Here is a 115,343-nt window from a genome sequence, read left to right as displayed (position 1 = left end):
AATGTATCTTTCATCGATCAAACCAACTACAACATCAACTCGGGTTATGAGTTACCCCTTTTTGGTGGCACCAGTAAATTTAAGCTTGGTTTTGCAAGCTTTGAAGAGTCTGTTTACGAGCAAGAAGTAGAAATCGATACTTCTGAGCTACCTATGGTGTTTGAGGAAGAAGAAGAAACTGTAGACCTTGATGACAAAGAATGGTCATTACAATGGCAACATAGCTTATTTGCAGGCGAGAACAAAACGATTCAATTCGGTGCCTTTGTACAAGGTAAAGAGCGCGATACTGCGGTTTATCAAGCCGAAGGTGAAAGCGAACAAAGCTTTACTAGCTGGGATCAGTTCAGCAAAACACCACTGTCACTGGCAGGCTTTAACAACGAGTTTGAAGCAGCCGCTGGTGGCGTCAATAAACTCGAAGAAGACCGCCTTGATGTATTTGCATTAGTTAAGCACGAAGACCAAGACTTCTCGTGGGAGTTAGGTGTGCGCTACGAAACAACCGACTCAACTATTACAGACAAAGCAGAAGGTGTAAGCGCTGAAAACGATTATGACTTCTTTTTACCATCGGCCCATTTACGCTACAACGTCTCTGAAAACGGCCGTGTCAGTGCATCTGTAGCACGTAGCTTACGTCGTCCTGACTTTGATTACATCACCCCTGCTCTACTTGAAAAAGAGTTAGGCGATAACGACTTTTTAGGTAACCCAGACCTACAACCAGAATCATCGTGGGGTATGGACTTAGGTTATGAATATCGCTTAGGTAAAAGCGGCGTCGTGGGTATCAATGTGTTCTACCGCGATGTCACTGACCTTATCGAAATAGCCAATACAGGCCAACAAGGTTCAGAAGGTGATGGTACTTACATTTTGCAACCGCGTAACACCGGTGATGGCAATGTACAAGGTATCGAGCTTGATTTATCAACGCCGCTAAGCGCTATTAGCATGCCAAACACAGGGGTATTCTTTAACTACTCATGGCTTGATTCAGAAGTAGATGACACTTTCGGTAGCCGTAAATTCAACGACCAATCTGACTACGTGTTTAACGTTGGTTTTATTCAAGACCTACCTGATTTAGGCGCTTCGTTCGGTGCAACTTACCGTAAACAAGGTGATGCTTATGGCCGTATCGTGGGTGAAGAAGTAACCACACACTACGGCGCAGACCTTGAAGTATTTGTAGAAAAACGCTGGCAAGACGTCACGCTTCGTTTAGTGGGCTCAAACCTATTAGATGCAAGTAAAGACGAAACCTTTAACAAGTTCGACACGGTTGATGACCAAATCAACCGCGACTTTGACGAGTATGAACTGGAGTCTGAAGAAGCAGGCCCTGTTATCCAGTTGATGCTGCGCTACGCGTTTTAATACACATAAGAGTTATTAAGGCAGCGTATTGCTGCCTTGTTGTATATTTGGGGATCCCATGAATTTTAAAAAACCACTTAATCTTGTTGCCAGTGCAGTGATGCTAAGCACCCTAGCAGCGTGTAGCCAAACAACGGCGACCGAGGCACCAAGTAAAAACCAATTAACAGCCTTTGGCACGACTGAAAATATGCAAGGCTCACAAGCAGCAGCCCTTGCTGATGACGCTTGGCTATTAAGCTCACAAAGCCAAGGCCTGCAACTTATTGATGCCACAGGTAAACAGCACGCATTACAAAAAGGTAACTTCGAAGCGTTATCTGTTAAGGCGATCAACAAAAACAGCTATCTTGTTGCTAGTATCGACAACGAAGCCGACCAAGCGGTGATTTTTAGCTTACAAAAAGCAGCTAAATGGCAGCTAACTGAAATTAGCCGTATCAGCCCACCAAAAGCAAAACCTGAGGCGGTGTGTTTATTTGCTAACCCGACAACTCAAGCAGTTTCGGCATTTGTGGCAGACGCTCGTGGTCTTATCCGCGAAACACTGGTGTTTGATATGGCAAACAAACGCGCGTTAAACCTTGAATTACGTGAGTTTGCCGGCGTAAGTGAAACATCAGGCTGTGCGGTTGATGATAACAGTAAAACTCTTTATTTAAGTGAAGGCGAGCTAGGCATTTGGCAAATTAACGCAGATGCTGAATCGCGCGCCGATAAAAAGCCCGTGGCTTTGATGTCGCCATTTGGCAGCTTAGCGCCTGAAGTTGGCGGTTTAACCACAACAGATGATGGTAGCTTATGGTTCACCACCTCTGAAGATAACCAATTACATCGCTACGAAAAGAGTACTAAACGTTTTAGTAGCTGGCAATTTGCTGGTGAACTGGCGATTGAATCTGCCGCAGTGCGCTTTAACAATAATCAAGCTGATATCGTGTTATACGATGATGAATCAGGTCATTATGTAAAAGGTCAAATAGATGGGCAGGCTAAACAACATAATAGCGCTAAAACAGCCGCTGTTACTTACATCAATGCACAAGCGCAAACCGATGCAGTACGTGCTTTTGGTGATGCCGCCGATGACCCTGCTATTTGGGTAAACCCTAAAAATGCAGCAAAAAGCCTGATTTTAGGTACCGATAAACGCCGCGGTTTAATGGTGTATGACCTTGCAGGCAAAGAGCTACAAGCGCTAGAAACAGGCCGTTTAAATAATGTTGATGTGCGCCAACATGCCAGTATCAACAACGCAACAAATACCTGGATTGCAGGTAGTAACCGTACTCATAACAGCATCAGTGTTTACAGCGTCGATACTCACAATCAAGTGCAACATCTTGCTGAGCTGCCAACGACTCTAAAAGAAATTTACGGTATGTGTATGTACTCATCAAACACAGGCAACTATGTGTTTATGAATGACAAATCAGGTCTATTTCAGCAATACAAATTAACTGGTAATAATGAGAGCGTATCAGCACAACTAGTACGCGAATTTAGTGTCCCAAGCCAACCTGAAGGTTGCAGTGCAGATGATAAAACTGCACAGCTATTTTTAGGTGAAGAAGACGAAGGTATTTGGTTTATTGGCGCTGAGCCAACAGCAGGAAATAAACCTGTAATGCTGCAAACCGTGAACGATATGTTGGTTGATGATGTAGAAGGCATGGAAATCTACCACGCAAAAGATTCCCGCTATTTAGTGGTTTCTAGCCAAGGTGATTACAGCTATGTGCTTTATAAAATTATTGATGGCAATACCCCTAGCCTTGAGTTTGCGGGTAAATTTGCAATCAGCAATAACCTAGAGTTAGCAATAGATGGCGTATCAGAAACCGATGGCCTAACGGTAACACCAGCTGCGCTACCGGGCTACCCTGAAGGGGTGCTAATTGTGCAAGATGGTTACAACCGTATGCCACAAGCACCGCAAAACTTTAAGATTATTGATTGGCGCGAAGTAAAAAAAGCCATTCAATAAATTACTCCGTAAAGGTGCTCGGTTTATCTGGGCACCTTTTTTATCTGCACATGTTTAATCAGTAAAATAGATAACTAAAACTTCCTACTATTGCACCGTAAATCAGCATAGGCAAAAAGGTTTTCTTAAGCACAGGCCCTTCTTGATTATTCACTCCAACAATACTGGCTACAGCAATAATATTGCTAATGCAGATCATATTCCCCATCGCCGCCCCCGTTGATTGCAACGCAAGTACTAAGGTTTCTGACAAGCCCACTTGCTGTGCAATACCATATTGAATACCGCCAAAAGTAAGATTAGACACGGTTGCAGAGCCTGAAAAGAAAGTACCGAGTGCCCCCAAGTACGAGGCAAATAACACCCAGTGCTCACCGCTTAAATCAGCAAAGGTGCTCGCCATATAAAATATGGGTGCATTATGGCCGCCTTGCATTAAAACATTCACCATCACCAGCGCCCCAATTAAAGCAATACATGGCATAGCAATACGGCCTAAGGTGTCGGAGCACATTTGCTTTACTTGTGGCTTGCTCATTTTAAGTAAAGGCACACAGATCAACACCACCAATACAAACGGGATCAACGCTGGTACAAACAAGGTTTTATACGACCACCCCACTGAGGTGCCGAATATCTCATGTAAAGATAAGATCAGCGCTTTGCTTAATTCAAATTGTGCAAAGCCCAAATGAATACTCACCCAGAGCGTTTCGTCGTTAAGCAATGCTTTAATGCCCAACTGATGAATACGGGTTATGACCAGCACAACAATCAAAAGTAATAACGGTAATAAAGCTAAAAATAGCGCTTTGGGTGTGAGCTCAACCTTGCCTTTCGAGTTTTGTGCATTTGCAGCTGACTTATCTAACCCCACTCCCCTACTTGCTAAATAGATAGTCACTAATAGCCCCACTGCACCACCTATCAACGAAGGAAATTCATAGTTCCACTGGGCAAACAACCAATAAGGTAAGACACATGAAAACACACTTAAATAAATGAATACGCTATTTTGACGCACCTTTTTTAGTGGTAAAACAAGACACAGCGCAATCATAGGAATAACCAAAGCAGCAACAACATGACACAGCGCCGTCCATCTTGAGATAGCCAGCACTTGCCCATCATCTAAGTTTAGCGCCGAAAAGCCAAACCATGTTGGTGTGCCTACTGCACCAAAGGATACGGGGATCGAGTTTAAAATAAGAGTGAAAATAATCACTTTAAAAGGCGAGAAACCAAGCCCGACCAAAATAGGCGCAGCAATAGCCGCAGGCGTGCCAAACCCCGATGCGCCTTCGAGCATAAATGCAAATGCCCAACCAATGATCATCAACTGTGCAACTTGATTACTGCTAATTGATTCTAGCCAATGTTTTATCGTGGTTTCGGCCCCAGATATTGCCAACATTCGGTTAAGTAAAATAGCCCCTGCAATAATCGAAATGGGCGTCATAACAGACAACACACCAGCAAACGAATTAGCAAGCAACAGCCTTAAATCAGCTTGAAAGTAAAACAGTTGCAGTAAAGCAGCAAGTAGCGCTGTTATGGGTAAGGCAATATAAGAAGCGATGGGGCTGCGTTTTACCATCATCCAGATCAGCACCAAAATAGGTAGTGCAGCCACTAGGGTATTCATGGGTCATCCTGTTGTTTTTATTAAGCGCTTTCCTTAATTCAAAGTATAGACAGGATAACCATAATCAGTATTTTTTATTTGTTAAATAAGTGTACTGAGCCACCAAAGTAACAGTACTAATACAGAAATAGCGACTAAAGCTTTGGTTTTGTGCTTTTGAATAACCCGCTCTGCTTGATTACCCGCGTAATAAACAACTGCGGCAAGGGCAAAGTAGCGGATTGAGCGAGCAATGACCGTAGCCAGTAAAAATAGAAAAATTGAATACTTAGTTGCTCCAGCAGCCAGCATGGCAATTTGAAATGGGATGGGCACAATGCCGAGCGTCAATACAAACCAAAAGCCTTGTGCCTGCATTTTTTGCTTAACTTGCTCGAACTGCTCAGGGTTTGAGAAGGTATTAATCACCCAGTCCCCCACTACATCAAATAGATAGTAGCCAAGGGCATAACCAAAAATAGCACCAATAATACAACCAATGGTCGCCATTAATGCGATTAACCAAAGCTTTTCTCGGCGGGCTTGCATTAACGGAACAAGCACAGCTTCAAGCGGAATAGGCACTATGGTTGACTCTAAAAAGGATGCCGCCGTTATTGATTTGAGCATATGTTTAGAGTCGATAAACTGCCGTGTTTTTTGCTTTAACTTTTTAGCAATTGCCATTATTCTTCCCTTGGAGTTTTGTTGCGATATAGGTTACAACAAAAACCCTTAACCGTCCCTTACGGTTTATGAATATAACGGCTACGGCCTTGATTTTTTGCCAAATAAAGCGCTTGGTCGGCACGTTTCATGGTGTTGCTAAATGTCTCTGTGGCACGCTTAATCGCCGAACCAACACTTACGCTGAGCGTTTTACTCGGCGTCACCATCACATTATTAGCAAGGCTGAGCAGTTGCTCACAGGTAGCACGTAACTCATCAGCGTCGTCGGTGGCAACATACAATGCAAATTCTTCACCGCCGATTCGCGCAAATAGAATGCTTTCATCTAATGCTTGATGACACTGATAAACAAAATCTATCAATACCTGATCACCAACATCATGGCCATATTCATCATTAATCGCTTTAAAGTGATCAATATCAGCTATCACTAAGCTGTGTGGCTTATCTTGATTTTGCTGCACATAATGATAAAAATAACGACGATTATACGCCTTTGTTAATACATCGGTTTTTAGCTCTTCTTCAAGCTGCTCACGGGTTTTAGCTAAGTCTGTAAGGGCAAGATAAAGACCAAACCCAGTTACTAGCATCCCTAAAGTGCGAGTAATATCTTCGATATAAATGCCAACCCAGATTGGTTGAAATACCAGCTCATCTAAAAAATCAAATGTAAGCCCAACGCTCCAGAGGAAGATACCTACACTTAAAAATAAGTAACTGCGCTTAGCAACCACCGAGGTTTGCACAAACGCGAAAATACCAATCAAAATGAGCAAATTGATGGCGTCACTTAGCACGCCATTTAAGTAGATATCGTTTTCGAGCCGATTAAAATAATACAGATAAGTGATAACTATCAGCAACAAAAAGACAATAAAAGAACTAATAAATAACTGCTTTATTATGAGTGGTACTGAGTTTAACTCAGCCTTTACTTCAGGAGGGGATGCTTGCTTATTCATAACTAATCACGACAACGTACTGCAATGAACTAAACATTAGCAAAGCAGATTTAAAAGTGCATGATAAAGCCGCTTTAAAGGGCAAAAACCAGCGTTTTTACTGGAGTAAAAAGTCTAAAAATAAGCCGTTTTAGTCAGTAAAAAAGTCTAAGTTCATGCTATTTGCCACTAACGGTCGCAATTCTGCTGTTATTTTTTTATCATCGCTGACAATTTAAATGACACAGCAAGAATCAATGAGTAACGCACGATTTATTCCTTTTCGAAAACACGACATCATTAACCTTTGCCAAGCCTATTTAGGTGAGTCGCAATCAGGTTCTTTTATGGAGTTTGCTACACTTTTGCAAAGCGTGACTCATTATCAATATCACGAGCTGCTGGAGTCATTAAAAAACAACTATGCGCCATTTGACCCAAATAGCGACACCCGCACTCTAACACCGATTACTAACGAGCAACGTGCTAACTACCAGTCAGCCTTTGCAAAAGACTTTGCCACCGTACTCAATGCCGCCAATTTTGAAACCATTACCAATCAAGACTTACAGGATGCACTGAATGAAGAGTCTTTATTTAAAGTACGTTTAGCCGTTGAGTTTGATGATTTTGCAGAAGTGGTCTTTTACCGGCGCGGCGAATCGCAAAAAACTGAGACGCTGCGCAGTTTTTGGGGACTTAAGAAAAAACAGATTCAATTTACTAACTATGATCGCGTTGCCATATTCATTCGCTTTAAAGACGAGCAGTACTTTTTAGAAAAAGGCAAAATGCCAGTGGCCTTTGAGCCAAATTCAACCATCGTCAAATTATTTCAGAATGTGCCAAAAGCCGATTTAGAAATGCTGTTTCCGAATAGCGAAGTAAAAATGCGCCCAATAGATAAACTGATTATTGGTTCATCAGCATTGATTGGCGGTGCTGTGGTGTTGGTAACAAAATTAGGCGCGTCAATTTTACTACTGATTGCTCTGATTGCCTTTTGGGGTGGTTGGCGCAGTGAAGAAGTACATATGAGTCAGCAACACTTTATTACCTTTGCAATCGGCATGGGGGTATTTGGCAGCTTTATTTTTAAAGAATGGAGCAAGTTTAAAAACCGTAAAATTCGCTTTATGAAAGCACTGGCCGACAACTTGTATTTTAAAAACCTCGATAACAATGCGGGGGTTTTCCATACCCTAGTCGACGCAGCTGAAGAAGAAGATGTTAAAGAGGCGCTGCTTGCCTACACCTTTTTACTAAAAAGCGAATCAGCGATGACTGCAGAGCAATTAGATAATCAAATTGAGCAATGGTTTAACGAACAACATAATTGCCAGCTCGACTTTGAAATTGATGACGCTTTAGACAAGCTAGTAAGGCTTGAACTGGTTAATCAACAAAATGACGTTTATACAGCGGTTGATTTAGATAAGGCTAAACAGCGCTTAGATGCGCGCTGGGATGACTATTTTAAGTTTGCCTAAGCCTTTAAAATCAGGTACTAGCAAGTACAAATAAATTTAGAGTCAATTCAACTGGGGTAAATGCAACTTTATCTCAATGTGCTTGCGCAGCGAATGGTCTGCTTTTAGGATAAAATTTTACGGCTAAAAAAAGACCATTCCATGCAATTAAAAAAAACAATCCTTATTGGAGCTAGTTTGCTGTGCGCAGCAACAACAGCTCAAGTATATGCTAACGACAAGTTTGTCTCTGAAGATATTTTTCAACTTGAATACGCAGGCGACCCACAAATAAGCCCAGACGGTAAAAAAATCGTTTATGTTCGCAGCGGCTACGACATCATGAAAGATGGTAATAAGCGTAGCTTTTGGCTGTACGATATAAAGTCTGGTCAACACACACCACTGTTTTCTGATGAGCATAACTATAGCCAACCTACTTGGTCTCCAGATAGCAAGAAAATTGCTTTTACCAGCAACTCAAGCGGCTCAAATCAACTTCACGTTTACTGGCTAGCGCAAGACAAACAAGCATTGTTAACGCAACTACCAAAATCAGTACGTAACTTAACTTGGTCGAATGACTCTGCACAAATTGCTTTCACCATGAGCATTCCTGAAGGTAAATCTGCGTTCGCTAAATCAGTAAAATTGCCAAAAAAACCAAAAGGCGCTGAGTGGTCAAAACCAGTGAGAGTGTTTGAAAAAGCACGCTATCAAGCTGATGGCGCAGGCTTTTTAGAGCCTTCATATCGTCACGTTTTTGTTATTCCAGTTTCGGGTGGCACACCACGCCAATTAACATCGGGTGATTATCAGCACTATGGTCCACTTGCTTGGGATCCAAGTAACACAAAACTCGCTTTTTCTGCTGTTCGCAATGATGAGTGGGAATATCGCACAACTGAGTCAGACCTATACGAAATCAATGTAAAATCAGGCGAGCTTACGCAACTAACTGATTTACCAGGCCGTGAAACTAAGCCGCGTTACGCACAAGACGGTGATGAACTTGCCTTTGTTGCGCGTGACAACGCCCCTGTGCCTTACATTAACTCAACACTATCTATGCTCGATTTAGACGATAAATCAATCAAGCATATTACTGAAAAATTAGACCGCTCAGTGGCTGATTATAAGTGGTCAGGCGATGGTGACTTTGTTATTCAGTACGATGATTTTGGTAAGCGTAAACTCGCTAAAGTAAGCAGCCGCGGTAAGGTCACTGACTTAACTGATACCGTATCGGGCACTTCGATTGGTCGTCCGTATATCAGTGGTAGTTTCAGTATGGCCAATAATGGCGCTATTGCGTACACCACAGGCAGCGAATACCGCCCAGCTGATTTAGGCTACATCTACAGAGGTAAAAGTAAAACGCTAACTTCATTAAACGAAGATGTATTAGGCCATAAGAAGCTTGGTAAAGTGCACGAGCTGAATGTTAAATCGCAGTTCGACGGCCAAGCCATTCAAGGTTGGTATATCACACCACCTGACTTTGATGAAAACAAACAATATCCATTAATGGTCGAAATTCACGGCGGTCCACACCTTGCCTATGGCCCAAGCTTTACTGCTGAATTACAACGTTATGCCGCTGAAGGTTACGTGGTTGTGTATGTGAATTACCGTGGTTCAACAAGTTACGGTAAAGACTTTGCACTACTGCTAGATGGTAAATACAGCTCTGAAGAAGACTTTGCCGATCACAACTCGGCAGTTGATGCCATGATTGCTAAAGGCTTTATCGACAAAGATAACCTATTTATTGCTGGTGGTTCAGCGGGTGGTATTGCAACGGCTTATGCGGTTGGTTTAACAAACCGCTTCAACGCTGCTGCGATCACCAAGCCTGTGATCAACTGGTTAAGTAAAACTCTTTCAGCCGACAGCTATATTGGTCAAATTCGTAACCAATTCCCTGGCATGCCATGGGACAATGTTGAGCACTACTGGAAACGCTCGCCGCTTTCATTAGTGGGTAACGTAACCACGCCATCATTGATCATGACAGGTGAAGAAGACCGCCGTACGCCAATTTCAGAATCAGAGCAGTTCTATCAAGCATTAAAACTGCAAAAGGTAGATACCGTGCTTATTCGCGTACCAGGCTCACCACATGGTATTGCAGGTCGTCCATCACGTATGATTTCGAAAATTGAATACACCCTTGCGTGGTTCAAACAATACCAGAAGTAATGAATTAAGCAGGAGTGAGGTGCTCACTCCTGCTTAAAAGTAATGATGACTAAGCGCAAGTTGAGCAGACCCTATCGACTGCGCTTTTTCCCCGCACACGCCTAAACCCACTTCACAGCTACGTAGTCCACGACTATCTAAACGTGCAAATGCTGCAATTGATAACTGCTTTAGCTGTTCAAGCGCTTTTCTCGGTAACGGCGAATCAATAATCACAGCTTGCATATCTAATAAACTCAAACTGTTATGCATGGCAATACTGATAGCCCCAGCAGCTTTTTCAAGCCAAGGCTGAACTAGCAATTTATGATCTGAGAACTGACTGTCAGTTAGCTCGTACACTGAAATGCCAAGTTGCTGCTTATCAAACTCGCTTTGCAATGATAGTAATGAACATTGACTAAGTAACTGCTCCCGATCAGCGTTTAGCATTGAGCCTATAGCACCGGCATTACCACTTTTACCTTCGAGAAGTTGGTGGTTAATCACCACGGCCCCACCTAAAAAAGCCCCCAAATAAACATAGAGAAAATCGCTGTAGTTGCTAGGGTTACCAAGGCTTAGTTCTGCACAGCAGGCAGCGTTATTATCGTTACTAATATAAACCGATAAATTAAACTGACTTTCTAAGTAACCTTTTAAGTCGAAGCTTTGCCATTGGCTAAGGGTATTTGTTGCAGAGTCTGAAGCGGCTTGCCATTGCCAAATATCAAACGGCATAGCGACCCCAAGCCCACACACTTGTGAGCGCAGTTCAGGCTCTAATTGACTGATTAATTGTGGAATATGTGTTTCTAAGAATGATTTAAGCTCATCAACCGATGCTTCATTCACCTCAACAGATACCGATGCTCTTTGCGTGCTTTGTAAGTCAACGAGTATCAGGTCGAAGCGTCGTCGCCCGATTTTCAAACCAAAACTAAATGCACCATCTGGATTGAGCCTGAATGGCACGCTTGGTTGCCCTACCCGTCCTTTTATAGGTGCATCACGAAGCAATAGCTTATCTTCTTCGAGCTTGTTGATATTCACTGTTGCCGCCTGAGCAGACAAGGCTAACGCTTTCGCTATTTGTGCTTTAGGCATGCTTTGCTGTTGCCTAATTAAGCTTAAAATTGCGCGCTCGTTCTTGCTTCTTGGTGCTCGCGATAAACTGCTCTTCATAACATCCTTCTTGATACAACCTGATAAGCGGCCTATTAGACCTTTTTAGAATACTATCTACCAGTCAAAATAATAAATCAACTAGGTTGATTTATTATTTATAGTCGTGAATACTGTCGGCCACAACAATATGAACACATTAATCTGGTGAACTATGCAAACACAGCCTGCTATTGTATCGCGCCAAATGCTTTGGCCTTTTATTCTGCTTACAATTTGCTTTGCTGCTTGGGGTACTGCGGCCAATATGACAGACCCATTAGTGAAAGTTTTTAGCAAAACATTTTCGATGAGTGCGTTGCAATCAGCACTGGTGCAGTTTAGTTATTACGGCGCTTATTTTTGCTTAGCTTTACCGGCAGCCATAATCAATAGACGGTTTAATTATAAAACGGGGCTGTTAGTGGGTTTAGCCATGGCCGCCTGTGGTGCTTTATTGTTTTACCCAGCTAGCCAAACCATGCTCTATAGCCACTTTTTATTGGCCTTGTTTATTCTTGCTGGTGGCTTGTCTATTTTAGAAACCTCGGCAAACCCCTATGTCATGCAGTTAGGATGCGAACAAACAGCAACCCGTAGACTTAACCTCGCACAAGCTTTCAACCCCGTTGGTACTAATATTGGTGTGTTTTTAGCGGCGACGTTGATCTTACCAAACTTAAATCAAGCTGATAGCACAAGCCGTGCCCTGATGAGTGAAGCGCAATTAAAAACCGTTGTGAGTGCAGAACTCGATGCTGTGATGGTGCCATATGTGGGTATGGCGTGTTGTTTAATCTTACTATGGCTATGTATCTTTTTTAGCCGCTCTCCTGCCACAGTAACAAAAGCGGCAGCGCAGCCGCGTAAACTTAAAAAAACCTTTCAACATTTGTATCAAAATAAACACTACCGATTTGGTGTGCTTGCACAGTTTTTTAATGTTGGCGCGCAAACCTGTGTATGGACCTACACCATTGGCTACACAATGGAAGCACTTAACACTACAGAAGTTACTGGCGGCCAAGTCTTACAATACTCGATGTTGGTGTTTTTAGTGTCTCGCTTCATTATGACTTGGCTAATGCGCTTTATTAGCGGCGCTAAATTACTACGCTTTATGGCTTTAGTTGCAGCCGTGCTTTGTTTTATTGTTACCACCCAAGTTAATTTAGTGGGCGTAGTCGCACTTGTCGCTATTTCAAGCTGTCTATCTTTGATGTTTCCAACCATTTACGGCACAGCACTTGAAGGCCTCGGCGAAGATGCAAAAGTTGGTGCGGCAGGTTTAGTAATGGCAATTTTAGGGGGCGCATTTTTACCTCTGATCCAAGCCGCAACTATAGATGCCTTTAACACTGCTGTTTCGTTTGTTGTACCACTTGTTTGCTTCTTAATTGTTGCTTTGTATGGCCACCATACCAAAGTAGCAGCAATACCCGCCAAAGCGCAGTTGCAGGACTAAACGCATCAATGAGATAATGCACCTCGTTTACCTACTTAAGCGAGGTGTATCGTCAATTAATGGCACATATTACATTTTTCATGGTCAAGTTTTTGGCCTTTTCTGTTGGCTGTTTTTCCTGCTTTTTACTTCATGACCAAGCCAATGTTGCCCTTGTGTTATCTGCTGCATTTACCGGATTAGTTGGCACATTTATTCCTTTTCCTGCTCGTTTTGGTAACCATCCTTATGCAGCCATTTACGCTGGTAGTTTTGCTGGTATGTGCTCATCGAGTTTAATCAACAGCTACTGGGAGCTGAGTTTTATCTCTTTAATTGGTGCCAGCCTTTACGTATTAACTATGAATCTATTTGCAGGTTTTGGTGGTCGTCTTGGTAGCGTTGCTTTTGCCAGTGTGGCGCTTTATATGCTTGCAAAAGGAGTCTTTTAATGGATTTGTTTATTGCTGTTACCGCTTTACTAGGTGCCTACTCAACTTACTTTTTAGCGCATCATAATCGCTTTGATGGCATTCGCGCCTCAGCCGCCACAAGCATTATTGCATTTGCGATTTTAAGCCTACTCCCTGTTGATGTAGAACTTTACAGCGTGGCGTTTTTTGGAGGGACTTTCATTGGCATGAGCGCACCAAAACGCTTTGGCATTTTTACATTAGCCATTGCTTCAATATTGTTTGCTTTGTTGTTTGAATACCTTGTGCCGCGCTTGCATGGCTATGGTGGAGCATTGGGCTTGAGTGCTTTTCTATCTGTCTGTGTTTGCCATATCGGTATCTTGCTAGGGGCACCCCGCAGTAAAAAAAGCAACTAAATCTGACTTGGCAATTAAAAACCTATACCTTTTCATTAAGATTCTTTAGTATGTTAATTACTTGTTTAAGGATAAAGGATCTTTATGCTGTTTCGCTCATTACTGATTGCTACCCTGCTTTGTTTCATCAGTTGTGCAACGGCTGCGAAAACACTGACCTTTATCGCTGAAGATCTACCTCCTTACCATTTTAAAAATCAGCAAGGCGAAGCTGATGGTGCACTTGTTGAAGTAGTAAAAGCCGCCTTAGCACACGCAAACATCCCTAGCGAATTCGCAATTATGCCTATGGCGCGGGCTTTTCATGAGCTCGAAAACAATCCAAACATGTTAATGATTTCGCTACTAAAAAACCCAGCTCGCGAAAACCGCTTTCAGTGGTTAGCACAAACCTATTTTTCGGACGCTTACCTCGTTGACCTTGCGAGCAAAAGCCACAAAATATTTAGTTTAAAGCAAGCTCAGCAGTACCGTGTCGCGACTATTCGAGGCTATTCAAGTGAGCATTACTTGAAGCAAGCCGGATTTAATGAAGATAAAAATTTGGTGCTAGTCAGTCATTACCATCAACTTTGGCAATTGCTTGAAAAAGAGCGCATAGACTTTGTTTTGACCAACACCCTGACTTTGCAAAACGAACTGGCATTATCTGGGGTTGATCCAAGTGACATTCATAAAAGCCTACACTTAGATGACTTTCCCTCAGGTCTTTATTTAGCTGCGAATCTTAATTTAGATAAACAACTCACTATGCAACTAAGTAACGCCATTGAAGCTTTGAAGCAAAGTGGTCAATATCAAGCAATTTTACAAAAATGGCAGTTGCCTTTACCTAAATAAAAAATGAAAAATACTCCATTATTTTACAAAAGCTTAGCCTTAGCTTGTGCCCTTAGCTGTCTAACGCTAAGCGCTTTTGCTATTACCCCAGAACAGGCGTTAGAAAAGCTAAACGAAGCCCAGTCACTACGCAATAGTAACCCAAACCAAGCCACTGAAATATTTGAGCAGTTAACCACCGATACGACTCTTGTCAATGAGCCTAACATCATGCAAGAGGCGCTTGAATCGCTGGCATTTATGAATGTGAGCAGTGGTGATTATGATCAAGCACTGAGCTATGCAGAGCAGCTACTGGAGTACGGACAAAAGCAAAGTAATCAGGCTATCACAGTACGAGCGATGCTTATTCAGGGCTACGCTCAAGGCAGAAAAAGTAACTTTCTAACAGCAGAGCAGCACTACCGAGATGCATTAGCTATTGCTAAAAAGATAAAAGATTCTGTGCTGATTGCCCAGTCTTATGAGCGATTAGCAGCCATTTTACGCTGGCAAGATAAATACATAGCCGCCCTTAATGAGGCACAAAAATCTGTCGATATCTTACATGAGTTTGATGATGAAAAATCGTATGCATCGGCATTACTAAACTTAGGAATAATCGAAGCCATTATTGGCGATCACAATGCGGCGCTTGCAAGTTTAACTCAATCATTTTCTTTGCATCAAAAGCTTGATGACAAAAAAGGCATTGCCGATTCGCTTTACGAAATTGGCGAAGTTTACCGCCGTATGGGCGACAATGCCCAATCGTTAAAGCACTTTAAAATGTCTCACGTGTTGGATTTAGAAATTGGTTCTAAAGTCGACATCGGTAATAGTGCCATGAAGGTCGGCTACGCTGCGCTAAAACAAGGTGAACTTGCTACAGCCACAGATTACGCAGAAAAGTCGATTAGCTATTATCAGCAATCATCTTCAAACACAGGGCTATGTCGCTCGTACGATTTAATGGCGTTAATTGCTTTAAAACAAAACAACATCAGTGAAGCACAAGCCTATATCAACCGCGCTTTAGCAATCGCTACTGACTATAATTTTCGCTCACACTTAGTGTCTTTAGGGATCACCCAAACACGTATTTATCAAGCCATTGATGATCACGCTGAAGCAATTAAAACCGCAGAGCAGGCTTTAAAACAGGCTGACGAGCTGCAAGATGTTGAAGATCAAATTAGCTTAAATAAGTTACTCACTGACTCTTACCTTGCTTTACAACTGTATAAACAAGCATTTGAATCGCAAAACCGCTATCAAACCCTTGAAGATAGTACCGGTAAAAATCAGCACGACTTAACCGTGGCCGCGATGCAAAGCCAAGTGGCTTTTATGCGAAATCAACAAGAAATCAACCAATTGAGTGCTGAAAAGCAAATTCAAGCGGCCCAACTAAGCGAAAGTGAATGGCAATTTAAAGCATGGTTATTGGGCTTAAGCTGCGTGATTTTATTGATATCTGGCTTTGGTTACCGCTCATTTAAAAAGCGTAAACTTGCTAGTGAACGAGCACAGCTACTCCAAGAAGTCGTTGATAAAAAGAACCGCTTACTAGCCGATGTGTCTCATGAAATTCGCACGCCTCTCACAGCACTGCAATTGCAAGTTGAAGCATTGCAATACAATATCGCCAAAGACGTTGATGCCTCTTACGATGCCATTAATCGAAAACTTACCGATATTAATGTACTGATCCGTGATATCCATCAGCTAGCACAAGCAGACTCAGATAGCCTCTATCTGAACTTAAAACCCTATTTACTCGCTGATGTATTATCCGTTTGGCAGCAAGACTTTACTACTTTTGTAGAAAACAAAGGCTTTGAATTTACTAGTAACATTCACCTTGCTGCAGATATCAAAGTGACATGGGATATCGATAAAATTAAGCAAGTACTGACGAACCTTTTATCAAACAGTACTTTTTATACTGATAAACCCGGCAAAATTAAATTTATAGCAACGGCCTCAGAGCAGAGTATTACTTTTAGTATTGAAGATACCCCACCCGGCGTTACCGATAATCAGTTAGTTGAAATATTCGAACGTTTATACCGCGTTGATAAGTCGCGCAGCCGTCAAACAGGCGGCTCAGGCCTTGGGCTTGCAATTTGTAAAAGCCTGATTGAAACACACAAAGGCACTATCAAAGCTGAGCACAGCGAGCTTGGCGGCGTTAAGATCCTCATTTGCTTACCGCTTATTAGTGAACAACAGGTTTAATTAGCATCACGATTCCCTAAAATCGCCCCTAAACAGGGCGATTTCACTACATTTAGCTCAATTAATGCCGACCAAGGTCGCATATTATTTAATCAAAAACCGCCCTATATTTTTTAGTACGTTGTACAAATCTCTCACTAAAAAGTATAGGAGCCTCACAATGGCGGGCGAATATCAACAACAATACCAACAGTTCCAGCGCGATCCGGGTCAGTTTTGGCTTGAGCAAAGTAAACGACTTCCTTGGTTTAAAGAGCCAAGTGCCCCTTATCAATATGACGATAATGATTTTTACCATTGGTTTGCCGATGGTCAGTTAAACACTTGTTACCTAGCTCTCGACCAACACGTCGAAGCAGGCTATGGCGACCAAACTGCACTGATTTACGACTCCCCTGTTACCAATACCAAACAACAATACACTTATGGCGAGTTACAAACTCAAGTTGCTAAATTTGCTGGGCTCATGCAATCCCTTGGTGTAAGCAAAGGTGACCGTGTAGTCATTTATATGCCAATGATCCCACAAGCAGTTATTGGTATGCTGGCGTGTGCGCGCCTTGGTGCCATTCACTCCGTTGTATTTGGTGGTTTTGCACCGCACGAACTCGCGGTGCGTATTGATGATGCTAAGCCAAAGCTTGTGCTTACTGCGTCTTGCGGGGTCGAAATTAATCATGTGATTGAATATAAGCCACTGCTTGATGAAGCACTCGAAAACGCCAAGCATGCTGTTGAACACTGTATTGTATTTCAGCGTGAACAAGCCATTGCCGAGATGCAAGATGGCAGAGACATCGATTGGCAATCAGCCTCTGATACAGCAAGTGCAGTCGATGCAGTGCCTGTTGCAGGTGACGACCCGCTTTATATTCTTTACACATCAGGCACCACAGGCACACCTAAAGGGGTGGTTCGAGAAAACGGTGGTCACGCTGTTGCAATGCATTACAGCATGGAAACCGTGTATGGCATGAAGCCCGGCGAGGTATTTTGGGCAGCTTCCGATATTGGCTGGGTGGTTGGTCACTCATACATTGTATATGCACCGCTCATTTATCGCTGTGCCACCGTACTTTATGAAGGAAAACCAATAAGAACTCCTGATGCCAGTGCGTTTTGGCGTGTTGTAGAAGATTATAAAGTCACCGCCTTATTCAGTGCTCCAACTGCATTTCGCGCAATTAAAAAAGAAGACCCTACCGCCGAGGGCTTTAAAAAATACGATACCTCAAGTTTAAAACGTTTATTCTTGGCCGGTGAGCGCCTAGATCCGCCAACGTATGAATGGCTGAAAGACAACACCGGCTTGCCTGTACTCGACCACTGGTGGCAAACAGAAACAGGTTGGGCAATTGCGTGTAACCCAATTGGTATTGAACAACTTGCCACTAAACCGGGAAGTTCAACGGTGCCTACACCGGGCTTTGATGTACAAATTCTTGATATGAATGGTGAGCAGTGCGCCGCAAACGAAAGCGGCGCTGTGGTCATAAAACTGCCTTTACCTCCTGGTTGTTTACCAACAATTTGGCAAAACAATGAACGCTTTCAAGCGGGCTATTTAAGTGAGTACCCTGGTTATTACCTCTCTGGTGATGGCGGCTATATTGATGACGATGGGTATCTATTTATTATGGGTCGTACCGATGATGTAATTAACGTTGCAGGTCATCGCTTATCAACCGGTGAAATGGAAGAGATTGTAGCAGCCCACCCTGCTGTTGCTGAATGCGCAGTATTTGGTGTTAACGATGCACTCAAAGGGCAATTACCCATGGCGATGATAGTGCTCAAAGACGATTATCTTGGTGATAGCAAAGAGGTTGAGCAACAGTTAGTCCACTCGGTAAGAAATCAAATTGGCGCCATTGCCTGCCTGAAAAACATTTTGCATGTTGAGCGCCTCCCAAAAACCCGCTCAGGGAAAATACTCAGAAAGAATTTACGCCAATTGGTCGATGGTGAAGAACTGCAAATTCCATCAACCATTGATGATGCGAGTATATTCGATGAAATCAACCAACAACTTAACAATCGCTGATCTGCGTTTGTAATTTTGTAATGTTACCAAAGGCCTTGTTTAAGGCCTTTATTCGTTTTGGCCTATGGCTTGCAACTTTACATGTAAGTTAGCAAACGAAAAGGTGGTTAACATGGCTGTTATCGCAGGTTATATCCAATTCAATGAATTAGGCAAAACAGAATTTCATTATATTAATCAACTAGCTGATGTATTTAATCGCTATAAAAAAGCAGATGTTCAGCGCTTTGATTGCGATAATGGAGCTATTTTTCACTATGACTTTGATGCTTACCAACAAGCGAGTTGGTTGCAAACTGAGTCGCAAATTGCAACGCTGATTGGTCACCCTTTACTGAGCAGCTCGCGCTGTGATGATTTAAAAACCATGGCCAATACAGCTTCGCTCAACACTTGCTTACAGCAATGTGAAGGGGTATTTAGCTTTTGCCAGTTTAATAGCCAATTAGGCAGCTTAGTACTTGCCACCGACCCACTTGGTTTAAAGCCGTTTTATACCTTAAAAACAGCGCAAGGCTTACTGTTTTCAACCAACTTGGGGTTATTCAAACAGCTCAGTATTGAGCTTGAAAGCGATGCCGAAGCACTTACAGAGCTTGCTGTGCTTGGTTACCCGCTATTAGATCACACGCCTTACAAAAACATTAAATGCTCATACCCCGGCGAAATATTACGTTTTGATGCCAGTCACGGCGTGGTAAAACAACGTTACTTCGATTGGGTCGCCCTTGCCAAACAAAACTTTGAGGTGACCGACGCAATTGAAGGGGTTACTCAGGCTTTTCGCAGTGTTGTAACAAAAGCGATGCACACCGATAAAAAAGTGCTGAGCACCCTCTCTGGCGGCCTTGATTCACGGTTAATTAACTGCGAGCTATTACGCCAAGGTGTTGAGCTTAAGTCGTTTAATTTTTCGCAATCAGATAGCCAAGATCTCTACTGCGCAAAACAATATGCTTCGCAAAATGCCCTTAAACTTGAAGTTGTGCAAGTACGCGACACGCAAAAGCTCTCTGTTGAGCAGCGCCTTGGCAAATACTGGCGCAAAGCACATCACAATGAATATAAAACCGTTTCAAGACCACAAATTAGTTGGTCTGGTAATGGTGGCAGTGTTGGCTTAGGTGCCGTGTTTTATGGCGACGCTATTTATGATGCGGCAAAAGAAAACAATCTTGATAAGCTCATTCAAGCTTATTTAGATCAGCAGTACGCTTATTTGCCAAAGTCAGTGGTACATAATGCGTCACTACTACAACAAAAATTAATTGATAACCTAAAACTTAGTTTTAAACCGTTAGCCGAGCTACCACTCGAAAAAGCATTTCAATTGTTCTTACTACTCAATGATCAACACCATCATTTGAGCATTCCAAACGAGCAAGTATGCGAATTTAAAATGGAATTCTTCCATCCGTTTTATTCGTGGAAGGTACTGCAATATCCTTTAGCGGTCCCTGTTGAATATGTACGTAAGCACCGCTTTTATCAACGCTGGCTGAAAACTAGTTACCCACGTGCCATGCTTGCCCCCTGGCAGGCCTACCCAGGTCACATGCCTTGCCCTATCAAGGTAAATTACCAATCACAGTGGCAGTTTAATAATAATAACCTAATGCGTTTTGGCGAGCTGTTTAAGCTATGGTACGAGATCATGCGCTTTGACCGCCATCAGTTGATCAAACGCAGTCATTTTACCGCGTTATGCTTATTACAGTTAGCTCACCTAAAAAATGCGCAGCCAAATATTCGCATTGCTCAGCGGTTCTGTCAGTGGTAATGGATACCAAGGCGCAATAAAGCTTAATCATTTGAGGGCATTGTTATGAAATACAAATACTACTTTCTAAAACACAATATTACAGGCTAGAATCAAGTTAGTTATTAATAATTTAAGCTGAGACTTTAATGAGAAAATGGACACTTCCTCTACTGCCATTAATCGTATTAGCAGGCTGTACCTCAGTCAGTAAAGATGAATGTTTACAAGCCAATTGGCATGGTATTGGTTATAAACATGGTGCAGATGGCACTGAATATCGTGATGGCATAGATGCCTTATCACAATGTAGCGAGTATGGCGTAAGTGCCGATATTGCTGAATATAAAGTGGGATACGATCAAGGTCTGGCGGTGTATTGTGAGCCCGAAAATGGCTTTACGCTTGGCATGCAAGGAGCATCTTACAATGGTGTCTGTAATAGCACCGCTTTTCGTAAGGCATGGCAGGAAGGCAACGACAGGTATCAAGTACAGCAAAGGCTGATATACATTGATGACCGAATTGACGATATTGACCGCCGCCTAAAAGATATTCGCGCTGAGCTTAACAGCAATCAACTTGATAATGGCCAACAAAAAGAGCTTTATCGAGAACGAAGAGATTTAGAAAACGAGCGCAAAGATTTACGCAAAGAGCGTGCTTTACTACCGCTTTTGAATAAGCTGCCGAGTGTCGAAATTTCAACCGAGTGGTGATGCTTTATGTTTAAGCTTCATCTTATACATTTGCTCGTCAGCAGTGGCGAGTAACTCTTTGGCATTTTTACCATCTTCTGGGTAAAGCGCGATTCCAAAACTAGCACTCACAGGCACTTTGGTTGCGTAGCGCTTAGCAACCTCTTCAACCGCTTTTTGGCAGCGCCCTGCAATGTCTTGGCAAACAGAAAGTTTTGCTAACGTTGGTAACACAATCACAAACTCATCGCCGCCAATACGCGCTAATATGTCTTTATCACGCAGCTGAAGTGAAAGCTGCTCACTGATTTCAAGCAGTAGATTATCGCCCTGCTCATGACCAAAGGTATCATTCACCAGTTTAAAGTTATCAAGGTCGACATAAATCAACGAGAACTGGATTCCTTCGTTCGCCGCATGATGAGAAAATGAATGTAACTGAATATCTAAACCACGCCGATTTAACAGCTTAGTAAGAGGGTCTTGATTGACCAGCTCATCAAGAAGTTGGCGCTTTTCTACTGCCTTTGAAATATCATCAAATGCACCAATGTAATGACTCACTTGACCAAGTTCGTCATACATAGCATCTATAGTTAACAATTCAGGAAATACTTCACCGGTTTTGCGCTTGTTCCATATTTCGCCTTGCCAACGGCCAGTATTTAATAAACGCTCCCACATCTTTTCAAAAAACTCTTTGGGTTGCTGCTTAGCTGAGAGTATAGATGGGTTTTTACCAAGCACTTGTGCTTTACTAAAGCCTGTGATTTGTTCAAAAGCAGGATTAACATCCACAATTTTAGGCTCAGGGGTGGTTATTAATATACCGCGGCTTGTCGTTGTAAATACCGCTGTAAGCAGCTGTATTTTTTCGTTACTTTTAACTTCTTCGGTGACATCTTCTGAATAACCATTCCACTCAACACTGCCATTAGCACGGGCTATTGGTGAGGACTTTCCTTCAACCCAAATCACACCTTTAGTTGGATGATTGACTCTATAAACCTCATGCCAATCGGATAATTCGACTCGCGACTTTTCAATGCTTTTTATAACGCGCTTTAAGTCATCTGGATGGATAATATGCATGATTAAATCAGCAGACTTTTTTATATCATCTGCCGTGCAGCCATAGATATCAAAAACTTTAGAGCTTGCAAAAGGAAAGTAAGCTTGGTCATTTTTATCAACTATATATTGATAAACAAACCCCGGTAAGTTATCAGTAAACTTTTGCAATTTAGCATGTAAAAACTCAATTTCTCGCTCTTTTAACCACTGCTCAGTGATATCGATATGAACGCCTAGCATCCACTCAGGGTTGCCATTTTCATCCCAACTTTGCACTTGGCCTTTATCGAGCACTTTAACCCAGTGCCCTTGTTTGTGCTTCATTCGCGCTTCGCAAATATAGCGCTCAGAGTCCCCTTTAAAATGGGCATTTAATAACTGTTCAGATTTTGGCAAGTCATCAGGGTGAGCAAAGCTGAGCCAAGTTTCAATTGAAACTGGCAGTAATTCTTGCAGTGAATAACCGATAATATCGGCCCACTTATCATTGAAAATGGTTTCGCCGGTTTGTACATTCCAAAGCCAAATACCCGCATCCCCACTGTCGAGAATTAGCTGAGCAATGTCTAAACCAAGCTGCGATTTAATCGCATCATACCCTTCACTATACGCCATAATTAGCCTTGTTAACTAGCCCACCAACAATAAAAGCAAGCCTTAATCATTATTTTAGTTAACAAAATAAAAAAACACTAAAAATCTGTGAAGAATATTGATCTAACGCAGGCTATTAAATCATTGGCCAATCCACCTCATCAACACTGTCGATTGTGCTTACGATAGTTTGATCTCCTTGCCATTTTCGAATGTAACGCGCCAGAGGATCATAAAGCGCTGTTTGCTTATTAATATGAAAATGTCGACCGCCTCTAGGATCAACACCGACACCCGCAATATATTGCCAATTACCCCAATTTGCAGCCACGTCGTAATCGATGAGTTGCTGCTCGAAATAAGCCGCACCATAACGCCAATCAAGTTCAAGCTCGTTAACTAAACAACTTGCTGCAATTTGCCGCGAACGGTTAGAAATATAACCAGTTGTATTAAGCTCATGCATTATTGCATTTACCAAAGCAAACGGCGTGCGGCCTTGGCACCACGCATTAAAGCGCTGGCTGTTAAAAGTCGTCAGTGGCGCACTGTGCTTTTGCCCTTTAAAGTGGAATAGTTTTGCGCCAGAGCGCATTGCATGCCACTTGAAATATTCGCGCCACAGTAATTCGAACTTTATCCAATAGCTCGACTCATTCGCACCGTTTTGCTGCTCATACACTTCAACTTCTCGGTACAGCTGTTTTGCGCTAATTGTGCCACCAGCGAGCCATACACTGAACTTAGTACTGTTACTAAAGCCGTCTAACTCATTGCGTGTTTCTTTATAACTGCTTGGCGCTTTAGATGAAAAGTACGCATCACAATGCTGCTGAGCTGCAATTAAGCCACCTTTAAAACTTCCTGAGTGAACAGGAACATCATCTATAGCTTGCTCAGGGCATAGCTGAACTGGGTGAGGTAAGTGGCTAACCGCTTGCTGTGGCGCCGCTATAAAGGTTGGCTCAGCTTCTACCTTTTTGCGAAAGGCAGTAAAGTTTTTAGGTAGGTCATCAAGCTGAAAAGGCAAGTCCGTTGCTTTAAACAAGGTATCTTGTTGATAAGTTTTCACTGTCACTTCTGGACATAACACTTTGATTTTATCGAGCTGTTTTTGCTCATAAACGCCAACTTGCTCGGTACAAACCAAAGTTTCAATATCGTACTTTTGTAATCGCTGACTGATTATTTGCTCAGGCTCACCACTTAGCACATGAAGTGTTTGCCCAAGCCTCTCAACGGCTTGTGCAAATGCAGCTAGGCTTTCACGTAAAAAGTGGTATTTATGCGTGCCATACGGTTTTGATTGGTAGTTAGTTTGCCTAAACCAGCGCGGCTCAATCACAAACACTAAATCAAGCTCGCCATCAAAATCAGCTAAATCAGATAGAATTTCATTGTCGACTAGGCGTAAATCATTTTGCAGCCAATATAGAACACGCTTTTTCATTGAATTACTCGTTGCTTTTAATACTCATACGAGTAAATCCATTATTTGGATTTTAAATGCCAAAATTTAATGATTGGGCAATATTTCGGATTGATGTTAAGCATCTTGCTCTTTACTCATAAGCTCGCTCATACGTTGCATAAGTTCTTGCTCACTGAGGTCTTCTTTGTGTGTGCCTATAGTCCAAATGTGGCCAAAAGGGTCTTCTAAAGTCCCTGACCTATCGCCATAAAATTGGTCATGTACTGGGCGTAGCTCTTTTGCCCCAAGCGATAAAGCTTTAGCAAAAACAGCATCGACATCTTCAACATACAGCATAATGCTCACTGGTGTACCGCCAAGTTGTTGCGGCGACTTAAATTGCACATCAGGGCAATTATCAGAAAGCATAATATGAGAGTCGGCTATTTTTATTTCAGCATGCGCTACCCCACCATCAGGCAGAGGCATTTGCATTACAAGTTCAGCAGCAAAAGCTTGTTTGTAGAACTCTATCGCCTTAGTGGCACCTTCAATAACCAAATACGGGGTTACCGCATGGAAACCTTTGGGGATTGCAGAAACAGCCATGTTACACCTCAACGTTAAATGTGTGTGTTATAAAGGTAGCAGTTGTAGCTAATTTCACTAATCTAATAATAAAAACGCCAGCGAAATCTTTCGCTGGCGTTTTAAATACAAATACCAATCAACTCAACAAAGCGGTGTATTATTCAGGCCAGCTTTGAGCCCCATCAATTGCAACCTCTGTTTGATTTAACGTCGTGCAATAACCTGTGGCAGATGAGGCATAGTAAACATCATCTAATACCGTGTAGTTTTTTGCTTTAACCTGCTGTTTTGCTTTGTCTGACGTTGCCATGCCCCACATGCTGAAGTAGCTGCTCAAATCGAGCTCGGTTGCTTCTGAAAGCGCTATTAATAGCCAATCATTGTTGCCTATACTTTGTGCCTCCGACAAGCTGTAGCTTGAAAAGCCAAGTGCATCTTTTTGTGCCTGCCAATTAGTCTCGCTGTTATCGGCTAGATTAAACGCACGCTCCAAAATGTGTAAGCGAGGATATAAATGCCAGCCGTTTTCGAGCTTATTGTGTGCCTGTGCGGCCATCATAATTTGTAAATAAATAGCGTGACTTTGCGACCACTGAGACATTGCTAAATCTTGCATGTAAGCAAATGCATCTGCGCTTTGTTTACTGGCTTGTAAATGATCAAACAAGTTCTCGAATGGCAAGTTTTGGCACGATGCCGAAAAGCCCGTTTCATCTTCAAACTTCGACTTACTGTAGTAGGAGTAAAAGTTGGTATTTGAATGGCCACCAAACCCTTCGATACGAAAGCGCCCTTTTTCAAGACCATGTCCTAATTCATGGATATCGCCATGCCCAGTTGGATTAAAATTCCAACCTGCGTCATACGGATTACCAGAACAGCCCCAACCACAGGTCGGTTGGTCTGCATTCATATGTTTTACAATATCAATTGTTTGTACTTCAATATTGCGTTCACTCGCAAAGTCATGAATTTCGCTAACCACATCGATGCCCGGCCCTTTGAAACCAGCAAGTACATGCGGATAGTTATGGGTATAGCGCTCTACAGCATGGGCGAAGTCAGACGCTATGGGCCAATAACCATCGTTAATTGAAATACGCATTTTCTCGAGCTTTGAATGCACTTCAAAGCCACCGGTTGCGACCTCGGCCCAATCATAGTCACCTTTTTCAAGCAACTCAGCGAAGCGCTCATCATCACTGCTGCTACGCCAATAGGGGTGCTCACCTACATTGCTAAATTCAAAGCTGACATCTAAATCATTTTGATCAAACTCAATTTGAATTGGCCCACCATAAGGTGACGTAAAATAGACTGTTTCATTTGTCTCTATAGGCACATGAACCGACTGCAATTTAGCGGGTCGATTATAGCCATTGCTGCTCATGTAATGTGTTGCGCCATCACGCAGAGTATTAACAAACACCTGGGTATTCACTGCTTGATTATCGGTGCGTTTAATAGCAAACGTTTGCCCCGGCAAGGCATACACACCCGTTGAGCGAAAATACGCCTTACTCTGCATATTCACGGTGACGGTTTTAGGTGTTACATGACTAAAATCACTACGGCTGAAATTACCCATATCAACTTGAAGTGGGTTAACTTTACGTATATTTAATACCGCATGATCAGTAAACAGGGCACGAAAAAAGCTTGTATTATCAGTGCTTAGCTTATCCATCGGGAAGCTTACAACTTGGCGATAATGATCTGCAAGCAGCGCCAGTAACTGATAAAAGCGATAACCCTGCTCTGTAAAGATATCTGTTTTCGCTTGGTCAAAACCTCTAAAAACCGAATTAATGATCGTTGCCGCATCACTAAACTGTTGCTGATATTGGCTTTCAGCTGGGCAACTACGGTTATCACAGGCACTTAAATCAACACTAAATTCGCTGCTTTTAAAGCGACTAAGTAAGTCTTTAATAGTTTGCGCATCGGTTGGCAAGCTGTCGTTAATAGCAATTGGGTTCCACTGTGCCAATTCTAATCGGTGCCAATAATTATCACCTGCAACACTCACATGGAGTAATTCAAATAACGCTCTACCTAGTGCAGTTTGGCTACCATCACGCTGAATATAAATCACTGCTATATCGTTTTCTTGCGCTTGCTTTACTGCAGCCACAACATTATCAATATTTAATCCTTCACGCTCATGCTGAGAGATAATCAGTACATCCGTGTCAGTTGTTAAACACGCCGCTAGAGCGTCGTTGTCACAACTAGCATTGTCGTTATAGCTCACCATGCCTTCATATTGACTATCAAACCACTCTCGCGTTTTGATCCTATCTTGAAAGTAATAGCTTTGATCAAGTTGCGCTAATACAAGTTTAAGTGGCTGCTCTGCGGTTATTTCTCTGCCAGCTAACCAGGTGGTGCTGTTTTTCAAAAACTGAGTCATTTGCTCGTTAATAGTATTTCGATATGGGTTACTACCAAATACTAAGTAACGGCCCTGTTCCCCATCACTAGTACCAACAACGGCAAGGTTTCTGACTTTTGTCTCGTAACCATCTTGCCAACTATTGTTGGTAAGTAGAACTGGCTCATTGAATGGATAAGTGGCATTTAATAACGTTGCATCCCATGTTGGATACCAGCTTAATTCATCAAGAACGGAGCTTGAGCCAAAAGCAAATAAGCTATTTTTAATGCTTTGAAAGCGCGCTTTGTGGGTATCAATTTCATTAATGGTCGCATCAAGTAGCAACTCACTGTTTGGAACAACCAGCGCATTGCCAATTTCGAGTGCCTCGGCCACATAACTTTGGGTGATGTTTAACACAAACTCAAAGCTTGCCTGTACACGTGAATCAGAGGCTGTGATTGTGAGTTTATGTTCACCAAGAGCTTCATTACTCGCGGTGCCAGATAAGATGCTAGTTTGCTCATCAAAACTTAGCCACGTAGGTAAACCTGTTACGGTTAAGCTCACTTCATCGTTGTCTGCATCGGTGCTGATTAATTGCACACTCAAAGCCTGCTCAGCACGCGCTTCACTACTCAGTGGAGACACCACAGGCGCTGAGTTTGCTCTGGCAGCGATGTTAAATGTTTGCTCTGCCTGCTGCGTCACTTCGCCATCTGAATAACGAAAACGAATTTGCTGTTCGCCCGTATTCGCAAACAAGGGCGTGCCGCTAAAACTAAGGTTAGTCGCATCAAAGCTAAGCCAATCAGGTTTACTAACTTCACTTACTACCACAGTGTCATTTTGTGCATCAGTAAATGTTAGCTGGTAAGTATAAGCTTGGCCTTCATTGCTATCTGATGGGGTAGAGGTGAGCGTTGGCGGTATATTTTCAATAAGTTTGGCTTCTACATTAATATCAATCAAAAGCTGTGCAGAGAGCTGCCCATCAGTGACCGTAAACTCAATGTTTGCATACTTACCTACTTGCTCAGGCGTGCCACTGATACTTGCTGAGGCTTCATTAAAACTTAGCCAACTTGGTAAGTTTGTTACAGACAAAGTAAGTGGGTCATTATCTGGATCAGAAACTTCAGGGCTAAAACTCAAGGTTTCACCAACACGTAAAGTCTGTGATTGACCGCTGATTTGCGGCGCTTGATTTTGTGGTGTTTCGGTTACAGGAGGGGTTGTTGTTTGTTTTTCATCTGAGCCTGAGCCGCCACAAGCAGCAAGTGTTAGCAATACAGCCGAGCATAATAGCGAGCGCTTGCACAAAGAGTAAGGTGCGTTCATTGAGTTCTTATCGGTATGGTAAACAATTTTTTAACATTATAAGCCGATACTACAAACTAATATCTCGGAAAAAATACGTAAATTGATATCGCTGTCATTAATTGTTAAAGCGTAAAAAAGCCCCATAAAGGGGCTATTTAAAGGTTACGAGCTTGGGTTTGCAAAATCGGGTCTGGGTAACTTTTCGAGTATGGCGTATAAGTAAATCACCACAAGGCAAAGCCCTCCCGCTACAAAGAATAAGGTTGGGCCGTTGTAATAATCTAAAATTAAACCACCACCGAGTGGTGCTAAAGCAAACCCTAAATCATAAAACGAAGCCGCGCCAAAGTACGCACCACGTAAGTGTGATGGTGCGAGCCTATCAAGGTGAACGTTCATCGTCGGAAACAAAATGGTTTCGGCCAAACTCATCACCACTATCGCACCAATCCAGCCCCAGAATAAATCGATTGGATTGAGTGCTAGCCAAAATTGCGACACCATTAGTAGCATCAAACCAATTTGAATTCGCACCGTTAGGCTAAACCGCGCCATCATTTTTAACAGCAGAAATTGACTTGAAATGATCACTAACGCATTGGTAAAAATAAGCGCAGAAATCAATGCAAGTAGGTCGGGTGCCTCTGCACGAGTTAGATATTGTATGAGTGAACTATCCATTTGCGCATAAATAAACATGCACAAAATATTGGCTAAAATTAAACACTGCAGCAGCTTATCTGCAAATAGAATACGTAAGATTTGCTTGCCTTGTACTGCTGGTTTTTTCTCTTCAGGCTCGTCGATTGCGGCAGTATTTTTTGCGGCTTTATCACTAAAATTAAAGCCCCAAACAAGCAGCACCAATAAAATAGCAAATGCCCCTGCGGTAATATAAAAGCTCGACTGCTCACCTGTTAAACCCAGCCATACTCCGGCTAATGGGCCCACCGCACAGCCCACATTAACAATAAAGTACAGCGACTGCATGGCCAACTCACGAGTTTGTGCATCATCAATAATATCGCCAATCGCCGCACTGGTTAGTGGTCGCCAAAGTGCAGTCGCAATCGAGCATAAGGTCATCACAATCACATAACCGGCCACGGTTTGTACCTCAGCCAACAGCGAGAAAGAAATAATATACAACACGCCGGTAATGTACATCAGCGTATGCCGGCCCACTTTATCTGAGAGGCTACTGCCAATAAAACTGGTAAACACCGAAATTACGGCAGCACTGGTAAGTACCAATCCGACTTCTGTCGCCGATAGAGCAAACTTTTCGTACAAAATCACCGCAAGAAATGGCCACACCATGTAATAGCTGCCACGGGTAATAAACGAGCCAAATAAGAAGATCCACATAAGCACAGGAAACTGCTTAAAGCGCGCTAAAGAGATATCTGAATTCATTATTTTAATTTTTATGATGATGATTAAAACACTATACAGGAACTGAATCTGCCTTGGGTATTTAATCTAAAACTTGTTTGTAACAGCGTGTTATACCAACCCGCAATAATACTTAATCATTTTTAGGGATTAAACCTGTCGCTAACTGCGTTAAAAATTTCTCATTTAGAACAACTAAATAACGAAATTTTTGCCTTGCTATCAACGAGGTTTTATTGCCTCAAAATAGACTACTTAATTAAGCGGGTTGGTATTAATTAGCTAAAAAACAAACGCAACTTAATTGTGAATAATGTTAAGCCAACTTGAAAAAGATTAATCTAAATAAGAATAGTTATTGATTGTATTTTTCATTTGTGTAGTATACGCAACGTTCCTCAAAGGGATAACCTACAAAAAGAACTGGAAACCTACAATGAAATCAATAAAACCAAGCTTACTGGCACTTGCCATAGCAACACATTTTTCAGCCTTTGCTGATGACGCTAAGCCGAAACAAGATATGGAACGCTTAGTTATCACTGCAACAGGTTTTGAGCAAAAAGTTACCGAAGCACCTGCAAGTATTTCGATCATCACCAATGAAGATATTAAGTCTCATGCATTCACCTCAGTACTTGATGCTGTGCAGTATTTAGAAGGTATCGACATTGGCACAACTCGTGATAAAACAGGCCAAGGCAGTGTAAGTATGCGTGGTTTAACAGGTGAATACACCTTGTTACTTATTGATGGTAAACGCCAAAATAACCATGGCGATATTTATCCAAACAACTTTGGTGGTAACGCGTTTAACCACGTACCACCAGTTGATGCGATTGAGCGCGTTGAAGTAATTCGCGGCCCTGCATCAACACTTTATGGTGCAGATGCGCTAGGTGGTGTAATTAATATCATCACTAAAAAGCACACTGACAGTTGGAGCGGTGCTGTTTCATTTAGCCGTTCATTACAGCAAAACGATGATTTTGGTGATGACATTACCACTGACTTTAGTGTGATGGGTCCGCTTATCAAAGACGTATTAAGCTTAGGTGTACGCGGCAGCGTTTACGAGCAACAAGCATCATCGCCAACATTTGAACCAGCAACCGATCCTAATGGTGTTGTACATGCTCGTTCATTAGGTTTTGGTCGTGGCGGCCGTACTGTTGATAACACAAACGAGCAGTATGGTTTTACTTTAACTTATACCCCGTTTGAATCTCATCATTTACGTTTTGATTATGATAACTCAAGCCAAGTGTACGACAACACGCCAAGCTATGACATTGAATCAGGCACCATTACTTACCCGCTTGGTACTAAAGATAACATTGAATCAATCTGGCAAGATCGCCGCGGCCAAGTAAACCCGCGCGCAGGTTATGCGGCAGACCAAGAGTTTGACCGTGAATGGTGGTCGCTAAGTTACGATGGTGAACTTAACTGGGCAACTGTAAAAGCCTCTGTATCTTATGTTGATACGCAAAACAATGGCCGTACTTTACCACTGAGTGTAAGCGAGCGATTAGAGCTACAAGCTATGTACGATGGTACTGGCGAATACGAAGGAATGGACGAGCAAGCACGTAAAGACTTAGCCGAAGAGACATTCTTACCACGCCCTGCACGCCCACTTGAAAGCAGCCAATATACCTATGACTTACGCTTTGATATTCCTATCACAGGCAGCTTTGGTAGCCATAACCTAGCAATTGGTGGCCAGCTTATCGACGGTGAATTAAAAGACGGCGTATTTGGTCTTGAAAGTGACCAAGCAGGTCAAGTACAAGAGCAAAACATGTACTCAGTCTTTGCCGAAGATAACTGGATGGCAACTGACAACTTCACCTTTACATTAGGCGCTCGTTACGATGACCATGATGTATTTGGCAGCCAAGTATCTCCGCGCGTTTACGGTGTATATAATCTCTCTGACACTTGGACCCTAAAAGGCGGTGTAAGTACAGGTTATAAAACGCCGCAAACCACTGATCTTTACGACGGTATCACCGGATTTGGTGGTCAGGGCACAAGCCCATTTGCGGGTAACCCAGATTTAGAGCCAGAAACCAGTGTGAACTCTGAAGTTGCACTTTACTGGACTTCGCTTGATGGCGATCACAACATTAATGTGACTTACTACACCACCAAGTTTGAAGACAAAATTGCCCGCGGCGACACTATTTTAAGCTGTGAGCAAACTAACGATGTACGCCCTTGTGTCAACTTAGGTCAATACGATCAACTTGGCTACGATAGCTACAGCCAAAAGATCAATATCGACGAAGTAGACCTTCAAGGTGTTGAAATTGCTGGTCAATACACTATCACTAAAACAGTATCTGTTAACGGTAACTACACGTGGACTGATAGCGAACAAAAAAGCGGTCCTGAAGAAGGTCAGCCATTAACTAACTCAGCTGAGCACATGGCAAACATTACCCTAAACTGGGAAGCGACTGACTTTATGAACCTATATCTACAAGGTGTATATCGTTCAGACCGTTACCGCGGCTGGGATAACGTGCACGACAAAGCGCTGTACTACAAAAACTACAGCCTATTTAATTTAGGTGCGCAGTTCTATGTAAATGAGTATGTGCAAATCAATGCCCGTGTAAACAACCTATTAGACGAAGATTTCACCTCATATAGCACTAGTTATACCGACCTAAATGGCGATGGTGAGTATGAGTACCTAACAGGTCGCGGTGTAGTTAGCGAAGTAACATTCACAGACGACTACAACGTTAAAGATAAAGGCCGTAACTTCTGGATTGGCGTTACCGCTTACTTCTAAGAAGACTCCCTGAAAATAGACAGCATGCAGTCATGTGCTGTCTATTTTTCTTACTACACTATTACTCCTACTATCAGTATTCTTTTTACTGTCACTAAACTGCCAACTTCACACACTAAGCTGATGATACCTGCGTAAGCTTATTTATCAGTCTATGGAACATATCCTTACAGCCAGTGGTATCTGTATTAGTTATCAAGATGAAGGCGATAAAAATGCGCCGGTGATCATCTTAATTATTGGCTTAGGTGCTCAATTTACCGTTTGGCCAGAGTCGCTTTATTTTGGCTTGGTAGAAAGAGGCTTTCGGGTTATTCGTTTTGATAATCGTGATGCAGGGCTATCCTCATCGTTAGATGAGTTAGGCAAGCCTAGCCTGGTAAAGCATTGGCTTAGCCGCCGATTACCCATTCGCACAAAGCTGCCCTATTCGCTCGATGACATGGCTCGCGATGTTAAAGAATTAATGGATGCACTGGCTATCAAAAAAGCGCACTTAGTGGGGGCTTCGATGGGAGGCATGATTGCGCAAATTGCCGCGGCAAAGTATAAAAAACGTGTACTGAGCTTAACTTCAATTATGTCGAGTAGCTCGCCGTTATCGTTTTCGGGTTCAAACATTAACCTGCTAGTAAAGCTCGCTAAAATACGCCCCCGAAGCAGTAATAAAGAAGCCGCGATTGATTACAATGTTAGGCTCAACCAACTCATTGGCAGCCCAGCCTACCCACAAGATGAACACGCTTTATACGCCAACGCAGAACGCTATATTGAGCGGGCCCACACGAATCAAACAGGCTTTAAACGTCAGCTTGCAGCCATTGCCGCAACGCCTTATCGCGAGCAATTACTAAAAAAGATTAAAGCCCCCACATTAGTAATTCACGGCAGCGCTGATCCTGTTATGCCACTGTCTGCGGGTATCAACACCGCACTGTTAATAAAGCGCAGTAAGTTAAAAGTTGTGCCTGGAATGGGCCATGATTTTCCGCCCGCTTTAATGAAAAAAATGACTAAGTGGATTGCTAAACACGCAGCTAAAGTCAGCGCCAAAAAAGCCGCTAAAAAACCCTAAAAGCATGATAGAATTATCATACAATTTATAAGGTTAGCGTTTTATGTTGCGTGTATTTTTTAGTCTGTTTTTAATTATCCCTTGGTTAAGCTTTGCCGGTGTGTCACTAAGCGAGCTGCGCATTATTTATCAGGGCGAAATTAGTGCCAAAAACAATCAACACGTTGCACAGCTTTTGGCTGAGCAGCCAAGCATAAACAGCATACAAATTACCAGTGGTGGCGGAAACGTTGATTTAGGTATGGATCTCGCCGAGTTGATTTTGGCGCATAATTTAAAAGTTCATATAAAACAATTTTGCTTTTCGTCGTGTGCGAATTACGTATTGCTTGCAGGAAACCCTACCACTATAGCTAAGAACGCCATTGTTGGTTGGCACGGCGATGCTGCTTCAGCTCGCTGGCGAGATAGCGATATTGATGCCATGGTAAGCCATTTAAAAGAGCCAGAAAAAACAACCAAGTGGCAGACTTTACGCACTCATTACGATGAAATAATCGCAAAAGCCGTGACTCGTGAAAAAGCCTTTTATGCAAAACGCGGGGTTAATCATGACTTGCTAACGATTGGTTTATCTAAAGAGCTAAAACATGCAGCTGTGGCACAAAAAGCCAGAGGCTGGAGCTACTCAAAAAAAGCACTCAATACACTGAATGTGAATAATATTGAGTTTGCAGATTGGCAGCCCCGCTCGGCAAAGAACTTTCCGTTACTAATAATTGATGAATTAGAGTAAAGTTCTTTTATTTGTTAAACACTAAACTTATGCCATGGGCCTGTTATAGCAAGTGTTTTTGAAGGTGAGTAAACGTTCACAAACAAAGTGCTACCATCTGGTGAAAAACAGGCACCTGCCAGCTCGGTTTGCGCAACCAAGCGAGCAAAATTATAAACTTGCCCATCTGGTGTCACACCTCGAAGGTGATTATCGACCACATCGGTGTATTGGTCTTCACAAACAATTAAGTGACCATTAGGTGACACGGTTAGGTTATCGCCAAAGTTGTATAGGGTTTTGCTAGTACTTTCTACAAACAACGAGATTTTACCTGGTTGCTGCGCTTCTTTATCTGTGCCCTCAAATTCTGATGGCTGATATTTCATAACCTGACCAAGTTGTTTTTTACCGCCATTGGTACAGCAGAAATAAAGCTCTTTATCACCCCAGTGAATACCTTCACCGCGAGCAAATAGTGCCGCACCTTGTTTGTATCCGCGCAGGCGTAAGTCGTCTTTCGGGCTTTCAGGGTTATCTAAATTGACCCACTCAACCTCAAGCTCTTGATGTAGCCCCATGGCTTTATTATTCCAGTTGCGGCTATCGAATTGTGGCTTACCTTTTACCACCATAGCTTGTAATTGCCCACCTTTATGCAGCTTGCCATATTCCTTTGGAATAAAACGATAAAAGACGCTATCACCTTTATCTTCAGTTAAATAAACAATGCCGGTGCGCGGATCAACAGCAGCCGCTTCGTGGTTAAATCGACCCATGGCTTTTAATGGCTCAGGTTTAATTAAGCCTTTGCTATTTGCGGGTACTTCAAAAATATATCCATGGTCTTGGTTAAATCCATCGGCTTTGGTATCTGTGGTTTCTTCGCACGTAAGCCAGGTGCCCCATGGCGTAATACCACCAGAACAGTTACGAATAGTGCCGACCAATGACAAGTATTCTTGCTCTTTTTGATGAGTTTTTAAGTTATAAACGATATGACTTGTGCCACCCGGTAACGCCACACCATCACTGTTAGTATCAAAAGCCAGGGGCGTTTTATGGTTGGCAATACTTGCTTCAGCTTTCGCTAAATCTTTTGGTTTGAGCTCATGGTTTCGCACTAATGCAACACGGTCATTACCAAGAGCTAGGCAGCCCATACCATCGGCTTTGTCGGGGACCGTAAATCCATCAGACATTTTCTCACCTAGGCTTGAAACGACTTGATAACTAAAGCCCTCTGGTAAGTCGAGCAATTTATCTGGATCGGGAATTAACGGTCCAAAGCCCATAGCCGTTGTTTTTAAATCACTTAACGACACTTTACCTATGGCACTTTTTGATAATCCTAAAAAGGCTAATGTGCCCGCCCCTACTAAAAACTCTCGACGTGAAACCATGCTAACTCCAAGCTAAAAACCAGCTTTATCATACAAATAAAAAAGGCATTATAAAGCAATGAAACGATAAAAAGTTACATTATCACAATATTCACGAAATTGTCATAAAGCTTGATTTAACTGATAAAACACGTAAAACATTAAAGCAATTGAACTACAAACACCTCAATTGCAAATAATTTTTAATCGCATTAGCCTTTTATCATACAAGTAAATCGCTTAAACTAAGGCTAAATTTTATTAAAAGAAGCAACCGCCATGTTCCTAAAATCAAAAACATTTATTGCATTCTCATTGGCGCTTTTAAGCTTTAGCCAGCACGCCTTTAGCTTACAGTTTGGCAATCAAGTCGACAGTGACAAACTCATTAAAATTTCGACGGTTATGGCCTCACCAGACGATTACCTTGCAAGTCCAATTACCGTGGAAGGGACTATCACTGGGGTATGCGAAAAACGTGGTTGCTGGATGACACTTGCATCTGACAAGCGCTTTGAAAACTTACGTATCAAAGTTGAAGATGGCGACATGGTGTTCCCGATGACGGCTAAAGGCAGTAAAGCTATTGTAACTGGTAAACTCGATAAAATTCAGCTTAGCCTTGGCCGCACTAAAGCGCTACTTGCTCACAAAGCGCAGCAAGCCGGCGAAAGTTTTGATGTAAACTCAGTGACTGAAGCAATGGCTATTTATCAGCTCGTACCGAGCGGAGTTGAAATCATTGAGTAATAAATCAAGTATCAACTGGTTTAAGTTAAACAGAAACTTACACCGCGATATTGGTTACTTTTGTGTTGGTTTAGTGATTATCTTTGCGGTTTCTGGCATTGCAGTGAACCACAAAGATGATTGGAACCCAAACTACAAAGTAAGCCACCAGCAAATCCGTGTGAGCGATGAAACTTGGCAATTAGATAATGACGCGTTGCTGATTGAGCAAATTATCTCTCATGCTGATGTAAGCGAGCCTGTAAAGGCTTCTTATTGGGTATCGCCGCAAGAGTTTAAGGTATTTTTAAAAAACGGTAACAACCTCAGCCTTAAACTCAATAAAGATGTCATAAGCTATGAAGCTATTGAGCCTCGTCATGTATTTCAAGCATTTAACCGCTTACACTTGAACGAGACAAAAGCTTCGTGGGTGATTTTTTCTGATATTTTTGCTGGGCTGCTGCTGTTTTTAGCAATCAGCGGCTTGTTTATGATCAAGGGTAAAAATAGCCCATGGGGCAGTCGCTCTGTATTAGTCATTAGCGGTATGCTACTCCCAGCAGCTTATGTATTTTTATAACAATCATTACAAAAAAGGCACTAGCGATTGCTAATGCCTTTTCTCGAAAAGCCGAACCTAGAACCTAAATTCAAAGTTTACATTTGCTGCAGTCTCGCTTTCACTGCGATCAAACCAGTTCATCGATTTATAAACCGCTTCACCTGTAATAGCGAACCAATACGTAAATGCATATTCAAGTGCAATGCTGACACCTGCATTATGACCGTCGTAATCAGCGCTAAAATCAAGGCATTGCTCTGGCGTATCACTGCATGCACCCGATAAAAATACATCACCTTCCTCTGTACGGTAATACATTTGGGTATAATCAACATCGATAGTGCCTTTTTGATAAAAGACACTGCCGTATAATAAGGCTTTTGAGCTTAATCGGTATCCTGAAATAAGTGCAATATCATAAGTATCGTGCGATAAATCCCAATCATAGGTATCGTCATCATAATTACCCGCTAATATTGGACCATACCCCGCATCTTCACTGCGAATATAGCCAAGGCTGACAGCCATAGAGAAGTTTTTCTCGACGGCCGATTCTAAAGGGCTGCCGTAAAACTGATGCTTAATAGCGTATTTTTCATAATCATGATCGCCACCAATACCAGCCCCTACGGTAAGCTCCGTCGAATAACCTAAGGTCATACTCATCGAAGTCGTTATCGCTGTACTCGTTGAAGTACTCTCGCTGGTATCTTTCGCAATGATCTTGCTTGTATCTGTACCAACGGTTGCACGAAAATGAAAGGGGTCACTGTTGATCTCTGGGCTCTCAAAGCGTGCCATCGATACACCTGTTTCGGTTGTAGATTGACAGCCTGCTAATAAACCTAAAGCTATAAACGCCAAAAAAGGCTTAAACGTTTTCACGTAATTTCCTTATATATTATTATTTTAACGCGAAGATTCTAGACTAAGGCCTTATAGCTCGCAATAAATCAATAACAAAAAAGGTACAAACTCTATTATTAAGCGCGTTCATCCTTAGGTGATTCCATCACCACATGAGTTGTAATGGTGCGTACCTGTGGTATTGAGCCTAATACATCAGCATGAAACGCTTTATAGGACTTAAGATCCGCCGTCTCAACCCTCAGCAAATATTCAAACGAGCCAGTTACATTGTGGCACTCTTTTACTTCATCAATAAATTCAAGAGCATGTTCGAATGCTCGCTGAGAGACTGTTGAGTGCTCATTTAAACCAACCCCAACATAAGCGATAAACCCTAGGCCAACGGCCTGATTATTAATCACCGCCCGATACCCTGCAATAACCCCAAGCTTTTCTAGCTCTTGCACTCTACGAAGGCATGCCGATGGCGATAAACCCACTTTATCTGCCAGCTCGGCATTGGCAATTCGGCCATTGCGTTTAAGCTCATGCAATATTCTGTCGTTAATTTTATCTTTTTTCATTTTTGATTGTGAACTTTAAATATACACAACAATATTAAGCGCAAAAATTGCGCACATTACAACTTATAATTGCATCTAAATTCAAATGGAGAGATAGCGATGAGTTTTGAAATTTTAACAGCCTTGGCATTATTTGCTTTAGTGTCATCAATTACCCCTGGGCCAAATAACTTAATGTTGATGAGCTCAGGTGCTAACTTTGGCTTCAAAAGAACCACACCACACTTACTTGGCGTGACGCTTGGCTTTATGCTGATGCTGGTTTTAGTGGGTCTTGGCATCATGCAGCTATTTGACTTGTTTCCACCAAGCTACTTGATATTAAAGGTATTTTGCATTGCTTACTTACTCTATCTGGCGTTTAAAATTGCCACAAGTAACGCACAACAAAAAGCCAGTAGTGAAAGTAAGCCGTTTACTTTTATTCAGGCTGCACTATTTCAATGGGTGAACCCAAAAGCGTGGGCAATGGCATTAAGCGCGGTAAGCTTATATGCCCCAGACAAAAACCTCACCTCTGTGTTAATCGTAAGCCTCGTATTTGGCTTAATTAACCTGCCATGCGTCAGCTCGTGGACCCTACTTGGCGAAAAGCTTCAACACTGGCTTGCCAGCCCAAAGCGCTTAAAAGTATTTAACTACCTAATGGCAATACTATTAATCGCTTCAGTGATGTTTAGTTTGTTTTAATTTGAGCAAGCTTTGCTTGTCAGTAGTATATTGAAAGCTTAGCTATCAATAAATGAACTAACGATTAAAGCATTTTTGAATCATAGATAGGATTTAAAGATGAGTAATTTTTCCTGTGCTAAGCTTTATTTACCTAGAGCTTTTCAGTGCGACTCATGGCTAGTAACGTAGAGAATTACTTTTACCACGGCTTTTTTGTCTTCTTACTCATTACGGTAGTAACCTGCTCCATTATAGCCACGCGCCTGATGCGCAGTAGTTTTAATAACCGCTCGATTTACTTATTTAACCTGTTTTTTTACCTTGGTGTAATTGGCTTTGCATGGCTTTGGATCCAAGACTTATTAGACCTTACGCCAAGTTTTCGCTCTGGTGTGGTAATTTATATGATCTCCATGACATTACTGCAATTATCCATTTATAACCACGACGAACCCAGCCGATTTAATAAGATAATTATTGCGCATGGTGCTATTTTTTCTGTATTTGCCCTTCTTACTCAAAATATAAATCAACTTGCCCTTATTGAAGCTTGTTTTACACTAAGCGTGCTACCTGCACTTATTTACTACACAACAAAGCGTGCTGTATGTGAGAAGAACATAGGTAATACAGTGTTGTCGATGGCGCAGTGTATTCTTCTTTTAGTGCCTATTTCACAGCTGAGTATTATTACCCATGAACACAATTTAGCGACCTTATACTCTCTAACGGTTATAGCCCATGCAACCGTGTTTGTTATGACTGGCCTCGGTCTCATCACTACCCTGTTAGTGGATGAAAAAAAACGCTATTTGGAGCTGTCTTTAAAAGATCCGCTTACCGGACTCTATAACCGCCGCGGGCTGCAATTCATTATCGAACAGCAACAAGTTTTAAGCCCAAATAAAACTTCTATACTCCATGCCTGTATTGTTGATATTGATTTCTTTAAAAAAATAAACGACAACTATAGCCATGAAGGGGGCGACTTAGTACTTGAGGTTTTTTCTGATTTAATAAAACATCATTTAAATAAGGAAGACCTATGTTGTCGGCTCGGTGGTGAGGAGTTCTTATTATTGTTCTTTGCTGCTGATTTAGACTCTGCTACAAAATATTTAGAAGAACTACATAAAACCATCGAAACAAGTCAAATCGCTTATCAAGAACATCGTATATCAGTTACCGCTAGCTTTGGTTTAACTTGCTGGCAAGCAAATGACAGCTTTGAAAGCTTGGTAAATCGTGCAGACAAAGCTGTTTACGATGCGAAAGATAATGGTAGAAACCGCATAGAAATCAATACCCAGAAGCAACCGTAAAGAACTAACAACATAAAAAATTGAAGGCTTTTCCATCAATCTTGTAAATTAAGGCGCTGCCACTATAATTAGCTCGTGCTTATACTTAACTTGCAATATGTAGTGCTATGTCTTTAAAAGTATTATTAAATTTTAAATTAAACTGGTTACTTTTATGCGCCAGTTTTTGGCTTTTTTCCCTACCAATTCAGGCTAAATATGTGGTGGCTGTTGTGGGTAAAACTAAAAACGATAGCTTTTATCAGCAAGCCTTTAAAGGGTGTGAGCAATTTGCAAAACAGCATCTCGATTTTGAATGTATTTACGATGGCCCCAAAGACTTTCAAGATATTCGCACGCAAGTACTAGTGATCACCGACCTTGTTCGCAGAAACAACATTAGTGGTTTATTAATCGCAACCACAGATTCTAATTACCTTGTTGAAAGAGCATTAAAACAGCTTAAAGATAACAACATTCCAGTGATCACTTTTGACTCTGATCTGCTCGAAGAAGATCAGCAGTACCGTTTAGCCTACGTGGGTACTAATAATTTTGACTATGGGGTGGCTTTGGGGAATGAATTAAAAAAATTCACCAACAAAGAAAATAACCAAGTCTGTATTCAATCAGGACACTCAACAACACCTAATTTAAACAAGCGTATTGAAGGTGTTCGCTATGCGTTATCTGGGCAAAAAGATAAACGTTTAAGCGGTGAAAATGGCTGGAGTGAGTTTGATCGATGCCCTTTGTATAGCTTAGGAAAACGAGAGGTCTCCCTCGGCCAGCTCGACAAACTGCTTAACCTTGAAAATCCACCGCTATTTTTAGCGGTAGCGGGCTTTGCCCAATTTAACTCTAATTATGCAAACGTGATTGCTAAACATAAACAACGTATTGCTAATCAAGAGGTGGTGATCGTTTCTGCCGATACTGAGCAAATGCAATTAGAAGTATTACAGCAAGGATTATCATCGGCCAATATTGGTCAAAACCCATTTGAAATGGGCCGTCTATCTGCTGAATTGATGTATCAATACCTCAGTAAAGGTGAGCGACCAGCTAAGTCTCACTATTATTTAGACTTTCATTATTGTCAGCAAAGTAATGCAGGTACTTGCACCGTTAATCACTAAAACTTTGATCTCACTAAAGTGCAATTAACTCGATAAGCGCTAGACTTACCACAACTTGATTAATTGTAAGGATTTAGCCATGACACACCTAGTTAGTGATTTGATGACGCCAGACCCATTCGCCATTAGCGCGCAAAATACCCTGCATGACGCGCATAATCTAATGAAAGAGAAAAATGTCCGCCATATTCCAGTGATCAATGAGCATGGTGGTTTGGTTGGCATGCTAACGCAAAAAATTATGATTGCTCAGGTAATGAATATCATGGCGAATTACAGCGCCAGCGCCCTTGAACGCAAAGAAAAGCAAACTAAAGTGGTTGATATTATGGCTACCGATTTTACTAGTATCTCGCCCGAGCAACCGCTACACGAAGTTGCTAAGTTTTTTGTTGAAAACCGTCATGGCTGCATGCCTGTGGTTGATAAAGATAACAGCCTAGTGGGAATTCTAACCTCATCTGACTTTGTTCGTTTAGCAGCTGCATTACTTTCTTAAGTCGTAAATTTGTATCTGCACACTGAATTTTTTACACAAGGTGTGCAGAGTTTTCATAGTCATACCTCACCACAACCACCCCGCCTCAAAACAAAATAAAATTGAACCTTAAAATTCAATAGCTTAATGACAACTCTATTTTAGGCACAACGCTTGCTTCTATATAACTACACACGCTTTTTAATTTAAAAGCGAAAGGAAATTTATAGATAATCTCGGAGGAGTAATGAGTAATTCATCATCAAAAATCGCAGAATTTACAGCACCCGGTGTTAAAGACCAAGCTGCAGCTGACACGATTGCTATTCTAGACCAGCGCATGGTCGCATTAATCGATTTACACCTCACTTTAAAACACATTCATTGGAATGTTGTTGGCCCTAATTTTATTGGTGTACACGAAATGTTAGACCCGCAAGTAAGCGCAGTGCAAGAGATGACTGACACGATTGCAGAGCGTATTGCAACTATGGGCGGCGTACCTGTTGGCACACCACAATCAATTGTAGAACGCCGTACTTGGCAAGATTATTCAATTGGTAAAGGCTTAGTTACTGACCACCTAACAGCCCTTGATAAAGTGTATAACGGTGTTAATAAAGACCACCGTGCAGCTATCGAAAAGCTTGGTGAGCTAGACCCAGTATCTGAAGATATGATCACCGGCCAACTGGCTGATTTAGAACAATTTCAATGGTTTGTTCGTGCACATATCGAATCGTCTACCGGCGAATTGAAAGGATAAACCCGATTTAAAGGTTAAACCCCCTAGGTCTATCCGAAGACCCCTTGCCCAGCATTTGCTGGGCTTTTTTATGCTTTGTTACAACCAACCTTTATGTTTAAAGAACAAGTAAGGTGCAAAGCCAGATAGCAACATAATGCCAATTGCAAACGGGTAACCCCATGCCCATTGCAGTTCAGGCATGCTGTTAAAATTCATCCCATAAATACTGGCGACGACGGTAGGCGGTAAAAACACCACAGAGGCAATTGAGAAGGTTTTTATAATTTGGTTTTGTTCGATGTTAATAAAACCCTGAGTCGAGTCCATTAAGAAATTCACCTTATCAAACAAAAATGTGCAGTGAGACATAAGGGTATCGATATCGAGCACAATTTCACGTAGTGACTCGCGATCTTCTGTCGGCGCTCCTAGGTAGCGCAGTAAAAACGAAATATTCCGGCGCGTATCCATCAAACATAAACGCACCTTACCGTTGTTATCTTCAAGGCGAGAGATTCGACTAACAGCTTCTTCTAAGTCAGAGTCATCCTCTTCAAGTACATAGGCACTAAGTTTTTCTAACTGGTGATGCATGTCTTCAAGCATATCAGCGTGGTTTTCGACTTTTTGGTCAAATAAAGTCACCAAAAGTTGCTTCGGATTATCACACGCTACCTGCCCTTTCCGAGCACGCAGTCGTAATAGACGAAAATCGGCTAGTTCATCATCGCGGATTGTCAGCAAGCAGTTGTCTTGTAGCAAACAAGCCACGGTTACCGTATTAAAGCGCCCTTCATTTGGTGACATGAAAAGCGCATGCACATGCAAACCTTCATGATCAATAAAACAACGGGAAGAGGCTTCGATTTCTTCAACATCATCAGCACCAGGTAATGTGATATTAAGCGTGCTTGCCAGTGCTTGTCGTTCTTCTTCGGTCGGATTTATGGTATCAATCCAGTGGGCATTTTTTATGGCGGTTGCAAGAGGCGTATCAGCAGCTGGCTCAGTTTCTGTGATCACACCTTGGTCTATAGAAAAAAATCGTAACATGCGCCCTACCCTGAATAATCAATGTAAAGCAAATACTATAGCTGTTCACGTTAATGAACAATGACAATGCTACTAATTAACGGATAAAGCAGAAAAATAATTTAAACCTAACATCAATTGCTTATTTCGCTTTTTTGAAACGCACCAAAAGCATACCTATCAAGATGATGCCAAGGCCTATTAAGCAAGGTACAAAAGCACTTTGCAAGGCAACATCAAACGCTAAAAAGTCGGGGTAACCCGTTTGCCAAAGCGTCCATTCATAACCGAGCTTTGATGCAATATGTTCACCGCCGCTACTAAGTACGATGATTGCATCATTGTTATCTGGGTTGATGCGAAGCGTGCTATTTATTGCTGGCTCATTCGCGCCATCATGGCCAAACACAAAATCTCCCGATGCTGTTGGTGCATAAAGCATGGTACCTAGCCCCCAAATTGGTGCGCCTAAGCTAATTGCCAATGGCTCTCGCATGGTGCTGATCATTTGCGGGCTTAACTGCCCTGTTTGAGGTGATGTTAATGCTTGCACTAAAGCGATTAAGTCATGGCTACTTGCCAGTAAGCCTGTTGCCGCTGCCGATGCGTATTGAAAATACCCAGCAGCTTGCCCGCTTTTATTATAAGCGGGTGCGATGTTGTCTAACTCAGATAGTACATCGTAACTGGCATCAGTCATATTGACTGGCTTAAAGACATTCTCGGCCATCCAAGTTGCAAAGCGTTGATTCGTTTTTTCTTCTACCAGCAGCTCTAGCATTAAATAGCCGCCCCCAGAATACTTAAAATCGCCCACAGGCTTGGTGACTTTTATTTCACTCACACCTGTTGATGACAGCGGCTTGTTTAGCGACTCTAGCACGCTTGGTACGGTTTCATTTAACGGAATATCGGCAAAGCCCAAACCATCACCAAGCCCCGCAGTATGAGATAACAGATGAGCAAGGCTAACGGTTTGATTATCAAACTCTGATTCAGGTAACTGCCAACCCGTCAGTTGCTCATTAATCGCGTGATCTAAACGAATTTGTTGTTGCTCTGCCAGAATCATCACACCATAGGCGGTAATAAATTTACTGAGCGATGCGACTGGGAACAAAGTATTTGCGGTTATTTCATCTTTGCTTTTTGAGTAATCTTGAAAAACCACTTGGCCATTTTCAATCAAAACATAAGCGATGCTTGCTTCATTGTTGGCAATCAGCACCTGACTATTAGCAATAAATTGCTCAGTGTTGCCTGTTTCGGCTATGGGTTTTAAAAACCAACCACTGACACCACCATATACGCAGATAGCAGCCCAAACAAATGACAAAAATAACGTTAACAGAATCGTTTTAAACCAGCTCATACCCTATTCCTTGTGTTACAAAGCGTTGTTAAATCACTTCGATTTGCTCAGGTTTTTTGATAAAGAACACCATTAAAATTAATAATGCTGCTGGGAATAAAAACACATTCAAGTAAGCAAAAATCACCGTTAGCTGTAAGATGCACATTAGCAACAATAGGATAGAAAACACCGTTAGCAACGATGACATACCATGGCGCTTTGTTAGTAATAACGCGGCTGTGATCAAACCCACTAAGGCATACAAGCCTAAACTCCCAGCCGAGACTACCATGGCAATAATTGAAATACTTTCTACCACATCATTCGATGCTTTATCACCAGCTACGGCAAGATAAACATCACATAACACAGTGGCATGAAAAGCTAATACCAACACCGCCAACACACATAACAAGATGCGTACACCTTCAACATCGAACATATCTTTTAGTGCCTTGCGTAAACTCAAGTACACGTAAATTTCAAGTGTACCGATGAGCACGAACACAAAGTCTGAAAAGTTTAAGCTTTGTAAATCAAGCTTGAGCGCTTCTCCTAAGCCATCAAGTGTTTCGCCAAAAACTGAAATCCAGTACATGGGAAAAATGACAGCAAGTAATCCTGCAGCTATGCCGGGTAGTAAATAGTCACGGTTGAGCATATGCCCTCCAAAATCCTGTTGCGTTGTAAAGTTATTCGCTATCGCGTTCGTACACCAAAATATCGCCGGGTTGGCAATTAAGCTCTTCACAAATAGCTTCAAGTGTACTAAAGCGGATCGCTTTCACTTTTCCGTTTTTTAGTAATGATAAATTGGTCATAGAAATATCAATGCGCTGAGATAGCTCTTTCAGCTGCATTTTGTTCTTTGCCAATTCTATATCTAAGTTGATTCGTATTTTCATAGTCTAAAAAGTACACAGTTGATTTATGATTGTCAAACTTTATTTTACGATTATCATAAAACAAAGAATGAAAAACATAATAGAACATACTATTTAATTTGGTAATTTTTTTACCACACCAATAAGCAAATTGATTGTGATAACTATTTTCATTTGCGTTTATGTATTTATAATAGGGCTAATATCATTCAAGTGAGTGCAATTATGAAATACTTAAGCGTCATGTTATTACTGCTTTCAAGCTCCGCCTTCGCTGAGCAACGAATAGTGAGTGCCGGAGGAACATTAACAGAAATTATATTCGCGTTAGGTCAGCAGCAAGAGTTAGTAGGTGTTGATCAATCGAGTATGTATCCAAAAGCGGCCACAGAGTTACCTCAGGTTGGGTATTACCGCGACCTTGCTGCAGAAGGTGTACTTTCTTTACGCCCAACAGCAATTTTTGCACTTGAAGGAGCTGGCAGACCTGAAGTATTGAAACAAATTAGTTCGACTGGTGTTACTTTAAAAAACTACCCTAAGCCAGACTCTATCAGTGAGCTAAATAGCTTAATTACTAATTTAGGTAATGAATTAGGTGCGCAAGAGCAAGCACGTGCTTTAAATCAAAAAATCCAAAATAGCTTACCTGAAAAATCTCCGATTACTGGTAAAAAAGCACTGTTTCTATTATCAGCCAATGATAGAGGCTTAGTTGCTGCGGGTACTGATACCGTGCCGCAAATGTTGTTTGAATATACTGGAATTAAAAACTTAGCACAGACCCATTCAGGCTTTAAACCATTAAATAGAGAGATCCTTGCTGTAGAACAACCCGATTTTATTATTGCACCTGCTCATGTCGTTTACTCATTAGGTGGTAAAGATGCATTTTGTAAGCTGCCTGCTTTATCTTTATTAAAAGCAGCACAAAATTGTAAGTTACTGGTTATGGATAGTTTATTATCATTGGGGTTGACACCAAGAATAGCGACTGCCATTGAGCAAGTTAGTGATTATCACAATAAGCTATGAACAGTTCAATTACTTTACCAATAGTGCTAAGAACAAGGCTTTTTCCTAATAAATGGATAGTCCTTTGCGTTCTGAGTATTGCCGCCTTATCTTTACTAAGCATTGGTTTTGGCCCCGCAGGCTGGGACTGGCGTTTAGCTATTGCTTGGCTTGCACCAGAGCACTTTACACAGTTTGACCCGTTACAAATTAATGTTGTTACGCAAATTCGTTTACCACGGTTTATGTTGGCAGTAATGATTGGTTTAGTGCTGGCTCAAACTGGTACGGCGACTCAAGCCCTGTGCCGTAATCCACTTGCCGACCCATCTATTATTGGTATTAGTTCAGGCGCTGCCGTCATTGCTGTAGCATTTATCGCACTGGGTGCGAAATTTGATTTTCAAGCTGACAAATATTTACCTTATGCCGCATTTTTAGGCGCATTGGCTGTGACGCTTTTTGTTTACCTTATTGCTAGACAGGCCGGTCAAGTTAATGTAACGACCCTGATTTTGGTCGGTGTAGCGGTAAACGCTCTCGCCTTTGCATTAATAGGGTTATTAAGTTTTTATGCTGATGACAGTGCGCTGAGGTTAATAAACTACTGGACTATGGGCTCACTTGGCGGCGCTACGTGGGCTAATTTAAATCAAGCGTTACCTCTGTTACTTATCAGTGCAATTGGTCTGTGGTATTTAAAAGAGCCAATGAATTGTTTACTGCTAGGTGAATCACAAGCTCAGTATTTAGGAATAAACACGCAGACCCTTAAATTTCAAATCATTCTTTTAGTTGCATTAGGTGTGGGAGCAAGTGTGGCAATGACAGGTTTAATCGGATTTGTTGGTTTGGTTGTTCCGCATATTGCAAGGCTTATGGTGGGTCCCCACTTACGGGTTATGATGCCTTTGTGTATGTTGCTTGGCATTATCGTTTTATTACTCTCTGATTGGCTCGCACGCACATTAGTGATGCCAGCAGAACTTCCTATTGGGATTATCACCGCCCTGCTTGGTGCGCCATTGTTTATCTACCTTATTTTAAAAAGTAAGCAAGGAGGCGCAATTGCTTAGTTTTAATCACTTAAGTGTTAATTTCGGCGAAAAAGCCATCTTGCAAGATTTAACTAGCGAGATTAAGGCAGGTCAATGTGTGGGCTTAATTGGGGAAAATGGAGCTGGAAAATCCACCTTGCTCCACACTCTAGCCGGAAGTCACTCTTACCAAGGTGAAATACTGCTCAACAACCAACCGTTAGCAAAATTTAGCCAAGCTAAACTGGCCCATCAACGTGCCGTTGTTATGCAGTCTCAGCAGCTAGGTTTTGCATTCACAGTGCAAGAGCTTGTCGCAATGGGGCGTTACCCATACAAAGAAACAACACAGCACTGTGCTAAAAAAGTAGCTCAATACATTGATTTTATGGAGCTAGGTCACTTGAGAGATCGTCGTGCCACGGCTTTATCGGGCGGCGAGTTACAACGAGTGAGTATGGCACGTTGTTTAGCGCAACTTGATGCATTTAGTGATGATACTCAGCCGAAACTCATGTTATTAGATGAGCCAACTTCAGCGCTCGATATGCGCCACCAGCATGCTTTATTAGGTTGTGTTAACAAGTTTGTTGAGCAAGGCAATGCCGCTATTATTGCAATCCACGACTTAAATTTAGCAAGTCTTTATACCAGCGACATTATTATGTTGCATCAAAAACACATTTTGGCGTCTGGCAGAACATCAGATGTCCTCACTGAACATAACTTAAAACACATTTACGCCATGCCTTTGTATGTTAAGTCACATCCACTGCATGACGCCCCAATGATTTATTCTCAACGTCAGGAGTTTTCATGAGAACACAAGCCGTTCACGACGCCAAGCAATTGGTATACAAAAAAAATAGCGGAGTAATGTCTACCCTTTCATATAATTTACGCGGCTATCCATTTGGCTCTGTAACTCCCTACATGTGTGATGAGCAAGGAAAGCTATATTTTTTTATCAGCGATATTGCTCAACACACTAAAAACCTAGTACACGACAAGCGCATGAGCCTAACAATATTTGATGCAGCCCAAACAGGCGATCAAAACGAACATGGCCGAGTAACCATTGTGGGTGATGGCTCATTAGTTCCAGCAGAAAATGCTGAAGTATTACTCACCAAATATTTTGCTTTATACCCAGAAGCTGACTCTTATCGTAGCGCTCATGACTTTAACTTATGGCAATTAGACCCTGTTCGCGTTCGCTATATAGGCGGCTTTGGCAAGATTTTTTGGATTGAAAAAGATGAATGGCTTACATCAGAAAAAGCATGGGATGACAACCAAGAGCTGCATATGATCAACCATATGAACGAAGACCACAAAGATGCAATGGCCTTAATTTTAAACCAACACTACTGCGTTGACGACACAGCACCAGTTATGAATGGTTTGCTACCGCAAGGCTGCTACATAAGAAGCCATAACAAGAACTACTACATCCCTTTTGATGAGGTATGTGATAACCCTCAAGCAGTACGAAAAGCACTTGTTCAACTAACTAAAGATGCACGTGCCACTGTGTAAATATGTTCATTTAAGGAGAATACCATGAAGAAAATTTTAGGCTCTATTTTGTTTATTCTTGCAGCTTCAGCAAATGCTAATGCTAATGCTAATGAATGTGAACTAACGATTGAATCAAACGATATGATGCAATTTTCAACTAAGTCATTAACTGCTCCTAAAAGCTGTAAAGAAGTGACGGTAACACTAAAACATACTGGCAAATTACCAAAAAATGCCATGGGCCATAACTGGGTGCTTTCTAAACAAGCAGATATTCCAGATATCGCCAGCGATGGTATGGGCGCAGGGCTTGACAAAAATTATCTAAAAGAAGGTGATAGCCGTGTACTTGCTGCAACTAAAATAATAGGGGGTGGCGAACAAACCAGCGTAGCCTTCGCAAGCAACCTTTTAAAAGAGGGCGAAAATTATGCATTTTTCTGCTCATACCCTGGTCACTACGCAATTATGCAAGGGACGTTTACCTTAATTTAAACCTTATTAGATGTGTAGCTAATAGACAGACAGCATATTTTGCTGGCTGTCTTGACTCTAGTTAATCGCTATTAACTCAAAAAGCAGGTATTAAAATTGCCGATAGAATACCAATAAAAATGGGGCGTCTTCGCCCCACTTTAGCTCGTAACCAGTAATGATTAATGCGGTTTTTTAGTGCCGTAACGCACCATATCTTTACCGTTTTCATACACTTCACTTGTCACGTAACGGCCAAGTAAAAGTTGATGTTTATCATCAAGTACCGCAATAAATGGGCGGCCATCACTATTATTGGTTGCAAGAGCAACACCGGTTACATTCTCAAGCCCTAAACCGCCAGTTTCAACTAGGCGTAAAAATGTTTCTAACTCGTCTAATGTTTCAATTACATCGTTATCGTTAATCATCTCAAATACTCAGTGATTGCTAATGGGCGTAGCATAGCAGGATTAAAAACAGGGTGCGAATAACAGCCCCTAATGTAGCTTACTTTTGGACTAAAAATTGACACAACGCTATTCAATTGATGATACTTTCGCTATCGATAGAGGCAGTGAAGTGTAATGAGTAACCATTTAACGCTCGAATTAATGACACCAAAGGGCAATCTTGCCGATAGCATACAAGCTATTTGGTATGCCACAGCGCACTCTCAAGGAGAGCAATGGCTTGCCTGCGATGGTGCCACAGGGCTTGTGTTTCCTGTTGATGGTGAAGTTTTACTTGATGACAAGCCGCTTGCTGCCCCTTATGCAGTGCAAGAAACATCGACTCAAGCATCTAAAGTCACATTTTCACACGATGCGCAGTTTTGTGGTATTCGTTTTAACCCAACCGTATTGTCTGAACTAAAGCGTAATGCTCACCCACTCCTTGCAGAGCAGTCCCTATGTGAAATTGCCGAAGATCTGCAAAATAATGCCAGCTTAGCCGCATTTGTTGCACTTATTAGCCGCCACTTTACTGATAATAAAAACATTAACCACGGTAACAGACACTCAAAGCACCTAATCCGTAACCTTATTGAGTTAACGCCACTCGAAACTGCTTACCAACTTGCCCCACTCAGTCAACGCCAACTCGAAAGGCAAGTTAAGGATCAATGCGGCGTCACCCCTAAGTACTTTGAGCGTATCTACCGAGTAAAACTTGCTAAACAAGCAATTAAAGATAACCCTGAAATGAGCTTTGCAGATATTGCACTTGAATGTGGCTTTACCGATCAGCCTCATTTAATCAAAGAATTCAAAGCAATAATGCACATCACCCCAGCAAAATACCGCAATTTATTGAAAGACTCTCAAACTAAACAAACAAAGCTTATTTTTCGTTAGTCATCCTCAAAACGCAGAATATCACCAGGCTGACAACCTAAGTGCTTACAAATTGCATCTAAGGTCGTAAAGCGCACAGCTTTAGCTCGTCCAGCTCTGAGAACTGATAAGTTTTGTGGCGTAATACCTATCGCTTCAGCTAATTCTGCAGACTTCATTTTTCGCTTAGCTAACACTACATCTAAATCAATAATAATCGCCATTAAATCACTAACTCTTGCTCTTTTTGTAGCTGCTGCGCTTGACCCATGATCCAACCAATAACATAAATAATTAATCCCATCACTAAGCCTATAATATCAGTATCTTGTATAGCCACGACCCTTCCGATATCTGTTCCTGTTGCCAAGTTAAGAAGAGTTATAAGTAGTGACGGATAGCACACAACTAGTGCAAATTGCGCCAATAATACGCCACCTAACCATTTAAAACATTGTATATTTTCAATAGCGAAGAAGGATCCACGTCGGTAAAGCAAAAATAACCGAATCAAAATTATGTTGATAAGAATAAACGGTAGCAATTGCACAAGACCAAGCCATAAAACACTATCAAAACCATGCTCATTTAATGTTTGTGCTACTCCTTGCCAAGAGCCGCTGACTTCAAGACCAATCCACATATGCGCACCATTACTTTGTGTAAAACTTAAAACATTACTGTCACTGAAAAGCACAATAATGCTTGTTACTAACAAGCTAATAAGCGTAAAAATTAGCAGGCTTAGGATAAACGAACTCATCCAAACAATTTTTTTCATGACGATTTACTCAGTGTTATTTGTTTTAGAAGTTGCTCATAATGAGTCGCTAACTGCTTACCTGTTAACGCATTAGAATGGTGCTTCCCTTTTGCAATGTAAATCTGCTTTTGCTGAGATTTTGCATGTTGATATAGTGATTTAGCTAACACAGCTGGAGTTTGAGTGTCTTTTTCACCGGTGATTATTAATAACGGTGCTTGATAAACTTGTAACGCTTTTAAATTATCGACTTGTTTAATCTCTTCACTAAACTCAACACTAACAAACGGTTTAGCAAACCACGGAATTCGTGCTGCTGTCATCTGTTCAACATTTGTCACACTCCCTTCGAGTACCAGAGCATCAACATTACGCTGACTGGCAAGATAACCGGCAATCATACTTCCTAAAGAATGACCATGGATCACCACTGGCAAAGTATTTAGGTCTGATCTGCCTTTTACATAATCAAATACCTGTAATGCATCAGCTTGCAGATTAGCTACACTAGGTACTCCAGAACTAAGCCCATAACCACGATGATCCATCATTAAAATATTAACTTGAAAAGGTAAAAGTAGCTTGGCTGGCTCCCCTCCTGCGACACTAACGCGAAACTGGTTACCACCGAAGTAAATTACCGTCGCACGAGCATCTGAAACTTTAATAAGGGTACCCTTAAGTTTAGTACCCTCATCGGTAGTTAAAGTTACCTCCTGCTTTTTGGCGGTGGCATTAACACTTTGTATATCCTGCATCGTTATTTTTTTATCCGGATATAAAAAGTGAGACTCCTCAACCTTAATTGTCGTACAACCAGTTAATAACAGCACAATCAGCGAAACCACCGCAATAGAACCAAATTTCATTTTCACGATCCTTCTAGTAAAAAAACTACTATGGCACTAGATAAGTTAAAAAACAAACTAAAATTATCGAAAAACGATAATTAGTTATTCAATATCGAACATGCAAAGCCCTTCCTTTGAGAAATAACTTTGATCAAAAGCGCTATCTCCGTTAATTCATTATTTTTCAAATTCTGTGTTGAGCGATTTTATTTGCGCTCGGCATTTATCCATAGGATAGTTAACACAAGCCTACTAAACGTGCTGTAACTAAATAGGATAATCATGAAAAAAGTTTTACTTGCCACCAGCTTAATTGCCTCGTCATTTACTGCATTTGCAGCCAATTTAACTGTTGAAGAACTGCGTATTGAAAAAGCCAGCAAAGCCATGCCAAAGGTGTTAAATGCTTTTTCTAATGAAGTAAACCAATTTGAAAAACAGTGGCAAGCGGCTGCTAGTTATCAGCAAGCAAGTGATCTTATTGATGATTACGCTAAACAATTATGGCGCGATGCCAAAGCACGTATAATTAAAACCAACAGCTTCGACGACCGAGAGCTGTATTGGGCTCGTTTACTTTCAAGCAAGATTATTCGTACCAGCAAACCCCAGTTTGCAATGACCGACAGCGAGCAAACCGCGTTATTAACAATGCTTGAAAATGGCAGCCGTGGACGCACCGACCTTGATTACAGTAAAAAAACCGACAAACGCATTTTAATTACAGGTTTTGATCCATTCTTATTAGATAGAAATATTAATCAAAGTAACCCATCCGGTGTTGCAGCATTATTACTTGATGGCCAAGTAATTAATTACAATGGCATTAGCGCCGAGATCAATACGGTAATGGTGCCAGTACGCTACGAAGACTTTGACCAAGGTATTATCGAATCATTACTTGCGCCATATTACGCACTTAACAATGTCGATATGATTGCCACTATCAGTATGGGCAGCAAAGACTTTGACCTTGAACGCTTTCCAGGTAAACGCCGTAGTGTAACAGCGCCCGATAACGCCAATATTGTGTATGGCGGCACAGCAACTGCACCGAAAATTTCGAGCCTTAACGACCGCCCTCTTCCGGGCAATGAATTTGTAACTTTCAGCTTACCAGTTAAGCAGATGCAAAAAGCCAAAGGGCCATTCCCAATCAACGACAATCATAAAGTCATCACGCTTGAAAAAGCATTTGAGCCAAAATCACTTAAAGAGTTAGAAGGTGCGATTGCAGTAAAAGGCGGTGGCGGCGGCTACTTATCAAATGAAATCTCGTATCGTAGTATTCGCCTACGTGATGAGCTTAATTCAGACATCCCTACAGGGCATATTCACACCCCACGTATCCAGCAGTTTGAGCCAGAAACAGAAGCTAAAATTGTTAAGCAAATTAAAGCAATGCTTGAGCAGAGCTTGGTTTCAATTTAAAGCGTTAAGCTCAGCTATTAATCAATAGCTGAGCTTTTTCCAACTCACAATTGATAGTTATTGTGGACCTGTTCCACCATTCACTTTAATGCCCAAAGAACTTGGATCATCTAATCGATATGGGTAAAGTTGAATATCACCGAATACTGTTGCCCCGCTATCACGATATTGATCAGTTGCAGAACTTCCAGTGTAAACATTTCCTGAGGCACTAAAATAACCAGAGCCTTGATTCCAGTGAGGTTTCGCTGAATTTTCAAAGTAATTATTTTCCACTAAAACCTCTGCGCCATTCCCCGCACTAATTGAAAAATAAGTAATGTTCTTCCAGTAATTATTAAACATATGCACACGAGAGTTATAGCCGTCTACTTTAGGGTTTCGCCCTGCAGCTGTATCCCAAAAATTGTGATGCGCTGTTATTTGAGAGTTTCTAAATAAATGGGTATACCAATGCTGGTTAGCGCAAACTTGAGGGTTATATCCATAAAAACGATTCCAACTTAAAGTAACGTTTTGACTATTGTCTACATCAATATATCCATCACTGATTTTATTAAATGCCATGTGATCAACCCATACATGACTACTATCATCTATTGAAATAGCATCACCTGCTTCAACAAGCGCAGGATTAATATCTTCAAGCATAATGTTCTTAATAATAATATTTCGCTGCTTACTAATAACGAGGCTAGCACCAATTATTTTCGAGTTTTTACCTAACCCTTGCAGCGTTTTATTTGATTGCACAATGATACGTCTATCATTACGGGTAACATTCACGGTTGAGTTCGAGCTACTTCCCAACTCACTACAGCTTTGATTACCAACGGGAATTCTGTACCACGTTTTACCGTAATCTCCCCATTGACCACAATCAAGTGGACAAGCCGGTACCGTTCTATTGGCGGTTCGACAATCAATCACGGTGTTATCTGGGACCTGAATAACCGCAGCAGAGCCAGAACTCAATGCAGTACTTAAATCATCACAGCTATATACTGTGATGGCAGTGTTATTACCACCACCGGTCGTTGTGCTCAATCCATCTTGACCTACTTGAGATGCAAAGCCTATTAAGTCACTGGGAGTGGTTCCGGTAGTCCCACAGTCGCCATTTACTGGATTAATAAACCATCTTTGTGAACTGATCCCAGCATCATCATTTTGATAAACATTTGCAGTATTATTTGAGCCTGCAACTGTCAAAGATTTACCAGTTAACTTATTGACGATATTAAAGCCGCCCGATGAAGATGCTTTTAACAACCAACGTTGATTAGCCCCTTGCCAATCATCATAAGCAATTATATTTGCACCATTTGATTGCGATGAGTTCAACACATCAAGAACTTTATTGTTAAATTTAGAGCGTATAATCCAATAGCCATCTGCTTCTTGAATAAGCTGAAACTTTTGGTTATTTCCACCCCAGTATTCGTAGCTAATAATATTCGGGGCTGAGCTAGAATCACTGGTATTTACATCAAGTGCAAGGCCAGAGCCTCTATTAATAATGGAATATACAGTGCCAGATTCAGGCATAGCACTACACTGTTGTGCATGAACAGCACTCTGAGCAAAACACGCAACTGCTAGTAGGCATAATGCTAACAGTTTAGTTTGGTTTAAAATCTTCAAGACTATCTCCTTCATTATATTTGTAATATAAAATTACATTATTAAGGAGATAGTTTAATTCATCCGTACCCAAAAGCACTCATTTATGTTTAATTTATGTAAACAGATGTTAAAAATCATCCAACAACGCAGCAATTTCGACCTTGCTTTTTCGCTTTATAAAGCGCGTCATCTGCTATTTTAAACAAGCTATCTGAGTCAAACGCCTCATTAGCAGCCTTACTGGCAACACCTATCGATAAGGTAACATAGCTTAAGTCTGCACGGCCTTGGTGAGTTATGTGAGCTGATGCAACGGCGTTTCGTAGCGTTTCAGCCACTTTGAGTGCCTCTTGCTTATCTGTATTGCTGAGCACAATTACAAATTCTTCGCCGCCATAGCGGGCAACAAAGTGACTGTCTAGATTGGTATTATATTTAAGAAGATTGGCAACTTCACAAAGCGCTTTGTCACCTTGATCATGTCCATAATAGTCATTGTAGAGTTTAAAATGATCGATATCGACGACAATCATTGAGATAGGCTGCGATGCTAAATCTGTATCGCTGGCAAGCATTGCAAAATGTTTATCTAAGGCCCTACGATTGGCAAGCGTCGTCATTGAGTCGGTATTACTGATACGTTTTAACTTCTGGTGGCGCTCTAGTATTTCTGCACGTTGATTTTCTATCAGAGTGAATAACTCATTCATACCTCGCCCGAGCTGATGCAATTCGTTATTGCCAAAATACTCATCCCGAGCGCTAAAATCGTTATTTCTGATTGCTGAATTTATCAATATGTAGAGCTTTCTGAGTGGCCTTAAAACCTGTTGATTTATATATAAATAAAATAAAATAAATACAGAGCCAGAGATCAATAAACCGGTGATTAAAGAGCTATCGAACAAACTTCGGTCATAAGTACGTTCACGGGATGCAATAGAAAGCACAAACAGTAAGTTTCCTGCTTGGTCATTGACTCCTAAGTACAGCCGCTGATTATGCTGGCTCGCCTCCATTTCACTTCTCTTTTCACCAAACACTCTTGTTAAGTGTTCTTTATATCTGGGCGCATCATCCGTGCCATAAAAGCTAATATCATTTGCCAACCCTGGCGTTAGATTTTCGATAAAGCCTTCATCAATAAAGCTCCAAAGCAGTAAAGTACCAACGAAACCACCTGCACCATCAGAATTAGTGATATTGTAAGCAACCGTCACGGCTGGTGTTTTCTCTATAGTAATAAACCTGACTTTATGAATGAACTCAGATTCGCTATTAGCGAGATCATCAGGTAAAGTTATTAGGTCGTTTTTTATCAACAAATTGGGGCTTTCTAAAACCGTTGGTGAGTAAGGCTGATAATCACTATCAAAACTGCCACCGCCAATAATATTTGCCTGTATATCATATAAATACCAACCATTTACGTCTAACCGCTGTAGTGCGTCAGCGATAACATAATCACCATTAAACCACTGAGTATCACGTTGCTGTGCAGCTTCATACATGGTATCCCAAGCTGAGCTATCGAAGACCATTTTTGACAGGGCATCAATCTCTTGCTGAAGCTGTGACTCCACACGCTGAATATCAATCCGGTCATTTTGTTTTGTCATCGCTTCAAATGTTGGCAATATCCAAAAATGCCTAATAATTGTTTGCGCTAATAAAATAGCACAGCACGCAGCAGTAAATGCAAGTAGTAAGCGTTTTCTGAGCCTTGTGCCAATCACCATAAAATACCAAACCCAACAGAATTAAAAGTACATTAGTACTAAAAAGTATAACCTTGTTTGGTCAGTTTGCTTGCTAGGCTTTAATTTTTCAGCAAATGTGAAACTCTATCCATACTAAAGTTCAACGGTGAAAAATTGTAAAATTTCTCATTACATCTAAACTTTTAGTATTGAATTTTGTTGGGCTACTGTATGAAAGGTATCGTCTTTACCGAGTTTTTAGAAATGGTCGAAAATGAGTTCTCTTATGAGGTCGCTGACAAAATCATCGAAGAAAACTCACTTACTTCAAACGGCGCTTACACCAGTGTTGGCAATTACGATAATACAGAGCTGATAATGTTGGTCAGCTCATTGAGCAAACATATAAACAAACCCGTTGATGAGCTGGTTCATGCTTACGGTAAATATCTGTTAAAGCGCTTTTTTGTTTTGTTTCCGCATTTCTTTGAAAGTGTCGAAAGTACTTTTGAATTCCTTGATACCATTGACCAGCACGTACATATTGAGGTTAAAAAGCTCTACAACGATGCACAATTGCCAAGTTTTGAAACTAAACGAATTAGCCAGAGCGAAATGCAAATGTTTTATCGCTCAGGTAACCCATTTGCTTGTTTAGCTGAGGGCTTGATTGAAGGTGCCTGTGAGCATTTCAATGAAGTTATTACCGTTAAAAGTGAGATCGACGATAACTACCAATCTGCCACTTTTACTCTAACAAAAGAAGCTTAATGTGGATGAAGAACTCTACAAACGTAGAATAGAACGAGAGCGCCAGGCTCGAAAACAAGCCGAAGCGCTTTTAGAACAGAAGTCCTTAGAGTTATATGAAGCAAATATGACGCTAAAACATGCCGCCGAAAATCTAGAAAAAGAAGTTATCCTTCGCACCCAAGATTTGAATAAAGCAAAAGAGATGGCCGATGCCGCCAACCAAGCTAAATCAATGTTTTTAGCGAATATGAGTCACGAAATCCGCACCCCTATGAATGCAATTTTAGGCATGGCACACCTCGCCCTCGATACTGAATTAACCGACAAGCAATATGATTACGTCGAGAAAATCCAACTGTCGGCCAAATCACTGCTTGGGATTATTAATGACATTCTCGATTTTTCTAAAATAGAGGCCAACAAGCTTGAACTTGAAAACAATGATTTTAACTTAAATGACTTTCTCGCTAACCTAGCTAATTTAGCCAGTAGCTTAATAGAGAAAAATAACATCGAAGTCATTTTTGATATTGATGATGACATTCCAGAGTTTTTAATCGGTGATGCACTTAGACTCAATCAAGTATTATTAAATCTACTAAGCAATGCGATTAAATTTTCGAACCAGCAAAATGTCACGCTAAAAATGACAAGAGAGTCAAAAACCGATACCTCTATTTGTATTAATTTTCAGGTGATTGACCAAGGTATTGGCATGTCACAAGAGCAAGTTAATAGTGTGTTCAAGCCCTTTTCTCAAGCTGATGTTTCTACAACCCGTAAGTTTGGTGGTACGGGTCTTGGTCTTGTTATCAGTAAAAAGATCATCGAACTAATGGGTGGGCATATTGAGGTTAAAAGCCAATTAAACAAAGGAAGTTGCTTTAGTTTTGATGTGTCATTTGCGTTATCGGCTATGCAAAGCTGCCACGACACAGATATTTTTAAACATAAACGTGCTCTTATTATTGAGCAAAGCGACAAACCTGAAACTATTTTACATGACATGCTCAAAGTATTAGACATCAATGTGCAGACGATTAATTGCCTAGATGAAAAGCTATCTGAGGTCGATATTAGCCATAATTACGACTTCATTTTTTTAGACTGGCACGTACTAAACTGTGAGCAAAATAACATTTTAGAGAACCTCAAAAAGCAGCTTTCTATCGATATTAAAAAAACCATTATTCTCGCATCTTTTGAAAACCAAGAAGTTAAAGACACGCTAAGTACACTAGATAAAACCGTTGAAGAAATATTATTAAAGCCGATTATTAAAGGAAACTTACTAAAAACCCTCGAGCATGTGATGGGTATCGCTACGAAAAAAGAGGCCAGAGTCGACAATACATGCTTTAAAAAGCTTGCAGGCTCAAAAATACTGCTAGTTGAAGACAACCCGCTTAACCAACAAGTTGCATCGCAAATACTACGCTCAAATGGCTTTATTGTTGATATTGCCGAAGATGGCATAGCAGCTATTGAAGCTGTAGAAAAAGGCACTTTCGATTGTATTTTGATGGACTGCCAAATGCCAAAAATGGATGGTTATACCGCAGCGAATAAAATTAAACAGCAATCAAAGTTTGCCCATATTCCAATCATCGCCATGACCGCCAACACCATGGAAGCTGACCTAACTAAAGCGAAAGAATCAGGAATGCAAGGCTATATAGCCAAGCCAATAGAAGTGCAAACCATGTTTGAGGTCATTGCTGAGCATTTAACGCAAAAGTCACTGTAACTTCTAGTCAGTAAGCTCTATGATATTTTGTTCAACTAATGAGTTGTTCTGCTTACGAAACTCGTTTGGGTTAACCCCAACAATGCTTTTAAAAACACGGTTAAAGGTAGCAAGCGAAGAAAAACCACTTTCCATTGCAATACTTAAAATGCTCCAATGACTTGCTTCGTCTTTAAGCAGCAGCCCTTGTGCATGCTTTACTCGGTACTGATTAATAAATAAATTAAAATTAGATGCTTTAAAATGATGGCGAATAGCGCGGCTAATCTTATACTCAGGCACTGCTAATGCTTGTGCAAAGTCAGAAATTTTCAAATTAGTTTGCAAATAAACCTGCTTATTGATCAGTGCTTCTATATCAGTAATAAGCTCAGGCTCTACCTCTTTATTTTCAGATTGTTCAGCCTGATGGGTAGCTTTTATTACCTTTTCAGAGTTCGCCACTGCACTATCAACAGCTTCAGGCACGCTGTTGTGGCCACGTTTTTGCAAAAACATTACTAGCTGCATTGCAAATACAATCAACAATGCAGATGAGGTAATTATAAGCGGCTCAAATTGTTGAAACTCGCTTTCACTGAATAAAAACTTAGGCAGTATGCTGGCATTAAATACCGCTAAAAAGTAGCAACTAGCAAAAATACTTGCCTGCAACTTTTGCGTTTGTGATTTCTCTTTATAGCCCCGTAACGCTTCCCAAAAAGACAGCACCAGAATACTTGAAGATAGCAATACCGTTATTTCGGCCATACCTTGCTTTAAACGCCACATGAATTGGCTCTCAGGGAAAACTTGCACATCAATACTCACCAAATAATGCCAAGTTTGGTTAAACATAATTAAACCCGCAATAGCAACAGCCACTGCAATATGTACCGTAGAAATAGGCTTATGCTTACGAAACAAAGTGCGTGATATAAGCCAAGACATATTACAGGTTGCGCAGGTAAATAAGCCGATTAAATAACTATAAACACCAATACTTGGTGCACTGATTTTTTGCACCCCAACCATGCAAAGCGAACCGCAAAATACTGCAAACAGATAATGAATAAGCTGCTTCTCTTTTTTCATACCATTTAGCAGCATGAGCCCCATACAAACAAAAACGAGTAAGTAATAAGGGGAAGTATTTTGCATAACTCTACATACCTTAAATTGGGAGTTTGATGAAATATTTACCAATCAGATAAGTTTACTTTTTCAAGATCAACATAGCAAAAAGAGTTTGTTAGTGAATATGTCAAACCCTATGCGTGTTCTCATAAATAAACACAATATTTCATTGATCAAATTTCGAATTTGAGAAGAAACCTTGCTCTAGCCCTTTATATTAGCGGTATTAGAAAAATGTAATGGAATTGATGATGTTTAACAAAGATAACAAACTCACACCTTTGAAAGCGCTCGAATACAGTAAAAAGCTTTGGTTTATTAGCCTGCTAATGGCGCAAATTTGCTTTGTAGTTTATCTCATTCTTGGTTATGGAATGACAGGGTTAACTACAGGTCTATCGGGTTGGAACCGACTTAATAACACCGCCTATGTTGCAAATGATGCCACAGGGAATTTGATGTATGCAGTGCATGTATTATTTGCGGTAGTGATGATCCTTGGCGGAAGCTTACAACTCATTGAAAAACTGAGGGCAAAATACAGAGCATTCCATCGCTACAATGGCCGTGTATTTGTTGTTTTAGCTTGCTGTATTTCATGTGCTGGCATGTATTTAATGATAGTTAGAGGAACGGTTGGTAATACACTGATGCATGCACTGACAATGTTTGGCGGCTTAGTGGTTATCGTATCAAGTATATTTGCAGTGAAAACAGCGCGGGCTCGTAACTTCAATGCTCATCAAAGGTGGGCTATACGCCTATATCTTGCGGCTAATGGTGTGTTATTTTTTAGGTTACTGATATTTGCCTGGTTTTTAGTTTTTGGCACTTTAGGCGTTGATACGGCTACATTCACAGGTCCAGCCGTGCTTGCGGTTAGTCTTTGCTCTTACTTAGTACCACTTTTAATAGCCGAACTTGTCCGCTATGCAGCTCGTACAAATATTACGTTTATCACTATCGGCACTGCATGTTTAATGACGCTAATATCAATCGTGTTCTTAATCGGCTTATTTGGCGTGACTTTGGCAAACTGGTACCCTGCGATTGCTGGCTAACTAACTCTCATACAATAAAGCCACCTGAGTTGGTGGCTTTATGAACTTAATTTACGTCACTATAAAATTAGTATAGCTCAAATAGCGGACGACCATTTTCGTCGTATTTCACTTCCATAACTCGAGCATGGCGGTTTGGATCGTAAAGCGGATCTTTTACAATCTCTTCAAGTGGACGGGTGTCTGTTTTTGGCACCACACTTGGCTCACCAACTGCGTGCTCATAGTCACGAGCATGGTAAATACACAGCGGTGTTTCACCATCTTCAGCTACTGTAAAACAGTTATGACCTGGGCCGAAAATGTTCTTTTCAACACTTGTTTCAAGCACAGGCATACGTGTTTTAGTCCACGAATTACGATCAAGTAAATCGCTGTTTTCATCGGCTTCCATATAACCCATGCAGTAACATGCACCTGTTGCGCTTGCAGAGAAAGCAATAAAGATTTTACCGTTATTTTTAAGTACTGCCGGGCCTTCATTTACCCAAAAGTCGACACGTTCCCAATCGTAATCAGGTGTAGTCAGCATAAACTGCGCTGTTTTTAACTTAATTGGAGATTCCATCTCAGCTAAATACAGGTTTGATGCAGCAAATTGACCGCCGGTTTTCTCTGCCCAGCAGAAGTAACGCTTACCGTTATTTTCAAAAATGGTGGCATCTAAAGAAAAATCAGTAAACGACTTTTCATCGCCCTCAGCCGCTTGCATCATGCCAAGCTCAACCCACTCATCATTTAGCGGATCTTGGCCTTTACACTCAAGCACATACGGGCGTAATGCCCAAATATCATCTTCTTCACTGGCAGCAAAGTAGATATACCATTTGCCATCAAGGTAATGAATTTCAGGTGCCCAGATATGGCGACTCATTGGGCCGCTGTCATGTTTAAACCAAATATCAAAGGTTTCAGCGTCCTTTAAGCCCTCTAATGTCGCAGACTTACGAAGTTCAATGCGATCATAAGTTGGTACAGAACCGGTAAAATAATAAAAACCATCGCTGTGCTTATGCACAAACGGATCGGCACGCTGCTCTACTAACGGACTATTTGTTTGTAATGTCATCTTGAAACCTGATCGTTAAATTTTAATTTGTATTATTTTATTACTTTTAAGTAAGAACACAAATATAACATTATTTTTAACAGACAGTGAAAAGAAATGTAAGGACAAGTAATAAGATGGCGAAGATTCAATGCTAAGATTAAAAAATAGATTTACTCATAATGTACTTAAAGAAGAGCAGCAAGCTTAAGGCTTAAACCTTAAACTTGCTTGAATAAAAAGGGGGATCCCCATCCACCCTTGATTTAGGTATCGCTACAGCGATTTGGCTTTATATATTTTCTTTGCTTTTTTCGAAAGCACTACATCAACAGGCATAACATCTCCCGATACTTTTTTAACCGTTAAGGTATGCGCTCCAGCTACTAAATCATGTTTTTCAAACACAATACTTTGAACTTGGCGGTAGTTGTTACCATCAAAAATAGAGTATATGCCTTGTGATTTTCCATCTAAGATAACTTCAACGTCACCATGGTTAATGTCTTTTGAAGTCGCAAAGACAATACTCGAACCACTAAAGTCATAACTAAACGACGCACCATTGACAGTAGTCATATGCAAATCTTGCTTATATTCGCCAGTATTTGTTTGCTCAGATCTCACCCAGTTGCCATTTTCGCTATACTGAATTCGAGGATCATCATCGTTTACAAGCTCTAAGCCTGAATAAGTGGTGTCAGATGTTGTACCAACCGTGTTTCCTACCGTTTGAATTTGCACTAAGCGGTCAACTAACCAACTACCATTTGGATTAATAGCCACATCTAAAGTTGTGACGCCCCCAGCCCTTGCAATGTCTTTTACTCGGCTTGCTACCTCATTATTACTGTATTTTAAGCTGCGCTTAACTTGTCCCCAGCCACCAAATAATGGATCTTCTTGCGAGGTATACGTAAAGCCATGCCACTGTACTTTTGTACCGAGCGCCGTGGTTACTTCACCTGATTTTGGAATAGGCGGTAGCTCATTATGCTCACCTTGGGTGTAATTACTTTGTGGATCGTTAGGAATAAAGCTGTACTCAAAACCATCACTAATGGTGATCACGGCATTAGGATTGCCACTACGCACTGATTTCGCTAGCTGATCAGCCACTGGGTAGTCATTATTAGCCGCGAGTTCTTGCTGCGATTCATCTGCTTGATACCAACCATCGAACCACCAACCGGCAATATTATCACCCCAAGTTTGTGCTCGTTCACTCACAAAACCATTTATAAACCAGTCTGGATATGGCGCTTTCACTTTTTTGCCCGTCCATCTATCACCTAAATGTGAAGGTAGATATGCAATTAGCTTGATGCCTTTTGCTTTAAGCGCCAGCGCCATATCTAGAACAAGGTCACGGGTTGGCGTGTAATCAGCCTGATTAGAATTAACTTGTGTGATACAACCCGGTGCAATCTGTTTACTCGGACATGCAGGTGAGTGTAAATCGTAAATATCACTGGTCGTAGATAAGTAACCACGGTTTTGGGTAATGGTAAAAATTACATAACGATAACCAAGCTTGGCCGCTTTATCTGCATAATCGTTGACATCAAAACCATTAACGTAGTTGTTCCACTCGTTATAGTCTGTAATTTGGTACCACGCATTATCCATAGTGCCACCAGCAAGATAGTGATGACTAATCCCCCACTTGGCATCTTGCATCCATTTAACTTCTTTAGGTAACTCTGCAGCACCCACATTAATACTACTTGCTAAGGCAACGCCAGATAGAATTTTATGGATTTTACTATTCATAGCAAATAAACCACATGAAAATAAGGAATGTAATGAGCTTATTAAATTTACAAACAAGCAACAATAAAATTACACAAAAACAAGCAACTACCGCTCATTCGTTTCATATTTAACGCTTTAAAATTATTGGCATTTTAAAAATAAAACATTCTTATCAATATGAATTTTCTTATTTACCAATTAAAAAATGTTAATAAAAAAGCCATACGATGCTTATTTAAAAACAACGTATGGCTTGCGACACAACTAGGAGTTTAAATTGTTATACTTCTTGCCTTAATGAGGCTATCACTTTTGGCATTTTACGCTTTACAACCCAACCAGAGGCCACAATCACAATTAAGTAATAGCCAAAGGTTTGCCAATCTTCAAATAAGGCATTACCAATACCGAGCAGTAGCGAGTAAATAAATGCAATACTCGCAACACAGGCAATCGCGTTATCTTTAATTCCCGCAGCGATTGGTTCAATGCCAGTTAGATCTCTGACTTTTTTCCAGCCGCGACCGTGAATTTTTAAGCGACTATAAAACTCAATGGTTTTTGAGCTTGGGGTTTTACTTGAGGTTATTAAGGTAACAACTAAGCACACAACCAAGGTTATTATTGTCGTTATTAGCATACGCACTGCGAACCACTTAGCCTCTCCTTCATCAGGTAGGATATATATCATGGCATTTCCAACGATAACGGCAGTAATAAGCGCGCTAATTTCTGACCACACATTTATTCGCCACCAATACCAGCGAGCGATAAGTACAACAGAGATTGGAATGATGATAACTGTGATATATTCATAAGCGCCTAGAATACTTTCAAGTTGAGTCGTTACAATCAGAGCAACCAAAGTAAGGGCTAACATGCTGATCCGAGCAGCCTTAATGTAATGGGCTTTCTCACGGCCTTTAACTAAATAAGGCTCATATACATCATTGACTAAATAAGACGACCCCCAGTTAAGTTGAGTATCGAGCGTACTCATAAAAGCAGCAAGTAAAGAGGCGACCATAATGCCTTTTAAACCAACTGGTAAGAATTCATCTATCATCATTGGGTATGATTGCTCTGCATCTACCAACGATGGAAAGTAAACCAAAGAGGCAACACCCACGATAATCCAAGGCCAACTTCTTAATACGAGATGGCAAAAAGCAAACCAATATAAGCTCAACATGGCATCTTTCTCACTGCGAGCTGCAAGTGTACGCTGTAAGAAAAAGCCAAACCCAGGCGCGTAATTCAGCCAACCAATACACACTAAAATAACAAAAGTCGCAGTTTTTAGATCCCATTCAAAGTCGGGGATCATTTTGAGTGTATCACTATTAAACCCAGGAGATGCTTCAACCGCAGCAACGATGCCACCGTGATCTTGTAAATCTACATAAACGATAATAGCTAAAACCACAGAGCCTACGATTGCTAATGCAAATTGGATTAAATCGGTATAAACAACACCATATAAACCTGACATGGCGGTATACACAACTGCAGCAATAGCAAGAACAATCAAAATAAGCGTAGTCGCAGTGATTGGGCCAAACAGAGGGATTTCGAACAAGGGCTCAGCCGAAAGGCCTAAAATCACCACAATGATTTTAGACATAGCGAGAGTAACCGAGGCAATGATAATACAGTTAACAAACACGCCATCAAAAATTGCTTTGAATATTCGTAAAAAATCAGTGGCTTTACTCTTATCATAACGTTGAGAAATAAGCTCAATTTCGGTGAGCGCTTTTGATCTTCGCCACAAATTAGCAAAGAAGAACACCGAAATTATCACGCCAATAACACTGACCCACCATATCCAGTTTGCATAGATACCCTGCTCACGCACGGCACCTGCTACAAACAAAGGTGTGTCAGACGAAAAAGTGGTGGCCACCATGGATGTGCCCGCGATATACCAAGGTAAGGAACGCCCAGCAACAAAAAAATCAGCCGTACTTTCACTGGCCTTTTTTGTAAAGAGCATCCCAATAACAACCGCTGCTACTACATAAAATGCAACTATTAACCAATCAATTAAGACCATGTGAATCCCCCGATGTGTTTTAATTTTTATTTAGGTAGCTATCAAATTTTTTCCATGTTTCTGTCATATCGATAATCGAACTTGTTTGCCTAGCTTCATCTAACTTGATGGCGGTGAGCCCCGCTTGCAAAGCGTCAACAATGGATACCGGTAAAGGAGTTCCCTTTTCAAAATAGGCTATCCAATCTGCGGCCATTTCTTCTTCTGCACCGTAGTGCATCGAAATAGAATCATCGTGTAAGTAGGTTTTATCAATCAAAGCGCCTGAGGTAATGCAGTCATGCACTTTGAAATAGTTACGCACAAAATCACCTTCAGCCATGCCCAGTGTGCCAAATACACTAAAGTGCCTGTAATCGTTCGGTACATTTAAGTTAGTATGAAAACTCAGATTTATGCCATTTTCATATTGAATAAGTGCAGTTTGGTGATCCACCAGCTCAGAGTCATTATCAAACACTTCATCTATGCCATTCCAGCGTGACTTACGCTGATGGTAAACAGAGTGCTTGCCTAAGTGTTTGTTCTCTGCCGTAAAGGTTCTTCGTCCGCCAAAGCTGGCAAGTTTAGTTGGGCGACTTTTCACTATGCCCTGATAAAGATCTAAGTCGTGACAGCATTTTTCTAATAAGAAGCCGCCCGAAAGCCCCTGATGTCTGCGCCAATCTCGCATAAAAAACGCACCATGCTCTGGCGGAATATGCTCTGATGCCTCAATACTGGTGATTTCACCCAGTAATTTAGATGATAAGGCTGCGACCAAATCTTTATACAAAGGCGCATAGCGAAGCACCATACCCACTAAAATTTTATCGAAGGCATTATGTTTAGCGATAAGCTCAAGCACGTCGTAGGTCTGCTGCTCAGACATAACAATAGGTTTCTCTGCAAAAATGAGTAATCCTGCTTCAATGCCAAGGCGTAAGTGCTCTAAATGCATATGATTTGGAGAGCCAATCATCAGCATATCAAGCTGCTCATTTTGCAACATATCTGCTAGCTCATCATAATGACGCATCGAGATACCATGCGACTGCATATACTCAACTTTTACAGATTCAGGGTCGGCATAAGCCACCAAATAAAAATTTGGAATAAGCTCATGCATCACTTTGGCAACATAACTTAATCGGTCGCCTAAACCACAAATTCCTACTTTCACAATTTTATTCCTACAAGGTACGTTAATAACTCAAGTTAGTTACCTTGCACTTGAACAGTCAATCACTTGTCTGCGCTTTGTGAATGGGATTTTTTTTATGAAATTCGGCTCAACATGGGTTTTACATACAAAACAATCTTCAATTAATAAAGGTTCTAGTTAGCTGTACGTTAAATAATCTTTATTACCGAGAGGCGCTATATTCACTCACTTTGGTAACAAAAACTTTACGTGAATCATTGTTCAAAAATAAATTCAACTACTTAATTTTCAAATAAAAATCAGAAAACCTTTATTGACCAAAACAAAACAGTTGGGATATACAAGCTACTTTATTACCAAATTCAGGTGATATTTCAGTGCATAAGCGCTCTTTGAGACTACACTTATGTATAAGGTTTTAATCTAAGAATAAGTAATTAGAAGTACCCGATGACAGAGAAAGAAACTAAATACAAAGCGCCCGCTCTTGAGAAAGGCATGGCGATTATAGAATTACTCGCAAGAACCCCGGAAGGGTTAAATCTGACACAAATTTCTGACTCATTAGGGAAATCAAAAGCTGAAATTTTTCGTATGGTGGCGGTTCTAAATGATCTCCACTACCTTGAGTTTTTTCAAACTGAACGCGTTTATAGGCTCTCACTCAAGCTTTATCGGCTTACTCACCGCTACGCGCCAGTTCACCACCTAAATAATGTTGCCTTTCCTATCATCCAAGAATTGTGTAGTGAAATTCAACAATCTTGCCACTTAGTGGTGTATTCAGACGGTGGTGGATTAATCTTGTCTCACCAAGATTATGATACCAACAGTAACTGCCTAACCCTACCCGTTGGAGGAAGAGGCCCCCTTACCGATAACTGTGCAGGACATGTGCTATTAGCATTTGCATCGTACGACAATCGTGAACGAATGCTCAAAGCATACCAAGAAAATCACCCTGACTTGTCTCTTGATTTAATGGCACTGCGAAATATTTGGCTGCGCGTAAAAGAACAAGGTCATGAAGCCATGCCAAGCCCTGTTCTGGCTGGCGTATATGATATTGGTGTACCCATTTTCGATTATTATCATAATGCCGTCGCTGTACTACTCACTTCAATTCTTATGTACCGTGACGAGTCTCGTAATGCCGATTTTGAACATGTGATAAATAAGTTAAAAGAAACCTCACTTCATATTTCACAGAAAATGGGTTTTGACGAAGAGGCCTAGACCATGGTGCTTTTCTTATGACTTTCCACTCATACAAATATCCAAGCAATATACTGGTCTTTTGGTATGCGCAATTCTTTTGGTGAATGCCCCCTCCTACTAATACTATTTTAGGAATTTTCCGAAAATAATCATTAACACAAATTCAACTATTTTGTTTCATTTATAAAACATCATTCTTGGCGAAATTTTAACTAAGAAACCTAGCCAACGCAGTCAGCAAAGCGCGTTGACGGATTTTTAGTCTTTATATATCACTGAATGGACATTTGAACATTCACGAGAATAATTCGCCGAGAGCGATGGGGGTCAATATGATGAAATTCACCAAAAGCCAAATAGCCTTGTCTGTTGCTTTATCCCTGATGGGCAGCACAGCAATGGCAGAGGAACAAAGTACAGCTAAGGATGTTGCACAAGATGATATTGAAGTAATCGCTGTCAGCGGTGTGAGACTGAGTTTGAAAGAAGCTATCGCAACCAAGCGTGGCTCCGACAAAATTCTTGACTCAATTGCAGCTGAAGATATGGGTAAATTCCCTGATGAAAACGTCGCGCAGTCTTTGCAACGTGTTCCAGGTATTTCAATTGACCGCCCTCGCGGTAGTCCAAATGGGGGGACTAATGGCAGTACCGATGGTCGACTAGGTGGTCAATATGTACAAATTCGTGGCTTACCTGTTGATTTTACCCAAGTTACCTTAAATGGCCGCTCTTTGGCATCTGGTCGTAGTATTGGCCGTCAGTTTTCTTTAGATGTGCTGCCTTCAGAGCTAATTGGTCAGCTAGATGTTTATAAAACAGTTTCAGCGGATCAACTCGAAGGCGGTATTGGTGGTAATGCAGACATTAAAACCCGTAAACCGCTTGATGCAGATGAAGTTGGCTTTTCTGGTGCTTGGTCAGCTGAAGGTGTTTACAGTGAGCTGCCAGATTCTACCGACCCGCGTATTTCTGGCATTGTGAACTGGAAATCAGACGATGAAAAACTCGGCGTACTGGTAGGCGTAACCTACTCAGAGCGACAAACCCGTGAAGACGAATATTTCTCTTGGGGTAATGTAAACTTTGGCCCAGGCACTGGCGATGGTGTTGAAATTCGCCCTGACCTTGCAACCATTCCTGGTGGTACAGATGATGGCAGTATCGATTACCCTAACTCTCTTTACCCTATCGAACCGCTTACTCAATACTATGGTGATGAGCGCACTCGTACTGGCTTAAATGCTGTTATCGAGTTTCAACCTAGCGATGAGTTAAACATCACTTTTGATGGCTTATATGCAACATTCGATGTAGATGAAACAGCACTACAGTTACCTGCTCGTTTCCAATTCCGTGGCCCACAAGATCCTAGCCTTTGGGTTGCAGCCGACTTAAACGACCCAAACGGTCGTGGTGTAGGCGGTATTTTCCCATTCCTCGTAACCGAAGCTGTGGTAGAAAACGATAACCTGGTTTATGCCGTTGCACCGCAAACCCAGTTCCGTAGTGTATCCGAGTTAACTAAGATTGAGTCAGATACGCTAGCATTAGGTACTCATGTAAATTGGGCACCTAATGATGATTGGGAACTTGATTTTGATATTGGTTACTCTAAAGGTGAGCAAACACGTGACCTTAAAAGCGTGCTATTACAAGCATTTGCTGACGTAGTGTATGATGCGCGTAATCCAGATAATGGTATTCCTGACCTTTATGTTACTGGTACTGACTTAAACGACCCAGATAACTACCGTGTAGCGTTTGGTAATTCAAATGCACGTGACGTAAAAGATACATCACTGTCTTTTGCAGTTGATGCTAAGTACTTCTTAGACAATGAGTACTTCACAAGCCTAGAAACAGGTGTACGTTACACACAACGTTCAAAAGAAATCAAAGCCTATGTAGGTAACAGCTTTACAGGCTCAAATGGAGTACCTGATGTACTACCTACATCAGAGATTAACTTGCTTGATTTCCCTGTTGATGATTTCTTAGGTGAAGCACCAAACGCCAATGTTATCCGCAGCTTTGTGATTGGTGATCCAACTGACTTCCACAATAAATACGGTGTTGAGCAACAGTTTGATAGCATTAGCTCATTCAAAGTTGAAGAAGATATTGCTGCAGCATACGTTAAAGCGAACATGGCTTTTGATGTAGCCGACATTCCAGTAAAAGGTAATGTAGGTGTACGTGCAGTAACAACCGATGTTGAAGCTACAGGTGCATTACCAGTTGAAATCATCATTCGCAGTGCCGGTGATTACGACGTAGTTGGTGAAACTAGCTCAACAGGCAGTAGCTACACCAATGTGTTACCAAGCTTAAGCTTAAATGCAGAGCTAACTGACGAAGTGTACTTACGCTTTGGGGCTAGCAAAACAGTAACGCGCCCTACACTTTCGCAGTTATCGCCACGCTTTACTTTTAGCACCACCACACTGACAGGCTCTGCGGGTAACCCGGCGCTTGAACCATTTGAGTCTGATTCACTCGACCTATCACTTGAGTGGTATTTCAACGATACAGGTTTAGCAAGTGTTGCTTTGTTCCAAAAAGACATTGATGGCTTTGTATTTAACTCAAGTTCACCAGAAACAATTGCCGGAATTGACTGGGCATCGGTAGACCGTCCACGTAATGCGGCATCGGCAACAATCAATGGTGCAGAGCTTAGCTTCCAAACTGCTTTTGATTTCTTACCAGCGCCATTCGATGGCTTAGGTATGCTAGCAAACTATACTTACACAGACAGTGACACTGATTTTGGTGATGGTTTTGAAGGTCAAACATTCAGCTACACTGGCTTGTCTAAAAATGTATATAACCTAGTTGGTTACTATGAAAAAGGCCCAGCATCAGTACGTTTATCTTACAACTATCGTGAGAAGTACTTACTAGAACCTTCGTTCGGTTTCTTCGCTGGTCCTCGTCATGTAAACGACTACCAACAGCTTGATTTAAGTACGTCTTATAAAATCAATGACAACTACTCATTGACCTTTAATGTGACCAACTTAACCAATGAGCGTTTCGACCGTTACTTCAATAACGACGAATCAATCATTGCGACAACCAACTTTACAGGTCGCCAATACTTCGTAGGTATTCGCGGAACCTTCTAACCCGTTATGTTGTTGTAGGTGATGAACCTAACCCAAAGCCTCCTAACGGAGGCTTTTTTTATGAAACCAACTAAAAAAATGCTGCACCAACCTCATTGGTACAGCACCTTACAATTTAAGTACTTAAAAAGTACTTGTTTATACTTTAAATTTACGTCTACAGGCAACCAAAGCAAGTAATAAAGACATTAAGTAGTAAAGACTACCGCCTGAGTCTGAGTTGGAATCAGAGCTTGATCCTGAATTATCTGCTTTACCAACAATGTTTATAACTACTGTTTTAGTATCTGATGAAGCAAATCTATCTTTTGCTCGATAACTAAAGTTTACTGAGTAAGAAGATTCCCCTGTCGGTTCGTATACAAATAATCCAGTATCTTTATCAAAACTAAGCTCACCAGAGCTTGGGCTCGTTACTAGTTCAAATTCTAACTTATCACTATCTTCGTCATTACCAATAAAACGACCATTAACTACCGTTGAGTAATATGTTTCATAACTTAAATCTGTAGCCGTCGGTGTTGTATTTGTTAATTCAACAACAACATTGGCAAGCGCAGTCTCTTCAAGCGAGTCTTTCGCGGTAAAAGTAATTGAAACAGGCTGTAAAGATTCACCACTCGGCGTGTATTTTATTTCACCCGTATTTTGATCAAGTAATTCAATTTGACCATGTTGAGGCTCATTTTTTACAGTGAAAATAAGTGGCTCATCATCTGCATCTGAGGCAGGCAAATTAAGAATCAAAGGTGTATTCCAGTGCGTTGTGATCGTAGAATTCTCAACTACTGGCGACTGATTAGTTAGCGTAGCTGTAAACTTTGCAAGCTCAGAACGTGAACGGCCTTTTACTGTATAAAACGCTAATTCATCAACACCTACAGTGCCGTTAGGCGTATATGTGAACTGTCCTGTTTGACGGTCAATAAACGTCAACTGACCAAGGCTAGGACTATTTTCAAAAACCACAAAGTCAATATCACTCAAATTAAGGTTAACTTCGAGCGGCGAAAGCACATGGGATGTTACCTCGCTATCTTGCGGTTTAGCTAAAGGGGCTGGGGCTTCATTCGAGAAAACTTCTATAGATTTTCCTGATAGCAATGAATAGTCCACTCCATTATAAGTTGCACTTACTATAGAGCTGCGTTGATTTGCACGCGCTACTTCATAAAGCAGTTCATTATTATTTAAATCGTACTCTCCAAACTTATCTTCACAACTAAATAAGATGAAGCCTGCACGTGTAGATACTATATTGTTTAATGAATTGTCACATAATTTAGCAACTTCAGACTTTTCTCCAGTTTCCGTCAAAGAGAATAAAAGGCCATATTGATTGGCAGAATATAGTGCTTTTTCACCATTGATAACAACCCCCTCTAGCGACTTAAAATAGTCGTTTAAAGAGTAATTAGTTACACTATTATCAGTGTAGTTATATTTAACTAATTGGTTACCTGTTAAAGCAAATAACTCTTTACTGCTTTGTTGTGTATCTATACCTGTGACTATGCCAGAAACCCCACCCCAAAAGTCCTGTAAACGAGGTGAGCGCTTAATAAGTTCACCGGTTTGTCCGTTAAAAACTCGTATATAAGAGCCTTCACTTCCGGTGTGCGATGCGCCATTACCAACAATTAGCTCTAATAAACCATCTTGGTTAATATCATAGACTTCAATCGTTGAAATTTGGTCGCCACTTTCAAAAGGTACTGTATACAGTAAGTTTCCATTATCTGGGGAAAATACTTGTATGTTTCCTTTGTAAGATTTTGATCCTGCAACGATTAAATAGTTTTTATCATCATTGAATAAATCAGCAGCAATCACATACTGGTAGTCATTCCAGCCATCGGTTAAATCGACACTGGATAGTAATTGCTCGTTTGTTTCGATATCAACAACTTGAAGTTCATTTGTACCATTTTCAGAAAAAACGACATCAATTCCACCTTTACCGTCAATATCTGCAAGACCTAATAAAAACTGCGAGTAACTAAAGATCGTTTGCGACCATTGATTAGACTTATCTTCTACAGTATGAATATGAAACCCATCATCACCTGAAGACGTATAACCAGCTCCCCACGCAATATCTGTTTTACCATCAAGATTAAAATCGTCTACTAAAATACTTGAAACACTGTGTTCAGGGTTATTGATCTGCCAAAACTCCTGACCAGTACTTAAAGATAGAGCATGGATTTGCCCCCATTGACCATCGCCATATACTAGGTCTTGAGCACCATCATTATTAATATCTGCGACTATAATTCTTGAAATGTCTAATTCGCTATTAGCTGTCCACATGACACTGTCTGTATTTGGGCTAATTAATTCAATCGAATACCAACCATTCCCATTGATTACTTCATCTAAACCATCTTGGTTAGTATCAACACTTTGTAAATGGATACCTGTTAGTTGCGTGCTCAATGTTTTTGTATAATCTATTGTATTTTCAGAGATACGATACAACTTGCCATCTTCAAGCATTAATTCATGAACATTTTGTTCGGTAAACGAACCAACAACAAATTTGTTACCGTAATACTCAAGTTGGGAAATAACAGAAAGATCTGACTGGTCTAGTATTAAAATCTGGCTATTAGCAATAGCAATAAGCTCATTCTGACCGTCGTTATTAATATCTCTTGCCATAACTGATTGGCTAGAAAATACCTCCTTTGTACTTTCGACTTTCATTGTTAGTAAATTAATTTTTACTATCTGATTGCTCGTCATAAGTATTAGATAATAAGTATCATCGGCAATGCTTTTTAACAATGTACTATCAGTGATGTAATCCTGAGAATCGAAACCTTCAACGACTGAATATTGATTATCTTTATACTCAATAATATTAAAATCGTTTTGTTGCACCGAGATAATGTGCTTATTACCGTTACCGAGCAAGTCTACAGAATAAAGGCCATTTAGACCTGTTGAATTACCCAAAGAGTAACGACGAAATACAGATGTTAAATCTAAGCTTTCATCTACAGTGGTATTGGATAAGTTAATCCCAGAAGCACTGTCTAAATCTGCTTGCGAATTGTTTTTATCGCGGCTAGTAAAATAAGTTTTGTCGTAATTAATCTGTTGCGAATTTAAAAGTGTCGCATCACCATATTGGTTATAATGTGCAGTATTTTCTGTGGCTAAAAGTGATTGCGAGCAAAATAGCAACGCAAGGTATGGTAGCTTGGTCATTTCCCTATCCTAAACAACTTATAATTTTTATTTTACTCACAACAAAAAACTGTTTTCTTATTATGAGATTAAGCAGACGATTTTCCTCTATTAGAGACATTTATTCAAGAATTAGATTATGAACTCTTAACTAAAAGTATCTAATTAGAAGCAAGCTATTGTTCAACTAATTTTCTTAATGAAGTCACTTCACGGCTCGTTTCAGAAAGCCCTACCTTTGTGGCACCACCCACTAGCCAAATTTCGCCGTTTAATGTAACAGCTCCTAAACCGTGGCGAGGTGTTTGCCATTCGAAAGTTTTGCGCCATTGCTGCTTGGTTAAATCATAACTAAAAACCTCACGGTCAACTCCTTGGCTATGTTCACCACCAAACACAGTGATAGCATTATCAATAACTGCCGCCGCATGCCCTGCTCGTGCTTTAGGGAGAGCTGCATGTGCTTGCCAAGTGTCTGTTTCGGGTAAGTATTCGAGCATGTCAGTGATAGGCTCGCCGCCAACGGTTCTGCCACCTAACACAAACCAACGACCGTTTACTTGTGCACTTGCCGCACTGTTTCTAGCCGAAGGTAAGGGTGCAGCTTCTTTGAAGGTGAAGCTTTTAGGATCAAAAATTAAATGCGCACTCACATCTAAACTATGCTGCCATTGGCCATTTTTCTCACTGCTAGGGCTACGTCCACCTGCTAAGTGCACTTTACCATTAAGCACTGCGCCCACAGTCTCACTTAACGCAAAAGGCAAACTCGCCACCTTTTGCCATGCTTTGGCGCCTTTATCTAGCATTAACACATCACGGCTATTGGTCCATTGGCCTTGGCTATTAACAAAACCACCAAAGGCAAAGAGTCTGTTTTCTACTGCGATTAAATACGTGTGATGACGCCCTTCAGGCAAATTAGGTGCTGATTGCCAACTAGCATACTTAGGTGACCAAAAATGAACTTTTGCTGTCATCTTACCCGTTGATGCTGGTAACTCAGTAGAGATACCACCCGCAACCCAAATCTGTTGATTCATTACTGTAGGGTAAATTTCTTGTATAGCCTCAGGGAGCTTTGGTGCTAACAGCTCTTTTGCCGATAACGTATAAGGTAAACAAGTAATAGAATATGCTAACAACAGTTTGGCTAAACGCATATAAATCCTTAATAAGCAGTCAATTAGCTAAAGGTTAAGCCAGTTGTACCGGTTAGTACACTGTCAAATAGTCTTACTTATTCTGTAATGTTGCTATCAGGAAATAGCATTGCTTGACTACCAGAATAGACGTATCTACTGGCCGAGAAAGAGTAGAAGTCCTCGCTCGTATCTATTCAAATACTTCGTTTTACGGGGCAGTTTTAATTGCTTTCTTAAACCAACCTGGTTGTTTTCATCCTTTTTACATAAATCAATAAGCGCCGGGTGAATATAAGAATTACGGGCTATCGTTGGCGTATTACCCAAATGGCTCGATACCGTTTCTAGCATGTCGCACAATGGGAGCTTTTTCTTTGCATTATAAAAAGCTTCGAATGCTAAAACACTCGCACGCCAGGTTCTAAAGTGTTTTGCGCTAAACTCCTCTCCCATTACATTCTGGATAAATTGATTAACTTCACGTGAAGTCACGGGAATACATTCACCATCCTCTTTGTATTGAAACAGGTTTTGTCCGGGTAAATCTTGCAACTCTTTAATAATAGAGCTCAAAACGCGATCTGTAAGGTTAACCTCTCTCACTTTGCCAGATTTAGCTTTATATTCTAAGCGAATATTTTTCCCTGTTATCTTCGCATGGCGGCGACGTAAGGTTGTCGCTCCAAAACTATTATTTTCTTTCGCGTTACGTTTAGATCCTATCCTTAAAGAGCCTAAATCCATCAATCTAACAACTGCAGCTATTGTCCTTTGATAATCAAGTGTATTACCTTCTAAGTATTCAGCTAACTTTGCTCTTAGTAAGGGTAATTTATTTCCGAAAAGCTCACACACTTCGAACTTTTTTAGCTCCTGCTGCTCTCTAAAATTTGGGTGATAAAGGTATTGTTTTCTCCCTTTTGTATCGTAACCAGTTGCTAAAATATGGCCATTTTCTTCAGGACAAAACCAAACATCTTTGTATGCAGGAGGGAATGCTAGTGCATCTAAACGGGCGATTTCACTTTTATCATTAATCCGCTTACCTGTTGGGTCGTAGTAAAGCCAACATTTAGAGTGACTTTTTCGAGTAATACCGGGCAAATTATCATCAACATAAATTAATTTCACTGCACCTTCTCACTATATAATTATTACTCAAGGCGAGTAGCCCTCGCCTTGAAAGATGAGTTATCGTTGCCAATAACGAAGTTGTGTTAGTGTCTGAAGAAAGTCACATGCCTTGCACATTTCTAGGTTAATGATGCCGTCGTCTTGGTCTTCATTTAAGCCAACAGCTTTTAACAACTCCATTGAGCTTTCAGTAAAACCAATAAATTTTTTGTGTGAGTACGCATCAGAAACGAAATCTCTCGCCTCTGGAATTTTAATTAACTCTTTAGCACCTTCCTCTGATGTCAGTAAAACAACTGCATCATATAAAACAGAAGGGCCGCCGTTAATAACTTGCTCTGCTCCAAGGTGAACACCAGTAGAGCTTTTCGCTCCACCGATCTGGGCTGCAATGACTTCAAAGTTCGCACCTTGCTCGTTTAGTTCGCTAACTAATGAATTAAATAGCTGATCGTCAAAGCCATCACTAACGAGAATACCGAGCTTCCTTCCCTCAAAAGTAGCCAAAGCACTTTTTTGAATACTCAGTGCATCTGATACAGGTAAATCTTGGCGAGTTTTTAGTGCAGCCTCAGCAGGTTCAGGCATTGTTTGCAAACCCAAACCAGAGGCCACTAACTTAGCTAATTCGCTATCAATATTTAGTAAATGAGACACCACACGCTCCCTAATAGCTAAATGTTCCACTTTTGACAGTTCAAAAATCAATGCGTCCTGGATATGTGATTGCTCTATCTTAGTTTGACTTAGATAAAACTGCCTAGCTTGGCTGTAATGATCACTGAAGGTTTCTGATCGATACCTTAGCTTGCTACCTTGCGCTTCATCATCAGAGCTTTTAAAGCCATGAACAGGACATTCTCTTGGATTGTTTTCATCACTTTGCCAAGAGTTTGGCTCATAATTTACTCTTCCTTTGGGGTTATGCATTGCCATGTGACCATCTTGGTGAAAGTGGTGCATTGGACATTTAGGTGCATTAATAGGGATATGAGTGAAATTTGGCCCTCCTAATCGCTTTGTTTGCGTATTTAAATATGAGAAGTTACGCCCTTGTAATAGTGGATCTGGTGTAAAATCGATTCCGGGAACTATGTTTTGTGTGCAAAAAGCAACCTGCTCTGTTTCTGCAAAAAAGTTATCAACCACTCTATCTAAAACCATTCGACCAATGATCTTAACGGGTACTTGCTCTTCAGGGATAAGCTTTGTGGCATCAAATACATCAAACTCAAAGTCATCGGCAAAGGCTTGGTCAAATACCTGTACGCCAAGTTCCCACTCAGGGTAATCGCCATTTTGAATTGATTCCCACATATCACGGCGATGAAAGTCAGGATCTGCTCCATTAATTTTAACAGCTTCATTCCAAACCACTGATTGCATGCCTGATTTAGGTTTCCAATGAAATTTAACGTACTTTTGCTCACCATTTTTATTGATAAACTTAAATGTGTGAACGCCAAATCCTTCAATAAAGCGTAATGAACGTGGAATAGCTCTATCAGACATCGCCCACATGACCATATGCATAGATTCAGGCGATAAGCTAATAAAGTCCCAAAAATTATCATGAGCCGTTTGAGCTTGCGGAAAACCACGATCAGGCTCAGCTTTAGCGCTATGGATCAAGTCTGGGAATTTCATCGCATCTTGGATAAAAAACACAGGAATGTTATTACCAACTAAATCCCAGTTTCCCTCTTTTGTATAAAATTTAACAGCAAATCCGCGCACATCCCTAGCTAAGTCAGGTGAGCCCTTATTACCAGCGACCGTTGAAAACCGAGTGAATACAGGTGTTTTTTCGCCTTTTCGTTGAAATATATCCGCGCATGTCAGCTCTTCAAGTGTTTCATAAGTTTCAAAGTAACCGTGTGCCCCATAACCTCTAGCATGCACAACCCTCTCAGGAATACGCTCATGATCGAAATGAAACATTTTTTCACGGAAAATATGGTCCTCCATTAATGTTGGACCACGCTTCCCTGCTGACAAGGAATTTTGATTATCACTAACAGGACAACCTTGTGCTGTAGTCATTGTTGAATACTGATTATTTGCATGTTGATGTAGCTCACCACCATGCCCCTTTTGACCTGAATATTTAAATGACTCCGGCATAAGTTTCCCTTTATTTTAAACTCATTAAATTGTTATTACGTAAATTTAGGAAAACTAGTAAGCAAGTAAAAAGCCAAAAATTAAAACAAACAATATCAATAAGTTAAAATTAAATTAAATAACCTGTAATTAAACTTATTACACAATTTGTGTAATTTTTTCTAACTAAAACAATCTAAACCTCCTACTTTAGATTTATCCTCCCCACCATAAAATACACTCAACATTCGGCATTTATTAACTTCGTCTTTTTAGGTAAGCACACAGCAAAAGCTCAGCTTTCACTAATAAAAAGCAATGCGATTGCGTATTACACTTCACTACCGTGAACCTTTATCTTGCATTAACACATAACAACTATTCTTAAACGCTCTTTTATTGATATATTATAACAAAACATTTATCGTATTTGTTTAATCTAATTAAGGGTCACTACTATGAGCAAACTTCCCGTCACCGTGCTCTCTGGCTTTTTAGGTGCAGGTAAAACCACTGTGCTCAGCCATATTTTAAATAACCGTGAAGACAAAAAAGTGGCTGTAATCGTCAATGATATGAGCGAAATAAACATCGATGCTGCAACAGTTAAAAACGATGTTTCGCTGAGCCGCGGCGAAGAAAAACTAGTAGAAATGAGCAATGGTTGTATCTGCTGCACACTGCGTGAAGACTTACTCATTGAAGTACGCGCTTTAGCGCAAACAGGCCAGTTTGATTATTTGGTTATTGAGTCAACGGGTATTTCTGAGCCCCTTCCTGTTGCCGAAACATTTACCTTTGCCGATGAAGATGGCGTGTCACTTTCTGATGTCGCAAGGCTTGATACCATGGTCACGGTCGTTGATGCCGTTAACTTTTTAAACGACTTTAACGAAGCCAAATTTTTACAAGAAACCAACGAGCATTTAGGCGAAGAAGATGAGCGAAGCGTGGCCGACTTACTCATTGATCAAGTTGAGTTTGCTGATGTTATTTTAATTAGTAAAACAGACTTAATTAGCGCCGATGAGCTTGAGAGTTTAAAAGCCATTTTAAGCTCATTAAATACTTCTGTAGAGCTTATTGCCATTGAAAATGGCCAAGTTGATATCAATACAATTCTCGGTACGGGCCTGTTTAACTTTGAAAAAGCTCAGCAAGCACCTGGCTGGCTAAAAGAGCTACGCGGCGAGCATACCCCAGAAACCGAAGAATACGGTATTAGCAGCTTTACTTACGAGGCCCGCCGCCCTTTTCACCCTGAAAAATTTTATAACTTTATTCATAACAATCAACGCGAAGGCAAACTACTTCGCTCTAAAGGCTACTTTTGGTTAGCCTCTCGACCACAATTTGCTTGCCAATGGAATCAAGCTGGCGGCATAGCCCGCTATGGTTTTGGCGGGATATTTTGGAAAGCCTTACCGAAGGATCAGTGGTCAACAGATAGCGACTACTTAGATTCAATTAACCAAGTATGGCAAGAGCCCTTTGGTGATATGCGCCAAGAGCTGGTTTTTATTGGTCAAAACCTCAATCAAGCAGCGATCACTCAAGCTCTCGATAACTGCTTACTTAGCGACGATGAACTATTAGCAGGCAAAGCGCTTTGGCAAACCCTGCCCGATCCATTTCCTGTTTGGGAGGAAGCATAATGACAGCCTACGCATTAGAACATGACACTGATAACCTACCATCAGCGGCAGCAACAGCGCTAAGCCCTGTGGTGTTTTCACAAATATATAAACCTGAGCATAACATTGCAATTTGGCAGCGTAACTTAACTAAACAGCTGCAATCAGAAGTAGCTGAGAGTATTACAGCCAACCCAGAACTCAGTATTAACGCTGTGATCAATCAAAATACCATTGTGACTGACATAAATAAGGCCCTTGAAAAACTACCTCAAGCAGAAGAGCTTAAGGCCGACCTTGCTCAGCTCGTTGATATGTTTTGTTATTTATTTGAATTAAAGCGCACCGGATTACGCCTAAGAGTACTTGAACGAGCCATGTGCCCACGTTTTCATGTTGACAGAGTCCCTTGCCGGTTAGTCAGTACATATTGTGGTAGTGGCTCACAGTGGTTGCAAAATGCAGGACTTGATCGCACTAAACTTGGCGCAGGTCACCAAGGATTAAGTGATGAAGAGTCAGGATTAATGACAGCAAATACTAAAATTCACTCTCTTAATGTGGGTGATGTAGCCCTATTAAAAGGCGAAACTTGGCAAGATAACGAAGGCAAAGGCCTTGTGCACCGCTCACCAGCACTCGCTGCTGGCGAAAAACGGCTACTTGTAACCCTCGACTTTATTGCTTAATACGAGCGTACCAACTGCGTCTATTAATTCTAATAGGCGCTATTTCATTCAAGAACACGCTACAACTGCTCATGGCTTTAAATTAATGAAAAGCATACTGAGCGCACTTGCAATTGCCGATAGGGCAAACATCCTTAGTAACAAAATTAAGGCATTCCTTGCGCCACCAGCAAAAGTGCCTTTAAAGCTTAATGGGTAGCCATGAAAAACCATTAAATATAACACGTTAAAAAGCCCTACCCGCATCCCGTCAATTTCATGGGTATCACCATTTTTTAAGTGAATTTCACAAACATGCAAAGTGGGTAATCTAATTCGTGGTTCGCCAAACTTTCGTTTGCGTTTTAGATCCATCGTGTAGTGAAACAAAACCTCTGCGATTTCGTTTTCAGCAATGGTAAAAGTGTGATTTTGGTGCTCTTTAAAAGTCAATTTATCAATTTTGAGCTCATCCTTGCTTATGCTCATTGCCCATTTAGAACCAAAGCCATACTTCTTGTAAGTCATGATGCGCTTGGTAATAAACACGACCAAAAAACTTGTAAGACAAACTAAAAAAGCCAGCCATGGGTTAAAAGCATCTACTAAATAAAAACTAGATATCGAAATTGCGCATACCATAAGCGCAAAAAACACTTCGGCCCACCCAGATAACGTCGCTAAACCTGGGAGAGATTCTAGTTCTGTTATTGACTCTTCAGTTAGTGACGATTTTCCTTTAAAGGCTGCATATCGAAACCATTTTTTATCATTTAAATCCAGTTCTAGTGAGTGCTTAGCCATCGAGCCCATAAAAATCCCTTTTGTATTAATGCTTAATAGAAGCAACCTTTTTGTTCCTTAAACTTATACAAAACCAGAGCTCGCACGTAAATACTCAAAGAACTAATAAGTTAAATCCCCTTAGCTAATGGCCGTGCTGTATTTAATCAAAAACCAGCTAAGCTTCGTATAACAAAGAAATTAATTTGTGTGAGTTGATATGGAGCGCCTTTTTCAAAATAGTCGGTTTTTAGTCATCATCGCGATTATCACTTCAGCAATTTCATCGTTACTTGTTTACATAACCTGTGTGAACATCGTTTTTAATGTTGTTAAAACAACGGTTATATCATTGCCTGACTCTGCTAAGGGAGGGAAAGAGATGATAGTCGAGCTTTTAAAAATTCTCGACTTATTACTGATTGGCATTACTCTTCAAGTTATTACCATCAGCCTGTACCGGCTATTCATTTCGCCTGCAACCACAAAGAGTAGCCAGTTTTTAGCCGCTTTTCATATCGAAGATTTTCATGACTTAAAAATTACCTTAGTGCAGGTAACATCCGTCATTTTAGTGATTCTGTTTTTAGAACACGCCGTTGAGTTTGGCGGCACAATAGAAACCCTCTACCTTGGTATTTCTATTGCGATTGTGGTTGCCGCTTCGACCTTTGCATGGCGCTCAATGAAATAGTGAACACTCACATACGTTAGTTTATTTTTCTGGGTAACGTAGCTGATATTGCTCTTTCATCGCGGCATAAAATAGTTCAAGTAAACTGCCCTTTTGAGTTTCTTTAGCTAGTTCGAGAAAATCAATTTTTGAGCACTAAAAAAGGCGTAACAGCTTATGTTACGCCTTTAAATTTAAGCCCTAAAGTGCAAGCGCTAATATTTGCTTAACCTTTGCTAAGTCAATATCACCATGTTCACCTAGCGTAGTTATCTCATTCTTTTCTAAGTTTTTAACAACCGCGTCGATTGCTTGTTCATCAAGGTCATAGTCAGCAAGACGCGTTTTCACAGCCATTGCTTCAAAGAAGTCTTGCACTGCTTTAATCGTTTTATCGATTTGTTCGGCTTCATCGTTATAATTAAAACCAAACACTCGCTCACCAAGCTGTTGTATTTTAATAGACTTTTGCTCTTTTTGAACATGCATTAACGCAGGTAAAACTATCGCCAGCGTTTGTGCGTGATCTAGGTTATAAAGGGCCGTTAATTCATGACCAATCATATGCGTAGACCAATCTTGCGGTACACCCTGACCAATCAAGCCATTCAGTGCCATTGTAGCCGACCACATAACATTGGCTCTTACATCATAGTTTTGCGGTTCGCTTAAGGCTTTAGGTCCTTCGCTGATCAAGGTTTGTAAAATACCTTCTGCAAAGCGGTCTTGTAATGGCGCATTTACTGGGTAAGTTAAGTACTGCTCAATAACGTGTACAAACGCATCTACAACACCATTACTTACTTGGCGTTCTGGTAACGAAAAAGTATATTCAGGATCAAGTACTGCAAAAACAGGTTGCACACTCGATGATGAAAAAGCACGTTTTTGTGACGTCTCTTTTTTAGTAACCACTGAGTTGCCGTTACTCTCAGAGCCAGTTGCAGGTAAAGTTAAAACTGCACCAATAGGAAGCGGGTTACTAAACTCTGCACCTTTAACAAGGATATCCCATGGCTCACCTGCAAAGTTATAAGCAGCTGCAACAAACTTAGCGCCATCAATAACACTGCCACCGCCAACAGCTAGAATAAAGTTAACATTCTGCTCTTTAGCAGTTGCCACAGCTTGCATTAGTGTTTCGTATGTTGGGTTAGGTTCAACACCACCAAACTCAATAACGTCAACATCGGCTAATGCACTCATTGCTTGGTCGTATACGCCATTTTTCTTTATTGAGCCACCACCAAAAAGTAATAGTACTTTAGCGTTTTCTGGTAAACGTGACGTGATCTCACTCATTTGACCTTTACCAAACAAAATTTCGGTTTGATTTTTATAAATAAAGTTCAACATTTAAATGCCCCTTAAATTAGGTTTAAATTGCTAATTAGCTAATTTACTTAGCTAACATTTCTAAAAGCTTTTCTGCTAATAATTTATCTGAAAACGGGTTTTGCCCCGTAATGAGTTCGCGGTCAACAACCACGTTTGGCTGCCACTCACTAGCGAATGCCATATTTCCACCGGCTTTTTCCATTGCCATAGCAGGATAGAACTTAAGCTTTTTACCTTCTAAACTGCTTTCAAAAACACGCTCTTCAGGGTCTGAAAAAATAGTCATTTTATAGCCGTCATAAATCCAGTTATTGGCTGATGCTTTTTCGCCATCTTTTATCGCTTGATAATAAGAATTTGGCTGAACTTGTGCCGACAACAAAGTAATTGGGCCATGGCAAATTGCCGCTGTTGGTTTACCTTGCTTATTAAAATGACGCAAAATCTCACCCACTTCTGGGTTGTTTGCTAAATCAATTAAAGGCGCATGGCCTCCTGGGATAAACACAGCCTCATATTGGCTTAAGTCACCCGCTAAAATTTCGCTTAAACTTGCGGTATCTTTGATATCTGGTAGCGATGCTACAAAACGCTGAATGCTCTGCATTTTAGCTTCATCACCATCAAAGTAGTCGGTACTCACTGATTTTTTATCTACTTGAGGCGCATTACCTTTGGGTGTTGCAAGTACAAGCTCATAACCCGCATCGACTAATGCTTTCGCAGGCACACCAAACTCATTTAGGTAGTAGCCTGTTCCAATGCTCTGGCCGTCAGCTAAATCCATAGTTGTTTCACTTGATAAAATAACCAACACTTCGCCTTCAGCCGCCACTGCAAACATCGACATAGTTGATGCAGCAACAAGCGTTAGTCGCTGTAATATCTTTTTCATAACTCGCCCTCTTAGAAAGTGAAGCCATCATAGTTGGTTTGCGGGGCGAGTAGAATTCGGATAAATTAAGAGGAGCAATCAGAATATTTATGGCTCGTACAGTTACATGTCTTATCTCACGCAATTAAAAACCTTTGTTGAAGTTTATCGTTGTAAAAATATTACGAAGGCTGCGGCTAATTTAGGCTTATCTCAGCCTTCAGTGACCTCACACATTCAAGCTATGGAAACTGTAGTTGATAAATCTTTATTTGAGCGCAAAGCCCGTGGCGTTACCCCCACTGCAGCAGCACATGATCTAGCGCTACAGGTTTCTGGTCATATCGATATATTAGAGCAAAAGATCATGTCGATACGGGCACGTTCTGATGCCGCACATGGCACTGTTAATATTGCAGGACCTGCCGAATATATTAGTAGTGTATCTGGGCCACAAATTGCCAATTTATTGCAATCTGGCAATGTGAATCTTGTTCTGCATATTGGTAATAAGGTGAGTATTTTTGACGCATTACAATCAGGAACTGCAGATATTGCTATTGCCGCATCAGCGCCTGATCCAGCACTATTTGATAGCCTAGTGCTCGACAAAGAAAAGCTAATTTTGGTAATGAACCGTTTACATGGCCGAGAAATCAAAGACAGCACTATTACCGCAGATTTACTCTCAAGCTACAATGTCGTTGCTTATGATGAAGAGCTGCCTTTGATAAGACAATACTTTGAAGCTGTATTCAACGCAAAATGCCACTCAAACGTCATTGCTATTTGCCCAGATATACGTGCTATTAGCAATATTATTCGCTCAGGCATTGGCTATTCTGTATTACCCGATTACCTATGTCGCGATCAGATAAAAGCCGGGGAGCTTGTGCAACTAGGGCCCGAAGGCCCAGAAAACATAATTTACTTAGTTTGGAACAAAGGGGCATTAAAACACCCCCGAATTGCATTTGCCAAAGATGTTATTTCGGCCTTTGCAAATATTAATTACTTTGCAAACTAAGCAAGGCTTGCTTTGCGTCTAGCAGTTTTACTCGTGGGGCAAGTGCATTTAGTGCGATTAAATGTAGCATTTCAGATACTGTGGTGCTCACATCCGTTATAACTGCCACATCGTACTCTTTAGCTTGCTCTGAGATAGCAGTATGAGTCACACAGTTTTGCGTCATCATGCCTGCGATCAAAAGTTTTTTAATACCATGCTGCTTTAATACATCTTCTAAATTAGTTTGATGAAAGCTGTCTGCATAGTGTTTTACAACCACAGGGGCTTCTGGTGCTGCTTTTAAAATATCAGGATGAATATCAACACCTTCTGTACCTTCATTAAAAAATGGCGCTAAACCCTGAGAAGGATCAGCAACATGCTGAATATGAATAGGTAAAACTCCGCGTTCTGTTGCTTGTTTGATCACATCTACTAGATGATCTTTTACTTGTTTAGCCTGCCATAAAGGAAATGCGCCATCTTCAAAATAATCATTCTGTAAGTCGATAATTAGTAATGCTGTGTTTGTCATTGTATGAGCCCTTTTTCATTTTATTGGACCCTAGTTTGCTGAATTTTTAACGTATCAAACAGTGACCCAAATACCATTTATCGATAATATTGGGCCAAAGTGTTTGATAAGGCTTTACCATGAATGTTGCAGTATTCGCATTTCCAAATATCAGTCCATTTCATCTTGCAGTACCATGTATGGTGTTTGGTGAGGGCGCTCGCTCGGCAGGTATCAAAGAATTTAACTTAACAGTGTGCAGCGAATGTGAACAGGTAATGCCCTCAAGTGCGGGGTTTGATATTCAAGCGCACCACTCAATAACAAAGTTTGATCAGGCAGATATTATAATTATTCCGTCATGGCCATCTCCTGAAACAGCCCCCTCTAAAGAATTAACAGCCAGCTTGCTAGCCGCACATAAGCGAGGCGCTATTATTGTAGGGCTCTGCTTAGGAGCTTATGCGCTAGCTCACATTGGGCTTTTAGATAATATTGAAGCAACCACTCACTGGGCATACAGTGATGACTTTAAAGCTCGCTTTGCAAAAGTGAAACTTAACAATCAAGTGCTTTACCTTGAACATGACAGGCTCTATACATCGGCAGGAACAGCAGCAGCTATTGATTGCTGCTTATATTTGGTTCGCAAATTTTTAGGAAGCGAGCAAACTAATGCTATTGCCAGAATGATGGTAACAGCTCCGTATCGCAATGGTGGGCAGACACAATTTATTGCCCTACCCGTCCCCGAAAGTGTTGCTGATGAGCGTTTAGCAAGCTTACTTGAACAGATGCAAGAAAACTTAGCCAGCAACCACACGATTGATACACTCGCAGAACAAATGCACATGAGCCGGCGCACCTTTACTCGCCACTTTCAATCGCTTACAGGGCTGAGCGTTGGGCAATGGCTATTAAATCAACGTTTAAACCACGCGCAGCGACTTCTTGAGTCAACTGATTTACCATTAGAACATTTAGCCGAGCAATGCGGCTTTGGCTCATCTGTTACTTTACGCCATCATTTTCGCTCTCAGTTTGGTTTATCACCGCGAGACTGGCGTAATGCATTCCGCCAAACATAAAGCTTAGGTATAATTAGTTTTTCGACTCGATTTTGGTTTTTAAATGAAAAAGCTTTCTAAAGTACAATTAAAACAGCAAGCCCTTGTATTAAATGTTGCCGACGCCCTTGAAGAGCAAGGTCGCGCAGAACTTGAAGGCATGTTGCAATGCTGGTTTGATGTGGAATACCACTTATTCCCAGGCTCATTGCTTTTGTGTTTTCAATTTGAAAACCAACAATCACTCGATGCAGCGACCCCAGAGCTATTAAAATGGCAAAAGCGCCTTAGTGGCGCAATGCTGAAAAAAGGCGTGATTTTAAAAGACATGCGCAGGCATTTAGTGTTTACCCTAAAAGGCCCAGACGATTAAATGGGGTGAGTTAGCAAGTTAGCAAGTTAGCAAGTTAGCAAGTTAGCAAGTTAGCAAGTTAGCAAGTTAAAAACACTAGAGTGACTACCACTTGTGTCAAGTAACTCGCTAACTCGTTGAGTTTTTAATCTGACTTCTAACGACTGATATCTAATAGCTCCATCTTTGTTCGGCCTTAAAACGTCTCCTACACCTCGTATCTCGTCCCTCGAAACTCGTACCTTTCCCCTTTACTCTTTCTAACTCGCTAACTTACTCCAACTCCTGCGTACTTAACGCCAGATAACAACGCCATATCTTTGTGCCATGTTGCTAAATCATTAGCATTAAACTTAGTTAAAGAGTCATGGCCACATGCCCTTGCCATTACCGACATTAACTCAGTTGAAGCTTCAAAAAAGTTCTTTAATTGATTTGCTGACTTTTCAATATTTAAGCGCTGACGTAAATCTTGCTTTTGTGTGGCAATCCCTGCAGGGCAGTTATTGGTATTACACATACGCGCAGCAACGCAGCCAATTGCTTGCATTGCACTATTTGAAATCGCCACACCATCAGCGCCAAGCGCAAGCGCTTTTACAAAATCAATTGGCAAGCGTAAGCCGCCAGTGATGATCAAAGTAACATCACTTGCACCTTGTTCATCTAAGTACTTTCTTGCTCTGGCAAGTGCAGGAATAGTCGGTACGCTAATATGATCCCTAAAGATCTCAGGAGCTGCGCCTGTACCGCCTCCACGACCATCAAGAATGATGTAATCGGCACTCGCATCGAGCGCAAATTGAATATCTTCCTCAATATGATTAGCACTCAGTTTAAACCCGATAGGAATACCGCCCGTTACCTCGCGTACTCTATCAGCAAACTTTTTGAAATCGGCAGCACTGTGTAAGTCTTTAAATGTTGGTGGTGAAATCGCCGAAGTACCCGCTTCAATTCCTCTAACCTCAGAGATTTTGCCAACATTCTTATTGCCCGGCAAATGCCCACCAGTACCCGTTTTTGCGCCTTGCCCACCTTTAAAGTGAAAGGCCTGCACATTCTTTAATTTATCTTCGCTATAACCAAAGCCTGCACTTGCTAACTCATAAAAGTACCGTGAATTGGCTTGCTGCTCTTCAGGAAGCATACCCCCTTCACCTGAGCAAATACCTGTGCCAGCAAGTTCTGCTCCTTTTGCTAAAGATACTTTAGCTTCTTCAGATAAAGCCCCAAAACTCATATCAGAAACGAACAATGGAATAGCCAGCTTTAATGGTTTTTTCGCTCGCGGGCCGATAACAAGCTCGGTATTAACAGCTACATCTTCCATTAAAGGTTGAGTCGCCATTTGCGCAACCATTAGCTGTAAGTCATCCCATTTAGGTAATTGATATCGTGGTACGCCCATCGACACCATAGGACCATGATGACCAAGCTTTGATAACCCTTCTCGAGCTAACTGATGAATAAGCTCAACGGTGGGCTCTTCTTTGGTTGCTGTAGCAACTGGCGAATCAGAGGCTTGAATTTGCACGCCAGGCCCTACTTGACCAACTTGGCTTTGATCAAACTGTTTGTGACTACCATCACAAAATGGCGCATTGGCAGTGTGCTTACATTGGCATAAATAGGCATCGCCCGACTCTTCTGCTGTAAATGCTTTGGGTTTGAAATCAGTTCCGGCATGTGAACCATCACAAAATGGCTGGTTTTTAGAACGCCCACAGGCACAAAAATAGTATTCTTGCCCCTGCTCTAAGGTGACTTTTTTCGGCGAAACGGCTGCAATTATGGGTTTGCTCATTATTGTTCCCTCACGGTTGCTACATTACATTGCTTTGTTCAAGGTACTGCGATGGAGGTAAGTATTAATTCAAGGCTTACTTGCTTTACAAAGGGTAGTTCAGCTCAGTTAAAAAACGAGTTCGAAAGCGCCTAGAAGTTCACTTAGCTATCGCTAATCGACTATATAACCGTAACAAGCAGCCAAGATATCAGCCATTTCGTATTTTAAGGTAAGAGGTAAATCGGTTTGTAAGCCGCAGTGGGACAATTATCACAAAGAGGATAAGAGGCGCTGCGCTTTAGAGGAATTATTTAAAGCAAACTTCACAGATATAACCCATTGTAGATCGTTATTTATGGCGAAAAGCAACCGTTAACACTCACGGGCTGAAGCCCGACTTACAAATTACCTCTTTGATAATAACCATCACGCGAAATAAATTTCACGCCTACGGGCAAGTTTCAGCTTGTTTGTTGGGTTTTAAATCTGATAGCTGATGGCTATATATGGCGCACAATCATCTAAAACTTATAGCTTAAAGCTCTTTTATTTAATCTGATTTCTAACGACTGATATCTAATATCTCTATTTTTGTTCTGCGTTAAAACGCCTCCCACGTCTCGTATCTTGCAAACTTTCCCCTTTACTCTTTCTAACTCGCTAACTTTACTCTAGCAACTCGCGGACTCATTCCACTCCCATTTGCTTCACATGCTCAACCAGCTCAGGGAAAAACGCTATAAACACCGCGTCTAATTGTTGGTAGTGGCGGGCTATATCGTCAGCGGCTCCTGAAAAATTATTAGTAAAGCGAATACGCTTGGCGATGTTATCAAGGGCAAGGCCGACCCCATCCAGTGTTTCATATTCTTTAAACCAATCATTGTTGGTCATACTACTCACAACCTGCTGCATACGCGAAGGCATCATGGCTCGGCGAGCATTTAAAAGACCATAGCTGTGCTGTTTGAAATCAGCCAATGGTTGGTCATTAAAGCGCTGCCAATGCTGAATAAGAAAGTGATCGAATGCTACATCAATCGCAACACTTGCAAAGCGTTTACGTGCTGGCGAAAAGTACTGCTTAGCCTCTTTTACAAGGGGATGTGAGTCGGTAAACCTATCAACTAAATAATGATTTTCAAGGCCATTTTTAACCGCATCAGATAACTGCGCAGAATACCGACGCCCACCAAAATCCCCAAGCAGGTTTCCAAAATGTGAATCAGCTGTCGGTTGTGCTAAGTAAAGGTGAGCCAAGTAGTTCAACGCATTCTCTAAATTAAGTTATTTTATGCATTGTAAAAGAATACAGGTGAAAGGGTCTAGGGGCACGAGTTGCGAGTTGCGAGTTGCGAGTTGCGAGTTTACAAAATTGTAGCAGCGATTTTATATCGCGTAGGAATGGTGCTAGGTGCTAGGTGCTAGGTGCTAGGTGCTAGGTGCTAGGTGCTAACAGCATAGTGTTGGTTTCGAATTGGTAAAGGGAGCTCCCTACCAAATCGACTTTTTTCGGCGTTAAAACGCCTCCTACAACTCGTATCTCCTCCCTCGAAACTCGTACCTTCCCCCTTGTAACTCGCTAACATTACGGGCTAAAGCCCGACCTACAACTCACCCGTTGATTTAAGAAATATCGCGCGAAATAAATTTCACGCCTACGGGTATGCATTTCAATTTAACTATGTGCTGGCACAATCCAATCTAACTTCTAACCACTGATATCTAATATCTCCATTTTTTCGACGTTAAAACGCCTCCTACGTCTCGTATCTCGCCCCTCGGAACTCGTACCTTTCCCCTTTACTCTTTCTAACTCGCTAACTTTCAATCTGATAGCTAACGGCTGAAAGCTGATAGCTCCTTTCCCCTTGCAACTCGCTAACTTGTTGAGTTTCACTCCGCTCTAACCAACCTACCAGCTAATAGCCATACAAATACTTCACCTTTATGACTTTAAATTAAATGCTAACATTACAAGAGCCGAAATGATCGCAGAAAGAGAAATTAACCGCATAATCAAAATAACTATATTACCTGCACCGCCCGAAGTTGTACCTCTGAATAGTAGCGGGTACTCGTGGAATTTTAAAAGATACAGCACATCAAAAAGACCTACTCGCATATTATCTAGTGTAACAACCTCGCCACTTTTTTGATGAATTTCACAAGCGTGTAAATTGGCCGTTTTTTCGTTCACAATATGACCACTTCTACCGTGAAAAGTATAATTAAAAATGATTTCTTGGATATCGCCCTTAGCGATTTGCAAAACTTTTGAAGCTTTACCCTCTATTGCTCGCCTACCTATTTCGAGTGAGTCTTTAGATATACTCATAACCCACTTACGACCAAATCCAAATTTGTTATAAATCACAATTCGCTTGATAACGAATACACAAAGGTAACAACTCACACAAGTTACAAAAGCAGGCATCGGCTGCATCGTTTCTTGAAGCACTAGGCTCATTACAGCAATAGCGATAGTCATAAAGAAAAATAAAAATTCAGCTCCGCCCGACAGCACAGCTAGGCCCGGTAGCGACGTTAGTTTTGTATTAGAATCAGCCTGCAATACTGGCTTTTTATAGAAAGTTGAATACCTAAACCAAACTCGGTCGCTCAGGTTTAAATCTAGGGAGTGTTTCGAAAGTGGCTGATTATAATCCATTATTTAAGTTTCCATTTTTAAAACACAATTTTGCCATTACTTTACCATTAAGCCAACATTCCTACATAGTGATATATTTCCTTTACGTTCAAGTACTAAACTAACTGCACCGAGGCGCTTCGCGCTACACAGAGAAAAACAAAATTTATTACGCGCGAAATAAATTTCACGCCTACAGTAACGTGTTAAGCCATAGTGATGTGCAGGAACAATCAACTCAAAACTTATAGCTTAAAGCTTACAGCTCTTTTGTTTTAATCTGACTTCTAACGACTGATATCTAATATCTTCTAACACCTCGTATCTCGTCCCTCGAAACTCGTACCTTTCCCCTTTACCCTAGCAACTCACTAACTTGCTGGGCTTCGCTTCGCTCAGCTCCACCCAACATACAATAAGAGCTATCCTTTACTCCCCCGCAAACTTTAACATTCGCGTTTGGTCGGTAAGCTCAATATCCACCAGCTCAAACGGGGCTTTGGCTGCTTGAGTGACCGCAAAAGGCATGGTGAAACTGCCGTAACTATCAATCTGTTTAGCTACTTCAACCGTTGCCAGTTTGATGCGCTCACCTTTATCACCTTTGCCTGTTAAGGTTGCACGAATAGCATAGCGGCCTGAGTCGGTCACTTGCACTGGCACCTTGGCTTGGTATTTGTTATTGCCAAGCACAGTGACTTTAGCTTTATCCATACTGATGGTTTGTGAGCTATGTACAAATGGCATTTTTATAGAGCGTTTTACCGTTTGGCCATTCACTTTAGTATCTATACTGGCCTCAAGCTCATAGTAACCATTTGCGGCGCCTAAGGTTTCAAGCGGGTAATTAAATACTGCTTCACCATTTTCGTAACGTACATCTAATTTTTCGCCATCAGGGCTTGAAAGCGTTAACTTCACATCACTATCTTTAAAGCGCTTTTTACCCATACTTAGCTGCATAGCAACACGTTGTTGCTGATCTTTCACTTTAAACTGCGATTTAGCATGTAAAGCATTGCTCGAGCCTTTTTCAATCACGTGCAGCAAGTAGGTGTCGTTATCGTTAAGGGCTTGGCTTGTTCTTAACATTGCTTTGCCATTTACCTGGCCAAGCTTCAATCCAACACTGCCATCGCTAAATCCTGCATTTTCCATTTGCTCACGTGCAACCATGGCTTGCATTGGCATTTGTCTAAAGTTGTCATCTCGCACCGACAGTTTATCTAGCTGTAAGCCATGAGGCTTAAATACTTCGCCACTATCAAAGCGTGCTTTTGGTGCAATGCGAATAAAGTTATCAGCTTGGTTTACAAAAACAGGCACACCACGCTTAAGCTCTTTACCCGAAACTTTCTGCCAATATTCAACACTGTCTTTTTCAAGTGTTTGTAGTTGAGCGCTTGATGCTGGTTGAACTTGAGGAAACTGATAAACCGTTTGCTCATTAGCTTTCGCTGCTGTGCTTACAAGCACTATTGCAGTAGCTAGTGTGGTTAACTTATTAATCATAGCGGGCTCCTAAATTCGGTTTTTAAGCATGTTTGGCAAGCCAAAACAGTTACGTCGACTTTGCTGATGACTCAAAGGTTCACCACCTTGGGTTCGTGATTTATCGGTAAACCACACCACCCCAGCTAACGACTGAGAACTGCAATTTAAAAAGCCATCTGAGCAGCTATCTAACCAGTTTTGCGTTACTTCAAGGCCCACTTGATTTTGATAACCGCCACAATAGCTGTCGCTATCCCATACCGCTGATTCAACATCACTGCCCACCACGGTTTCGAATCGAGATGGTAAACTTGGGCGGTTCGGTGTGCCATACAGCCACTGTGCGTTATACGATTCCATCCAAGATACTTGTTGCTGTTTTACTGCATCGCTGCCGTAACCTAAAAGCCAACCTAAGCTTTGCTCGAACGAATTACCCGCTATAACCGCATCAGCCAACGGCGTGCCACCACTTGAAGGAGCCAGAGCAATGGTACGCGTGACTTTGCTAATAATATTTGGATAGCGGCTATCCCATGTTGGGTTAGATAAAATCCAGCGCACCACATTGCCACCGTTAGAATGGGTGATCAGAGTTAAATCAGTGATGTTTTTATTATTGATAAATGTAGTGAGCTGCCCTGCTAAACAGCCAGATGCTGCATCTGCCCACATGTATTGATCAAAGTCACAATTAATGACCGTGTAATTGCTACTGTTTGGCAAACCTTGACGAACCGTATCGACAAAACTGCCTGTCCAATAGTCATTATACGCATCGCTTTGCTGGCCTGTACCGTGCACAAATGCAACTCCTTGCGCAGCAAAAGCACTGTGGCTAATACCCGCTGCCAACATTAAAGCTGGCAGTAGTGAGAGTGTTTTTATTTTCATGTGTGTTCCTGTTGATTGTCATTTTATCTATCAGGTTGGAGGAGTGACCTCCGACCAAAAACATAGACCAAACAGGTACGAAAGCAAGAATAATTTTACATTAATTTAACTTTTGTGCACTTTTTAAGTACAAATTATTAGATTTTAGGAGAAAAAAGAGGGGTGAGATGCTAGGTGCTAGGTGCGAGGTGCGAGGTGCGAGGTGCGAGGTGCTAGGTGCGAGGTGCGAGGTGCTAGGTGCGAGGTGCGAGGTGCGAGGTGCGAGGTGCTAGCTGCTAGGTGCTAGGTGCTAGGTGCTAGGTGCGAGATGCGAGATGCGAGATGCGAGATGCGAGATGCGAGATGCGAGATGCGAGTAAACTTTCCCCTTTACTCTTTCTAACTCGCTAACTTTTCAATCTGATAGCTCTTATGCTCATCGCGCGAAATAAATTTCACGCCTACGGATGAGCATTTCAATTTAACTATTCGCAGGCACAATCTAATCTAACTTCTGACGACTGATATCTAATAACTCTTTTTCAGCGTTAAAACGCCTCCTACAACTCGCATCTCGTTCCTCGTAACTTTTCCCCTTTCCCCTTGCTAACTTTCTCCAAAACACAAAAAAGCCGTTGCATTGCTGCAACGGCTTTTTGACATTTGAATTTAATTGTTTACAACTAATAAAGTTTGTGACAGTTTTGCTAGGCTTTTTTTAGGGCTTATCGGCCAAATTTGCATCACTTATCAACCCTTTTTCGCCGTATTTTTCAGTCTTATCAAATCTTTTCACTAAAAAGTAATCATCCTCATTCAAAGATGTAGCAAGATCGTTATCAACTACGATTATTTGATAGCTGTCTTTTAATGCAATCTCATTCAAATCAACCATTGATTTATAAATCTGCTCGTAAATAGCTGGATCTGATAGACTGCTATCATCTCCATCTTCCCTTGAATATTTCCCTATATTTTGTCCTGGAGTATCCAATAATAAAGTTGCTGGTAAGTACCCTCCATTCTCAAGGAGGTATTTTAATCTAGAAATGTACAAGTACACCGACATTAAAGTCCTAACACCACCCGAAGATATTTTAGAGTAAGTTCTTTCTCTAAAGTTAGGCATAAACTTTTTGTCTATTGAGGAACCGTAAATTCTGGTCAGCTTAGAGCTATCCATAAGATTTTTATAATGTGTAGAAAGCTCCTTAATTATATCATCTGTAGATACTAACTGAGACTCTACTTTTTTAAGGTCAGTTTTCAGCTTTCCAATATGTATTTCTTTACTTCTAATTCTGGAATAAATATCCTCAAGCTTTTGAACTAACTTTGAATTCCTCTCAATCTCTACAAGTTTTTCGGATAATGATCGCCTTACAGCCTCAGCCCTCGAAATCATTTCAATTATTGGAGATAGTGATTCTAAATTATTCTTTTCAAAATCATATCTAACTGTGCTTAATAGCTTCTTCCTTTCAGTAATATTTTGATCTAATAAGGTAAGATCCAACTTAATTTTATCAATTGCCTTAGAGCAACCAGACAGTCTATTTTTTACGGAGCGCTGTTCAAATTCCAGTTGTTCATTAGTGAGTACCTCGTCATCTAGTTTTATGGCACCACTACATGTAGGACAACTAACTTCTTTTTGGGTTAACTCATGAACACTTAACGAACCCCTCAATATAAGTGAATCTTTAATACAACTAAGATCCTTTTCGTAAGAAGCCTTGAGTCGTTTATAGTCGGTTAGTTTTGCTTTTATTGCATACCTACTGTTTTCAAGATTCTGAATGTTTTCAACTAACTCTTTTATTTCAACGCTGAACTTATCTGAAGTAGATGAAGCAAGTTTACTATTTGTTTTTAGTAATTGGATTTCTTCATCAACAGCTTCTAATTCCACTTTCAATTTAACTGCATCTTCACCTGAGTTTATTTTAGAGTTAGTTGCAGATAAAAACTCATCAATAGACTTTGCTTTGCTGGTAAGTGCTTTAAAAGCTTCGGCTTCTTTTTTGATTTCTTCACTCAATTGCGCTAACTGATCATCATGGACACCATAAACAAATTTCTGTACTTCTACATTTCTGTTGAATAAAGGGCCATTAGCTAAATCCATTAAGTTGTCACTTGCGACACGCTTTTGTTTTAAATGAATTAGCTTCATTAAATCTCGAAAGCTCAACCGACTACTATTTGAGTCATCTTTGTATTTTGATTGTTTAAGCTTTACTTTTGGAATGTCTAAGTAATCAAGTAATATATCTGAAACCCAGCCATCAGGCTCTTGACCTTCGGAAGATGCAGAACATAACAAAGGGTAATGATCATTAATATTTGCATAGGAACATTCATACACCTTAATCAGGTTTACTTTATCTCCTAAAACTCGATTTAACGTTATTACTTTTTGGTTGATTGAAACCTCTAAAACTACACTTCTACCGTATAGTTTAATTTCGTCATTATCTAAGTCACCAAACTTACCACCTAAAGCAAAATCTATAAGGTTAAGAATACTAGATTTACCTGAATCAAGATCTCCCCAAATCAAATTCAATCCAGATTCAAATGTGCATCGATATTCACGCTCAACACCTACTATTATTAACTTTTTAAATTCCATTTTTACTTTATTCATGAATTCTCCGATACAAGGCTTACTAGTTTGCTTTCGTTAAGTGCTGCGAGCTTCTTCAAGATCGATATATTTTTATCTAAGAATTCTGATGAAGATTTGAAGTCAGGTAGTTCAAGAGCCTCAATCATGCCTTCATCATTGAGGCGCACCTTCTTGGACTCAGTCAAAAGTAAAAAAGGTATTATTGCATCACTCTTGCTTTTGATATCAGAAAATTGATAACCATTTTCATAAAGATCCTGTTGGTAACCATACACACTGCCTAAATCCATAGCATTTGAAATTTTCTTTAAAAGCATTGGATTATTAACAATGAAATACAACAACTCTAACTTCTCTAGAGTCAGAACTTTTCGTCCACTTCTATTTTCAGATAAATTATGAATTAGAAATGATACTAAAAAAACTCTATAAAACCTTTCGTTTCTATAATCAAACAAATCATCTGACCTCATTTTCAATTGAGTCTATTGTTACACTATCACACCAATTTACATCCAAATTTAAGCGATTAGACTCCTGATGCAGAATTCCTTTTTTATGAAGAAAATTAAGGTACTCCACAAGGCAATCTAAAGAACTTTTATCTAATTCAACTATTTTACTATGAATCTCTTTAACAACTTCACTATTTGATTTCACACCTTTACAAGAGCTATAGGTTCTGTACAGACTTATAATTTTACTTCTAAGTTCTTTAAAAACCTCTAGTTCATTTTTCTTAGCAGATTTCATAATAAGCTCTGCATGGAAAAAAGACTCTTTCGCATCTTCTATTAGCCTTTCTTCTACAGATGCTAATACCATTTTAATGACAAAAATTTCTTTATCGTATGAGTGCACATCTGATTCATATTCAACTTGAGTTAACTTTTTTTGTCTATGAGTATGAAGTATCTCCACTAGATATTTACTTACTACTTTGTAAGTTAAATCCTTAGAGCTTGATGGCTTGCAAATTTCACTATGGCTAACTTGCAATGTTTTAGATTTGAACTTTTTAACCGTATTCGGGGTAGCACTTAACTTTCCAACACACTCGTCATGTAGCGCTTCTACGTAGTAGCTTTTTGGCAAGTCATCAAAGCTTTCAACCCAAAGATCATTTAATGTTGTCATATCTTCATTTAATGGTTGTAGCTCTCTAGCATTCACATTAATAGGACCAAGGATTACAGCAGGAAATGATCCTCTGTGAGGTGTAGCCAAAGAAATATAACCAATTACAGGTATTTGAATATCTTCATATTCTTCAGCCATGTGATTTAAGATAAAGTTTTTGCCAATAAGCCCGCCCATACTATGGCAAATAAATACTATACTGTCATAGTTTGCACTTTCGACTTCCAGAAATGTTGCCAACGAATTTGTTAGTGAATTTATGGATGAATTTTTTCTAATTTTTGGTTTGTTAAAAAAAGAGCCTGTATATTTATTAATTAAACCTACAAATGAACTCCCCAAAACATTTTGAGTAAGGTTGACAATTTTTGTAAAGTAGTCGAACTCAATTACATCAATTTGATCGCTTATTTTGCTATCGGCTTGCAATAACTCAGAAAAACTAGCCCCATTTTCATCATTAACCCAAGTCCCACCTCCACCAGTGAGACCATGAATCATAACGACAAGAGTTTTACTCATTTTATTAGCTTCCCTAATATAGTAATGCTAGGTATTGCTAATACAAAGTGCATCCCAGCTAATTAATTTACTCTTTAATATCAATAAAATATCATACATTAAATATAAGGGAAAACATGTAAGTTATTCGATGTGTTGGCCAGAAAATACTAGATGTACTGTTGATAAGTCGATAACCATATGAAAAACCAGCAATCATAACTGTAAAATATATGAATTCCTGTTCATTGAGTGTGTGAGCTATGGCATGATTAACCTGTTCATAGATACAGGAATTTTGAATGGCACAAAAAATCGTCAAATCGAGAGTTAATTTACTGGGTAGTTGCAAAGGAATAGTGCTCGGACAGCACTCTCTTAAGATTGTTTACAAGTCCGGTACTCAAAGGGTGAATTACTCAGAAATACTCGGTTTTTGTACGATAGAGCGTTCATTACTTGGACATAAATTGGAGATAACTACAGATAGTGGGGTGATTAATGTCAGTGGTCTTAGCCATCTAAAAGCAATCCCGCAGTTCAACACTATCAATTTCACCATCAAGTCATTCATAGAGACGAAGATCAAAGATATATACAGTAAGTTTTCAAAAGCTGCTGTTGGTCAGTATCTTCGTGAATCAAAAATCTCCGAAGTTCAGTCTATCATTGAGCCAATGGTTCGCTTGTTTAACAAGAACAGTGAATCTTGGAGTTCTCACATATCGCAAGAACATTTCGATAGAATGAAAAAGCTGGCTGAACTCAGCCCCGTATCGATGTCTGCTGAATCATTAAGAGTTATTCATACCAGTAGAGTACTAAAAGATCGTGAAGCATTTTACGACAGCATTGAGAGCAATCCATTAACACCAGAACAACGTTTGTCAGTTGTACAGCATGATGATTACAACATGGTGCTTGCGGCAGCAGGCACAGGTAAAACATCAGTTATGGTCGCTAAAACAACAGATATCTTGGAGCGTGGTTTAGCAAAGCCCGACAAAGTGATGGTTTTAGCATATGGACGTGAAGCTGCAAAAGAACTAAAAAATCGCTCCAAAGAGAGGCTCAAGAAAGCAAACATCTCATATAACTTAGATAAACAAATCTCAACTTTCCACAGTCGTGGTTATCAGATAATCGCAAAAGCTCAGAAAATGTCTGTTGAGGAATTCAAAAAGCTCAGAATGAGTCGATTAAGAAAAGATGAGCCCCGAAAGGAGTTCATTAACAACTGGTTGGTGACGTTCATCGAAGACAATGAGGATAACCTGAATGCATTTATTAAAACTGTTTACTATGCATATAACCCGTTCTTGTCGGAGTCAGAAGAAGCTCATCAGGAAGCCCTTAAAGGTAAGAAATACATCACACTAAATGGTGTGGAAGTTAAAGGTTACCAAGAAGTTTTGATTGGGAATTGGCTGTTTAAAAACGGGGTTAACTACAAATACGAACCAAATTATGCAAACGAGGTTGGTAAAGACATTGGCTTTCCGTACCATCCTGATTTCCAAGTGAGAGATACGAACATTTTTATAGAACACTTTGGTATCGACAAAGGTGGCAATACTAGAGCTGGTATCAATAAGATTAAGTATAACCAACAGATTAAAGAGAAAATTGCACTCCATAAAGTTCTGGGCACAAGGTTGGTTAAAACATTTCATTATAACTGGTGTGATGATGAGCTTGAATCAGTACTAGAGAAGCAACTTATTGATTATGGAGTAAAGTTAAATCCTATTTCGAAAGAACAAATCATCGCAGCTGTTACGCAACAGGATTTCATTAAGAATGCGGTTAAAGAGCTAAGTGCTACGTTGGCCGCTGTTCGTTCAGAAGCAATTGAAGGTTATGAAATACAATCTCGCCTGGAAAAAGCAGGTGTGCAAAACGCTAAAAGTCATATGTTGCTGATTGAGAGTTTACGTCAAGCATATGTTGCTGAGCTTAGAAGTAGAAACCAGATTGATTACGACGATATGATTCTATTAGCGACGGATTATCTTCGTGATGGCATGTTCGAGCCTAAGTGGAAGTACATATTAGTTGACGAGTTCCAAGATATCTCCGTATCTCGTTGGAACTTTTTACTTGAATTACTAAAAGCCAAAGACTGTAGTTTAACGGTTGTTGGAGATGATTGGCAGGCAATCTATGCATTCACAGGCGGTAAGTTAGAGCTCACGACTAGGTTTAAAGACAAGCTAGGCAATCATGCCCTGGCAATGCTGCAAAAGACATTCCGCTATAACAACAGTATTGCTGATACTGCTGGTAAATTTGTAATGAAGAACCCTGAACAATACAAAAAGGATATTGTAACTCATACTCAGGTTAATAGTTCTGAAGTGTATCTAATGGACAATCAAGATGAGGAGAAAGATCCAATACAAGCCACGCTGAATGTTGTTGAAAAAACAATACTTGAAATCTACAGAAAAGATCCACAAGCCTCTATTGGTATTTTGACGAGATACAACAAGACTAAGAATGCAGCTAAGGAGAGGTTTGGCAAACACCATGGTTTTAACAATATGGATTTTTGGACATTACATGGTTCCAAAGGTCTTGAGGCTGATTACTGCTTTATCTTGGATTTAAACCAGGGATTTTTTGGATTTCCAACTGAGAGAAAAGACAACGAAATTGTCAGTGCATTGATGCCTACCATTGATGTATATCCGCATGCAGAAGAACGCCGCTTATTCTACGTTGCCATCACTCGTGCAAAAAAACGATGCTACCTTATTGCTGATCCTAAAGAGCCATCAGAGTTTGTTTTAGAGCTTCTTGATTCTGAATACCACTTGAATATTGTTTCTGAGCACTTTACTCCGGAGAAGCTTGCTGCCAGAAAATGCCCCAAGTGTAAAACTGGGTACATGAAACCAAAGAGGCGTGTATGGGGAGTCTATGAGTGCTCTACTGGTCTTGGATGCCTTACTGAAGCAGTTGGTTGTGATGATTGCAACGGTATTGCAATCAAAAAAGACAAGTACGGAGAGTGCATAAGTTGTAAATCTAGGTTTCAACTTTGCCCTAACTGCAAAGCCCCGAAAGTTGTGCGAGCAAATAAAAAAAATAAAAAGCTTTTCGCGGCATGCAGCTCATTTCGTGGTAATGAAGACAAGTCATGCAAATTCATGGACTCACTTAACCCAAGACTACAGCAGCGCTTAAAAGAGAAAGATCGAGTTCCATTAAACTAAACCTTTACACAACAAGGATCTAATATGCATAAAACTAAAGCCCCCCTAACGTACAACTTATTAGTTAACAGACCTAACACTGCCAATTTGTGGAATAATTTATGAGCACTTTAGTTATTATTGGAAATGGGTTTGATATATGGAACAGCCTACCAACGAATTATTGGTATTTCTATGAAAAGTACAATAGATCTTTGGAAGACCACATTCAGTATTTTGATGACTTTTACTGCGAAGATACCGAGTGGGCAAATTTTGAAGAGTCTTTAGGCTCATTCAATCATGATAACTTCCATGACAATGCTGCAATGCAACCTTCGATAGAGGAAATGGCTGATGACAATACTCTTTTATATGGGTTCGAGGACGAGATATCAATCAAAAGAGATGAATTAGTTGATGACATCACTACCGCATTTAAGCAATGGATTAGTTCAGTTGACGTTAGCACTGCAGAAAAACTGATTGAACTTCCAAGTGATTTAAAGTTCGTTACCTTCAACTACACAACAACATTACAAGATGTATACGGAATTTCCGAAGAAAATATTTTGCATATCCATGGGAAAGTACGTGCAAATATTATTTTTGGCCACGGGCGTGGTGCCAGCTCACACATCAATAGTGAAGAAAGTGATGAACCATGGTTCGAAGAGTCTCTTAGAAGTGCGTCTTCAGTATCTGAAGTATTTCATAAGCCAGTGGACAAAATTCTTGAGCGCAATAGAACTCAATTGGAAGGCTATGGCCCTATCACTGAAATTTTTGTTATTGGGCACTCAGTTAACGATATCGACTTACCGTATTTTCAATGTATCTTGAATGCGTATCCAGATGCAGAATGGAAAAATTTCAACTATATAGATTTGGACAACGACATTGATGCAGTAACAGCAACTCACAATAAGCTTATTAGAGCAGGTGTTCCAGAAGATAAATTGACATCAAGTTCATCAGAACATCTGAAGACAATTTTCTCTTTGGTTTAACTGATTTGAATTAGTCTCGACTTGATTTTACATTTTTGAAACAGAGTACGATAAACAACACATAGGGTCAGGTCTTGCTTTTTGAGTTAATTCTATCTTCTTCGCGCGAAATAAATTTCACGCCTACGGTTTCGGGTTTAGCCTTAGCAATGTGCGGGTACTTTAACTTAAAACTTATGGCTTCTTTACTCTTTCCTCTTGCAACTCGCTAACTTGTATTCTTAATCTAACTTCTGACGACTGATATCTAACAACTCTTTTTTCAGCGTTAAAACGCCTCCTACAACTCACATCTCGAAACTCGTTCCTCGCAACTTTCCCCTTTCCCCTTGCTAACTCGCTAACTTTCCCCTCGCTAACTTTCTCCAACAAAAAAGCCGTTACATTGCTGCAACGGCTTTTTGGCATTTGAATTTAATCAAACCTTAGTCACGGTATGTCTCTACCGCTGGGCATGAACAAACTAGGTTACGGTCGCCGTATACGTCATCGATACGCGTTACTGTAGGCCAGAATTTGTCTTTTGCTACGCTTGGTACTGGGAATGCAGCGTAAAAACGGTCGTATGCACGATCCCACTCATTGCCTAGTACGTCTGCTTGTGTGTGCGGTGCAAACACTAGCGGGTTGTTTTCAATTGACCATTCGCCAGATGCGATACGGTCAATTTCTGACTTGATTGACACCATTGCTTCGATGAAACGGTCGATCTCAACTTTAGACTCAGACTCAGTTGGCTCAATCATTAGTGTGCCAGCTACTGGGAATGACATAGTTGGTGAATGGAAACCGTAGTCTTGTAGACGTTTAGCTACGTCCATTTCAGTGATGCCTGTTTGCTCTTTAAGTGGGCGTAGGTCAACAATACATTCGTGCGCAACGCGGTTGTTACGGCCACGGTATAAAATTGGGAAGTGCTCGCTTAACTTCTCAGATAAGTAGTTAGCGTTCACGATAGCCATTTCTGTTGCTTGTTTTAAGCCTTCAGAGCCCATCATAGCAATGTATGCCCACGAGATTGGTAAAATAGCTGCTGAGCCGTAAGGAGCAGCAGAAACCGCACCGTTACCGATGTTTGTGCCAGCAACATTAATTACGCTGTGGTTAGGCATAAATGGCGCAAGGTGAGATTTAACACCGATTGGGCCAACACCTGGACCACCACCACCGTGTGGAATACAGAATGTTTTGTGTAGGTTAAGGTGCGATACGTCAGAACCGATTGAACCTGGGCTTGTAACACCTACTTGCGCGTTCATGTTTGCGCCGTCCATGTACACTTGACCGCCGTGCTCATGCACGATGTCACAGATTTCACGAATTGTTTCTTCGTAAACACCGTGTGTAGATGGGTAAGTGATCATGATACAAGATAGGTTTTCAGATACCTCTTCGGCTTTCGCTTTAAGGTCTGCCATATCAACGTTACCGTTTTTATCACAGTCAACAACCACAATTTTCATGCTTGCCATTTGTGCAGACGCTGGGTTTGTACCGTGCGCTGAACTTGGGATCAAACATACGTTACGGTGACCTTCACCGCGTGACTCGTGGTATTTACGAATCGCGATTAAGCCTGCGTATTCACCTTGTGCACCTGAGTTAGGTTGTAGTGAAACTGCATCGTAACCTGTGATGTTTACTAACCAATCATGTAGTTCTGTCATCATGATTTGGTAACCCGCTGCCTGATCAAGTGGGCAGAATGGGTGTAAGTTTGCAAACTCAGGCCAAGTGATTGGGATCATCTCAGCTGTCGCATTAAGTTTCATTGTACATGAACCTAATGAGATCATTGAGTGGTTAAGCGCTAAGTCTTTGTTCTCTAGGCGCTTGATGTAACGCAACATTTCAGTCTCGCTGTGGTACGAGTTGAAGTTAGGGTGCGTTAAAATTTCGTCATCGCGTACTAGGCTTGCAGGAATTGAGTTGCTGCCGTTTACTTCGATTTCGTTTGCAAGTGCGTCAACGCTTAGGCCGTGATCTTCACCTAAGATGATGTCGAATAACTCAGCTACGTCTGCACGGGTTGTTGTTTCTGATACAGAAATTGAGTATTCACCTGCGCGGTTAGACGCAAAGTTAACACCGTGCTCTACTGCACGTGCAACAATTTCGTCTTTGTTATCTGCAACAACAGTCAGTGTATCGAACCATGTGTCGTGCTTAAGGTTTACACCTTTCGCTTTTAAGCCCGCCGCTAAGATATCTGCAAAACGGTGGATACGCTCAGCGATAGTTTTAAGGCCTTGTGGACCGTGGTAAACCGCGTAGAACGCTGCCATGTTCGCTAGTAATACTTGCGCTGTACAGATGTTTGAGTTGGCTTTTTCACGACGAATGTGTTGTTCACGTGTTTGCATTGCCATACGTAGTGCGTCGTTACCTAAACGGTCTTTAGAAACACCGATAATACGACCTGGTAGTGAACGCTTGTACTTGTCGCGTGTTGCGAAGAATGCAGCGTGTGGACCACCGTAACCCATAGGTACACCAAAACGCTGTGCCGAACCAAGTACTACGTCTGCACCTAGTTTACCTGGTGCTTTAAGCATTAATAAGCTCATGATGTCTGCAGCAACACAGGCAATCGCTTTTTTGTCTTGTACTTGTGCGATTAGGTCAGTTACGTCAGTGATTTCACCGGTTGTTGATGGGTATTGGAATAATGCACCAAAAATCTCATGATTAGCCGCTTCGCTTGCAGGACCAACTACCACTTCAAAACCAAACTGGTCTGCACGTGTAGCAACAACGTCGATAGTTTGCGTGTGTACGTCATCAGCAATGAAGAAGATGTTTGCTTTTTTAGCTTTAGCAACACGCTTTGCAAGACCCATTGCTTCTGCAGCAGCCGTTGACTCGTCAAGTAATGACGCGCTTGCTAAATCAAGACCAGTTAGGTCTAGGGTCATAGTCTGGAAGTTTAATAATGATTCTAAACGACCTTGTGCAATCTCTGGTTGGTATGGTGTATACGCAGTGTACCAGCCTGGGTTCTCAAGTACGTTACGTAAAATTACGTGTGGTACGTGAGTTGGGTGGTAGCCTTGACCGATGTATGATTTGAACACTTTATTTTTGCTTGCTACTGATTTTAAGTAGCTTAGTGTTTCAACTTCAGTGCGGCTTTCGCCAATTGATAAACCTTGCTCTAAGCGAATGCTTGCAGGTACCGTTTGACCGATCAGCTCTTCAACACTCGATACTCCAAGAGCGCTCAGCATGTCGCTTACTTGCGCTGGGCTTGGCCCAATGTGACGGCGAATAAAATCTTGCTTTTGCTCTAATTGTTCAAGAGATTTGGCGTTTGACATTTGTCCAGATTCCTATGATCCAAAAAAAAGTGGTTACTGCCAATGGGTAACTGGCAATAACTTAAAAACAGGTTGATTCAGTAACTTACAGCGTATGGAAAAGTAAGCTATAAAATCATAAAAGCCCCAGTGAAACCCAAGCTACGCATTTAGTTAGCTGGGGATCTAGACGGGGCTTTTAGTCGGCGTGACTAATTAATTAGTCTTCGTCGATTGTGTTAGCGTAGCCTTCAGCGTCTAACAGGTTATCAAGCTCTGATGTGTCAGATGCTTTGATACGGAATAACCAACCGTCAGTGTACGGGTCGTTATTTACTGTTTCAGGCGAATCTTCAAGCTCTTCGTTGATTGCAACGATTTCACCGCCGATTGGTGCGTAGATGTCTGATGCTGCTTTTACAGACTCAGCTACTGCGCAGTCTTCACCCGCGTCAACTTCATCACCAACTTCTGGTAGTTCAACGAATACCATGTCGCCAAGAAGTTCTTGTGCGTGCTCAGTGATACCTACAGTAAACGTACCGTCACCTTCGTCGCGAACCCACTCGTGTGAAGTAGCATATTTTAATTCGCTTGGGATATTGCTCATCTTTTTGTTCCTTTGGTTTATATTGGGTGATAACACCAAATTTTTTATAGTTTAGATAACTGATTTGCCGTTACGTACAAAGCAAGGTTTAACAACCTTAACGTTAACCAGTTTTTTACGCATCTCTACTTGGGCTGTTTCGCCAGTTGAACGCGGAACGCGTGCTAGCGCAACACTGTGACCAAGGGTTGGTGAGAATGTACCAGAGGTAATCACCCCTTCACCACCTTCAACGATGACTTTTAAACCGCTACGCAATACGCCTTTTTCTTCAAGCACTAAACCAACTAGTTTGTCTGTGCTCTTATCAGCGCGTTGCTGTTCTAATACTTCACGACCGATAAACTTACGATCTTCTGGCTCCCATGCGATTGTCCACGCCATGTTTGCAGCAAGTGGAGAAACACTTTCGTCCATATCTAGGCCGTAAAGGTTCATACCCGCTTCAAGACGTAACGTATCACGTGCACCTAGACCTGCTGGCGCTACGCCTGCGTCTAGAAGTTGTTGCCATAAATCAGCAGCTTGATCGCTAGGCACTACGATTTCATAACCATCTTCGCCAGTATAGCCTGTTGTCGCAATAAATAAATCACCTGCTTGCACACCAAAGAAAGGCTTCATACCTTCAACAGCAGCTTGTTGCTCTGCGTTAAGTACTGTTGCTGTTTTAGCACGTGCGTTAGGGCCTTGAACGGCAATCATTGCAAACTCTGGACGCTCAGTAACCGTTACGGCGAAATCAGCCGAAACTTTAGCTAAATGCGCTAAATCTTTTTCACGTGTTGCTGAGTTAACAACTAAACGGTAGTTCGTTTCTGAGAAGAAGTAGATGATTAGGTCGTCGATTACGCCGCCTTCTTCGTTAAGCATACCAGTGTAAAGTGCTTTACCCGGTACAGTTAACTTAGCAACGTCGTTTGCAACTAGCTTACGTAAGAACGCTTGTGCTTGCTCGCCTTGAATATCGACAATAGTCATGTGAGATACGTCAAACATACCTGCATCTCTGCGAACCGCATTATGCTCTTCGATTTGTGAGCCGTAGTTGATTGGCATTTCCCAGCCGTGGAAATCAACCATTTTTGCGCCAGCTTCAAGGTGCTTAGCATGTAAAACTGTTTTAGAAGTCATAATATTCCTTCACTTTTAAATTAACCCACAAGTTGTGGGGCGTGGCCTCAATTTAATGAGGGGGAATAACATGGGCGGCGATTATACATTAGTTGCACAGTTGTCACACCCAAATTGCGATTTTGTAACTAAAAAACAGCTAAACACCCAAGTGCGTAGCTGTTTTAAAAATTTTATCTTTTAAGCAACGTTGGCTAAGGCTAAATCAAAGCCGAGCTGCTGTAAGTGCGTTTGCCATTTATCGAGCTCTGCTTGGCGCGCCACCAGCTGAAATTGCTGTGTTGCTTGGTTATCAATCGCGGTAATAAATACCTCACCGCTTTGTGCACCATAACAACTGCGCATGTCTGATAAACGCAGCCCCGGCGTTAGCTTAAAGCTGTCGACCAAGGCATCAAACGCCTGCTCACCACTTAGGGTTAGTGCGCTTAAATCGTCACGCATTACATAATCAATGTCGTAACGTAGTTGTTGCTCATTAATAAGCGACTGTAATTGCACGCTGGCACCTTTACCTAGCACAAAACGAAATGCAGTTTCGTTAAAGTAATACAGGGCATAAGCGTAGCTGCTTGTTAGGTCATCGTCTAATGAGCTACGTAAGCCTAAACCGCTTGCGGTTAGCTTATTAATATCAAGACCTAAAATAGCCGTTAAAAATGGGATTGCTTCAGTGCCACTAAAATCCATAATGGCAGTATCGCTATTTGCTTGTAGCACGTTGTCTGCTGGGGTCTCAGCTTGGCTGTGGCGAGCAAACATTATTGGCGTAAAAGTCATATGTGACACCTATCAATCGTTAATGCTTGAAGTATATTGCGCCGTGCTGGCAACAACAAATTGTAATTATTTATCAATTGATAAATAATGCTTATATACATAGCCCTATAAATAGAATTTTTTAATGAAAAACATTTCTACCGATAGTTTACGTACTTTAGTCACTGTTGTTGAAGTTGGCGGATTTGCCAAAGCAGGTGAATTATTGGGGCTATCGCAACCGGCTGTGAGCTTACAAATAAAGCGCCTTGAAGACATGCTGGGCCATAAGCTGTTTAAAAAGCAAGGCCAGCGCCAAGTGCTTAATCAATATGGCGAACTGCTCATGCCATTAGCTAAGCAAATGCTGCAACAAAACGATGCCATTTTGCAGCAGTTCACCAGCGAAAACGTAACAGGTAAAGTGCGCTTGGGGATCCCCAGTGAATTTGCCGCACGTATTTTACCTTCGATCATAGGTGACTTCGTGGCCCTCTACCCTGACGTATCGCTCGAAGTGCGCTCTCGTTTGAGTAAGCATTTATTGTCAGTCTCGCGCCAAGATCAATTCGACTTAGTGTTGGCATTAAACGAAGAGCTAGAATCTGCTAAGTTCCCTATTTTTATGCAAGACCAACTAGTATGGGTGGGCGATTTAAACCTTGCACAGAACGATGTAGTAACGCTTGTAACCGCTCCAGAGGGATGTATTTATCGCCGCCGCGCAATCGAGGCACTACAAAGTGCGGGTATTAAATACCGCATTGCCTACAGTAATGCCGACTTAACTGGCCTAACTGCGGCGTTAAAAGAAGGCTTAGGCATTACAGTGCTTGCAAAAAGCACCGTTCCGAATGAGCTTAATTACCAAATACAAACCAAAGACCTCCCTGAGCTTGGTCAAATCGGTATTAGTTTAATTAAACGTACCGACGACCCCGGCACCGCCGTAGACAAACTCGCCGAATTCATCGCCCTGCGTTTGACTTAGGATTGAGTTGCGAGTTTACAAAATTGTAGCAGCGATTTTATATCGCGTAGGAATGGTTTTAACCATGAATAATTTAATTTGAGAACGCGGGGTAAAACCGCTGCTACTGGTTCGGCGTTAAAACGCCTCCTACAACTCGCATCTCGCAAACTTTCCCCTTTACTCTTGCAACTCAATAACTTGTTGGATTTCGCTCCGCTCTAACCAACCTACGAGCTGATAGCTTCTTTACCCTTTCCCCTTGCGACTCGCTAACTTGGGTATTTTAATCTAACTTCTAACCACTGATATCTAATATCTCCATTTTTTCGGCGTTAAAACGCCTCCTACAACTCGCATCTCGCAAACTTTCCCCTTTACTCTTGCAACTCAATAACTTGTTGGATTTCGCTCCGCTCTAACCAACCTATGAGCTGATAGCTTCTTTACCCTTTCCCCTTGCGACTCGCTAACTTGGGTATTTTAATCTAACTTCTAACCACTGATATCTAATATCTCCATTTTTTCGGCGTTAAAACGCCTCCAACAACTCGTATCTCGTCCCTCGGAACTCGTACCTTTCCCCTTTACTCTTGCTAACTTGCTAACTTTTAATCTGATAGCTCTTTTGTTCATCGCGCGAAATAAATTTCACGCCTACGGGTATGCATTTCAATTTAACTATGTGCTGGCACAATCTAATCTAACTTCTAACCACTGATATCTAATAACTCTTTTTTTCGACGTTAAAACGCCTCCTACGTCTCGTATCTCGTCCCTCGGAACTCGTACCTTTCCCCTTTACTCTTTCTAACTCGCTAACTTTCAATATGAAAGCTGACGGCTCCGCCTTGTTAAGTTTTACTTAACAACAATCAAAACCCCATCTTGGTATTACAATACTACTATATTCATTATATTTAATTTATTTCATAAACTTACAGTTCAGGCCTGTTTTATTACAAATAGGATTGATTCGCATTTTTTTACATGTTTTAATTGCGCCGGTTAAAAAAATCTAAACACATACAGGACACACAATGACACCTAAGTTTATTGTTTCTACGCTTTCGACTGCGGTCGCTTTATCTTTAAGCGCTAATGCTTTTGCAAAAGATGTAACTAAAGAAGAGAAGAACTTCGAGCAAATCACTGTAATTGGCTCTGCATCTGCAATTAACGATATTCCTGGCTCTGCTACTTTTATTGATGAGCAAGAACTAGAAAAGTTTGAATATACTGATATCTCACGTGTTTTAAGTGCTGTACCGGGTGTATATGTACAAGAAGAAGACGGCTACGGCCTTCGCCCTAACATCGGTATGCGTGGTACGGGTACAGGTCGTAACGACAAAATCTCAGTAATGGAAGATGGTGTACTTGTAGCACCAGCACCTTACTCAGCGCCTTCTGCTTACTACTTCCCTACTATGGGTCGTATGGAGTCGATCGAAGTACTTAAAGGTGCAGCGTCTGTTAAGTATGGCCCACGTACAACAGGCGGTGTTTTAAACTTAGTTTCTCGTAGCTTACCAACTGAAGGGTCTAAAGGTTTACTTAACGCTGAACTTGGTAGCGATGGCTTCTATAAAGGTCATGCTTACTTCGGTAAAAAGAAAAACAATGCTGCGGGCCTTGTAGAAGTATTCACTTACGGTGCAGATGGCTTTAAAGATTTACCAGTAGGTAGCGACAACACAGGCTTCGAAAAGAACGATTTCTTATTAAAGTTTGGTTTTGACTTTGGTGATAACGAAGCACACAGCCTAGAAATGAAATTAAAGTACTCAGACGAGCGCTCTGACGAAACTTACATGGGCTTAACTGACGCTGATTACCAAGCAAACCCTTACCGTCGTTATGCTGCATCGCAAAACGATGAAATGAACACACAGCACAATGCATACCAAATCAACTATGCATACCGCTTTGGTAAAGGTTACGAGCTACTTGCTACAGCTTACCTGAACGATTTCCACCGTAACTGGTATAAAGCAAGCAAAGTAAGCAGCAGCTACCTTGAGCAATACAGCGAGTTTGAAGCAAACCCAACGAGCGAAGGTATTGAAGGTGTTGGCGTAAAAGCGAATAACCGTGACTACCAAGCGAAAGGCTTACAAACTGAATTCCATATCCCAGCGGGCAACCACTACATCACTGTGGGTGCACGTTACCATGAAGATGAAATGGATCGTTTCCAATGGGAAGACAAGTACACGCTTAACCAAGACCTATCAATGACGCTTACAGAAAAAGGCGTTCCAGGTTCAAACAGCAACCGTTTAGATAGCGCAGAAGCGACGACTCTTTTCATTCAAGATGAGTGGTCACTTGATGCATTAGTTATTAGCGCAGGTCTTCGCTACGAAGACATCACAATCAAACGTGTTGAATGGGCTAAGTCTGATCCAAAGCGTGAAAATGGCTTAACAAAAGATATCAGCAACGACACTGAGATCTTAGTACCATCACTAGGTGCTACTTACACTGTAAGCGATAACCTAACGCTTCTTGCTGGTATTCAAAAAGGTTACGCACCAGCAGCCCCAGGTAATGCGGATCAAGAAGAAGAAGAGAGTGTTAACATTGAGCTAGGTGGTCGTTACGATTACGCTGGTATTCAAGGTGAAGTAATTTACTTTAACTCTGACTACACAAACATGCACGGTAACTGTACTGCAGCTGTAGGTTGTAGCGATGACAACATTGGCGACCAATACAACTATGGTGAAGTATCTGTGTCTGGTTTTGAGCTAAGCGCAGGTAAAGTGTTTGCTACTAACGCAGCTTCATTCCCAGTACGCTTAACTTACACTTACACTGATTCACAGTTCGACAATGCGTTTGAATCAGATCTTTGGGGTAGCGTAGAAAAAGGCGATGCAATGCCATACGTACCTGAAAACCAATTAGCGCTTTCAGTGGGTGCTGAGTTCTCAAGCTTCGTATTCGATACGCAAATGCGTTATGTATCTGATGCTCACGCAGATTTAACAGACTCAGGTCGCAATGCAATCGACAGCCGAGTTGTGTGGGATTTAGCAGCTAAATACCTAATCGACGACAAACAAAAAGTATACCTAACAGTAGACAACCTGTTTGACAAAACCTACGTTGCAAACCGTGCAAACGGCGGTATTCAACCAGGTAAACCACGTACCCTACAACTAGGTTACAGCTACTCGTTCTAATAAAACGACTTAGCGAAATATCAAAAGCCGTGTGATGAAAATCCCACGGTTTTTTTGTGGGTGAGAGTTTGCGAGTTGCGAGTTGCGAGTTGCGAGTTGCGAGTTGCGAGTTGCGAGTTGCGAGTTGCGAGTTGCGAGTTTTCAAAATTGTAGCAGCGATTTTATATCGCGTAGTAAATGAAATATGTAGTCGTTCTGCTTACATGACACGCTTTAAATAGATCAACGCGCGAAATAAATTTCACGCCTACGGTGCTAGGTGCTAGGTGCTAGGTGCTAGGTGCTAGGTGCTAGGTGCTAGGTGCTAGGTGCTAGGTGCTAGGTGCTAGGTGCTAGGTGCTAGGTGCTAGGTGCTAGGTGCTAGGTGCTAGGTGCTAGGTGCTAGGTGCTAGGTGCTAGGTGCTAGGTGCTAGGTGCTAGGTGCTAGGTGCTAGGTGCTAGGTGCTAGGTGCTAGGTGCTAGGTGCTA

91 protein-coding genes (1 of these 91 running past the window's edge) are annotated in these 115,343 nt (G+C 41.1%); 44 read left to right on the top strand and 47 right to left on the bottom strand.

Annotation, left to right across the window (positions count from 1 at the left end; all coding sequences use genetic code 11):
• Positions 1-1,383, top strand: partial view of a TonB-dependent siderophore receptor gene (locus MTF66_RS13125; protein WP_248527405.1) — the 3' portion only. Its footprint begins 918 nt before the window's first position; 1,383 of the gene's 2,301 nt are visible here — the last part of the coding sequence; its start codon lies off the left edge, out of view; the stop codon is at positions 1,381-1,383.
• A gap of 58 nt (positions 1,384-1,441) precedes the next feature.
• Positions 1,442-3,370: a phytase gene (locus MTF66_RS13120; protein ID WP_248527404.1), complete on the top strand. Its 1,929-nt coding sequence runs from the start codon at positions 1,442-1,444 to the stop codon at positions 3,368-3,370.
• A gap of 58 nt (positions 3,371-3,428) precedes the next feature.
• Here MTF66_RS13120 and MTF66_RS13115 read toward each other — a convergent pair whose 3' ends face one another.
• From MTF66_RS13115 to MTF66_RS13105, 3 genes are all read right to left on the bottom strand, one after another.
• Positions 3,429-5,015, bottom strand: a complete 1,587-nt coding sequence (locus tag MTF66_RS13115) for an L-lactate permease (protein WP_248527403.1) — start codon at positions 5,013-5,015, stop codon at positions 3,429-3,431.
• 81 nt (positions 5,016-5,096) lie between these two features.
• Complete coding sequence (locus tag MTF66_RS13110) at positions 5,097-5,681, bottom strand: YqaA family protein (RefSeq protein ID WP_058585551.1); 585 nt, start codon at positions 5,679-5,681, stop codon at positions 5,097-5,099.
• Between the two features lie 59 nt (positions 5,682-5,740).
• Entirely contained in the window at positions 5,741-6,649 is a 909-nt protein-coding gene (locus MTF66_RS13105) for a GGDEF domain-containing protein (protein ID WP_248527402.1), read from the bottom strand.
• Between the two features lie 236 nt (positions 6,650-6,885).
• Between MTF66_RS13105 and MTF66_RS13100 the strand changes: the two genes are divergently transcribed.
• Both MTF66_RS13100 and MTF66_RS13095 read left to right on the top strand, forming a co-directional pair.
• Positions 6,886-8,118, top strand: coding sequence for a TMEM143 family protein (locus MTF66_RS13100; protein ID WP_248527401.1), 1,233 nt, complete (start codon positions 6,886-6,888; stop codon positions 8,116-8,118).
• 141 nt (positions 8,119-8,259) lie between these two features.
• The gene (locus MTF66_RS13095) at positions 8,260-10,299 is read left to right on the top strand and encodes a S9 family peptidase (RefSeq protein ID WP_248527400.1); all 2,040 of its coding nucleotides are present in this window, start codon (positions 8,260-8,262) and stop codon (positions 10,297-10,299) included.
• 33 nt (positions 10,300-10,332) lie between these two features.
• On the opposite strand, the gene MTF66_RS13090 is transcribed toward MTF66_RS13095, so the two are convergent.
• Positions 10,333-11,463, bottom strand: coding sequence for an ROK family transcriptional regulator (locus tag MTF66_RS13090; protein WP_248527399.1), 1,131 nt, complete (start codon positions 11,461-11,463; stop codon positions 10,333-10,335).
• Positions 11,464-11,617: 154 nt separating this feature from the next.
• On the opposite strand from MTF66_RS13090, the gene fucP reads away from it, so the two are divergent.
• The 8 genes from fucP to MTF66_RS13050 all read left to right on the top strand — a co-directional run bounded on the left by fucP (position 11,618) and on the right by MTF66_RS13050 (position 21,300).
• Positions 11,618-12,907: an L-fucose:H+ symporter permease gene (gene fucP / locus MTF66_RS13085; RefSeq protein ID WP_248527398.1), complete on the top strand. Its 1,290-nt coding sequence runs from the start codon at positions 11,618-11,620 to the stop codon at positions 12,905-12,907.
• An 80-nt stretch (positions 12,908-12,987) separates the two neighbouring features.
• Complete coding sequence (locus MTF66_RS13080) at positions 12,988-13,338, top strand: hypothetical protein (RefSeq protein ID WP_054561182.1); 351 nt, start codon at positions 12,988-12,990, stop codon at positions 13,336-13,338.
• Positions 13,338-13,718, top strand: a complete 381-nt coding sequence (locus tag MTF66_RS13075; RefSeq protein WP_248527397.1) for a hypothetical protein — start codon at positions 13,338-13,340, stop codon at positions 13,716-13,718. Before MTF66_RS13080 ends, MTF66_RS13075 begins: the two co-directional genes overlap by 1 nt.
• Positions 13,719-13,802: 84 nt before the next feature.
• A complete protein-coding gene (locus tag MTF66_RS13070) occupies positions 13,803-14,558 on the top strand; it encodes an ABC transporter substrate-binding protein (RefSeq protein ID WP_248527396.1) in 756 nt (251 codons plus the stop codon).
• Between the two features lie 3 nt (positions 14,559-14,561).
• Positions 14,562-16,778: a tetratricopeptide repeat protein gene (locus MTF66_RS13065; protein WP_248527395.1), complete on the top strand. Its 2,217-nt coding sequence runs from the start codon at positions 14,562-14,564 to the stop codon at positions 16,776-16,778.
• Between the two features lie 160 nt (positions 16,779-16,938).
• Positions 16,939-18,822, top strand: a complete 1,884-nt coding sequence (locus tag MTF66_RS13060) for a propionyl-CoA synthetase (protein WP_248527394.1) — start codon at positions 16,939-16,941, stop codon at positions 18,820-18,822.
• A 112-nt stretch (positions 18,823-18,934) separates the two neighbouring features.
• Positions 18,935-20,602 carry an asparagine synthase-related protein gene (locus MTF66_RS13055; protein WP_248527393.1) on the top strand — a complete coding sequence of 556 codons (1,668 nt, stop codon included), beginning with the start codon at positions 18,935-18,937 and terminating at the stop codon, positions 20,600-20,602.
• Positions 20,603-20,730: 128 nt separating this feature from the next.
• Positions 20,731-21,300 (top strand): DUF2799 domain-containing protein, encoded by a 570-nt coding sequence (locus tag MTF66_RS13050; protein ID WP_054560687.1) that lies wholly within the window; start codon positions 20,731-20,733, stop codon positions 21,298-21,300.
• On the opposite strand, the gene MTF66_RS13045 is transcribed toward MTF66_RS13050, so the two are convergent.
• The 5 genes from MTF66_RS13045 to MTF66_RS13025 form a co-directional block, all read right to left on the bottom strand.
• A complete protein-coding gene (locus tag MTF66_RS13045) occupies positions 21,286-22,968 on the bottom strand; it encodes a sensor domain-containing diguanylate cyclase (RefSeq protein WP_248527392.1) in 1,683 nt (560 codons plus the stop codon). The two genes, MTF66_RS13050 and MTF66_RS13045, sit on opposite strands and share 15 nt — an antisense overlap.
• A gap of 115 nt (positions 22,969-23,083) precedes the next feature.
• Positions 23,084-24,397 (bottom strand): DASH family cryptochrome, encoded by a 1,314-nt coding sequence (locus MTF66_RS13040; RefSeq protein WP_248527391.1) that lies wholly within the window; start codon positions 24,395-24,397, stop codon positions 23,084-23,086.
• A gap of 96 nt (positions 24,398-24,493) precedes the next feature.
• Positions 24,494-24,967: a VOC family protein gene (locus MTF66_RS13035; protein WP_138624797.1), complete on the bottom strand. Its 474-nt coding sequence runs from the start codon at positions 24,965-24,967 to the stop codon at positions 24,494-24,496.
• 139 nt (positions 24,968-25,106) lie between these two features.
• Positions 25,107-28,667: an ImpA family metalloprotease gene (locus tag MTF66_RS13030; protein ID WP_248527390.1), complete on the bottom strand. Its 3,561-nt coding sequence runs from the start codon at positions 28,665-28,667 to the stop codon at positions 25,107-25,109.
• Between the two features lie 144 nt (positions 28,668-28,811).
• On the bottom strand, positions 28,812-30,065 hold the full coding sequence (locus MTF66_RS13025; protein ID WP_248527389.1) for an MFS transporter: 1,254 nt from the start codon (positions 30,063-30,065) through the stop codon (positions 28,812-28,814).
• A gap of 415 nt (positions 30,066-30,480) precedes the next feature.
• On the opposite strand from MTF66_RS13025, the gene MTF66_RS13020 reads away from it, so the two are divergent.
• The 3 genes from MTF66_RS13020 (at position 30,481) to MTF66_RS13010 (ending at position 34,661) form a co-directional block, all read left to right on the top strand.
• Positions 30,481-32,850, top strand: coding sequence for a TonB-dependent receptor domain-containing protein (locus MTF66_RS13020; RefSeq protein WP_248527388.1), 2,370 nt, complete (start codon positions 30,481-30,483; stop codon positions 32,848-32,850).
• 154 nt (positions 32,851-33,004) lie between these two features.
• Complete coding sequence (locus tag MTF66_RS13015) at positions 33,005-33,925, top strand: alpha/beta fold hydrolase (protein WP_248527387.1); 921 nt, start codon at positions 33,005-33,007, stop codon at positions 33,923-33,925.
• A gap of 43 nt (positions 33,926-33,968) precedes the next feature.
• On the top strand, positions 33,969-34,661 hold the full coding sequence (locus MTF66_RS13010) for a hypothetical protein (protein WP_248527386.1): 693 nt from the start codon (positions 33,969-33,971) through the stop codon (positions 34,659-34,661).
• A gap of 14 nt (positions 34,662-34,675) precedes the next feature.
• On the opposite strand, the gene MTF66_RS13005 is transcribed toward MTF66_RS13010, so the two are convergent.
• A complete protein-coding gene (locus tag MTF66_RS13005; protein WP_248527385.1) occupies positions 34,676-36,043 on the bottom strand; it encodes an alkaline phosphatase PhoX in 1,368 nt (455 codons plus the stop codon).
• 258 nt (positions 36,044-36,301) lie between these two features.
• On the opposite strand from MTF66_RS13005, the gene MTF66_RS13000 reads away from it, so the two are divergent.
• Both MTF66_RS13000 and MTF66_RS12995 read left to right on the top strand, forming a co-directional pair.
• Complete coding sequence (locus MTF66_RS13000; protein ID WP_187489954.1) at positions 36,302-36,772, top strand: DUF4920 domain-containing protein; 471 nt, start codon at positions 36,302-36,304, stop codon at positions 36,770-36,772.
• Positions 36,765-37,334 carry a PepSY-associated TM helix domain-containing protein gene (locus MTF66_RS12995; protein WP_248527384.1) on the top strand — a complete coding sequence of 190 codons (570 nt, stop codon included), beginning with the start codon at positions 36,765-36,767 and terminating at the stop codon, positions 37,332-37,334. Before MTF66_RS13000 ends, MTF66_RS12995 begins: the two co-directional genes overlap by 8 nt.
• A 57-nt stretch (positions 37,335-37,391) precedes the next feature.
• Here the strand turns inward: MTF66_RS12995 and MTF66_RS12990 are convergent, their stop codons facing one another.
• Entirely contained in the window at positions 37,392-38,201 is an 810-nt protein-coding gene (locus MTF66_RS12990; protein ID WP_248527383.1) for a hypothetical protein, read from the bottom strand.
• Positions 38,202-38,299: 98 nt separating this feature from the next.
• The gene (locus tag MTF66_RS12985) at positions 38,300-38,749 is read right to left on the bottom strand and encodes an Lrp/AsnC family transcriptional regulator (protein WP_054551870.1); all 450 of its coding nucleotides are present in this window, start codon (positions 38,747-38,749) and stop codon (positions 38,300-38,302) included.
• 99 nt (positions 38,750-38,848) lie between these two features.
• Here MTF66_RS12985 and MTF66_RS12980 point away from each other — a divergent pair, with 99 nt between their 5' ends.
• From MTF66_RS12980 to dps, 5 genes are all read left to right on the top strand, one after another.
• Positions 38,849-39,439, top strand: coding sequence for a LysE family translocator (locus tag MTF66_RS12980; RefSeq protein WP_248527382.1), 591 nt, complete (start codon positions 38,849-38,851; stop codon positions 39,437-39,439).
• A gap of 155 nt (positions 39,440-39,594) precedes the next feature.
• Entirely contained in the window at positions 39,595-40,743 is a 1,149-nt protein-coding gene (locus MTF66_RS12975; protein ID WP_248527381.1) for a GGDEF domain-containing protein, read from the top strand.
• A gap of 212 nt (positions 40,744-40,955) precedes the next feature.
• Complete coding sequence (locus MTF66_RS12970) at positions 40,956-41,861, top strand: substrate-binding domain-containing protein (RefSeq protein ID WP_248527380.1); 906 nt, start codon at positions 40,956-40,958, stop codon at positions 41,859-41,861.
• A gap of 79 nt (positions 41,862-41,940) precedes the next feature.
• The gene (locus tag MTF66_RS12965) at positions 41,941-42,360 is read left to right on the top strand and encodes an HPP family protein (RefSeq protein ID WP_248527379.1); all 420 of its coding nucleotides are present in this window, start codon (positions 41,941-41,943) and stop codon (positions 42,358-42,360) included.
• A gap of 226 nt (positions 42,361-42,586) precedes the next feature.
• The gene (gene dps / locus MTF66_RS12960; RefSeq protein WP_058585578.1) at positions 42,587-43,105 is read left to right on the top strand and encodes a DNA starvation/stationary phase protection protein Dps; all 519 of its coding nucleotides are present in this window, start codon (positions 42,587-42,589) and stop codon (positions 43,103-43,105) included.
• 78 nt (positions 43,106-43,183) lie between these two features.
• Here the strand turns inward: dps and corA are convergent, their stop codons facing one another.
• The 4 genes from corA to MTF66_RS12940 form a co-directional block, all read right to left on the bottom strand.
• Entirely contained in the window at positions 43,184-44,140 is a 957-nt protein-coding gene (gene corA / locus MTF66_RS12955; protein ID WP_058585579.1) for a magnesium/cobalt transporter CorA, read from the bottom strand.
• Between the two features lie 121 nt (positions 44,141-44,261).
• On the bottom strand, positions 44,262-45,491 hold the full coding sequence (locus MTF66_RS12950; protein WP_248527378.1) for a serine hydrolase: 1,230 nt from the start codon (positions 45,489-45,491) through the stop codon (positions 44,262-44,264).
• Positions 45,492-45,519: 28 nt separating this feature from the next.
• Complete coding sequence (locus MTF66_RS12945; RefSeq protein ID WP_248527377.1) at positions 45,520-46,134, bottom strand: hypothetical protein; 615 nt, start codon at positions 46,132-46,134, stop codon at positions 45,520-45,522.
• A gap of 31 nt (positions 46,135-46,165) precedes the next feature.
• A complete protein-coding gene (locus tag MTF66_RS12940; RefSeq protein ID WP_054560716.1) occupies positions 46,166-46,378 on the bottom strand; it encodes a helix-turn-helix transcriptional regulator in 213 nt (70 codons plus the stop codon).
• Positions 46,379-46,582: 204 nt separating this feature from the next.
• Here MTF66_RS12940 and MTF66_RS12935 point away from each other — a divergent pair, with 204 nt between their 5' ends.
• The 5 genes from MTF66_RS12935 to azu are packed head-to-tail and all read left to right on the top strand — an operon-like array spanning position 46,583 to position 50,424.
• The gene (locus MTF66_RS12935) at positions 46,583-47,392 is read left to right on the top strand and encodes a hemin ABC transporter substrate-binding protein (RefSeq protein ID WP_248527376.1); all 810 of its coding nucleotides are present in this window, start codon (positions 46,583-46,585) and stop codon (positions 47,390-47,392) included.
• Positions 47,389-48,447 carry an iron ABC transporter permease gene (locus tag MTF66_RS12930; RefSeq protein WP_248527375.1) on the top strand — a complete coding sequence of 353 codons (1,059 nt, stop codon included), beginning with the start codon at positions 47,389-47,391 and terminating at the stop codon, positions 48,445-48,447. Before MTF66_RS12935 ends, MTF66_RS12930 begins: the two co-directional genes overlap by 4 nt.
• Positions 48,440-49,228, top strand: coding sequence for a heme ABC transporter ATP-binding protein (locus MTF66_RS12925; protein WP_248527374.1), 789 nt, complete (start codon positions 48,440-48,442; stop codon positions 49,226-49,228). Before MTF66_RS12930 ends, MTF66_RS12925 begins: the two co-directional genes overlap by 8 nt.
• Positions 49,225-49,947: a HugZ family protein gene (locus tag MTF66_RS12920; protein WP_248527373.1), complete on the top strand. Its 723-nt coding sequence runs from the start codon at positions 49,225-49,227 to the stop codon at positions 49,945-49,947. The genes MTF66_RS12925 and MTF66_RS12920 overlap by 4 nt, the downstream gene beginning before the upstream one ends.
• A gap of 24 nt (positions 49,948-49,971) precedes the next feature.
• A complete protein-coding gene (gene azu, locus MTF66_RS12915; RefSeq protein WP_248527372.1) occupies positions 49,972-50,424 on the top strand; it encodes an azurin in 453 nt (150 codons plus the stop codon).
• Between the two features lie 161 nt (positions 50,425-50,585).
• Here the strand turns inward: azu and MTF66_RS12910 are convergent, their stop codons facing one another.
• Positions 50,586-50,834, bottom strand: a complete 249-nt coding sequence (locus tag MTF66_RS12910; protein ID WP_054560719.1) for a hypothetical protein — start codon at positions 50,832-50,834, stop codon at positions 50,586-50,588.
• Between the two features lie 156 nt (positions 50,835-50,990).
• Here MTF66_RS12910 and MTF66_RS12905 point away from each other — a divergent pair, with 156 nt between their 5' ends.
• Entirely contained in the window at positions 50,991-51,761 is a 771-nt protein-coding gene (locus MTF66_RS12905; RefSeq protein ID WP_248527371.1) for an AraC family transcriptional regulator, read from the top strand.
• Here MTF66_RS12905 and MTF66_RS12900 read toward each other — a convergent pair.
• Genes MTF66_RS12900 through MTF66_RS12890 form a run of 3 tightly spaced genes read right to left on the bottom strand, consistent with a single transcriptional unit; the run spans position 51,758 to position 53,372 of the window.
• A complete protein-coding gene (locus MTF66_RS12900; protein WP_054560721.1) occupies positions 51,758-51,964 on the bottom strand; it encodes a helix-turn-helix transcriptional regulator in 207 nt (68 codons plus the stop codon). The genes MTF66_RS12905 and MTF66_RS12900 overlap by 4 nt on opposite strands.
• The gene (locus tag MTF66_RS12895) at positions 51,964-52,521 is read right to left on the bottom strand and encodes a DUF2975 domain-containing protein (RefSeq protein WP_058585585.1); all 558 of its coding nucleotides are present in this window, start codon (positions 52,519-52,521) and stop codon (positions 51,964-51,966) included. The genes MTF66_RS12900 and MTF66_RS12895 overlap by 1 nt, the downstream gene beginning before the upstream one ends.
• Positions 52,518-53,372: an alpha/beta hydrolase gene (locus MTF66_RS12890; RefSeq protein ID WP_248527370.1), complete on the bottom strand. Its 855-nt coding sequence runs from the start codon at positions 53,370-53,372 to the stop codon at positions 52,518-52,520. The genes MTF66_RS12895 and MTF66_RS12890 overlap by 4 nt, the downstream gene beginning before the upstream one ends.
• 264 nt (positions 53,373-53,636) lie before the next feature.
• On the opposite strand from MTF66_RS12890, the gene MTF66_RS12885 reads away from it, so the two are divergent.
• Positions 53,637-54,785, top strand: a complete 1,149-nt coding sequence (locus tag MTF66_RS12885; protein WP_248527369.1) for a hypothetical protein — start codon at positions 53,637-53,639, stop codon at positions 54,783-54,785.
• Between the two features lie 57 nt (positions 54,786-54,842).
• On the opposite strand, the gene MTF66_RS12880 is transcribed toward MTF66_RS12885, so the two are convergent.
• Together MTF66_RS12880 and MTF66_RS12875 are read right to left on the bottom strand one after the other, a co-directional pair.
• On the bottom strand, positions 54,843-56,429 hold the full coding sequence (locus MTF66_RS12880; RefSeq protein ID WP_248527368.1) for an RICIN domain-containing protein: 1,587 nt from the start codon (positions 56,427-56,429) through the stop codon (positions 54,843-54,845).
• Between the two features lie 116 nt (positions 56,430-56,545).
• Positions 56,546-58,150 (bottom strand): diguanylate cyclase, encoded by a 1,605-nt coding sequence (locus MTF66_RS12875; protein ID WP_248527367.1) that lies wholly within the window; start codon positions 58,148-58,150, stop codon positions 56,546-56,548.
• Between the two features lie 192 nt (positions 58,151-58,342).
• Here MTF66_RS12875 and MTF66_RS12870 point away from each other — a divergent pair, with 192 nt between their 5' ends.
• Entirely contained in the window at positions 58,343-58,882 is a 540-nt protein-coding gene (locus MTF66_RS12870) for a heme NO-binding domain-containing protein (RefSeq protein WP_058585590.1), read from the top strand.
• A 1-nt stretch (position 58,883) separates the two neighbouring features.
• A complete protein-coding gene (locus tag MTF66_RS12865; protein ID WP_248527366.1) occupies positions 58,884-60,611 on the top strand; it encodes a response regulator in 1,728 nt (575 codons plus the stop codon).
• Between the two features lie 3 nt (positions 60,612-60,614).
• Here MTF66_RS12865 and MTF66_RS12860 read toward each other — a convergent pair whose 3' ends face one another.
• Complete coding sequence (locus tag MTF66_RS12860) at positions 60,615-61,751, bottom strand: AraC family transcriptional regulator (protein ID WP_248527365.1); 1,137 nt, start codon at positions 61,749-61,751, stop codon at positions 60,615-60,617.
• Positions 61,752-61,975: 224 nt separating this feature from the next.
• On the opposite strand from MTF66_RS12860, the gene MTF66_RS12855 reads away from it, so the two are divergent.
• Positions 61,976-62,788: a DUF2306 domain-containing protein gene (locus MTF66_RS12855; protein ID WP_248527364.1), complete on the top strand. Its 813-nt coding sequence runs from the start codon at positions 61,976-61,978 to the stop codon at positions 62,786-62,788.
• 67 nt (positions 62,789-62,855) lie between these two features.
• Here the strand turns inward: MTF66_RS12855 and MTF66_RS12850 are convergent, their stop codons facing one another.
• The 4 genes from MTF66_RS12850 to MTF66_RS12835 all read right to left on the bottom strand — a co-directional run bounded on the left by MTF66_RS12850 (position 62,856) and on the right by MTF66_RS12835 (position 68,809).
• Positions 62,856-63,857, bottom strand: a complete 1,002-nt coding sequence (locus tag MTF66_RS12850) for a family 43 glycosylhydrolase (RefSeq protein ID WP_058585593.1) — start codon at positions 63,855-63,857, stop codon at positions 62,856-62,858.
• Positions 63,858-64,112: 255 nt separating this feature from the next.
• Entirely contained in the window at positions 64,113-65,609 is a 1,497-nt protein-coding gene (locus MTF66_RS12845; protein WP_248527363.1) for a hypothetical protein, read from the bottom strand.
• 262 nt (positions 65,610-65,871) lie between these two features.
• Entirely contained in the window at positions 65,872-67,647 is a 1,776-nt protein-coding gene (locus tag MTF66_RS12840) for a sodium:solute symporter family protein (RefSeq protein WP_058585595.1), read from the bottom strand.
• A 19-nt stretch (positions 67,648-67,666) separates the two neighbouring features.
• On the bottom strand, positions 67,667-68,809 hold the full coding sequence (locus MTF66_RS12835) for a Gfo/Idh/MocA family protein (protein ID WP_248527362.1): 1,143 nt from the start codon (positions 68,807-68,809) through the stop codon (positions 67,667-67,669).
• Positions 68,810-69,241: 432 nt separating this feature from the next.
• Between MTF66_RS12835 and MTF66_RS12830 the strand changes: the two genes are divergently transcribed.
• Together MTF66_RS12830 and MTF66_RS12825 are read left to right on the top strand one after the other, a co-directional pair.
• Positions 69,242-70,027 carry an IclR family transcriptional regulator gene (locus MTF66_RS12830; RefSeq protein ID WP_248527361.1) on the top strand — a complete coding sequence of 262 codons (786 nt, stop codon included), beginning with the start codon at positions 69,242-69,244 and terminating at the stop codon, positions 70,025-70,027.
• A 314-nt stretch (positions 70,028-70,341) separates the two neighbouring features.
• A complete protein-coding gene (locus MTF66_RS12825) occupies positions 70,342-73,140 on the top strand; it encodes a TonB-dependent receptor (RefSeq protein ID WP_248527360.1) in 2,799 nt (932 codons plus the stop codon).
• 138 nt (positions 73,141-73,278) lie between these two features.
• Here MTF66_RS12825 and MTF66_RS12820 read toward each other — a convergent pair whose 3' ends face one another.
• From MTF66_RS12820 to MTF66_RS12805, 4 genes are all read right to left on the bottom strand, one after another.
• Positions 73,279-76,356, bottom strand: a complete 3,078-nt coding sequence (locus MTF66_RS12820) for an Ig-like domain-containing protein (RefSeq protein ID WP_248527359.1) — start codon at positions 76,354-76,356, stop codon at positions 73,279-73,281.
• Between the two features lie 155 nt (positions 76,357-76,511).
• Positions 76,512-77,498, bottom strand: a complete 987-nt coding sequence (locus tag MTF66_RS12815) for a kelch repeat-containing protein (protein ID WP_248527358.1) — start codon at positions 77,496-77,498, stop codon at positions 76,512-76,514.
• A 135-nt stretch (positions 77,499-77,633) separates the two neighbouring features.
• Complete coding sequence (locus MTF66_RS12810) at positions 77,634-78,611, bottom strand: DNA topoisomerase IB (RefSeq protein WP_248527357.1); 978 nt, start codon at positions 78,609-78,611, stop codon at positions 77,634-77,636.
• A gap of 60 nt (positions 78,612-78,671) precedes the next feature.
• Entirely contained in the window at positions 78,672-80,738 is a 2,067-nt protein-coding gene (locus tag MTF66_RS12805) for a catalase (RefSeq protein ID WP_248527356.1), read from the bottom strand.
• A 437-nt stretch (positions 80,739-81,175) separates the two neighbouring features.
• Here MTF66_RS12805 and zigA point away from each other — a divergent pair, with 437 nt between their 5' ends.
• Together zigA and MTF66_RS12795 are read left to right on the top strand one after the other, a co-directional pair.
• On the top strand, positions 81,176-82,372 hold the full coding sequence (zigA, locus tag MTF66_RS12800; protein ID WP_248527355.1) for a zinc metallochaperone GTPase ZigA: 1,197 nt from the start codon (positions 81,176-81,178) through the stop codon (positions 82,370-82,372).
• Positions 82,372-83,040 (top strand): DUF1826 domain-containing protein, encoded by a 669-nt coding sequence (locus MTF66_RS12795; RefSeq protein WP_248527354.1) that lies wholly within the window; start codon positions 82,372-82,374, stop codon positions 83,038-83,040. Before zigA ends, MTF66_RS12795 begins: the two co-directional genes overlap by 1 nt.
• 69 nt (positions 83,041-83,109) lie before the next feature.
• Here MTF66_RS12795 and MTF66_RS12790 read toward each other — a convergent pair whose 3' ends face one another.
• On the bottom strand, positions 83,110-83,676 hold the full coding sequence (locus MTF66_RS12790; protein ID WP_248527353.1) for a hypothetical protein: 567 nt from the start codon (positions 83,674-83,676) through the stop codon (positions 83,110-83,112).
• 346 nt (positions 83,677-84,022) lie between these two features.
• Between MTF66_RS12790 and MTF66_RS12785 the strand changes: the two genes are divergently transcribed.
• Positions 84,023-84,496 carry a YqhA family protein gene (locus tag MTF66_RS12785; protein ID WP_248527352.1) on the top strand — a complete coding sequence of 158 codons (474 nt, stop codon included), beginning with the start codon at positions 84,023-84,025 and terminating at the stop codon, positions 84,494-84,496.
• A 180-nt stretch (positions 84,497-84,676) separates the two neighbouring features.
• Here MTF66_RS12785 and MTF66_RS12780 read toward each other — a convergent pair whose 3' ends face one another.
• Together MTF66_RS12780 and MTF66_RS12775 are read right to left on the bottom strand one after the other, a co-directional pair.
• A complete protein-coding gene (locus MTF66_RS12780) occupies positions 84,677-85,831 on the bottom strand; it encodes an iron-containing alcohol dehydrogenase (RefSeq protein WP_248527351.1) in 1,155 nt (384 codons plus the stop codon).
• A 43-nt stretch (positions 85,832-85,874) separates the two neighbouring features.
• Positions 85,875-86,708: a type 1 glutamine amidotransferase domain-containing protein gene (locus tag MTF66_RS12775; protein WP_248527350.1), complete on the bottom strand. Its 834-nt coding sequence runs from the start codon at positions 86,706-86,708 to the stop codon at positions 85,875-85,877.
• 106 nt (positions 86,709-86,814) lie between these two features.
• Here MTF66_RS12775 and MTF66_RS12770 point away from each other — a divergent pair, with 106 nt between their 5' ends.
• On the top strand, positions 86,815-87,714 hold the full coding sequence (locus tag MTF66_RS12770; RefSeq protein ID WP_248527349.1) for a LysR family transcriptional regulator: 900 nt from the start codon (positions 86,815-86,817) through the stop codon (positions 87,712-87,714).
• Here MTF66_RS12770 and MTF66_RS12765 read toward each other — a convergent pair.
• Entirely contained in the window at positions 87,695-88,231 is a 537-nt protein-coding gene (locus MTF66_RS12765; protein WP_248527348.1) for a cysteine hydrolase family protein, read from the bottom strand. The two genes, MTF66_RS12770 and MTF66_RS12765, sit on opposite strands and share 20 nt — an antisense overlap.
• A gap of 119 nt (positions 88,232-88,350) precedes the next feature.
• On the opposite strand from MTF66_RS12765, the gene MTF66_RS12760 reads away from it, so the two are divergent.
• Complete coding sequence (locus MTF66_RS12760) at positions 88,351-89,298, top strand: GlxA family transcriptional regulator (RefSeq protein ID WP_248527347.1); 948 nt, start codon at positions 88,351-88,353, stop codon at positions 89,296-89,298.
• A gap of 43 nt (positions 89,299-89,341) precedes the next feature.
• Positions 89,342-89,650: a hypothetical protein gene (locus tag MTF66_RS12755; RefSeq protein ID WP_058585610.1), complete on the top strand. Its 309-nt coding sequence runs from the start codon at positions 89,342-89,344 to the stop codon at positions 89,648-89,650.
• Between the two features lie 247 nt (positions 89,651-89,897).
• Here MTF66_RS12755 and MTF66_RS12750 read toward each other — a convergent pair whose 3' ends face one another.
• From MTF66_RS12750 to MTF66_RS12715, 8 genes are all read right to left on the bottom strand, one after another.
• A complete protein-coding gene (locus MTF66_RS12750; protein WP_248527346.1) occupies positions 89,898-91,436 on the bottom strand; it encodes a glutamate synthase-related protein in 1,539 nt (512 codons plus the stop codon).
• A gap of 669 nt (positions 91,437-92,105) precedes the next feature.
• The gene (locus MTF66_RS12745) at positions 92,106-92,687 is read right to left on the bottom strand and encodes an ACP phosphodiesterase (RefSeq protein WP_248527345.1); all 582 of its coding nucleotides are present in this window, start codon (positions 92,685-92,687) and stop codon (positions 92,106-92,108) included.
• A gap of 679 nt (positions 92,688-93,366) precedes the next feature.
• Positions 93,367-94,089, bottom strand: a complete 723-nt coding sequence (locus tag MTF66_RS12740; protein WP_248527344.1) for a hypothetical protein — start codon at positions 94,087-94,089, stop codon at positions 93,367-93,369.
• Between the two features lie 408 nt (positions 94,090-94,497).
• On the bottom strand, positions 94,498-95,580 hold the full coding sequence (locus tag MTF66_RS12735) for a DUF4785 family protein (RefSeq protein WP_248527343.1): 1,083 nt from the start codon (positions 95,578-95,580) through the stop codon (positions 94,498-94,500).
• Between the two features lie 9 nt (positions 95,581-95,589).
• Positions 95,590-96,456, bottom strand: a complete 867-nt coding sequence (locus tag MTF66_RS12730) for a hypothetical protein (RefSeq protein ID WP_248527342.1) — start codon at positions 96,454-96,456, stop codon at positions 95,590-95,592.
• Between the two features lie 697 nt (positions 96,457-97,153).
• Positions 97,154-99,085, bottom strand: a complete 1,932-nt coding sequence (locus tag MTF66_RS12725) for an ATP-binding protein (protein WP_248527341.1) — start codon at positions 99,083-99,085, stop codon at positions 97,154-97,156.
• Positions 99,082-99,525, bottom strand: coding sequence for a hypothetical protein (locus MTF66_RS12720; RefSeq protein WP_248527340.1), 444 nt, complete (start codon positions 99,523-99,525; stop codon positions 99,082-99,084). Before MTF66_RS12720 ends, MTF66_RS12725 begins: the two co-directional genes overlap by 4 nt.
• Position 99,526: 1 nt before the next feature.
• Complete coding sequence (locus MTF66_RS12715) at positions 99,527-100,729, bottom strand: ABC-three component system protein (RefSeq protein WP_248527339.1); 1,203 nt, start codon at positions 100,727-100,729, stop codon at positions 99,527-99,529.
• Between the two features lie 281 nt (positions 100,730-101,010).
• Between MTF66_RS12715 and MTF66_RS12710 the strand changes: the two genes are divergently transcribed.
• The gene (locus tag MTF66_RS12710; protein ID WP_248527338.1) at positions 101,011-103,926 is read left to right on the top strand and encodes a UvrD-helicase domain-containing protein; all 2,916 of its coding nucleotides are present in this window, start codon (positions 101,011-101,013) and stop codon (positions 103,924-103,926) included.
• 101 nt (positions 103,927-104,027) lie between these two features.
• Positions 104,028-104,915, top strand: coding sequence for a bacteriophage abortive infection AbiH family protein (locus tag MTF66_RS12705; RefSeq protein ID WP_248527337.1), 888 nt, complete (start codon positions 104,028-104,030; stop codon positions 104,913-104,915).
• A 425-nt stretch (positions 104,916-105,340) separates the two neighbouring features.
• On the opposite strand, the gene gcvP is transcribed toward MTF66_RS12705, so the two are convergent.
• From gcvP to MTF66_RS12685, 4 genes are all read right to left on the bottom strand, one after another.
• Complete coding sequence (gene gcvP / locus MTF66_RS12700) at positions 105,341-108,232, bottom strand: aminomethyl-transferring glycine dehydrogenase (RefSeq protein ID WP_217876115.1); 2,892 nt, start codon at positions 108,230-108,232, stop codon at positions 105,341-105,343.
• A gap of 199 nt (positions 108,233-108,431) precedes the next feature.
• A complete protein-coding gene (gene gcvH, locus MTF66_RS12695; RefSeq protein WP_054551324.1) occupies positions 108,432-108,821 on the bottom strand; it encodes a glycine cleavage system protein GcvH in 390 nt (129 codons plus the stop codon).
• Between the two features lie 51 nt (positions 108,822-108,872).
• Positions 108,873-109,955 (bottom strand): glycine cleavage system aminomethyltransferase GcvT, encoded by a 1,083-nt coding sequence (gene gcvT / locus MTF66_RS12690; RefSeq protein ID WP_248527336.1) that lies wholly within the window; start codon positions 109,953-109,955, stop codon positions 108,873-108,875.
• A gap of 180 nt (positions 109,956-110,135) precedes the next feature.
• A complete protein-coding gene (locus MTF66_RS12685) occupies positions 110,136-110,735 on the bottom strand; it encodes a hypothetical protein (RefSeq protein WP_235374187.1) in 600 nt (199 codons plus the stop codon).
• A gap of 124 nt (positions 110,736-110,859) precedes the next feature.
• Between MTF66_RS12685 and MTF66_RS12680 the strand changes: the two genes are divergently transcribed.
• Both MTF66_RS12680 and MTF66_RS12675 read left to right on the top strand, forming a co-directional pair.
• Positions 110,860-111,705 carry a LysR family transcriptional regulator gene (locus tag MTF66_RS12680; protein ID WP_054551321.1) on the top strand — a complete coding sequence of 282 codons (846 nt, stop codon included), beginning with the start codon at positions 110,860-110,862 and terminating at the stop codon, positions 111,703-111,705.
• A 1,019-nt stretch (positions 111,706-112,724) separates the two neighbouring features.
• Positions 112,725-114,875: a TonB-dependent receptor domain-containing protein gene (locus MTF66_RS12675; protein WP_248527335.1), complete on the top strand. Its 2,151-nt coding sequence runs from the start codon at positions 112,725-112,727 to the stop codon at positions 114,873-114,875.
• The last annotated feature ends 468 nt before the right edge of the window (positions 114,876-115,343 follow it).

The sequence above is a fragment of the Pseudoalteromonas sp. 2CM39R genome, assembly GCF_023161845.1.
The sequence above is the reverse complement of the archived record's forward strand: the minus strand, read 5'-3'. Positions and strand labels throughout refer to the sequence as shown.

Coding starts and splice junctions, on each gene's coding strand:
- zigA (WP_248527355.1), top strand. CDS start 81,176: ATGAGCAAACTTCCCGTCACCGTGCTCTCTGGCTTTTTAGGTGCAGGT.
- corA (WP_058585579.1), bottom strand. CDS start 44,140: ATGTTACGATTTTTTTCTATAGACCAAGGTGTGATCACAGAAACTGAG.
- MTF66_RS12820 (WP_248527359.1), bottom strand. CDS start 76,356: ATGACCAAGCTACCATACCTTGCGTTGCTATTTTGCTCGCAATCACTT.
- MTF66_RS12890 (WP_248527370.1), bottom strand. CDS start 53,372: ATGAAATTTGGTTCTATTGCGGTGGTTTCGCTGATTGTGCTGTTATTA.
- MTF66_RS13095 (WP_248527400.1), top strand. CDS start 8,260: ATGCAATTAAAAAAAACAATCCTTATTGGAGCTAGTTTGCTGTGCGCA.
- MTF66_RS12730 (WP_248527342.1), bottom strand. CDS start 96,456: ATGAAAATAAAAACACTCTCACTACTGCCAGCTTTAATGTTGGCAGCG.
- MTF66_RS12855 (WP_248527364.1), top strand. CDS start 61,976: ATGATGTTTAACAAAGATAACAAACTCACACCTTTGAAAGCGCTCGAA.
- MTF66_RS12735 (WP_248527343.1), bottom strand. CDS start 95,580: ATGATTAATAAGTTAACCACACTAGCTACTGCAATAGTGCTTGTAAGC.
- MTF66_RS12850 (WP_058585593.1), bottom strand. CDS start 63,857: ATGACATTACAAACAAATAGTCCGTTAGTAGAGCAGCGTGCCGATCCG.
- MTF66_RS12860 (WP_248527365.1), bottom strand. CDS start 61,751: ATGCAAAATACTTCCCCTTATTACTTACTCGTTTTTGTTTGTATGGGG.
- MTF66_RS12685 (WP_235374187.1), bottom strand. CDS start 110,735: ATGACTTTTACGCCAATAATGTTTGCTCGCCACAGCCAAGCTGAGACC.
- MTF66_RS12935 (WP_248527376.1), top strand. CDS start 46,583: ATGAAATACTTAAGCGTCATGTTATTACTGCTTTCAAGCTCCGCCTTC.
- MTF66_RS12765 (WP_248527348.1), bottom strand. CDS start 88,231: ATGACAAACACAGCATTACTAATTATCGACTTACAGAATGATTATTTT.
- MTF66_RS12900 (WP_054560721.1), bottom strand. CDS start 51,964: ATGGCGATTATTATTGATTTAGATGTAGTGTTAGCTAAGCGAAAAATG.
- MTF66_RS13035 (WP_138624797.1), bottom strand. CDS start 24,967: ATGGCTGTTTCTGCAATCCCCAAAGGTTTCCATGCGGTAACCCCGTAT.
- MTF66_RS12705 (WP_248527337.1), top strand. CDS start 104,028: ATGAGCACTTTAGTTATTATTGGAAATGGGTTTGATATATGGAACAGC.
- MTF66_RS12975 (WP_248527381.1), top strand. CDS start 39,595: ATGGCTAGTAACGTAGAGAATTACTTTTACCACGGCTTTTTTGTCTTC.
- MTF66_RS12905 (WP_248527371.1), top strand. CDS start 50,991: ATGAGTAACCATTTAACGCTCGAATTAATGACACCAAAGGGCAATCTT.
- MTF66_RS12950 (WP_248527378.1), bottom strand. CDS start 45,491: ATGAGCTGGTTTAAAACGATTCTGTTAACGTTATTTTTGTCATTTGTT.
- MTF66_RS12870 (WP_058585590.1), top strand. CDS start 58,343: ATGAAAGGTATCGTCTTTACCGAGTTTTTAGAAATGGTCGAAAATGAG.
- MTF66_RS12940 (WP_054560716.1), bottom strand. CDS start 46,378: ATGAAAATACGAATCAACTTAGATATAGAATTGGCAAAGAACAAAATG.
- MTF66_RS12785 (WP_248527352.1), top strand. CDS start 84,023: ATGGAGCGCCTTTTTCAAAATAGTCGGTTTTTAGTCATCATCGCGATT.
- fucP (WP_248527398.1), top strand. CDS start 11,618: ATGCAAACACAGCCTGCTATTGTATCGCGCCAAATGCTTTGGCCTTTT.
- MTF66_RS12675 (WP_248527335.1), top strand. CDS start 112,725: ATGACACCTAAGTTTATTGTTTCTACGCTTTCGACTGCGGTCGCTTTA.
- azu (WP_248527372.1), top strand. CDS start 49,972: ATGAAGAAAATTTTAGGCTCTATTTTGTTTATTCTTGCAGCTTCAGCA.
- MTF66_RS12920 (WP_248527373.1), top strand. CDS start 49,225: ATGAGAACACAAGCCGTTCACGACGCCAAGCAATTGGTATACAAAAAA.
- MTF66_RS13020 (WP_248527388.1), top strand. CDS start 30,481: ATGAAATCAATAAAACCAAGCTTACTGGCACTTGCCATAGCAACACAT.
- MTF66_RS12985 (WP_054551870.1), bottom strand. CDS start 38,749: ATGAAAAAAGATAAAATTAACGACAGAATATTGCATGAGCTTAAACGC.
- MTF66_RS13005 (WP_248527385.1), bottom strand. CDS start 36,043: ATGGTTTCACGTCGAGAGTTTTTAGTAGGGGCGGGCACATTAGCCTTT.
- MTF66_RS13060 (WP_248527394.1), top strand. CDS start 16,939: ATGGCGGGCGAATATCAACAACAATACCAACAGTTCCAGCGCGATCCG.
- MTF66_RS12910 (WP_054560719.1), bottom strand. CDS start 50,834: ATGATTAACGATAACGATGTAATTGAAACATTAGACGAGTTAGAAACA.
- MTF66_RS12980 (WP_248527382.1), top strand. CDS start 38,849: ATGAGTTTTGAAATTTTAACAGCCTTGGCATTATTTGCTTTAGTGTCA.
- MTF66_RS12680 (WP_054551321.1), top strand. CDS start 110,860: ATGAAAAACATTTCTACCGATAGTTTACGTACTTTAGTCACTGTTGTT.
- MTF66_RS12775 (WP_248527350.1), bottom strand. CDS start 86,708: ATGAAAAAGATATTACAGCGACTAACGCTTGTTGCTGCATCAACTATG.
- MTF66_RS13105 (WP_248527402.1), bottom strand. CDS start 6,649: ATGAATAAGCAAGCATCCCCTCCTGAAGTAAAGGCTGAGTTAAACTCA.
- MTF66_RS12945 (WP_248527377.1), bottom strand. CDS start 46,134: ATGCTCAACCGTGACTATTTACTACCCGGCATAGCTGCAGGATTACTT.
- MTF66_RS13025 (WP_248527389.1), bottom strand. CDS start 30,065: ATGAATTCAGATATCTCTTTAGCGCGCTTTAAGCAGTTTCCTGTGCTT.
- MTF66_RS12875 (WP_248527367.1), bottom strand. CDS start 58,150: ATGGTGATTGGCACAAGGCTCAGAAAACGCTTACTACTTGCATTTACT.
- MTF66_RS12840 (WP_058585595.1), bottom strand. CDS start 67,647: ATGGTCTTAATTGATTGGTTAATAGTTGCATTTTATGTAGTAGCAGCG.
- MTF66_RS12845 (WP_248527363.1), bottom strand. CDS start 65,609: ATGAATAGTAAAATCCATAAAATTCTATCTGGCGTTGCCTTAGCAAGT.
- MTF66_RS12780 (WP_248527351.1), bottom strand. CDS start 85,831: ATGTTGAACTTTATTTATAAAAATCAAACCGAAATTTTGTTTGGTAAA.
- MTF66_RS12825 (WP_248527360.1), top strand. CDS start 70,342: ATGATGAAATTCACCAAAAGCCAAATAGCCTTGTCTGTTGCTTTATCC.
- dps (WP_058585578.1), top strand. CDS start 42,587: ATGAGTAATTCATCATCAAAAATCGCAGAATTTACAGCACCCGGTGTT.
- MTF66_RS13110 (WP_058585551.1), bottom strand. CDS start 5,681: ATGGCAATTGCTAAAAAGTTAAAGCAAAAAACACGGCAGTTTATCGAC.
- MTF66_RS12715 (WP_248527339.1), bottom strand. CDS start 100,729: ATGAGTAAAACTCTTGTCGTTATGATTCATGGTCTCACTGGTGGAGGT.
- MTF66_RS12750 (WP_248527346.1), bottom strand. CDS start 91,436: ATGAGCAAACCCATAATTGCAGCCGTTTCGCCGAAAAAAGTCACCTTA.
- MTF66_RS12725 (WP_248527341.1), bottom strand. CDS start 99,085: ATGAATAAAGTAAAAATGGAATTTAAAAAGTTAATAATAGTAGGTGTT.
- MTF66_RS13080 (WP_054561182.1), top strand. CDS start 12,988: ATGGTCAAGTTTTTGGCCTTTTCTGTTGGCTGTTTTTCCTGCTTTTTA.
- MTF66_RS13030 (WP_248527390.1), bottom strand. CDS start 28,667: ATGAACGCACCTTACTCTTTGTGCAAGCGCTCGCTATTATGCTCGGCT.
- MTF66_RS12830 (WP_248527361.1), top strand. CDS start 69,242: ATGACAGAGAAAGAAACTAAATACAAAGCGCCCGCTCTTGAGAAAGGC.
- MTF66_RS12795 (WP_248527354.1), top strand. CDS start 82,372: ATGACAGCCTACGCATTAGAACATGACACTGATAACCTACCATCAGCG.
- MTF66_RS12755 (WP_058585610.1), top strand. CDS start 89,342: ATGAAAAAGCTTTCTAAAGTACAATTAAAACAGCAAGCCCTTGTATTA.
- gcvH (WP_054551324.1), bottom strand. CDS start 108,821: ATGAGCAATATCCCAAGCGAATTAAAATATGCTACTTCACACGAGTGG.
- MTF66_RS12710 (WP_248527338.1), top strand. CDS start 101,011: ATGGCACAAAAAATCGTCAAATCGAGAGTTAATTTACTGGGTAGTTGC.
- MTF66_RS13075 (WP_248527397.1), top strand. CDS start 13,338: ATGGATTTGTTTATTGCTGTTACCGCTTTACTAGGTGCCTACTCAACT.
- MTF66_RS12965 (WP_248527379.1), top strand. CDS start 41,941: ATGACACACCTAGTTAGTGATTTGATGACGCCAGACCCATTCGCCATT.
- MTF66_RS13055 (WP_248527393.1), top strand. CDS start 18,935: ATGGCTGTTATCGCAGGTTATATCCAATTCAATGAATTAGGCAAAACA.
- MTF66_RS13000 (WP_187489954.1), top strand. CDS start 36,302: ATGTTCCTAAAATCAAAAACATTTATTGCATTCTCATTGGCGCTTTTA.
- gcvT (WP_248527336.1), bottom strand. CDS start 109,955: ATGACTTCTAAAACAGTTTTACATGCTAAGCACCTTGAAGCTGGCGCA.
- MTF66_RS13040 (WP_248527391.1), bottom strand. CDS start 24,397: ATGAAAAAGCGTGTTCTATATTGGCTGCAAAATGATTTACGCCTAGTC.
- MTF66_RS13070 (WP_248527396.1), top strand. CDS start 13,803: ATGCTGTTTCGCTCATTACTGATTGCTACCCTGCTTTGTTTCATCAGT.
- MTF66_RS13090 (WP_248527399.1), bottom strand. CDS start 11,463: ATGAAGAGCAGTTTATCGCGAGCACCAAGAAGCAAGAACGAGCGCGCA.
- gcvP (WP_217876115.1), bottom strand. CDS start 108,232: ATGTCAAACGCCAAATCTCTTGAACAATTAGAGCAAAAGCAAGATTTT.
- MTF66_RS13120 (WP_248527404.1), top strand. CDS start 1,442: ATGAATTTTAAAAAACCACTTAATCTTGTTGCCAGTGCAGTGATGCTA.
- MTF66_RS12760 (WP_248527347.1), top strand. CDS start 88,351: ATGAATGTTGCAGTATTCGCATTTCCAAATATCAGTCCATTTCATCTT.
- MTF66_RS12740 (WP_248527344.1), bottom strand. CDS start 94,089: ATGGATTATAATCAGCCACTTTCGAAACACTCCCTAGATTTAAACCTG.
- MTF66_RS13010 (WP_248527386.1), top strand. CDS start 33,969: ATGTTGCGTGTATTTTTTAGTCTGTTTTTAATTATCCCTTGGTTAAGC.
- MTF66_RS13015 (WP_248527387.1), top strand. CDS start 33,005: ATGGAACATATCCTTACAGCCAGTGGTATCTGTATTAGTTATCAAGAT.
- MTF66_RS12770 (WP_248527349.1), top strand. CDS start 86,815: ATGTCTTATCTCACGCAATTAAAAACCTTTGTTGAAGTTTATCGTTGT.
- MTF66_RS13065 (WP_248527395.1), top strand. CDS start 14,562: ATGAAAAATACTCCATTATTTTACAAAAGCTTAGCCTTAGCTTGTGCC.
- MTF66_RS12930 (WP_248527375.1), top strand. CDS start 47,389: ATGAACAGTTCAATTACTTTACCAATAGTGCTAAGAACAAGGCTTTTT.
- MTF66_RS13100 (WP_248527401.1), top strand. CDS start 6,886: ATGAGTAACGCACGATTTATTCCTTTTCGAAAACACGACATCATTAAC.
- MTF66_RS13050 (WP_054560687.1), top strand. CDS start 20,731: ATGAGAAAATGGACACTTCCTCTACTGCCATTAATCGTATTAGCAGGC.
- MTF66_RS13045 (WP_248527392.1), bottom strand. CDS start 22,968: ATGGCGTATAGTGAAGGGTATGATGCGATTAAATCGCAGCTTGGTTTA.
- MTF66_RS12885 (WP_248527369.1), top strand. CDS start 53,637: ATGAAAAAAGTTTTACTTGCCACCAGCTTAATTGCCTCGTCATTTACT.
- MTF66_RS12805 (WP_248527356.1), bottom strand. CDS start 80,738: ATGCCGGAGTCATTTAAATATTCAGGTCAAAAGGGGCATGGTGGTGAG.
- MTF66_RS12815 (WP_248527358.1), bottom strand. CDS start 77,498: ATGCGTTTAGCCAAACTGTTGTTAGCATATTCTATTACTTGTTTACCT.
- MTF66_RS13115 (WP_248527403.1), bottom strand. CDS start 5,015: ATGAATACCCTAGTGGCTGCACTACCTATTTTGGTGCTGATCTGGATG.
- MTF66_RS12895 (WP_058585585.1), bottom strand. CDS start 52,521: ATGAAAAAAATTGTTTGGATGAGTTCGTTTATCCTAAGCCTGCTAATT.